The organism is Glycomyces amatae, from assembly GCF_020991375.1.
GTDB classification, from domain to species: Bacteria; Actinomycetota; Actinomycetes; order Mycobacteriales; family Micromonosporaceae; genus Glycomyces; species Glycomyces amatae.
In genome coordinates this window covers 344,097-457,385 of record NZ_JAJLQZ010000003.1, presented here as the reverse complement: position 1 = coordinate 457,385, position 113,289 = coordinate 344,097, and the positions used below count along the sequence as shown (strand labels likewise).

Genomic DNA, 113,289 nt, shown 5'->3' with positions numbered 1-113,289 from the left:
CAAACCCTCGGGGGGGGGGGGGCCCCCGCCGGGGGGGGGGGCCCCCCCCCCCGCGGCGGCGGGGGCTCAGGCGAAGGTCGCGCCGAGGTTCGGGTAGTTCTCGGGGACCAGGAAGGTCGTGAAGGGGATCGAGCCGTCGCAGGTGCGGGCGCCGGTTATGGCCGAGGTGCTCGTGCTCTTCAGGTCGGCGTCCTTCCAGCTCGACTCGACGTCCCAGGAGTTGCCCGAGCCGGTCGAGTCGCCGAGGGCGGCCGGGGCGGCGTTGCCGACCGCGAGGTTCGCGGTCAGCTGCGAGGCCGAGGAGTCGAAGTCGAAGCCCGTCTTCGTGTTCTTCCACGCCGTGGAGCGGCTGATCTGGAGCGAGCCGGGGTTGCCGTTGTCGGTGAAGCCGTGGGCGGAGTTCTTCCAGGCCATGGAGTTCACGACCACGTGGGCCGCGGGCAGGTCCTCATCGCCGCCGCCCATCTTGAAGCCGTTGCCGTCGCCGGAGTAGTCCGGGAGGTCCCAGTGGTTGTAGCCGTTGCCGTAGGCCACCGAGTCCTCGATGCGGATGGGGGAGAGGAACTCCCAGGCGTCGAAGCCGTCGTCGGCGTTGCTCCACAGGCGCGCGCCGATGACGGTGTTGCCGGTGCCCGAGCCCTCCTTGATCGCCAGGCCGTCGGCGCTCTCGCCGTTCTTGCGCGGGTCGACGTTGTTGTAGGAGTCGAGGTTCACGATGCGGTTGTTCGAGGAGGCGCCCTGGATGTGGAGGCCGGACTCGTAGTTGTCGCGGGTGACGAGGCGGTCGTAGACGTTGTGGTTCGAGTCGAGCGCGAAGATCGCGTAGGGCCCGTGGATGATCTCGAGGCGCTCGAAGCGCCAGTGGTCGCCTTCGACGTGGAGGGCGCCGCGGTCGGCGCGGGGGATCGAGGAGTCGACGGCGCCGGGGGTGTGGGGCATGTTCTCGCCGTCGATGACCACCTTCTCGCTCCCATAGGGGCGCATGGTGATCGGTGCGGCGGCGGTGCCGTCGGAGTTGATCTGGACATTGGTGCTCGGGGCGTAGGTGCCGCCGCGGATCTGGATGACGGTGCCGGGGACGGCCCGGTCGACGGCGGCCTGGATGGTCTCGAGCGGGGCCGCGACGGTGCCGGGGTTGGCGTCGTCCCCGCCGGTGGCGACGGTGATGGTGGCGGTCTGGGCGGAGGCCGGGGCCGCGCCGAGGACGGCGGCCGCCGCCGCGGCGGCGGTGAGCGCCGCGAACGCGAGGGCGGCCTTGCGGCCCCAGCGCCGGGGCGCGCGACCGCGCGCTGCGCGCGTGGCGGTGAGCGATCGGTCAGTGGTCATGTGAGGGTCCACTCTCTCGATGGTGCCGGTACGAGACCCATGAAGGCGCTTGCCAACACGGGAATGTCCACGATAGCCAATTGCATCGAAGGAAATCAATATTGAGCCGGAATGTCCGCTCCAGCGATGGTCGCGGAGGCGAACGATACGCCTCGGCGAGTTCGATGCGGACGACGCGGCGCAGTCCAGGGTCCCATCCCGTCCGCCTGTCGATAAGTCGAGGTATTGCTATGTCGCTATATAATCTTTCGCCCGAGATCGGACCCCGCCCGGGAGGCGTGACCTCGCCCCGAGGGGTGTTGATGCGAAATCGTGACCATTCGCAGAGGCCATCGCTGCCGCCGAAGTGGGCACTGGTGCTCACCTGCGGTTGTCGCATTGTGGACAGGCTGTCATATGGGAGCGTGATTGTGTTCCGCTCCCGCGGCCTTCCGTGAAATGTCCTTTATTGAGGGATGTGGGCCAAGAGTCGCGCTTGACGGGCCGAAATCGGTTCGATAACTTTCCGTGGCGTCCCGCTCGCCTCCGGTGGGACCCCTCGACAACTGAAAGCTCGCGCATGAACCCTCGCCCAGCCCCCGCGAACCCCTACGAACCGGCCCTACCCACGTCGCAGCCGCGAAGGCGCCGACGTGCGGGCCGCTTGATCGTTCGCACCGTCATCCTGACACTGCTCACCGTGATCAGCATGGTGAGCGCCTCCTCACCGGCGGCGGCCCAGGCGTGCACGGCGGGCACCGAGTCGGACTTCGACGGCGACGGCGCGAGCGACCTGGCGATCGGCGACCCGGACGCGACCGTCTCGGGACAGGCGCGGGCCGGGCGCGTGCACATCGCCTACGGCGACGGCACGACGCTGACCATCGATGCGGGCGACATCCCCGACAACGACAACGGTGCAGGTGAGCGGTTCGGGTACGCCATGGACACGGTCGACTGGAACGGTGACGGCTGCACCGACCTGTTCATCGGGGTCCCGTTCGAGAACTGGTCGAACAACACCCTGTTCGAGGCCGGGCTCGTGGTCTACATCCCCGGTTCCCCGGCGGGACTGGACACGTCGCTGGCCCGGAACTGGAGCCAGACGACCCTGGGCGAGGACTACCACGAAGCCGGCGACCGCTTCGGCTGGGACCTGGCCGCCGGGCTCGACACCGAGGGGGAGCCGTTCCTGGTGATCGGCGTTCCCGGCGAGGACACCACCAACGCCGAAGGCGAGGTGCTGGAGGACATCGGGCGGGGGATCTACGTGCGCCCGGGCGGTGCGGCCCGTTTCGACCAGAACTCGGCGGGCTTCTCCGACAGCGTGGAGCCGGGGGACATGTTCGGCTACTCGGTGGCGGCCTCGGCCTCGGGGTTCGTCGTCGGGGTCCCCGGCGAGGACGCCGAGTACGGCACCGGGACCATCCACGACGTCGGCACGGTGTTCCTCATCGACCACGACGACGCCGCCTCGAGTCCTCCCCAGTTGAGCGCCTGGGGGCAGGCGTCGACCGGGATCAGCGGCGTTTACGAGGACGGCGACATGTACGGCTACTCGCTCGACATCGTCGACTACATCAGCACGGGAGGCGGCGCCCCGAGGATGATGATCGCGGTCGGCGCACCGGGCGAGGCGATCGGCTCGGACACCTCCTCGGGGCTGTCGATGGCCCTCTGGTCGTCCGGGGCCGGAGTCACCCAGTACAAGAACATCAGCCAGGACGTGGACAAGAACCCCGGCGACTCCACCGAACCCGGCGACATGTTCGGCGCGACGGTGGCGATGGTCAACCGCACGCCGAACCAGAACACCAGTACTGACACGCTCCTGATGGCCGCCGGCGCGCCGGGCGAGGACGACAGCGGTCTCACGAATGTGGGCGAGATCGGCCTGTTCTCGATGGTCGAGGCCGAGACCAGCGGTGGCGACCCGGTCCGCGGGCTGCTTGAGGACGCGGGCCTCGACCTCACCGACGGCAACGCGATCGGCTCGGTCCTGCACACCACGCGGACGCACCTGTGGGTCACCGTCCGCAGTGAAACCGACCCCGCGGTCTACGGAGTGCCCTGGGACAACATCGTCGCCGGCGGTACCGATCCGGTCCTGACCCGCACCCCCGTCGACTTCGGCCTCACCGCCGCCGATACCGCCTCGTTCGGAGCTTCCCTGGCATGAAACTGACCCGACGACACCGTCTGCACCAGTCCCCGCGAGCATCCGAAAGCGACCCCAGCATGCGAGCCCGCTCCTTCCGACCTGACCGTCCCCGGCGACAGCGGATGCTGGCCCTGGTGTGCGCGACCGGGTTCGCGCTCACCGGGCTGGTCGCCGTGTCGGCGCCCGCCCATGCGCAAGCGTGCACTCCCGGAACCGACTCGGATTTCGACGGGGATGGCGTAGCCGATCTGGCGATCGGCGACCCCGACGCGACGGTGAACGGCCAAGTCCGCGCGGGCTGGGTGCACATTGCCTACGGCGACGGCGGTACGCAGACGATCACGCAGAACCACATCCCCGACAACGACAACGGTGCGGGCGAGCGGTTCGGGTTCGCGATGGCCACGACCGATTGGAACGGCGACGGCTGCACAGACCTGTTCATCGGTGCGCCGTTTGAGAAGTGGTCGAACAACACGGTTGCCGAAGCCGGTGTGGTGGTGTTCATTCCCGGTTCCTCGGCGGGTCTGGATACCGCCAACGCGGAGACGTGGGCGCAGAACAGCCTCGGCGGTTGGGCCAACGAGGCCGGCGACCGGTTCGGGTGGTCGCTGGCGGCGGGCACCAGTATCGATGGCATGCCGTTTCTGGTGGCGGGGTCTCCCGGTGAAGGGGTCAATGCCGGTGAGCAGAGTGGAATGGTGCTCTACATCACCCCGACTTGGGCGAAGGCGGTTCATCAGGACACCGATGGCGTGCCCGGAGACAGTGAGACCGGTGACCTGTACGGCTATGCGGTCGCGGCGTCAGCGTCGGGGTTCGCTATCGGTGGGCCGGGTGAGGGACTCGATGGTCACGCGTATGTGGGCACTGTGCACCTGTTCGCGCATGCCGAATCCGAGGCGACCCCGCCGTTGATCGTGGCGTGGGATCAGGGCACGGACGGGATCTCCGGTGCGCGGGAGAACGGCGACATGTACGGGTTCTCGCTCGACATGGTCGACTACACCCCCACCACCGGCACCTCGTGCGGATGATGATCGCGGTCGGGGCTCCGGGCGAGGCGATCGGTCCGAACATGTCCGCGGGATTGTCGATGGCCATGTGGTCGCCGGGTGCCGGCGTCTCCGAGTACAAGAACCTCACCCAGGACCTCGATAAGAACCCTGACGACACCGCTGAACCGGGGGACGCGTTCGGAACGGCGGTGGCGATGGTCAACCGCACCCCGGGCCAGAACACGAGCACCGACACGCTGCTGATGGCCGCTGGAGCGCCCGGCGAGGACGACGAGGCCGCTGGGATGCACGAGGTCGGTGAGGCGAGCTTGTTCTCCATGACCGAAGCCGAAGCCGAGGGCGGCGACTCGGTGCGGGCCGCGCTCGAGGCCGCTGGCATTGTGTTGGCCGAAGGCGGCCGGCTCGGCTCGGTCCTGCACGCCACGCAGACGCACCTGTGGGTCACCGTCCGCAGTGAAACCGACCCCGCGGTCTACGGAGTGCCCTGGGACAACATCGTCGCCGGTGGCACCGACCCGATCCTGGCCCATACCCCAGAGGACTTCGGCCTCACCGCCGCTGATACCGCCTCGTTCGGAGCGTCCCTGGCATGAGTACCACAGCGAACACCAGTTCCCCGGACCCCTCGACCGCAAGGAAGCCGATGTATCCCTCGACACCCCGCCGGCTCTGGACGATCGCCGGCACTGGCGCCCTCACCCTGGTGCTGACCGCGGGACTGTCCACCTGGCCCTGGAACAAGGACGACGTCCCCGTCGCCGAAGCCCAAGAGGAGACCACCGCCACCGACGGCGTGGCGTACTCGGAAGCGGAGGCGCTCGCCGAAGCCGCCGCGTCGGGTGAGGGCGTCGAAGCGCTCAACCTGCGCTCGGAGACTCGCGACGTGGTGGCGAACCCGGACGGGACCTTCACCGCCACGGAGTACGTCCTGCCGGTTCGCACCATGATCGACGGCGAATGGGCGGACATCGATCCGACTCTCGAAGTCGACGAGAACGGCACCATCGCGCCGAAGGCCGCGACAGTCCAGCTGGCGTTCTCCTCAGGCGGGGACGAGCCGATGGTGACCCTCGTGAAGAACGACCACACAATGACCCTGGACTGGGACGGGGACCTGCCGGAGCCCACGATCGAAGGCGACACCGCCACCTATGCGGAGGTGCTGACGGACGTGGACCTGCGGGTGACCGCGCTCGAAGACGGCTTCACGCACACCCTGGTGGTGAAGACCGCCGAGGCCGCGGAGAACCCTGAACTGGCAGCCATCGAGTGGCCGGTGACCCTCGACGGCGCCGTGGTGGAGACGAACGCCCACGGCGGTCTGGCCATCACGGACGAGACCACCGACGACCTGTGGCTTGAGGCCGACACGCCGTCCATGTGGGACTCCAGCGGTGTCGCCGAAGCCTTTGCCTCCGACCCCGCCCTGGCCGCGGCCGACCCCGACGACGCCGATCTGGCAGCCGAGGTCGCCGAGCAGGTCGGCGCCCAGGCCGATGTCGAGGCGACGGCCGACGTCGACTCGGTCGACCTGGTGCCGGACGAAGCGCTGCTCACCGGGGCCGACACGGTCTACCCCGTCTACATCGACCCGGTCTACCGCAGCGCTTCGCGCACGGCGTGGGCGATGGTGGCATCGGCGTACTCCAGTACCGAGTACTGGAAATGGAGCGGCGACCAAGGCGTCGGGAACTGCTCCGCGTTCTCCGCCCCGGGAGCGCTGTGCGAGAAGAAGCGAATCTTCTTCAGGGTTCCCACCTCCGCCTACAGCCGCAAGGTCATCGTCGAGGCGACATTCGCGGCGACACTGCGCCACAACTACTACGGCGAGAACAAGGCCCACTATGCCGACCTGTACCTGACCGGCGGCATCTCCTCCTCGACGAATTGGAACAACCAACCCTCGGGTTCGATGGTCGATTCGGCGAACACCCCCGCCCCCTCCGGCGGCGACTGCGACTACTCGGCCGACCACGCCACCGAGTGGGACGTGAAGACCGAGGTCGCCAACGCGGCGTCGAAGGGTACCTCGTCACTGACGTTCGGGGTGCGCAACGACAACGAGTCGGATTCGACCCACTGGATGCGGTTCTGCAACAATGGGCACCTGCGGGTCACCTACAACACCCCGCCCAACCAGCCGGCGATGGACGACCTGCGCTCCTCGGCGGGCACTTGCCAGTGGACCATCGACGCGACCTCGTACACGCCGACGCTCCCGATCGTGTACGCGGCGCTGACCGACGCAGACAAGGACCAGCTCCGCGGCGAGTTCTGGTTCACCGACAAGAACAACAATGTGCTGTTCAAGGCCCCACTGACCTCCGCGAAAGCGTCCGGACTCGAAGCGCAGATCAACCTCGAGACGCTCAGTGGATTCCCCGCGATCGCCTCGGGGACTGAGGTCCGCTGGGAGGTTCGCGCCTACGACGGCACGTCGTACTCCTCCTGGTCCTCGTCCGGCAATCCGACACGCTGCCGTTTCATCTACGACACGAGCAAACCCAGTCCGCCGACCGTGTCCTCCACCGACCTCCCCGCCGGCGACACGCCCAGTCCTATGGTCGGCGAGATCGGTTCGCTGACCGTTGACTCGGCGGCGGCCGACGTGGTCGCCTACACAGTGGACTTCGACCAGGACGACACCGGACCGCAGACGATCACACTGGCGGCGATGTCGGACCCGGCGACCGTGACGTACATGCCGATGGCGCCCGGGCGCCACACGGCGAACATCACGGCTGTCGACGCCGCGGGTTGGACGGCCGGCACCTCGTACAGCTTCCTCGTCTCCGAGACCGGAGCCGTCGGAGCCTGGAGCCTCGGTGACGCCGCCGGATCGACTGAGGCGGCGAACTCCACCGGCGCCAACACCGGCACCCCAGGCCTGGGAGTGACGTTCGCGGCCGACGGGCCCGGCGCCGCGCCCGCGGCATCGTTCGACGGCTCCGCCGACGCGTACATCACGACCCCCGCCTACGGCATCGCCTCCACCGGTGAGGGCGTCGCGATCGCGGCGTGGGCCCAAGTCGACGATCTCGCCAGCGACGGTGTTGTCGCCTCCATCGACGGCGGTCTCGGCGAAGCCGGCATGACCCTCGGCTACCGGTCTATCTCGTCGACCTCGGGCACATGGGTGCTGTCGATGCCCGACATGGCCATGGGCGCCTTCAGTGCATGGGAGGTCACCGGGGGCCAGGTGACCGTGACGAACCGGACGGAATGGGTCCACCTCGTCGGCGTCTGGAACGACTTCACCGACCAGATGACCCTCTACATCAACGGCGTCGCCACCGACTCGTCCGCGCGTCAATCCGCGTGGTGGGGCGACGGAACAGTCCAGATCGGACGCGCCAACGCCGGGGGTGCCTGGGCCGATCACTTCGACGGCGCGATCGCCGACGTGCGAGTCTTCGACCGGGTGGTGTCGCCTGACGAAGCGCTCGAACTCGGTTACCAGGCCGCGCTCCGCAGCGGTTACTGGCAGTTCAACGGCGTCGGCGACGACGGGGTCAGCAGCCCTGATTTCGACGACGGCCTCCCGGCCGTCCTCGGGAACGGAGCCTCGATCTACAGCCCGACCGACCCGGACCTGGATCTGCCCGCGCTCAACGGCACCGGGCACCTCGTCCTCGACGGCGCGGACGACTACGCCTCGGTGTCCACGCCGAACGTCGACACCGCCCGATCGTTCTCCCTGGCGGCCCGTGTCCGCCTGGACACCGCGGTCCCGACCCAATCGATGACGCTTCTGTCGATCCCCGGCACGCGGAACTCGGCGATCGAGGTCGGCTACGACGCTGACAGCGGTCTGTGGGAACTGCGCATGACCGGAGCGGACGAGCGCGATGCGGCGGTCCAGTCGGTGACCAGCAGCGTGCAGCCGACGGCCGAATCCCAGGGCCAGGCGATCGTCGTGGTCTTCGACGGCATCACCGGCGAGGCGCGCCTGTACGTCAACGGCGTCCCCTCGGATCCGCTGACAGGACTCGCAACGACGGCGTGGACGGCGACCGGCAGTCTGCAGATCGGCCGCGGTTTCGGCGAAGTCGCCACGGACGCCAGCGGTTATCTCGACTACTTCGCCGGCGCGGTGGACGAGGTGCGCACCTATTCGGGCGTACTCCACCCGGTGGTGGCCGCCCAGCTGACCTTCCCGTTCGACGAGCACTCCGAGATCTGACGCCGCCCCTCCCACCCCTTGCGCGAGAAGAGAAGAAGCCGAACATGCCGTCACTGCACCTCAATTCGCTTCTGCCCGCCGAACACGCCGCCGCTGCCCGGCGGAAGTTCACCGTCGCCGTCTCCGGGCTGGCCCTCCTGGCCGGCCTCGTGATGGCGGGAATGCCGCTGCCCTACACGGCATCGGTCCCCGAGGCCCCGGGCTATGACGACGCGGCAGAGGGCCGTGACGGCGAAGTCGAGGAGCGGGAGGGCAACGAGCTCGCGGTCGAGGAGCCGGTGGAGGCCGCTTGGCCCGAGGCCGACACCATTGTGCTCGACCTGGCTGAGGGCTCGGCATCGGCGACCGTGGGCGGACTTCCGGTGACGGTCGCCAAGGTCGACCAGGACAGTCCCGACCAGGTCGAGATCGGCGTCCTCCCCGAAGCGGAGGCCGACGCGGCGGGGATCGCGGGAGTGCTGCTCGCGGTCGCCGCCGACGGTGGCGAGGTAGAGATCGAAGTCGGGTACGACTCCATGGCCGGATATTACGGCGGCGGCTACGGCTCCCGCCTGTCCGCCTGGACACTGCCCGAGTGCGCAGAGGGCAGTGGTGACGACTGCGCTGCCAGTGCTGAGGAGACCCGGGCGTTCAACGACTCCGAGACGCGGACGCTGACCTTCACCGTCGATACTGACGAAGGCCGCTCCGGCGGCGCCGGCCTCGCCGGAGCGGTGAACGGCCACGGCATGACGGCGACGACCGAGCAGGCCCGGACCGACTCGGACACGGCGACCTCCGTGGTCGCGCTCGCCGCGACCGACGCCTCGGCCGGCGGCGACTTCTCGGCGACCGCGCTCGCCCCGTCCTCCGAGTGGACCCACGGCGGCTCCTCGGGCGCCTTCCAGTGGTCGTACGGCATCGAGGTCCCCCCGGTCATCGGCGACCTCGCTCCAGATATCACGCTCTCCTACTCCTCGCAGTCCTCCGACGGACGCACGTCGGCGACGAACAACCAGGGCTCCTGGATCGGCGAGGGCTTCACCTACGAGCCGGGCTACATCGAGCGGTCCTACCAGTCCTGCAAGGACGACGGGGCATCGGAGACCGAACCCGGCGCGGGGGACCAGTGCTGGGCGTGGGACAACGCCTCGATCGTTCTAGGCGGCTCCTCGGGCGACCTGGTCAAGGACGGCGGCACCTGGCGCATCTCCGGTGACGACGGCTCCAAGGTCGAGCGCCTCACCGGCGCTGACAACGGTGACGACGACGGCGAGTACTGGAAGGTCACCACCACCGACGGCACCCAGTACTTCTTCGGACGCCACCACCTTCCCGGCTACGACTCGGGCGACACCGCCACGAACTCGACGTGGACCGTCCCGGTCTTCGGCGACGACTCGGGTGACGAGTGCTACGACGCAACCTTCGAGGACGCCTACTGCGACCAGGCCTGGCGGTGGAACCTCGACTACGTCGTCGACCCGACCGGCGCGGCCATGTCGTACTACTACGGCAAGGAGACCAACTACTACGCCCGGCACGGCGACACCGACGTGAACGGCGACGCCTACACCCGCGGCGGCTACCTCAAGTCCATCCAGTACGGGCTGCGCTCGGCCGACGCTTACGCGACGGCTCCCGCCAAGGTCGTGTTCACGACCGCGGAACGCTGCCTTGAACTCGACTCGAGCATCGACTGCTCGGCCTCGGCGCTCGACGAGGACACGGCCGTCAACTGGCCGGACGTCCCATGGGACCGCAATTGCAAGGCCGACACCGAATGCGAGGCGACGCAGTCGTCGCCGACGTTCTGGACCCGCAAGCGTCTCACCGGAATCACGACGCAGACGTGGAACGGCACGACCCACGTCCCGGTCGACTCCTGGGCGCTGACGCACTCGTTCGTCGACAACGGCGACACCACCCGGACCCTGTGGCTCGACTCGATCACCCGGACCGGCCGCACCGGCACGATCCCGATCACCCTGCCCTCCACCACGTTCCTGCCGGTCCAGAAGGAGAACCGAGTCGACGAGATCGGCGACTCCATCTCCCCGCTCATCCGACCGCGCATGGCGACCGTCTACACCGACACTGGCGGCGCCATCGACGTCGTCTACGAAGGATCCGACTGCACGCCCGGCGACACGCCGACTCCGAAGTCCAACGAGCGCCGCTGCTTCCCCGTGATCTGGCAGCCCGGTTCTTACGACGACGACATCACCGACTGGTTCAACAAGTACGTGGTCACCGAGGTGACGGTCTCCGACCGCACCGCGGAGAGCCTCGACCAGGTCACCCGCTACGCCTACGCCAACCCGGCCTGGCGCATGACCCAGTACAAGGGCATCGGCGACGAGGACACCTTCACCTGGGCGGACTGGCACGGCTACAGCACGGTCACCGTGACCGGAGCCCCGAACACGACCCTCGAGACCAAGAGCGTCACGAAGTACTACCAGGGCATGCACGGTGACGACGACGGTAACGGCGGGACCCGCGACGTCACCCTCACCGACGCCCTCGGCTATACGCACACCGACTACGACCAACTCTCCGGTTCCGTCCTCGACGCGATCACGTATGACGACGGCCAGGTCGTCGCCAAGACCTCCTCCGACTACTGGCGGCATGTGACCGCCACGGACGACCACTCCTGGGGCGACCTGGAGGCGGCGTTCGTGCGCGACAACACCACCCGCACCGACACCCTCAAGGCCGACGGCACTTGGCGGCGCACCAGCTCCGATGCCGACTACGACACCGCGTACGGCCTGATCACCTCCATGGACGACTTCGGCGACGGCTCCACCAGCGCCGACAACCGCTGCACCACGTACGAATACGCGCGGAACACCACGGCCCACTTGATCGACTACGTCAAGCGGGTCGAGACCGTCGCGGTCAAGTGCGAGGACCAACCGAACCGCGCCACCCAGGTCGTCTCCGACATGCGGACGTTCTACGACTACGGTGCCTATGGCGCGGCTCCCACGGACGGGCTGGCCACCACCTCGCAGGAGCTCGCCTCCCACAACGGCACTACGGCTTCGTACGTCACGACGGCCACGACGACGTACGACGGCTACGGCCGTGTGCTCACCGTCAAGGACGCGGCGAACGTCCTGACGACCACGACCTACACCGACACCGCCCTGCGCAACACCGCGCAGAAGGTCACCAACGTCCTGGGCCACGCCGTCACCACCTCGTTCGACTCGGCACGGCACCTCCCCACGACCACCACGGACGCGAACAGCCAGGCCACGACGCTCCGATACGACGCGCTCGGCCGAGTCACCGAGGTCTGGATCCCGATCCAGAACCCGAACGCCACCGGGGCCCTGCCCTACCAGCGCTACACCTACTCGATCTCCGACACCGCCCCGATCGCGGTGACCACCGAGCAGCTCCGAGAAGACCGGGAGACCTACACCAAGTCGGTCCAGATCTACGACGGACTGCTGCGCCCGCGCCAGACCCAGGCCACCGGCCCGTCCGGCGGTAGGCTGATCACCGACACGATCTACGACGAGCTCGGCCGCACCGCCCAGACGAACGACGTCTACTACGCCTCCGGCGTCCCCTCCGGGACGCTGCAGGTGGTGGACATCGGCCAGACCGACATGAGCACCATCTCCGAATACGACGACCTCGGCCGCGCGACCGCGACCATCACCGCCGAGGCCGGCTCGGAGCTGTGGCGCACCGAGAGCTCGTACTGGGCCGACCGGACCAGCACCAGCGCTCCCGAAGGCGGCACGGCGACCACCACCTTCACCGACGCCCGCGGGCAGAACACCGAGCTGCGCCAGTACCTCGGCAGCGAACCGACCGGGGACTTCCAGGCCACCACTTACGCCTACACGGCCGCAGGGGAACTGAAGACCGTCACCGACTTCGACCTCAACACCTGGTCGTTCACGTACGACCAGCGGGGCCGCAAGACCAAGGCGGTCGATCCCGACACCGGGGAGACCGACTACACCTACGACGTCCTCGGGAACCTCACCAGCACCACCGACGACCGCGGGCAGACCGTCACCACGGTGTACGACAGCCTCTCCCGCGTCATCGAGACCTGGGACGGGCCTGCCGGCACGGCCAACGGCGGCGTCCAGCTCACCAAGCGCACCTGGGACACCCAGTCCAAGGGCTACGAGACCGGATCGGTCTCGTACGAGGACGGCCTGAAGATCACCGTCGGCCACCTCGGCCGCAACTGGGACTACCAGTCCCTCGGCACGAAGTACACGATCTCCGGGACCGCCGCCGGCAGCCTCGAGGGCGTGTACCAGGCGACCACCGCCTACAACATCGACGGGACCACGAAGGGCCGCAGCTGGGACGCGTTCGGCGGACTCGACTCCGAGGCGGTCCTCTACACCCGCGACCTGCTGGGCCGCATCACCAAGGTCGACGGCATCGACGGCACGTACGCGAACAACATCTCGTACAAGCCGGAAGGGCAGATCGCCTCGGCGCAGTACCCGACCGCGGCCGCGACGGTGCAGCAGACCTGGGTCTACGGAGAGGCCAACCGCCTCGACCAGACCTGGACCGAGGCGCTCGGCCGTGCTGGCTCGCTGTCCAACGTCACCTACGACTACGACGATGCGGGCAACATCCTCTCGGCCATCGACTCCGCCAACGCCGAAGGCATGGAACGCCAGGCGGAATGCTACGGCTACGACGGCCTGCGGCGCCTGACCGAGGCGTGGACGACCGCGGCCCCGGGAACCGACGCGGGTGCGTGCGAAGGCGGTCCTGAAACGACCGGTGTCGAAGGCGCGGCGGCGTATTGGCAGTCCTACACCTTCGACGCCGCGGGCAACCGCACCGGTATGACCGATCACGACACGACCGGTTCCGGTGCCGACCGGAGCTGGACCTACACGTACGGCACCCAGACGGCTCACACGCTCGAAACCGTCTCCGACGGCAGCGGCGAGTCGACCGCCTTCGAGTACGACGAACTCGGCAACACCACCGGGGTCACCTCGACCACCGGCTTCTCGCAGGACATCACCTGGGACGCCAACGGCAAGGTAGAGACGATCACGACGACCGGCGCCGCACTCAGCAGCACCGGAGCGGTCTCAGGCGACGTGGCCGACGGCGCCATCGAGTTCTTCTATGATGCCGACGGCACCCGGATCATGCGCGCCACGGCCAGCGAGGCCACCCTGTATGTTCACGGCGTGGAGATCACCCTCAGCAAGACCGCCGGAAGCGTATCGTCGACACGTGCCATTGACCTGCCCGGCGACGCCCACCGTACGGAAAAAGCCGGTGACATCGCCCAGATCCAGATTTCAGACCATAACGGTACCGGCACTACGGCCTTCGACTGCTTCACAGGTGAAGTCACCCGCCGGTACTCCGACCCCTACGGCAATAATCTCGCCACCGCTACAACCGCAGCTGACGGCAACTCGGAATGGCTGGGTCAGAACGGTTATGTCAAGGGCACTATTGATCCCACGGGTTATACTCATATCCGTGCGCGGGATTACAACCCTGCCATCGGTCGCTTCCTCTCGGTTGATCCCATCGCTGACTTCGCAGAGGCGCAACAGCTCAACGGTTATTCTTATTCCGATAACAGCCCGATTACCTTTAGTGACCCTACCGGGCTGAAGAAGGCGGGCAAGGCAAAGACTACTACTAAGTCGGCGCCGAAGCCCAAGCCTGGAAATGGTGGCGGCTCTGATGATGGGGATTCCAATGGCTCGGGAGACGAGTGCGCGCTATGCGATGGATCAGAATTTGAGAACGAACAGGCAGTGAACGATGCCCATGATCTGGCAGAAGAGATCGCAGGTGAGGCACCGTATAATGACCGAGTGGGCCGATATGAGCTGGATTGGTGCGCAACATACAAGGAATACTGTTATTTCGCGAAAGAAGTAGCTGAGAACTCCCGTGATCTGACTGAAGAGCTCGCTGTCGAACGAGGTTGGGATAAGTCTCAGCGAAATGCCTTCCGTCATGCATACTGGTTTGCCTCTCTGACTGCCGCCGGTATGAACTATGACGTTGCACAGGAGCTCGGGGTTCGCCATGAAATGGATGCGACAAGTGAGGGGGACCTCTGGGGGCAGCGAGAGTCGTCTATTGATCTGATCAATAACAATGCGGGAGTTCGGCTTGGGATTGATGCCCGAAGTGGTTGGGCCTCTGTGTTCGGCTCTACGCCATGGGAATATGAGAGCGATCTTGAAGATATTCAGGAGGATCTCATCTACGCGGTAGAGCATGATGGTGATCTGCCGGGAGAATTTGATCTCAATATGACCGGAGGATCGACTGAGAAGCATATCCCGGAAATCGATGATGAAAACTAGATTACAGAGGATTTACGTCAACGGAGGCGATGTTTGCTAGTTTTGTTCTTGCTCCTCCCGGTATGGATTGCGGTGGGCACGATTGTGGTAGTCGTGACCGCAACAGCGCACCGCCGGGGAGGGCCGATACGGCATATGGTTTATGCCATCGTTGCCTTGGGGTTCTTGGGTTTGTCGATCCTGGTGTACATAATCGGTGCCTTCCATACCTTCTCCTTTGCGATCGATGAGCAATGTAATGCATATGGCGCTGGGGATTTTGTGGAATATAACGAGGGCTTCGCGCCGCTTAGTGGCGAGCTTACCTGCTCGGAGCGAACCATACAGCTGATACCCTCATGGGTCAATCCAACGATATATGCTCTTCTCGCTCTCGCTGCTGTCTCTGGATCGGTTGCCTTTGTTTTGCGGCGTCAGCTGCAAATTAGAAGGAAGGCTGAGTCTGTACCTAGGCAGGCCTTAGCGGGGCTTATCTGAACCTGGGTCCTAGCATAATGTGCCAATTAAATAGTTTAAGAACGCTAGCGCTGGGAGTGGCGTTCCAGGAACTGGTAGACCTCGGTCTCGTCCACTCCCGGGAAGGAGCCTATCGGCATCGCCGCCAGTTGGGAGCTCGCGGCTCTCGCCGTGGGCCAGACCTGGCCCGCCCAGGCTTCTGACAGGGCCCTCGGCGGGTTGCGGCAGCAGTCCGGGTCCGGGCAGCGGGAGACCGACCTCGCTCGGGTCTCCTTGCCCCTGAACCACTTCGCCGCCTCGTACGGGACGCCGATGCTCAGGGAGAACAGCCCGTCCGGGCTTCTTTCCGTTCGGGCCGTGCACCAGTAGGTGCCCGTCGCCGTGTCGGTGTACTGGTTGAACGCGTTGAACTTGTCCGGCACGTCGAAGACCTGCCGGCTCGTCCAATAGCGGCAGATCGGCTGTCCTTCGATCGCGCCCGTGGGGTCGGCGGGGAACGCCACGTCGTCGTTCTCGTACGCCTTGAAGATGATCCCCGACTTGTGCACCTTCTGGAAGTGCGTCCGGATGCCCAGGTGGTGCGTCGCGAGGTTCGTGAAGCGGTGCGCCGCCGCCTCGTACGAGACCGCGAAGTTGTCCCTCAGGTCCTCCACGGCCACTTCCTTGCCCGCCATGCCCTGCCGCAGGAACGCCACCGCGCTCGACTCCGGGATGAGGAGGGCCGCCGCCAGGTAGTTCGTCGCCACTCTCTGCCCCAGGAACTCCAGGTACGTCCCCGGCACCCCGTGCTGGAGCACGTAGCTGGCGAGCGCCTGGAGCAGGACCGTGCGTGGGTCGTGCGAACCGGTGCCCACCTGCGTCAGGTAGATCCGCCGGTGCTTCAGGTCCGTGACCGAGCGCGTCGAGTGCGGCAGGTCGTCCACGTGGTGCAGCGTGAACCGCAGGTGCGCGGCCAGGTCCGCGATCTGCTGCTGCGACAGCGGCCCGCTCGCGTACCCGACGTTGCGCAGGAGCGTGCGGGCCTCGGCCTCGATGTCGCCGAAGTAGTTGTCCTTCTCCCGCATCCGCCGTCGCAGCTCCGTGTTCGCCCGCCGCGCCTCCTCAGGGGTCGCCGTGTGCAGGTTGACCTGCCGGTCCACCTCCCGGTGGAGCCCCACCAGCGCCTCCAGCATCTCGGTGGGCACCCGCGAGGACGGCTTGACGCTCGGCAGCCCCAGCGACCGGTACTGCGCGCTCCGCTGCGCCCGCTCCAGCTCGATCTCCAGCGCCACGCGGCGGTTCGGCGGCTCGGCGCCGAGCAGCTCGTCGGAGGAGACGCCGAGCGCCCGGGCCAGGGCCCGCAGCATCGACAGCTTCGGCTCCTTCTTGCCGTTCTCGATCAGCGAGAGCTGCGACGCCGCCGCCCCCACCACCGCGCCCAGGTCGTCCAGGCTCATCTCCCGCTGCTTGCGCAGGTGCCTGATCTGCTTGCCCAGGCTGATGAGGTCCACGGTGATGTCGTCCGCCGCCAGCTCCGCGGCCTCGGCCGCCCCCCACGGCCGGTGCGCGGCGGGCGCCGCGTCGGCCCCGCGCTGCCTCGGCCTGCCCGTTTTCGGGGCCTCGGTCTGCGGCCGCTCGCCGCCCGTCGACAGGTTCGTCATTTCCCCAGTATCGCGAAGAAACGTCATTCTTTCCACCGCAAACGGCTCCCCAGGCCTCCAGATCGATGAAAGATTGCCATTACCTGCAAGTAATGACCGCGCTGCGGTCCCGAAGTTCGGAGCCGACGATGTCCGACAGCCACCAGAGCACCGCCAACGACAGCGCCGCGAACGACACCGGCCTCGCCGCCGAACGGCTCGCCCTCGACTGGGCCTCCAACCCGCGCTGGGCCACCACGGTGCGCGACTACACCGCCGCCGACGTCGTGCGCCTGCGCGGCCGCGTCACCGAGGAGCACACCCTCGCCCGCCGCGGCGCGGAGCGCCTCTGGACCCGGCTCACCGAGGACGCCGCCACCGGCGGCTACACCCACGCGCTCGGCGCCATGACCGGCGGCCAGGCCGTCGAGCAGGTCAAGGCCGGCCTGCGCGCCGTCTACCTCTCCGGCTGGCAGGTCGCCGCCGACGCCAACCTCGCCGCCCAGACCTACCCCGACCAGTCGCTCTACCCGGCCAACTCCGTGCCCCAGGTCGTGCGCCGCATCAACAACGCCCTCATGCGCGCCGACCAGATCGAAGCGGCCGAAGGCGTCCGGTCGGTCGAGGACTGGCTCGTGCCCATCGTCGCCGACGCCGAGGCCGGCTTCGGCGGCCCGCTCAACGCCTTCGAGCTCATGAAGGCCATGATCGCCGCCGGCGCCGCCGCCGTCCACTGGGAGGACCAGCTCGCCTCCGAGAAGAAGTGCGGCCACCTCGGCGGCAAGGTCCTCATCCCCACCGCCCAGCACCTGCGCACGCTCAACGCCGCGCGCCTGGCCGCCGACGTCGAAGGCGTCCCCTCCCTGCTCATCGCCCGCACCGACGCCGAGGCCGCCACGCTGCTGACCGCCGACGTCGACGAGCGCGACCGGCCCTTCCTCACCGGCGAGCGCACCCCCGAGGGCTACTACCGGGTGCGGGGCGGCATCGAGTCCTGCATCGCCAGGGCCAACGCCTACGCGCCCTACGCCGACCTGCTGTGGATGGAGACCGGCACGCCCGACCTCGAGGCGGCCCGGACCTTCGCCGAGGCCGTCAAGGCCGAGCACCCCGAGCAGATGCTCGCCTACAACTGCTCGCCGTCGTTCAACTGGCGCCGCCACCTCGACGACGACACCATCGCCAAGTTCCAGCGCGAACTCGGCTCCATGGGCTTCACGTTCCAGTTCATCACCCTCGCCGGGTTCCACGCGCTCAACCACTCCATGTTCGACCTCGCCCACGGCTACGCCCGCGACGGCATGAGCGCCTACGTGGACCTCCAGGAGCGCGAGTTCGCGGCCGAGGAGCGCGGGTACACCGCCACCAAGCACCAGCGCGAGGTCGGCACCGGCTACTTCGACCTCGTCACCGCCGCCCTCAACCCGACGGCCGAGACGCTCGCGCTCGCCGGGTCCACCGAGGCGGGACAGTTCCACTGACCGCTCCACGACCGGGAAGCGGCGCGGACCGCGCCGCCGACACGTACACGGCGCCTGCCACAGAAGGAGAGACGACCACCATGGTGACCACATCCGAGACGCGCACGGGCCTCAGGACCGGCACCGGTCCCGAGACGAGCACTGACGCGGGGATCACGGTCAAGGGGCCCCGCATCGACCGCCAGGACGAGATCCTGACGCCCGAGGCGCTGGCGTTCATCGCCGCCCTCCACCGGGCCTTCGCGCCCCGCCGCCAGGAGCTGCTCCAGCGCCGCCAGGAGCGGCGCGCCCAGATCGCCAACGGCTGCGACCCCAAGTTCCTGCCCGAGACCGCCGAGGTGCGCGACGACTTCTCCTGGAGCGTCGCCGCCCTCGCACCGGGCCTGGAGGACCGCCGCGTCGAGATCACCGGCCCCTGCGACCGGAAGATGGCCGTCAACGCCCTCAACTCGGGCGCGAAATGCTGGATGGCCGACCTGGAGGACTCCTCCACACCCAACTGGCACAACGTCATCGACGCGCAGGTGAACCTGCGCGACGCCATCGAGCGGCGCATCGACTTCATCTCCGAGCAGGGCAAGGAGTACCGCCTCACCGGCGAGACCCTCACCGACCTGCCTACGATCATCGTGCGCCCCAGGGGATGGCACCTCGCCGAACTGCACCTGCGCGTCGACGGCCTGCCCGTCGCCGGGTCCCTCGTGGACTTCGGCCTGTACTTCTTCCACAACGCGCACCGGCTCATCGAACTGGGCCGCGGCCCCTACTTCTACCTGCCGAAGCTCGAGTCGCACCTCGAGGCGCGGCTGTGGAACGACGTGTTCATCGTCGCCCAGGACCTCCTCGGCCTGCCCCAGGGCACCATCCGGGCGACCGTCCTCATCGAGACCATCACCGCGGCCTTCGAGATGGAGGAGATCCTCTACGAGCTGCGCCGCCACTCCTCGGGGCTCAACGCCGGGCGCTGGGACTACATCTTCTCGGTCATCAAGAACTTCCGCTGCCGGGGGCCGCGCTTCGTGCTGCCCGACCGCGACCAGGTCACGATGACCGCGCCGTTCATGCGCGCCTACACCGAGCTGCTCGTGCGCACCTGCCACCGGCGCAGCGCCTCCGCGATCGGCGGCATGGCCGCGTTCATCCCCAACCGCCGCGACCCCGAGGCGAACGCCGCCGCCCTGGAGAAGGTCCGCGCCGACAAGGCCCGCGAGGCCGACGACGGCTTCGACGGCTCCTGGGTCGCCCACCCCGACCTGGTGCCGGTCGCCACGGCCGTGTTCGACGAGATGCTCGGCGGCGTGCCGAACCAGATCGACCGGCAGCGCGAGGACGTGGTGCCGGACGCGGCGGCCCTGCTCGAGGTGGCCAGCACGCCCGGCGAGATCACCGAGACCGGCATCCGCAAGAACCTCGAGGTCGGCGTCCGCTACCTCGAGTCGTGGCTGCGCGGCAACGGCGCCGCGGCGATCAACAACCTCATGGAGGACGCCGCGACCGCCGAGATCTCGCGCTCGCAGATCTGGCAGTGGATCAACGCCGAGGCCAGGACCGACCAGGGCCGCACCGTGACCCGGCGGTGGGTCGAGGAGCTGCTGCGCGAGGAGTTCGACGGGTTCGAGCGCTTCGAGGGCGACCGCTTCGACGACGCGCTCGCGGTCTTCACCGAGTGCGCGCTGGGGGAGGACTACCCGACCTTCCTGACCCTCCCGGCCTACACCAGGTTCCTGGTGTTAACGGCCGCGGTCGGGCCGAGGCGATCGATCCCCAGGTGATCCCTCGGAGACGGGGCGGCCGGCGCGGGCTACTGTGCCGCGCCGGCCGCCCGCCCGCGCGCCATGCGAATCCGGCTCGCGAACGCCCGAATGTCGTACCCCGGGCGCAGGGTTGAACCGAGGGCCCAGTGGTGTCCGATTTGCCGGGACCCTCCGTTCACGTTCGGCTGCACCGGCGTAGCCTTTCGCTGCCGGGAGCCGGGAGCCGGGAGCCGGGAGCCGGGAGCCGGGAGCCGGGAGCCGGGAGCCGGGAGCCGGGAGCCGGGAGCCGGGAGCCGGGAGCCGGGAGCCGGTCTTCGGGCACGACGGAGCGGACGGTGGATCTGCGGCGCCCCCGGTTCAACAGTGCCCGGCGGGTACGACAATCCGGGGCGGCTGTCCTCCGACGCCTGGCCGGACTTCTGCCGGGTATGCTGATATATATCGGCGACGATGTAGTTGATCTCTCCGTGATCTGCGGCGACGGAGGAGCGGCGGCCCCGGGTTCCGCGTTCGCCGTGCGCTTCCGGAGCGGCCCCGGGTTCAGCGTTCGCCCTGCGCTCCCGGGGCGGCCGCCACCATGCGGGCCAGTTCCACCCGGGAGCGCACCCCCAGGGCGGCGAAGATGCTCCTCAGGTGGTGGTCCACCGTCCTGACGCTGAGCGAGAGCGCCTGCGCCACTTCCCGGTTGGTGGCCCCTGTCGCCACCTTTCGCGCGATCCGCAGCTGGTGCGGGGTGAGCGCGTCCAGAGCGCTTCCGGGATGCTCGCCCCCTGCGGCCCGCTCGATGCGCGCCGCCTCGGGTCTCCGCGGCGCGGCGCCCGGTTCGCCGGTCGCCCGCAGCTCTTCGCGCGCCTGCTCGGCCCAGCCCGCGGCCCCGCTGCGTTCGAAGCCGTGGAGCGCGTCCCGCAGGACCGTTCTCGCCTGGCGCGGCCGCCTGCGGCGGCGCAGCCACTTGCCGTAGAGCAGCAGCGTGCGCGCCCGCTCGAAGTCGCCCGCCTCATCGGAGTGCAGCCGCACGGCCTGCTGGAACAGCGCATCGGCCGTCTCCGGTGCGCTCTTCGCCGGCGCGACCGCCCTGCCGGCCGGTTCGGGGGCGGCCGCGTCCGAGGCCGCGATCAGTGCCTCGGCCCGGGCGAGCTGCGCGGCGGCCGCCCGGTCGATGCCGAATCCGGCCCACGCCCGGAACTCCTCGGCGACCGTCCGCGCCTCCTCGGTCCGGCCCGCCAGCACCGCCGCCTCGATGAAGCAGGGCATCAGCAGGGGCCGCACCGCGAAGTGGCCGCCGCCGGGGCGGACCAGGTCGCGCAGGCGCGTGGCGGCCGCCTCCGGGCGTCCCGCCCCGAGGTCGGTCCTCGCCAGCGCCCATTCGGCGAGGGCGGCGGTCTGCGCCAGTCCGTGGCGCCGCGCGGTCGCCAGCGCCATGGCGGCCTCGCTCGCGGCGGCGGCGTCGTCGCCTTCGACCGATGCGGTCAGCGCCAGGACGGCCCGGTGGTGGGCGGCGGTGTTCGCCGCGCCCGTCCGGAGGGCGGCCGCGAGGCCGTCGCGGGCCCGGGAGCGGGCGCGGGCGTGGCGTCCGGCGCGCATCTCGGCGTAGGCCAGGTACTCGAGGGCCCTGGGCACCAGGTCGTCGCGGCCTTCGGTGCGGGCGTCGGCCAAGGCGCGCATGCCGATCTCGCATGAGGCGGTGACGTCGCCGAGGAGCAGCGCCGCGACGGCGGCGAGGTGGAGCGTCTCGGGGGAGCGGTCGCCTTCGGCGCGGGCGAGGACGCGCCGGAGCGGGCCGAGGGCGTCGAGCGGGGCCTGGTCGATGAGGCCTTTGAGTCCGAGGAGGTAGTCGGCGCGGGGGTCGGAGCCGGGGGCGAGGGCGCGGCGGGCGGTGTCGAGGGCCGCGGTGCAGGCGCGGTGCTCGCCCGCCGACCAGGCGGCGCCGGCGGCGGCGACGGTCGCGGTGAGGGCCAGGCGGGGCGCGGTCGGTGCGGCGAGGGTCGCGGCCAGGGTGAGGGAGGCGTAGGCGTCGCCCAGGGGTCCCGACGCCAGGGTGCGGAGGCCGGCGGCGAGGGCGGTCCTGGCCGCGTCCTCGGTGGAGGCGGCGGTGACGTGGACGGTGAGCGTGGTCCCCGCCGTGTCGGGTTCGCGGAGGCGGCGGGCGTCGGCGGCGGTGAGGACGAGGGCGGTGCTGCCGTCGTCGAGGCGGCGGAGGGTGGCGGTCAGGGGCGCTTCGGCGGGCCGCGCGGGCGGGGTGGCCCGGGCGGGGTGCCGCAGTGCGCTCCGTCCCATCCGTCCATCGTACAAAACCGACCGGTCGGTTTAAAAGGGTTGAGCGCGAGAAAACGGGCGGCGGCTTCGGCCGCCGCCCGTTTCCCGCGGTCGCTAGCCGAGCGGGCAGGTGCCGCGCGACTCCTCGACCGCACTGCCGTTGGGCAGCGGGCAGAGGAACTGGTCGTAGCGGGTGTCGTCGTCCACGAAGCGCTTCAGCCACGAGATCGAGTACTTCGCGATGGTCGTGTTCGAGGTGTTGGGCGCGAAGTGCGAGGCGCCGTTGAGCTCGATGTACATCTTCTCGGCCGAAGTGGGGATCGAGTTGTAGAACGGCACGGAGTGGGTGGCGACCGGGGCGATCGAGTCGTTCTCGGCGCCGAAGATGAGGGTCGGGGTGGACAGGGAGGTCCAGGACTTGGTGGTGTGCCAGGGGGTCAGCGGGATGCTGGCCTGGATGTCGGGGTTCTCCCGGGCGGCCTCGAGGGACCCGCCGCCGCCCATGGAGTGGCCCATGACGGCGAGGCGGTCGGCGTCGACGCGGCCGCGCACGTCGCTGCGCTCGGTGAGGTAGTCGAGCGCGGCCTGGAGCTGGTCGGCGCGCTGGCCGGGCTGGTCGAGGGTGGTGTTGGTGTCGATGGTGAAGACGACGAAGCCCTGCGAGGCGAGCCGGGGGCCGAGCCAGGCGATCGAGGACTCGTAGGCGGTGAACCCGGGCGAGATCACGACGGCGCCGAAGTCGCCGTCCGCGGTGGTGCTCGGGTAGTAGATGGTGCCGCCGCCGAAGCCGATCACGAGCGAGGAGACGCTCGTGCTCGACACCGAGTAGTGGCCCCGGAGCGCCTCGATGCTGGACTCGGTGGGGTCGGGGCCGCGCTCGTACGGGTTGTCCTGGGCGGCCGCGCCCGGGGCGTTCACGGTGCCGAAGCCGACCACCGCGGCCAGGAGCGCGGCGAGGAAGGCGGCGGCGAGGTGGCGCCGGTGTCTGGTCGTTGCGTGCATGTGCGTCCTCCTTGAAGCGAGCATCAAGTGATGGACGTAAATATGTCCTGGCGGTGGCCGTGCGCGCATCGGTGAAATCACCGGTCCTCGCGGGGCGGTGCGTGACGTACTACCGGTGCCCTTTACCGGGCCGCGGCCGAGCGGGCCTTCATCCCGGAGCCCCGCGCGGCGGCGTAGGCGGCGTCGTAGAGGCGCTGCATGGACCTGACGGCCGAGCGCACCTCCTGGAGGTAGCCGCTGGCGGTGTGGGGCTTGCGGAGGTGCGGTTCGAGGAGCGCGGCGGGGTCGACGCCGACGGTGTCCACGGCGCACCCGTAGGGCAGTCCCATGTGGGCGATGGCGTCGCAGTGCTGGAAGGCCGTGTACGGCGAGGAGGTCACGACCAGGACGCTGTCGCCCGGCGCGAGGTCGACCACCTCGTCGGCCCAGAAGCGGCAGGTGTCCACCGTGTCGGCCCGGCGGCGGTCCGGCCGGGAGGAGGGCGCGGCCACGGCCCGGACGGTCATGGGCCCGGCCTCGTAGGTCGCGACCTTCCAGGCCCGGCCCGGCGCGGTGCGCGGGTCGCCGCCCTCGTCCACGCGCGGCTCGCCGCGGAGGTCGAAGGCGCGCTTGAGGCTCGCCTCGATGGCGTCCACTTCGAACCCGTGGTGGGGGAGGCCGCTCACGGCGGCCGCCTCCAGGTCGGCGTCGCCGAGGCGGCGGAAGCCGCCCACGCCGGTGACGTTGTCGGCGGTGACGCCGTCGGAAAGGAGCTCGGCGGCGAAGCGGGTGCGGAACAGGCAGGAGGCGACGAGTCCGCCGAGGACGAGGACGTGCGTGTAGTGCCTGCGGTAGGGCTTCGCGTCCGCGCCGAGGCCGAGGGCGATCGCGGCGTCGGCGACGAGGCGCTCCTGCTCGGGGCCGAGCGGGGCCGGGGCGGTCTCGTGCCGCTCGCGTCCGGCCCGGAAGTCCCAGTGGACGGCCGAGAAGGCCTCCAGGTAGGCCAGGTCGTCGGCGGTGCCGGTGCCGGGCAGGGCCCCGCCGTGGGGTTCGAGGAGGCGGCGGATCGGCTCGGAGCCGACCCAGGCGGCGACGTCGGCGAGGAGCGAATGCGGGCCTGCGGCCCGACCATCGTAGTGCGGCAGTCGCACTGGTCCGAATCCGTGCATGGCTGATCCGATCTGCAATGGTGTCGCGGCCTTGTGAGCCGTGGTGGTGTTGTGGCACATGCTAATCGGTTACAGCGTGTACTTCTCTGGTCAGACCAGGAGAAACGCCGTGTCGCCGTACAAATACGCTCCCGCCGTGAACGGGGCGCGGCGGTGCGCCGGATGCGCGGTTTCACCGCGAATGCGGCCGGCCCGGCCCGCCCTGGTGGTGGAAAAGCATGCATCGCCGACTACTAGGCGCAGTGAAGGCTCCTTACCGTTGCATCGGTTGCCGTACCGTCGCGGCGGGCGGGGATCGTCCCGTCGCCGGAGAGGGGTGCCGATGTCTTCTCGGGGCGGACCTGTCACCGATGCGCGTTCGCATCCGGCGTGAGGGGTATTACCCCTATTCGGAGGTTTGAAACCTAGTTCGGCAGCATTGCGCCCCGCACCTCGGTCAGCAGCTCGCCCATGGCGCGCTCGGCGTCGGCCGACCGCCCGGCGGCCACGGCCTGCGCGACCGTCTCGTGCAGGTCGAGCGCCTCGGGCACCGGCTTGTGGGGCATGAGTCCGAGCTGGGTGCGGCCCTGGAGGACCGCGGCCACGGCGTCGGCGAGGGCGCCGAACATCTCGTTCCCGCTGGCCTGCAACAGGAGCGTGTGGAACTCGACGTCGCGCTCCATGAACTCGGTGAGCTCCCCGGCCTCGCCGAGGCGGCGCAGGACCGCGGCGAGCTCGACGATGCGCGAGCGCTGCGCGTGCGTGGCGGCCCGGGCCGCCGCTCCGGCGGCGAGGGGCTCGACCGCGATCCGCAGCTCGGTGAGGGTGCGCAGCTGGGCGCCGTAGCCGGTCCCCGACAGCCGCCACCAGATGACCCTGGGGTCGAAGACGTTCCACGCCTCGATGGGGCGCACGGTGATGCCGACGCGCCGGCGGGACCGCACCAGGCCCTTGGACTCCAGGACGCGCATGGCCTCGCGGGCGACGGTGCGGGAGACGGCGAAGCGCTCCTGGATCCCCTCGAGGGTGAGGACGTGCCCGGCGGGCAGCTCGCCGGAGGCGATCTCCATGCCGAGTTTCTCCAGCACGGGTTCGTGGAGTCCCGTGCCGGTGTGGTTGCGCCTGTCGCCCATGGGGGAATCCTATCCGGGGTCGGGTTGCACCGCGTTTCGAATGGTGTTACCTTTCCCCGGAAAAGATACTACCTTTCAATGAGGAGGGGCCATGCCGACGACCTGCCTGGTGGTCATGGGAGTCTCGGGTTCGGGCAAGAGCACGATCGCGGCGCTGCTCGCCGACCACCTCGACTGGCCCATGGCCGAGGCCGACGAGTTCCACCCCGAGTCCAACATCGCCAAGATGGAGTCCGGCGTCCCCCTCACCGACGCCGACCGCGGACCGTGGCTGCGGCGCCTGCGCGACTGGATCGGCGAGCGCGCCGCCTCCGGCCAGTCGACCGTGGTCACCTGCTCGGCCCTCAAACGCGCCTACCGCGACCTGCTGCGCGAGGCCGAGACCCGGGTCCTCTTCGTGCACCTGGCCGGCAGCCGCGAGCTCATCGCCGGGCGCCTCTCGGGCCGCTCCGGGCACTTCATGCCCCCCAGCCTGCTCGACTCGCAGTTCGCCGACCTCGAACCGCTCGGCGAGGACGAGGACGGCATCGCCGTCGAGGTCACCGCCACCCCCGAGGAGATCACGAACGCGGTCATCGCCGCCCTCGACGCCCCCGTCCCCGACTGACGGCATCGCCCCGTTCCCCTCTGTTCCAACCGAACGGCGTCACCCCCATTCCCCCGGATAAGCAAAGGAGCTTGCACACATGGAAATGGACTGGACCCAGACCCTGGGAGCGGGACCGCTCCTGGGGATAGCCGCGGGAGCCGTCGCGCTCCTGCTGGTCCTCATCATCTGGCTGCGCGTCCACGCCTTCCTCGCCCTGATCACCGTCTCGGTGCTCACCGCGTTCGCCACCGGCATCCCCGCCCAGTACCTCATCCCGACCCTCACCGCCGGGTTCGGCACCACCCTCGCGAGCGTCGCGCTCCTGGTGGGCCTCGGCGCCATGCTCGGACGCCTCGTCGAGGTCTCCGGCGGCGCCAAGGCCCTGACGGACATGCTCATCGCCAGGTTCGGCGAGCGGCGCGCGCCGCTCGCCCTCGGCGTGGCCTCGCTGATCTTCGGCTTCCCGATCTTCTTCGACGCGGGCCTGGTCGTCATGCTGCCGATCATCTTCGCGGTCGCGCGCCGCCTGGGCGGCGGCGTCCTCAAGTACGCCCTGCCCGCGGCGGGGGCGTTCTCGGTCATGCACATCTACGTGCCCCCGCACCCCGGCCCCGTCGCCGCCAGCACCCTGCTCGGCGCCGATGTCGGCCTCGTGGTCGCCCTCGGCCTCCTCATCGCCGTCCCCACCTGGTACGTCACCAGCTACCTGTACGGGCTGTGGATCGGCCGCCGCATCGAACTGCCCGTCCCCGACGTCCTCTCGGGCGGCCCGCAGGCCGAGGACCCCGAGAACCCGCCCCGCGCCCGCACCGTCATCGCGCTGCTGCTGCTCCCGCTCGTGCTCATCTTCCTCGACACCGGCCTCAACACCGCCGGCGAAGCGGGCTGGGTCGACGCGGACGCGACCTGGTTCAACGTGGCCCGCGCCGTCGGCGCGACCCCGATCGCGCTGCTCATCACCGTGTTCGTCGCCAGCTACGTGCTCGGCGTGCGCCGCGGGCGCACCCGCGACTGGATCGAGGACCTGCTCGACAAGGCGCTCGGCCCGGTGTGCGCGATCATCCTCGTCACCGGCGCGGGCGGCATGTTCGGCGGCGTGCTGCGCACCAGCGGCATCGGCGAGGCCCTCTCCGACGCCCTCTCGGGGATCGGACTGCCGGTCATCGTGGCGGCATTCCTCATCGCGACCGCGCTGCGCGTCGCCCAGGGCTCGGCCACCGTCGCCCTGACGGCCGCGGCCGGGCTGGTCCAGCCGGTCGTCGCCGGCGGCGACTACAACGCGGTTCAGCTGGCCGCGCTCGTGCTCGCCCTCGCGGCCGGCTCGGTCATGATCAGCCACGTGAACGACTCCGGGTTCTGGCTGGTCGGCCGCTTCCTCGGCATGGACGTCAAGACCACGCTGCGGACCTGGACGGTCATGGAGACCACCATCGGCCTCATGGGCTTCGGCCTGGCCTGCGCGGTCTACGCGGTCGCCGCGGCCGCGGGCTGACCCGCGGGAGACGACGAGGGGGAGGCCGGCCGGCCTCCCCCTCGCCCCGTGTCCGTCTAGCCGCGGTCCATGCGGCGGACCGCCAGCTCCGCGAGGAGCGCCGCGCCGTCGGCGAGCACCGAGTCGTCGAACGCGGCCCGCGGGGAGTGGTTCGAGGCCCCCTCGGCCGGGTCGTCCTTGACGGTGGCGCCGTAGAACATGTAGCTGCCCGGCACCGCCTCCAGCACCCGCGAGAAGTCCTCCGAGCCCATGATCGGCTCGGGCATCTCGGCGTACCGGCCCTCGCCGAACAGGTCCTTCACGGTGTCGGCCACGAACGCCGCCTCGTCCGCGTCGTTCACCGTCGCGGGGTACTCGCGCTCGAACCGGACCTCGGCGGTCAGGCCGTGCGCGGCCGCGATGCCCTCGACGAGCGCGACCGACTCCTTCTCGACCTGCGCGAGCGCCTCCTCCGAGAAGGTGCGCACCGTCGCCTCGAACGTCGCGGTGTCGGGGATGATGTTGTGCCGCGTCCCGGCGTGGAAGGTGCCCACCGTGATCACGATCGGCTCGAACACGCTGAAGCGGCGCGTGATGAGCGTCTGGAGGGCGGTGACGATCTCGGCGGCGACCGGGATCGGGTCCAGGGTGGTCTGCGGGCGCGAGCCGTGCCCGCCCTTGCCGACCACGGTCACGAACAGCCCCGACGAGGCCGCCATCATGGGCCCCGGGCGGGTGGTGAACACCCCGCGCGGCACCATGTCGGAGATGACGTGCAGGCCGTAGGCCGCGTCGACCCGCCGCCCGGCCGCCTCGAGCACGCCCTCGGCGATCATGTGCCCGGCGCCGTCCCAGCCCTCCTCGCCCGGCTGGAACATGAACACCACGTCCCCGGCGAGCTCGTCCCGGTGCGCCGCGAGCAGCTTCGCGGCGCCCACGAGGCCGGCGGTGTGCAGGTCGTGCCCGCACGCGTGCATCGTGCCCTCGTGCTCGGAGGTGAAGTCGACGCCCGACTCCTCGGTCACCGGCAGGGCGTCCATGTCGCCGCGCAGCAGCACCGCCGGGCCCGGCCGGCCGCCGCGCAGGACGGCGGTGACGGCCGTTGAGCTCTGCCCGAGGGTGATCTCGAGGGGCAGCCCTTCGAGGGCCGCCAGCACGGCCGCCTGCGTCCGGGGCAGGTCGAGGCCGATCTCGGGGATCTTGTGGAGCTCGCGGCGCAGCGCGATCAACTCGCCTGCGATGGCGGCGGCTTCTTCCCGAAAGTCCATATGCGCTCCTGGGCGTGTCGACGGGGTCCTGTCACTAGCCGGGCGGTAAGCCCGCCTGGTAGGGGCAATACTGCCACGGCCGCCGCGGGCGCGGACAGGACCCGGCGGCGCCGCGGCCGCCCGGCCGCGGCGCCGCGCGCGCCTACGCGAAGACCGGCGCGCCCTCGCGGGTCAGGAGCCAGTCCACCGACGCGAACTCGGCCGGGTCGAGCGCGCCCTGGGCGGTCACCCACTCGATGATCCGGGTGCGGATCTCGGTCGACTCGCTCCACAGCTCCTCGGCCGCGGCCACGTGCGGGAAGTTCCCGCCCCCGTTGGCCCGGTAGTTGTTGACCGCCAGGACGAACCGCTGGTCGTCCGCCACCGCGGCCCCCGCGTACGTGAGGTTCGCGATCCGCGAGCCCGCCGCCTGCGCGATGTCGATCTCGTAGGCGAGCCCCGAGACGTAGTCGTAGTTGTAGTCCGGGCGCCCGCCCGCGTTCGTGATCGCCTCGGGGTCCAGCTCGGCCCCGGCCGCGGTCTGCACGAAGTACTCCGCCGAGTACTCGAGGTAGTCCCGCAGCTGCGCGCCCGTCAGGAGCTTCGCGGACAGGGTGTTGTCGTAGACGTACAGGCTCGAGAGGTCCTTGATCCTGACGTCCCCGGCCGGGATGAGCGAGGTCCGCGAGAACGGCGAGGCCTGCGCGACCACCGGCAGGTCCGCGTGCCCGGTGCCCGCCAGCGCCGCCTTCACCACGTCCTCCTGGACCTTGGTGATGAGGTCGATGATCGGCTCGTCCTTGAAGCGGGCCTCGGCCGTGTCGAGGTCCACCGCCGCCTGGCCGACGACCTGGTTGACGTAGGCGACGACCTCCTGGTGCTCGCCGGTGAGGATCTCCACGATCCGCTCGTCCTCCTCGACGGCGTTGGAGTTGAGCACCGAGGCGCCGGCCGACTCGACCCGCCACCGGCCGCGCTCGAAGACCAGGTCGAAGTCGAACACGGTGAGGCGCTGGCCGTAGCAGAGCGGTTCGGACAGGACCACCTCGCGCCCGTCGGGGCCGGTCACGCGGGTCTCGGGGATCTCCTCGTGGGCGTGGCCCACCAGGATCGCGTCGACGCCCGGGACGGTCTCGGCCACGATCTTGGAGGCGTTCTCGATCCCCAGGCCCGTGGAGGTGTCGTACGCGGAGGTCCCGGAGGTGCCCGAGTGGGCGGAGACGATGACGACGTCGGCTCCCTGCTCCTTCAGCTTCGGCACCCAGTAGGCCGCCTCGGACTCCAGGCTCGGGAACTCCAGGACGCCCTCGACGTAGGCCTTGTCCCAGATGGTCACGCCCGGGGTGCACAGGCCCAGGATCGCGACCTTGACGTCCTTGCCGCGCGGGGTGCGCAGGCGCGCCATGTGGTAGGGCGGGAAGGCGGGGCGGCCGGTCGCGGCGTCGACGACGTTGGCGCCCAGGAGCGGGAACTCGAGCTGGGACTCGAACTCGCGGAGCGTGTCGAGCCCGTAGTTGAACTCGTGGTTGCCCAGGGCGGCGGCGTCGTAGCCGATCTCGTTCATCGACCGGGCCATGGGGTGGACGGGCCCGGCGTCGGCGGCGATGGGGTCGACGCGGGCGTAGTAGTAGGCCAGGGGCGTGCCCTGGATCGTGTCCCCGGCGTCGATGAGGAGGGTGTTGCCGCGGCCGCGGTCCTCGCGGACCTCCTTCACCAGGGTGGCGATGCGGGCGATGCCGCGGGTGTTGCCCTCGGCGTCGCTGTAGGCCGTGTCGCCGAAGTAGTCCCAGTTGAAGACGTTGCCGTGCAGGTCGGTCGTGCCCATCACGGTGAACGAGTAGCGCTTGGCCCCCTTCGCCTGGGCCGGGGACGCGGCCAGGGCGGCGGCGGCCCCCGCGGCCGACGCGCCGAGGAGGGTTCTGCGGTTGACTGCCATATGAAGGAGCTCCTTGCTCGGGGAAAATGCGAGGGATGTCTGGAGTATTGCACCTGACCTCGGGTGTCATCCCATGACCCCATCTTGAACGACGAATGAACCCGCCGCGGCGAATCCGCGCACGACGGGCGCCCCGGCGGACCGCGCGGGCCGTCCCGCGTTGCGCCGCAGGGCGGTAGCATCCGGAGATGATCTGCGTGTACGGCGCCGGGAGCATCGGCTGCTACGTCGGCGGGCGCCTGGCCGCCGCCGGCGCCGAGGTCGCCTTCGTCGGCCGCCGGCGCCTGGCCGACGAGATCGCCGCCCACGGCCTCACCCTCACCGACCTGCGCGGCGCCGAACGGCGCGTCGACGCGCCCCGCTACGAGACCGGCCCCGACGCCGCCGCGGCCGCCGCCGAAGCCGACCTCGTGCTCGTCACCGTCAAGTCCGCGGCCACCGCCGATGCGGCCGACCAGCTCGCCGCGCACCTGCGGCCCGGCGCGGTCGTCGTCAGCCTCCAGAACGGCCTGCGCAACGCCGCCGTCCTGCGCGAGAAGCTCCCCGAGGCCGCCGTCCTGGCCGGGATGGTCGCCTTCAACGTCGTCCGCACCGGCCCGGGCCGCTTCCACCGCGGCACCGACGGCGGCCTCGAAGTCCAGGACGACCCCGCGCTCGACGCCGCCGCCGAGCGCTTCGACCGGGCCGGACTCCCGCTCGCGCGCCACGCCGACCTCACCGGCGTCCAGGCCGCGAAACTCCTCCTCAACCTCAACAACCCCCTCAACGCCCTCTCGGGCCAGCCGCTCAGGACCCAGCTGTCGCAACGGGTCTTCCGCCGCTGCCTCGCCCTCGCCCAGCGCGAGGCCCTCGCCGCCTACAAGGCCGCCGGGATCGCGCCCGCCAAGACCGCCGGGGTCGACTCGCGGCTCCTGCCGCTCCTGCTCGGCCTGCCCGACGCCGTGTTCACCCGCGCCGCCGCCAAGATGCTCGCCATCGACCCGCTCGCCCGCTCCTCCACCTGGGACGACCTCGAGGCCGGGCGCCCCACCGAAGTGGACTACCTCAACGGCGAGATCGCCGCCCTCGCCGCCGAGCACGGCCTCGCCGCACCCGTCAACGAGCGCCTCACCGCCCTCGTCCACGCCGCCGAGCAGGGCGGCCGCCGCGACTGGACCGGCCCCGAGCTCCTGGCCGAACTGCGCCGCGCCTGAGGCCGAAACGGTGCCCCGCCGGTCCCGGTCCGTTCAAGATCGTGCCATCGCAAGTTCACTCTCGTTGCCTAGCTTGGGTTCTCACCATCAAGCTCAGTATGCGAGCGCTACAGCGAAGGGCGACGATGCGCACTCCTGAAGAGATCATGCAGGACCTGGACGCCCGGGTGGCCCAGATCCAGGAGCAGGCCGGACACGCCGAGCAGCTCCTGGCCGCCTCCGAGACCACCGCCGCCAGCGACGACGAGACCGTCACCGTCACCGTGAACGCCGGCGGCGCCCTCACGGACCTCCGCTTCTCCCCGCAGTTCCGCGGCATGTCCGCCAACGGCCTCACCGACCTCGTCCTCGCCACCTACCGGCAGGCCGTCGAGGAGTCGAGTCAGAAGACCGCCCAGATCATGTCCGGCCTCCTCGGCGCCGACTCCGAGGCCATGGGCGTCATCAACGGCTTCACCCAGCCGCACCGGGAGCCCTGATGCCCCAGGTAGACCCCCAGCAGCTGCGCGACCACGCGAACCGGCTCGTCAACGGCCCCATGCCGATCGTCGTCCAGGCCGCCGACGCCGCCAAGCAGGTCCGCCTCGGCGACGAGAACGCCTACGGCATCGTCTTCGCCCAGCTCATCCCGCCCGCCCTGGACCTGTTCCTCGACGACGGCTCCGAGACCCTCGACGCGATCGACGACCTCGGCAACGGCTTCGCGACCGCGCTCAACCAGACCGCGACCCGGTACCAGACCGACGACGAAGAGGTCGCCGCCGTCTTCGACGCACTGCTCAAGGAGCTCGGCACGTGAACGCCAACCCCCTCATCGCCGCCGAAGAACCCACGCCGATGCCCCAGAGCGCCAAGATCTTCTACGGCGTCTACAAGGCCGGCCAGTCCTACGGCCAGGTCATCACCCAGGGCAAGGTGGACGTCGGCGACATCGCCTCCTCCACCTTCTCCCTCGGCCTCGACGCGCTCTCGTTCATCTCCAACCCCTTCAAGCACCTCGTGCAGGCGGGCGTCTCCTGGCTGTTCGAGCACATCGCGTTCCTGCGCGAACCCCTCGACTGGCTCGCCGGGGACCCCCAGGCCATCAAAGCCCTGGCGACGACCTGGAACAACATCGCCATGGCCCTCCACGACGCCGCCACCGGATGGACCACCGAACTCCAGTCCGCCACCGACTGGGACGGCGCCGACGCCGAGGCCTACCGCCAGAGCGCCGCCGCCTTCGGCGAGGTGATCGACGGCGCCGCCGGCGGCGCCGAGTGGACCGCGAACCTCATCACGGGCGCGGGCGTCCTCATCGGCATCACGCGCACCATGTTCCTCGAGATCATCTCCAACTTCATCGCCGAGGCGATCATGTGGATCCTCAGCGCCCTCGCCACCGCCGGGTTCACCTTCGGCGCCACCGCGGCGGCCGCCGTCGCCCGGGTCGTCTCCAAGGCCGTCGGCGTCTTCGGGGACATGGTCCGCAAGCTCGGGGAGCTCATGACGAAGCTCGGCCGCTGGGTCGTCTCCCTCCGCAAGTTCGGCACCGGCTCCACCGGCCTCAAGAAGGCCCTCGACGGCGCCACCGACCAGCTCCTCAAGGGCGGCGGGAAGGTCCTGATGGGCGCCGGGGACAAGGCCGCGAGCGGGGCGAGGCGCCTGGACAACCTCTCCGACGGGCCGCTCCTGCGGTCGTGGGACCCGCTCAAGAACAGCTGGAAGAACCCCATCGACACGATGAAGACCGTGAAGTACACCGGCAACTCCGTGGCGGCGGGGGAGAACGAGTACAGCCGGATGCAGGCCGAGCGGGAAGCCAACGGCGGCCCGTGACCTGGTTCTTCGCCGCGGCGGGCGCGGTCCTCGCGGTCCTCGCCGCCGCCGCGCTGCCCTCCTGGCGGCGCCGGCGGCGCCAGGAGCGGGCCGAGGCGCTCGCCGCGCTCACCGACGAGCAGCGCGCCGAATACGAGCGGCTCACCTCCGAACGGGTCAGGCGCGAGGCCGAAGCGGACGCCGAACGCGCCCGCGCCGAAGCGCTCATCCGCGAACAGGACGAACGGGAGCGCGGCACCACCTGACCGGAACGCGGTTGGTCAAGGCGTCGGTGCCGGTAGGGAGCCGGGGTCGGCTTCAGGCGGCGAGAAGGCGCGTGCCGGATTGATGTGGGTGCGCGGGGGCGGGCTGCGGGGTTCGAGCTGAGGGCGGCGGCGATGGAGGGGTGGGGTGGCGCCGGGGTGGGTGGCTCGGTTGCCGGTGGCGCCGGGGTAGCGGTCAGGGCGGCGGCGACGAAGCGGTGTGCGCGGGGCTGGGGACGGCTGGCGGGCCCGAGGTAGTGGAGGGTCGGGCGGGCGGGGCGCCATTGTGGATCCGGTGGTCGGTGTTGTTGCGGGACAGGGGCACCGGTGGAAACGTGAGGGTTCTCTACCCGTGTGGGTGTTGCCGGGGTGGGGCTATCGGGGGGATGATTGGTGGTACGTACAGGGTTACGGAATCAGTGCAAGCGAACGAGATGTGTTCATTTAATGCAGACTACGACAGCCTCTGGCCGCTCGTACCGCCCACTGGTGTCGGGGCCGCCCTCGCAGCTAGGACGGGGGTTGTTTGTCCCGCGTTCCGGTCCTGCGCTGGTACCACCGTCACCGCGGTCTACGGGCATGTGACGGGAGTGCGGCCTCCTTGAGGAGGTACCGCCGGCCAGCACAGTCGGAGTCCCGCACACACCCCCAGGCGTATCCAGCACACCCCCCGACCACCACCGACAGGACAGGAGGGGAAGACCCGACAGGCCCGGCAGGTCCACACGCCAGGCAGGACCGGCGGGACCGGCAGGCCATGGCCGCACGGCGGCGGCTACTCGACGGCGATGCGAGACCCGGCCGCGAGAGCCCGCTGCGAGGCGGCGCCGCCAGGCGAGGCGATCACCATCGCGACCATCACCGCGTATCCGCCAGGACGCGACCACGCCTTTGGAAGGAGGTGAACCCACCATGACCACGACGACCACGACGACCACGACGACCACGACGACCACGACGACGATGCCTTGCGCCGCGACTCCTGCGGCACGCACCGCGCGCCAGGCCGCCCGGCGGCAGGCCGCCTGGTCGAACCCGGCAGCCACCGACACCACCGCCACCGCAGCGACGACCGGCAGCAACTCCACCGCACCACCGACGACCGGCCGAGCCGCCGCAGCGAGGACCCGCCCGGCCCCGGCAGGCCACCCCGGCCCCGCCACCACACCGCCGCCGCCTGAACACCAGGCATGAACCCGCCCCGCGCCAGCCTCCACGGCACCGTCGCCGACTGTTCGAGCACCGGCCGCCGACCAGCCCGGCTTCGGCGACCCACCCCCGCCGATACCTCGCCCCTTCGTCGCCGAGCGCCTGAACACCGACCGAAGGCCGACTCGCCCGACTGAACGGCATCGCCCCTAACCGGCATGGTCCGGACCCGCGGAGCCGTCCGGCAGGGACAGCCGGAACCGGCACCCGCGCATCGAGTCCAGCAGCACCACCTCGCCGCCGTGCGCCTGCGCGATCTGCCGGGCGATCGGCAGCCCCAGCCCCGTGCCCGGCGCGACCTCGCCGCGCCAGAACCGCTCGAAGACCCGCTCGCGCTCCGCTGCGGGAATCCCCGGCCCCTCGTCGGACACCACCACCTCGACCGCCCCGGCCCCGCGCGTCACCGCGACCTCCACGGCCGTCCCCGCCGGCGCGTGCTTGACGGCGTTCCCCACCAGGTTCGCGATCGCCCGCCGCACGCTCGGCCCGTCCACCGGCGCCTCCGCGCTCGCCGCGCCGCCGAGGCGCACCGCGACCGAGCGGGCCGCCGCGGCCGCCTCGATCTCCGCGACCACCGCGCGCGCCAGCGCCGCCACGTCGGTCGCGCGCCGGTCGATCACCCGGGCCCGGCCCCGCGCGTCCACCAGCAGCTCGCCCACGGTGCCCCGCAGCCGCTCGGCCGCGTCCCGGCTGCGCTCCAGACCCTCCCGGTACAGCTCCAGGGTCGGCTCGGGATGGGCCAGCAGCACCTCCGCGCCGGTGATGAGGACCGCCAGCGGCGTCCGCAGCTCGTGGCTGGTCTCCTCGACCAGCCTGCGCTGCACCCGCGCCGAGCGCTCCAACCGGTCGAGCATCGCGTCGAACGCGGCCGCCAGGCCCCGCGCCTCGGTCGTGCCCTGCGCCGGGCCGACCCGCAGCCCCAGGTCCGAGGCCTCGATCCGCTCGGCGGCGGCGCGGACCCGCTCGAACGGGCGCACCGCCCGCCCCGACCACCACCACGCGAGCCCGGCCGCGACCGGCAGCAGGACCACCACGGTGAGGACCGTCCAGCCGGTCGGGGCCACGCCGGTGTCGGTGACGGTGCGGGACACACCGTCCGGGCCGGTCTCGGTCACCTGCCGCTCGTCGATCGCGGTGACCGCGAACAGCAGCACCACGGGCAGGTAGACCGCGAGGAACCCGGTGAGCGCCAAGCGGACCCGCAGGGACTGGAGCGCGCCGGTCACGGCGCCTCCCGCAGCCGGTAGCCGACGCCGGTCACCGTCTCGACGGGCCCGGGCTCGCCGAGCTTGCGGCGCAGGCGGCTCAGGATGACCCGCACCGAGGCGGTGAACGGGTCGGCCTGCGCGTCCCAGACGTGCTCGAGCAGGTCCTCGGCGGTGATCGTCCGCCCCGGATGGTGCATGAAGTACCGCAGCATGGAGAACTCCCTCGGTGTCAGGCGCAGTTCGCGCCCCGCGCGCCAGGCCCGGTGCGCGGCGGTGTCCAGGCGCAGGTCGCCGACCTCGACCACGGCCCCGGCGGCGTCGGCGCGCCGGGCCAGGGCCCGCAGCCGCGCCGCCAGCTCCCGGAAGCTGAACGGCTTGACCAGGTAGTCGTCCGCCCCGGCGTCGAGCCCGGCGACCCGGTCCTCCACGGCGTCGCGGGCGGTGAGCACCAGGAGGCGGCGGGGGCGCCGCAGCGCCGGGTCGGCGCCGAGGCGCCGCACGAGGTCGAGGCCGTCGCCGTCCGGCAGGCCCAGGTCCAGGCAGGCGACGTCGAAGTCGTTGCAGCACAGGAGCTCCTCGGCCTCGGCGCAGGTCGTCGCGAGGTCGACCGCGTAGGCCTCGTTGCGCAGCCCCAGCGCCAGGACCGGGCCCAGGTCCCGGTCGTCCTCGACCAGCAGGATGCGCAACGGACCCTCCTCCATCGTCAGCGACGGGCCTCGGCGGCGCCCGCGGGCCCGTCGACGCTCATCAGGTCCCCGGCGAACGTCACGCGGAGCCCGGCCCCGGCGCCCGAGAGGTCCTCCTGGCGGTAGGCGCCCTCGCCGCCCGTGGGCACCAGCGTAAACACCGGCGGCTCGGCGCCGAGCCAGACACCGGCGAGACCGCCCTGCCCGTCCAGGGCGTACCAGGCCAGCACCGAGCCGTCCTCGCCCTCGATGCGCACGTAGGTGCGCAGCTCGGACTCCTCCACGGCGGTCCCGGCGAGCGCGACCGACGTGATCGGCCCGACCGTGTCCTCTGCGGCCGCCCGCTCCTCGTCGCCCAGGTCGGTCCCGCCCTCGAGCAGCGACAGGACGGCGTCCTCGTGCGCGGCGACGTCCTCGGCGGTGTAGTCGCCGGAGCTGAACAGGGCCGCGGCCGCATCGGCGCCGTCGGCCGCCACGGACAGGGCCCCGTCCCCGGCGGTGACGGTGAACGTCCCGCCCGAGTCGAGGCGGTAGACGCCCTCGGCGGCCCGCAGCTCCTCCGGGTCGGCCTCGGCGCCGCCCTCGGGGGCGGGCACCGGCTCGCCGGCCGCGAGCGCGGGGCCGATCGCCTCCAGCAGCTCGCCCGCCGCGACCCCGTCGGTGTTGGAGGCGACGGTGAGGACCGCGCCGGTGTCGGGCAGCCAGGCGACCACCGCCTCGTGGCCGGTGTCGCCGCCGCCTCCGGCCGACATGACGACCGGCGTGCCGAACGCCTCGGCGTCGAGCGCGACCCAGCCGGGGATCTCGGTCGAGCCGTCGCCGTGGTCGAAGGCGGTGCCGCGCAGCTCCTCGACCGCCCCGGGGGCGATGATCTCGCCCGCGAACAGCAGGGAGGTCCAGGTCGCGAGGTCGGCGGGGGTCATCGCCAGGTCGCCGTTGCCCGACATCGCCCAGTGCGGGCCCGCGAAGTCGCCGACCGACGCGGCGGGGCCCGCCTCGGTCCGGCCGACGGCGCGCGGTCCGGGAGCGGCGGGCTCGCCGTCCCAGAACCCGCCGAGCCGCTCGCCGCCGGGGGCCGTCAGGATCTCCTCGGCGAGGTAGTCCCGGTAGGACGAACCGGACCGCTCGCGGGCCTGCTCGTCGACGATGAGCGCCAGGATCGTGTACCCGGCGTTGGAGTACAGGTAGTCGGTGCCCGGTTCGAACGCGGTCTCCAGGGCGCTCAGGGCCGCTATCGCCTCGTCGCGGTCGAGCGGCGCGTGGTCCTCGCCGTGCGAGCCGGTGAGGCCGCTGGTGTGCAGCAGCAGCTGCTCGACGGTGGCCTCGGCCGCGGGGCCGCCCAGTTCCGGCACGAGCGATCCGGCCCGGTCGCCGAGGTCCAGGGCCCCGGCGTCGACCAGGTCGTAGACCGCCGCCGCGGTGAAGGCCTTGCTGACCGAGCCGATCGCGAACACGGTCTCGGGCGTGTTCGGCTCCTCGGCGTCGGCCGTGCCGAACGCGGCCAGGCACGAGAGCCCCTCGGCGCCGCCGAGCGCGAGCGAGCCGCTGAAGCCCGCGTCGGCCCAGTGGCTCAGCCCGGTCGTCAGCGCGGGGTCGCAGGCCGGTTCGGCGGTGTCGGCGGCCTCGTCGGGCTCGCCGCCCGAGCAGGCGGCCGTCAGCAGCAGCGCCGCCGTGATGATGGAAATGCGTCTCATGCCCCAGACCGTAGGGGCCGGGCTGTAAACCCGCCGTAAACGCGATTGTCGCAGCCGCGTGGGATGCTGAGGGCATGTGTCGCAGTGTTCGCACCCTGTTCAATCTCGAGCCGCCCGCCACCGGCGACGAAGTCGCCGCGGCGGCGCTCCAGTACGTCCGCAAGGTCAGCGGGTCCTCGAAGCCGTCGCAGGCCAACCAGGAGGCCTTCGACCGGGCGGTCGCCGCGGTCGCCGCCGCCACCCAGGAGCTCCTGGACTCCCTGGTGACCCAGGCGCCGCCGCGCGACCGCGAGGCCCTGGCGGCCAAGGCGAAGGCCCGCGCGGCCGCGCGCTACGGCGACGGGTGACCGGTCCCGTCCGCCGACGGGCGGGGCCGGCGGCCGGGCCGCTCAGCGCCGCCGGTCGAGCAGCACGACCTCGCACGCGTAGTGCTGCGAGGCGGTCATCGAGCCGCGGAACCACAGCAGCGGCACCCGTGAAGGGTCGCCCGGGGCCACGATCGGCCGCAGGTTGTCCGCCTCGGAGTCCGCGGTGACCGGGGTCCACGTCCACGACGCCCCGCCGTCGGCGGTGCGGCCCGCGAAGATCTCGTGGTGCGCCAGCGCCGTCCCGTCGCGCGGGTCGACCGGCGTCGAGGTGTACACGGCGTCGAGGTCGTAGGGGTCGATCGCGGCCAGGCCGGTGTAGTCCTCCTCGTGCGGCATGAGCCCGGCGCCCGCCCGCGCGAGCTCGCTCACCCGCCACTCGCCGCCGGGCGCGAGGCGGGCGTAGAAGAACCTGAGGTCCGGCACCGGGCGCTCGCGGAAGAAGCGCTCCTCGGGGTCGACGCCGAACCGCGCGGTCAGCACCGCCGCGACCGTCCCGTCCGCGGCGCGGCGGAGGTCGGTGGTCCAGCAGTGGGAGATCCGCTCGCCGCTCCATTCGGACCCGGCCGCGAGCACCGTGGTCAGGCCCTCCTGCGAGAGCGCGTCCCCTTGCAGCGCCTCGGGGTCGAGCACGGTGCCGTCGCTGCGGCGCAGGGCCCCGCCCTCGAGGTAGCCGTGGTAGATCGAGTTGTCGAAGTCCCGCGGGTGGTGGTCGGTGGTGACCAGGTCGATGCGCGCGCCGTCCGCGTCCCCGGCGTAGCGGGTGTAGCCGTTGACGTAGCCCACCTTCGGGCGGGTGAAGAGCTTGCCCGCGTAGGTCCAGGTGTCGCCCTCGTCGTCGGAGACGAGCGCGCACTGGTCGTCGTTCACGGCCCGCGCGAAGCAGTACAGCCGCCCGTCCAGGGCGCGCAGGTTGGAGTAGGTGACGCCCCGGCCCCCGGTGAGGCCGCTCCAGTCGAAGGTTCGCTCGGGCCCCCACCGGGTCGGGTCGCCGGGCTCCGAGACGCGCCAGCGGGTCAGGTCGTCGGTCTTGTGCCTGGTGTAGACGGCGAGCCAGCGCCCGTCCGAGCGCCGCCACAGCGCGGGCACGTCGTGGTCGTCGACCTCCAGGCGCTCGTGGAGCACGACCACTTCGGACTCGCCGGTGCGCAGGTCCACGACGGCGAGCTCGACGTTGCCGGACCGGGCCTCGCCGCCGGGCCCCTCGGCGGCGGCGATGGAGCCGGCGACGAGGGTCTGCGAGGCGGGGTCGACGAGCGCCCGCTCGTCCTGGAACCAGCACCACGCGCCGTTGTCGTTGATCACGCGGGGTTCGGGACCTGGCTGCACTGGGGGCCTCCTCGGGCGGGTCCGCGGGGCACGGACGCATTGAAGGACGACAGTACTGGAAAGCGCTATCTAAATCAATGGCGCCGCCGCCCGCGCCTTTCGGCTTGCCACCAAAGGTGCACGCGCCCTGCCGAACCTCACTCCCGCGACCGACGCGCGAGGCCCCTCCGGCTCCCTACGCTGCGTACATGGACCTCGCCCTCGCCGCATCGCTCGCCGCGCTCGCCCTGATCGACTCGACGAGCTTCGGCACGCTGCTCATCCCGATCTGGCTCCTGCTCGCCCCCGGCCGGGTCAGGGCCGGGCGCATGCTCGTCTACCTCGGCACCATCGCCGCCTTCTACTTCGTCGTCGGCCTGGCCGTCGCGCTCGGCGCGACCGCGTTCGTCGGTGACATCGGCGCGCTCCTGGACACCCGCGCCGCCTCGTGGGTCCAGCTCGTCCTCGGCGCGGGCCTGATCCTCCTCAGCTTCCGGTTCGACCCCAAGAAGCAGAAGGAGGGCGGCGGCCGCGTCGCGCGCTGGCGCGAACGCGCCCTCGGCATCGACGAGACCGGCGAGACCGGCGAGACCGGCGCCGCGGCCGGCACGCGCACCCGGCGCGGCTCGGTCCTGTCCCTCGCCGGCCTCGCCGCCGGCGCGGCCGCCCTCGAAGTCGCCACCATGCTGCCCTACCTCGCCGCCATCGGCATGGTCACCGCCGCCGGGCTCGGCGCCGCCGGGACCACCGCCGCCATGGCCGCCTACTGCGCCGTCATGGTCCTGCCCGCGCTCGTCCTCCTCGCCGCCCGGCTCGTCGCCCGCGACGCGGTCGAGCCGCTCCTCCAGCGGATCAACGACTGGATGACCAAGCACGCCACCAGCACCACCGGCTGGGTCATCGCCATCGTCGGGTTCCTGCTCCTGCGCGACGCCGCCATGCGCCTGGACCTGCTGGAGTTCACCGTCAACCTGTGAGCCCCGGGGACGTGTGCGGGACCACCTTGCGAACTAAGTTAGCCTTGCCTAATATTCCGGTGACCGCCCCGCCGCCCGCAGACAGGAACCCATGCGACCCCGCACCCGCCCCGCCGCCCCCGCCGGGACCCGGCGATGAGACTCCCGCGCTGGTTCCAGGCCCCCGCCGAACCGATCCCCGTGCGGCCCGTCCGCGTCGACGCGGACACCACGCCGCGGCGCCTCGCCGCCCGCGTCATCCTCGGCGCCCCCCGGTACACCGCGCCCGCCGCCGTCCTCGCGATCGGCCACCAGATCGGCGAGGCCCTCGTCCCGGTCGTCATGGGCTTCGCCATCGACCAGGCCGTCGCCACCGGCGACCCCGTCCGCCTCGCCCTGTGCCTGGCGCTGCTCGCCGCCGACTTCGCGATGCTCTCCTTCAGCTACCGGTTCGGCTCCCGCCTCGGCCTGCTCGGCATGGAGGCCGTGCAGCACCGGCTGCGCACCCTCGTCGCCGGGCGGCTGCTCGACCCCGCCGGGGTCGCCGGGCGCGCCGGGCTCCCCGGCACCTCGCTCTCGATCGCCGCCACCGACGTCAACGTCCTCTCCCGCGCCGTGTTCATCGCGGTCTTCCCCGTGGGCCAGTTCGCGGGCATCCTGCTGTGCGCCGTCGTGCTCCTGTCCATCTCCTGGCAGATCGGCCTCGCCGTCCTCATCGGCGTCCCGCTGCTCCTGCTCCTCATGGACCGCGCGGGCGGGCCGCTGCGCCGCCGCTCCCAGCGCCAGTCCGAACTCGCCGCCGAGGCCTCCGGCAAGGCCGCCGACCTCCTCGCCGGGTACCGCATCCTGTCCGGCCTGGGCGCCCAGGCCGCCGGGGCCGACCGCTACCGCCGCGCCAGCCGCGACGCCCTCGACGGGAGCCTGCACGCCGCGGGCGCCCAAGGCGTCTTCGTCGGCTCCATGAACCTCGCCACCGGCCTGTTCGTCGCCGGGCTCGCCGTCGTCGCCGGGCTCCGCGCCCTCGACGGCGACTTCACCGTCGGCCAGCTCATCACCGTCGTGGGCCTCACCCAGTTCATCATCGGCCCCATCGGGTCGTTCGCCTCCGCGTTCGGCCCCATGTGGGCGGGCGCGCTCGCCGCAGCCGCCCGCGTCCTCACCGTCCTCACCCTCGCCCCCCGGGTCGCGTCCCCCGGGACCGCCAGGCCCGAACCGGGCCGAGGACGCCTGGCGCTCACCGGCACCGGAGCGCTCGACGGGTTCTCGCTCGACGTCGCCCCCGGCGAGTGCGTCGGCCTGCGCACCGGACCCGAGGGCGCCGCCGACCTCGCCGCGATCCTCTCCGGCGCCCCCTCACCGGCCGGGACCGCCGCCTGGCAGGGCCGCCCCCTGGACGAGTTCGACCTGGAGGCCCTGCGCGCCTCGATCCTCGTCGTCCCGCACCACGCGGCCCTGTTCGACGGCACCATCCGCGAGAACGTCGCCCTCGGCACCGCCACCGAGGAGCGCACCGCCGCCGCCCTCGACGCCGCCGACTGCGCCGAGATCGTCGAGGCCGCCCCCGACGGGCTCGACGCCCAGGTCGGCGACGACGGCCTGCGCCTGTCCGGCGGCCAGCGCCAGCGCCTCGCCCTGGCCCGCGCCCTCGCCCAGCACCCGCCGCTGCTGGTGCTCCACGAGCCGACCACCGCCGTCGACTCCGTCACCGAGGCCCGCATCGCCGAACGCCTCCGCGGGGCCCGCGGCTCCCACTCGACCCTCCTGATCACCGACGCGCCCGCGCTCCTGGCCGTGTGCGACCGCGTGGTCGACCTCCACCGCGTCGAAACGAGCAGCAGTGACGAGCACGCCCATGAGTGACCACGCCGCCCGGGAGGCCCTGCCCCTCGCCGACGCCGCCCAGGTCCGCGCCGAGGTGCGCCTGGCGCTCAAGGGCGGCACGTGGCGCGTGGTCGGCGTCGTCGCGCTCCTGACCGCCGGCGCCGCCGCGGGCCTGGTCACCCCCGCCGCCCTCGGCGCCCTCGTCGACGTGGTGGCCAATGGTGAAGGCGCCGAACGCGTCTGGCGGCTCGCCGGGGCCATCGCCGCGGGCTCGCTCGTGGCCGCCGCGGCCGACGGCGTCGGCCAGGTCGGCGCGACCCGCCTGGTCGAGCGCGTCCTCGCCTCCACCCGCGAGCGCATGGTCGCCCGCGGGCTCGCCCTGCCGCGCGCCGCCCTCGAGCGCGCCGGCGCCGGGGACCTCGTCAGCCGCTCCGGCGACGACGTCAACGTGGTGGCCGAAGCGGCCCCGCTGGTCGTGCCCGCCGTCGCCGGGTCCGCGTTCTCCATCGCGATGACCGTCGTCGGCATGGCCGTCCTCGACTGGCGCTTCGCCGTCGCCGCCGTCCTCGTCGTCGCCCCCGTCCACGCGCTCGCCCTCCGCTGGCACCAGCGCACCGCCCCCGAGGTCTACGAGGCCGAGCGCGCCGCCATGGCCCACCGCGCCCACCACCTGCTCGCCTCCCTGCGCGGCATCGAGACCGTCCACGCCTTCGGGCTCTCGCGCCCGCACGGGAAGCGCATCGCCGCCGCCTCGTGGGCGGTCGCCCGGTGGTCGGTGCGGGCCCAGACGGTCGTCAACGGGTTCTTCGCGCGGCTCAACTTCGCCGAGTTCCTCGGCATGGGCTCGATCCTCGTCGTCGGTTTCTGGCTCGTGCGCGAGGGCCAGGGCACCGTCGGCGCCGCGACCACCGCGATGCTGTTCTTCCTCAGGCTGTTCGACCCGATCAACCGGCTCATGATCGTCGTCGACGACCTCCAGTCCGCGCTCGCCTCGATGCGCCGCATCGTCGGCGTCATCGGCGCCGACCGCTTCAAGGCCCCCGAGCGCCCCGAGCCCGAGACCGACGCGGCCGCCGAGGCCGAGGCCCTCGACTTCGCCTACACGCCCGGGCACCCGGTCCTCAGCGGCGTCTCGCTGCGCATCGGCCCCAAGGAGACCGTGGCGCTCGTCGGCTCCTCCGGCGCGGGCAAGAGCACCCTCGCGGCGATCGTCGCCGGAGTCCTCGAACCCGACGCCGGGCGCGTCGCCGTCGCCGGCCCGGGCCCGTCCGTGGCCCTGGTGACCCAGGAGGTCCACGTCTTCGACGGGACCCTCCGCGAGAACCTCGACCTGGTCCGGCCCGGCGCCGCCGACGACGAGCTGGAGGCCGCGCTGCGCCGCGTCGGCGCCCGCTCCCTGCTGGCCCTGCCCGACGGGCTCGACACCGGCGTCGGCGACCGCGGCCTCGAGCTGACCCCCGCCCAGGCCCAGGCGCTCGCGCTGGCCCGCGTGGTCCTGCTCGACCCGCGCCTGGCCGTCCTCGACGAGGCCACCGCCGAAGCCGGCAGCGCCGACTCGGCCGCGCTCGACGGGGCCGCCGCCGCGGCCCTCGAAGGCCGCGCCGGGCTGCTCGTGGCGCACCGGCTCGACCAGGCCGCGAAGGCCGACCGGATCGTCGTCATGGAGCACGGCCGCATCGTGGAGGAGGGGACCCACGAGGACCTCGCCGCCGCCGACGGGCCGTACGCCCGCGCCTGGGGCCTGTGGACCAAGGGCCGCTCGTGAACGGGGCGGGCGCCTCCTAAGATCGAACGACCAGCCCGCCGAGCCCCCCGAGGAACCATCGTGACGACAACGGCCGAGACCGAAGCCCAGGCCCCCAGGAAGCGCCGCCGCCCCCTCCGCGCGATCCTCATCTCGCTCGCCGTGGTCCTCGTGCTCGCCCTCGGCGCGCTCGGCGGCGCCGGCTGGTACTTCTCCGGCGAGGTCATCGACGTCGACCACTCCGCGAGCGACTACGACGTCACCGTCGAGGCCGTGGACGGCACGACGGTGACGCTGCCGCGCGGGAAGCACACCGAGAAGCCCGGCACGTGGGGCCTGTCGTGGGACGGCGGCCAGGCGATCGTCGGCGACATCGTCGAGTCCGGCGAGGACACCGTCACCCGCGCGCTCGACCGCGTCATCTACGGCGACCTCGCCGCGGGCACGCGGGTCCGCGTCGACACCTACGCCTACCGCGACGACCCGTCCGCCGCACTCGGGCTCGAATACACCACTGTGGACATCCCCACCGAGCTCGGCGACATGCCCGCCTGGCGGCTGCCCGGCGACGAGGCGACCTGGGTCGTCACCGTGCACGGCCGCAACGCCTCCCCGGCCGAGACCCTCCGCGGGATCGAGGTCTACCAGGACCTCGGCTACCCCGTCCTCGCCGTCACCTACCGCAACGACGAGGGCGCCCCCGACGCCCCCAACGGGAAGCACAGCCTCGGCGAGTACGAGAGCGACGACGTCCTGGCCGCGATCGACTACGCGCTCGCGAACGGCGCGGAGGACGTGATCCTGCACGGATGGTCGATGGGCGGCGCCATCGCCGCGACCGCGGCCCGCAAGATCGAGGACCCCGCCCTGATCCGCGGCATCGTGCTCGACTCGCCGGTCATGGACTGGAACTCCACGCTCGACATGCAGGCCGAGGACCGCAACGTGATCGCCCCGATCACGTGGGCCGCCAAGCGGATCGTGGAGTGGCGCGCCGACCTCGACCTCGACGGCCTCGACCAGCGGAACTTCACCGACGAGTTCGACATGCCGATGCTGCTGTTCGTCGACACCGCCGACGAGACCGTGGACCACACCGCGACGCTCGACTTCGCCGAAGGGCTCCCCGCCGACCGGACCACCGTCGTGACCACCGCCTCGGGCCACACCGCCGCCTGGAACGAGGACCCGGCCGCCTACGCCGCGGCCCTGGAGGCCTACCTGTCGGGCCTCTGACCGCGCCGCCCGTGCGCGCCCGGTCGCGCCCAGTGCGGGCACATGGCCGCCGGCCCAACGGCCGGTAAAACCTAAGAGGACTTCTGATCCCAATGAGACATCTTGTGGCGCAACATGTCACGATGGCAGGGTGAAGGAGCGAAACGATCCCGACGGGCGCCCCGCCGCGCCCGGCGCCGCCGAAGGCGTGCGCACGTTCGTGAAGCAGATGACCGAGCTCGGCGAGCGGGCCGAGCCGATGCGGCGCCTCCTGGAGCCCGCCAGCGTCCGGGCCGAGGCCCCCGGCGGCGCGGTGGCGGTGACCGTCACCGTCGGCGGCGTGCTCATCGCCGTGGACTTCGGCCCGGGCCACGAGGAACTGGACCAGCAGGACCTCGCCGCGCTGATCCTCGACACCTACGAGAGCGCCCTCGCCGAGGCCGAGCGGCGCCGGGCCGGACTCCCCGGCGGAGCCGCCTGACCCTCTCTCCCGCACCGCCCCGCATGCTGAAACATTCGCGTGGTTCGATCTATTGACTTGTCCGATCAGTATGGTTACCGTGAACATCACCTGGTGGCCACCATGTTCGAATACGTCCCAGTTCGATCGACCACACGGAGTTCCCATGCACCGCGCACCCCTGAACCGCCGGCGGCTCCTCCAGGCCGCGGGCGCCGCGGCCCTCGTCACCGCCGCCTCGACCGCAGGCCTCCCCACCCCCGCCCTGGCCGCGCCCGGCGTGCTCTACGGCAACGCGCTCATCCAGCAGCGCGCCGACCCGCACATCGTGCGCCACGCCGACGGGTACTACTACTTCACCGCCAGCGTCCCGGCCTACGACCGCATCATCATGCGCCGTGCCACCACCCTCCAGGGATTGGCCACGGCCCAAGAGGCCACCGTGTGGTCCAAGCACTCCAGCGGCCCCATGAGCGCCCACATCTGGGCGCCCGAACTCCACCACGTCGACGGGAAGTGGTACCTCTACTTCGCCGCGGGCCGCGCCGACGACGTCTGGGCCATCCGCATGTACGCCCTCGAGAACGCGGGCGCGAACCCCATGTCCGGCAACTGGACCGAACGCGGCCGGATCACCACCCCGCGCGACTCGTTCTCGCTGGACGCCACCACGTTCACCAACGGCTCCACCCGCTACCTGTGCTGGGCCCAGAGCGACCCCGAACTGGGCTCGGGCACCAGCCTGTACCTCGCGGCCATGTCGAGCCCGTGGACGATCACCGGCACGCCGGTGCGCATCAGCAAGCCCACCAACCCGTGGGAGGTCATCGGCCACAAGGTGAACGAGGGCGCCGCCGTCATCAAGCGAGGCGGCCGCGTCTTCATGACCTTCTCCGCCAGCGCCACCGACGCGAACTACGCCATCGGCCTGCTCACGGCCTCCCAGAGCGCGAACCTGCTCAGCGCGTCCTCGTGGACCAAGCACCCCCAGCCGGTCCTGCGCAGCAACGACAACACGGGCCAGTACGGGCCGGGCCACAACTCGTTCACCCTCTCCGAGGACGGCCAGAGCGACATCCTGGTCTACCACGCCAGGCCCTACCGGGACATCAGCGGCGACCCGCTGTACGACCCCAACCGGCACACCAGGATCCAGAAGTTCTACTGGAACGCCGACGGGACCCCGGACTTCGGCGTGCCGGTGGCCGACGGCCCGACCCCGTACCGGTTCGCCGCGCACGGCGCCTCGGGCGCGTACCTCAACCACTACGACTTCCGGCTCCGGGCGGGCGCGAACACGGCGATGCTGGCCGACTCGCAGTTCCGGATCGTCGCGGGCCTGGCCGGATCGGGGACGGTCTCGCTGGAGTCGGCGAACTACCCCGGGCACTACCTGCGGCACAGGAACTACGAGATCTGGGTCGAGCAGGGCGACGGCTCGTCGCTGTTCCGCTCGGACGCGAGCTTCCACCGCCGCGACGGCCTGGCCGACGCCGCGGGGGAGTCCTTCGAGGCCTCGAACTTCTCCGGCCGCTACCTCCGCCACGTCGACGGCCTGGTGTACCTCCAGACCGCCTCGACCGCCGCCGAGCGCGCCGCCGCGACCTTCCACCTCGAGTAGCCGCCGGCCGGGCGGCGCCCGCTCACCCCCTCCGGCGGGCGCCGCCCCGGTCCGCCCCTCCGGCGGCGGTCGAAACGCGACTTCGCGGGTACTCCGACGAATCGGGCCTAAGGTGGTTCGAAGACGACGCGAAGGAGGGCCGCATGGCCGTGGAAGTGACGGACGTACCGGAGCAGAGCCGCTACGAGGCGCGGATCGACGGCGAGACGGTCGGATTCGCCGACTACCGCCGCAAGGACGGCACCATCACCTTCTCCAGCACCCACGTCGAGGAGTCCGCCCAGGACGCCGGGGTGGGCTCGGCGCTCGCGCGGCACTCGCTCGACGCGGCCCGGGCCGCGGGGGAGCAGGTGGTGCCCGTGTGCCCGTTCTACGCCGGGTGGATCGAACGCCACCCCGACTACGCCGACCTCCTCCACCACGAGGCGCCGAAGCTGGGCGAGGAGACGTGAGCCCCCGGCCGTGACGTCGGGCCGCGGTCCCCGGTGGACCGCGGCCGCTCCGTCCCGGCGGGGCCTCGTGCGCACCTCCTACACTGCGCACATGCCCGTGCCCCAGCTCCTCGGCGCCCTCGCCGACCTCGCCCCGGCGGCGAAACCGCCGATCTTCGACCACCTCGGCGCCAAAGCCGTCTGGGGGACGGCGCTCGAGGCGCTCGAAGGCGGCGGCGCCCTCGCCTCCTACGACGAGCTGCACCGCGACGAGCGGCTCCTGCGGCAGGGCTGGGGCGTCGTCATGGGGCGCACCGAGGCCGACGGCAGGACCCACCGGGTCCGCCTGCCGCTGGTCAGCCGCCCCGTCCGCCTCAAGGCCGCGGGGGGCCGGGGCGACACCCAGCGGGTCGTCCCCGCCGGGGACGTCGCCGTCCACCCGGCGCTGGCCGGCGGCGAGTTCGCCCCGCTGCTCGAAGCCGTGTTCGCCGACGCCGACACCGAAGCCCCCGCCGACACCGCCTGGCTGGCGGCCGCCGCCGCGGCGGCCGGATTCGGCGAGTCCGCCGTCGAGACCTCCCCGCCGCAGCGCGACCGCGACCGCACGGCGGTCGTGGCCCGGCCCGTCGTCTACGTCGACCGCGACGCCGTCCCCAGCCCCATCGCCTCGGGCCTGCGCGAATGGGCCGCCACACCCGGCCTCGAGGACACGGCGCTGGCCGCGATGTACGACCAGCGGCCCGACGCGGCCCCCGCCCCGGACGCGCCGATCCGCTGCGCCCTCCCGCTCAGCCGCGAGCAGGCCGCGGCCGTCGTCCAGGCCCGCACCCAGCCCGTCACCGTGATCGCGGGAGCGCCCGGCTGCGGCAAGAGCCACACGCTCGCGGCGATCGCCCTCGACGCGGTCGCCTCCGGGCAGTCGGTGCTCCTGGCCACCCAGTCGGTGCACGCCGCCGACGTCCTCGCCGCCCTCCTCGACCGCCGGCCAGGGCCGGTCCCGGTCCACTTCGGCGACACCGAGCGGCGCGACGAGTTCCGGACCCGCCTCGGCTCCGGCACCGGCAGGGGCCACAAGGCCCGCGTCGTCGAGCAGCACCGGCGGGAGGCCGACGACGCCGCCGCGTACGTCGCGCGCGTCGAGGCCGAGCTCGCCTCCCTGCTCGACCTGGAGGACCGGCGCCGCCGCGCCCGCGACCTCCCGCTGTTCCTCCTCGACGACTTCCCCGGCCTCCGCGACGCCGACCTCGACGCGGTCGAACGCCACCTGCGCCGCGCCGAGCGGGGCGCGGACGGCTGGTGGCCGCGCCTGCGCGCGTGGCGCTCCTCCCGGCGGCTGGCCCGGCTCGCGGGCGCCGACGGGAGCCGCGCGGCACTGCGCCGCGCCGTCGCCGCCGCCCGCGACCAGCGCGGCGCGGCCCTCCTCGCCGCCGCGGGCGGCCTCGACCTCGGCCCGCTCTGGGCGAGCCTGGAGCAGGCCGACGCCGAGGCGGCCGCCGCGGTCGCCGCCGCCGCGCGATACGACGCCGAAGCGGACGAGCGGCGCTCGGGAGGGTCCCGCCGCGCCCTGGCCGGCCTCGCCACCGGCCTGCGCTCCTCCTCCCGGGCGGCCCGCCGCTCCCTGCTCGCCGGGCTCGACACCGGCGCGATGCTCAAGGCGATGCCGCTGTGGGTGGGCACGGTGGGCGACGTCGAGGACCTCCTCCCGGCCGCGCCGGGCATGTTCGACCTCGTGATCCTCGACGAGGCCTCGCACATCAACCAGCTCCGCGCCGCCCCCGCGCTCGCCCGCGCCCGCCGCGCCGTCGTCGCGGGCGACCCCCGGCAGCTGCGGTTCGTCTCCTTCGCGAGCGAGGAGCGCCTGGCCGAGGTCCTCGCCCGGCACGGCCTGGCCGACCGGGCGCCGCAGCTCGACACCGGCCGCGTCAGCGCCTACGACCTCGCCACCGGCGCCGGGCCGGTCGTCGAGCTCACCGAGCACCACCGCAGCGTCCCCCACCTCATCGGGTTCTCCGCCGCGCGGTTCTACCGCGGCCGCGTCGCACCGGTCACGACCCACCCGCGCAACCACGACGCCGACGCCGTCCACCTCCACCGCGTCCGGGCCCGCGCCTCCCGCGACGGCGTCGTCCGGGCCGAAGTGGACGCCTCCCTGGAGCTCCTCGCCGAACGCGTCGGACAGGGGGACCGCGGCATCGCGGTCATCACCCCGTTCCGCGCCCAGGCCGAGGCGATCGAGGCCGGGATCGTCGAGCGCTTCGACCTGGACGCCATCCGCCGCCACCGCATCCGCGCCGGGACCGTCCACGCCTTCCAGGGCAGCGAGGCCGACACCGTCATCGCGGCCCTCGGCGTCGCCCCCGGCGACCCGGCCGGGCGGCGGCGCTTCGCCGCCGGGGCCAACCTGTTCAACGTGATGATCACGCGCGCCCGCCACCGGCTGCACGTGGTCACCGCGATCGGCGACGCCGACGGCCTCATCGGCGAGTTCCTCCGGTACGCCGACAGCCCGCCCCGCCCGCCCGAGGCCGCCCGCCACCCCGACGCCTGGACCGCGAAGACCGCCGACGCGCTGGCGCACGCCGGCGTCGAGGTCCGGTCCGCCTACCCGGTGGGGCACTGGAGCGTCGACCTCGTCGTGGGCGACGGCGACGACGCGGTCGGCGTGATCTGCGCGGTCCACCCCGACGGCCCCGCCGCCCACCTGGCCCGCCACCGGGCCCTGCGCCGCGCGGGCTGGCGCCTCGCGGACGCCTTCCCCTCCACGTACGGCGACGACCCGGCCCGCGCCGCCGTCGCCCTCCTCGCCGACCTCGGCCGGTGACGAGGCTCATGGTGCCCTCCCGCCCCGGAAGCGTTAACTTCGTCAATAAGCGAAATACCGAAGGACGACCGACGTGCTCGACGAATGCAAGGCCCTCTCCAACGAGACGCGGCTGCGGATCCTCGACTGGCTCAAGGACCCCGAGGCGAACTTCCCCTGCGGGGACACCGCCGGGCTCGGCGTGTGCGCCGGCCTGATCCAGCACAAGGCGGGCACGTCCGCGTCCACGGTCTCCGCCCATCTCGCGATCCTCCAGCGCGCCGGGTTCCTCCAGGCCACCCGGCGCGGCCAGTGGATCTACTACCGCCGCGACGAGGCGCGCATCCGCGCGTTCACCGAGGCGCTCCACCGCAGTCTGTAGAAAGGCACCCGACATGCCCGCAGCCCTGTCGATCCTCGACCTGGCGCCGATCGCGCCGGGACGGTCCGCGCGCGAGAGCCTCGCCGCGAGCGTCGAGCTCGCCCGCGCCGCCGAACGCAGCGGCTACCGGCGGGTCTGGTACGCCGAGCACCACAACATGCCGACCATCGCCTCGAGCGCGACCAGCGTCGTGATCGGCCACGTCGCCGAGCACACCGACACCATCCGGCTCGGCGCGGGCGGCATCATGCTGCCCAACCACTCCCCGCTGGTGATCGCCGAGCAGTTCGGGACGCTGGAGACGCTGTTCCCCGGCCGGATCGACCTCGGCCTGGGCCGCGCGCCCGGCACCGACCGCAACACCATGATCGCCATCCGGCGGGCCTCGGCCTCGGGCGACGCGTTCCCGCAGGACGTCCTGGAGCTCCAGGGCTACCTCCGCGGCGAGTCCCTGATCGAGGGCGTGCAGGCCGTGCCGCGCGCCGAGGGCGTCGTCCCGCTCTACCTGCTCGGCTCCTCGCTCTTCGGCGCCCAGCTCGCCGCCCGGATGGGGCTGCCGTACGCGTTCGCCTCCCACTTCGCGCCCGACGCCCTGCACGAGGCGGTCGCCGCCTACCGGGAGCAGTTCACGCCCTCCGAGCAGCTGGCCGAGCCGTACGTCATCGCGGGCGTCAACGTGTTCGCGGCCGAGAGCCGCGAGGAGGCCGAGGCGCAGCGGCAGATCGCGTACCGCAACCGGTCGCGCGCGTTCATCAAGCGCGGCCAGGGCGGGCCCGAGTTCACCGACGACGAGATCGACGCGTTCCTCGCCTCGGCGGCCGGCCGCCAGCTGTCGGCCATGACCCGGTACACCGCCGTCGGCGCCCCCGGCGAGGTGGCCGCGTACCTGGAGGAGTTCGCCGCCGCCGCGCGCGCCGACGAGCTCATCACCGCCCACCACGCCGAGCGGCCCGCCGACCGCGTCCGCTCCGTCGAACTCACCGCGAAGGCGTTCCAGGAGTAAGCGCGGCGTCAGAGGAGCCCCCTGAGCGCGGCGGCGACGTCCACGTTGACCAGCAGAACATAGGTGAACGTGCCCGCGCCGACGCTCAGGAGGGTCCGCCGCCCGCCGAGCAGGTGCACCGCGACGGTGACGCCGACCGCGACGAGCGCGCTCACGGCCCCGCCCGGGTCGCCGACCAGGCTGCCGCGCAGCGTCTCGGCGGCCAGGATCGCGAGCACGCCCACGGGCATCCACACCGTCAGGCTCCGCACCAGCGCCGAGGCGCGCAGGGGCTTCAGCGCGGCGAACGGGAGGGCCCGCAGCGCCAGGTCGATGGCGAAGACGGTCACGAGGACCCACGCGAGGTACCACGGGTCGAGGGCCGCGTCAGGCATCGGAGCCCCTCCGGGACCGCAGGACGCCGAGCGCGAAGCGGCCCAGCAGGAGCAGCACGAACAACAGCAGCGCGACGAAGAGCGCGGCGTCGGGCGCGAGGACGATCGCGGCCGTGAAGGCGAGTCCCGCCAGCAGCAGCGACGGCACCTGCCCGCGGGAGCGGGCCGCGTCGAGGGTGAGGGTCACGAACAGGGCGCACAGGGCGAACTCCAGGCCCTTGATCGGGCCGGGCATGACCGAGGCGACCGCGACCCCGGCGAGGCCCCCGCCGACCCAGTAGACCTGGAACGCGATCTGCGTCGACAGCAGCCGCCACGAGCTCCAGCCGTCCCGGGAGGCGGCCGTGACCGCGTAGGCCTCGTCGATGAGCGCGTAGACCGAGTAGGCCTTCGCGACCCGGTTGCGGACCACGTGGAGCGGGAACGAGAAGGCGTAGAAGACGTGCCGGAAGTTCACCAGGAGCGTCGTGAGGGCGATGGTCGCCAGCGGCGTGGCGGTGGTGATCAACCCGATGAGCAGCAGCTCGAGCGATCCGGCGTACGCCGCGAGCGACAGGGCCGGGGCGACCCACCACGGCAGGCCCGCCTGGACCACCAGAAGGCCGAACGCGATGCCGATCGGGAACATGCCGAGCCCGGCGGCGAGCGAGAGGCGGACCCCCGCGGCGATCTCGGCCCGGCGGGAGGGGCCCGGCGGCGCCTGAGGGGCCGCTGTGGTGCTGACGGTCATGCACCGATGATCGCAGCAGCGCCGCGCCGGGCGATCGCGAGTGCTCCTCGGCGGCCGGGCCAAAGCGGTTGACGCCCCGCTTAGGCTCACCGCATGGACACCACCCCCCTCCTCTGGCTCATCGGGACCGCCGGCTCGGGCAAGACCACCACGGCGTGGGCGCTCTTCTCGCAGCTCGCGCAGGAAGGCGTCCTGGCGGCGTACGTCGACGCCGACCAGGTCGGCATGGCCTACCCCGCCCCCTCGGGCGACCCCGACAACGAGCGCGTCAAGGCCCGCGGGATCGGCGCGGTCTGGGCGGGGTTCCGGGCCGCGGGGGCCCAGTGCCTCATCGTGTCCGGCGGCGTCGCCGCCGCCGAGACCGTGGCCGACTACGCCGCCCGGACCCCCGGCGCGGCGCTGACCCTCGTCGAACTGCGGGTAGGGGCCGAGGAGCGCCGCGAGCGGCTGATCGGGCGCGGCGGCTCCGAGCACCTGATCGAACCGGCCGCCCTCCACGCCGCCAGGCTGGAGCGCGACCCCCTCACCGATCGCCGCGTCGACACCGGCGGCCGCTCCGTCCAGGAGGTCGTGGCGCTGGTCCGCGACCGCATCGGCGACTGGCCCGGCGCGCCCGCGGGCGCGTGGCGCCCGCGCGGATTCGACGCGCCGGAGTCCGCAGCGGACGGCGGGGTCCCGATGGTGTGGGTCTGCGGCCCCGCCGGCGTCGGGAAGTCCACGGTGTCCTTCGCGGTCTTCATGCGGCTCCTGGCCTCCGGCGCCAAGGCCTCCTTCATCGACCTCGCCCAGATCGGCTGGTGCCGTCCCGCCGCCGCGGACGACCCCGGCGACCACCGCCTCCGGGCCCGCAACCTCGGCGCGCTGTGGCGGGCCCACCGCGAGGCCGGGGCCGAGTGCCTCGTGGTCTCCGGCTCCGGCGGGGGAGCGGCGACCGCCCGCGGCTACCTCGAGGCGGTGCCCGGCTGCGCGCCGACGGTGGTCCGCCTCGACGCCCCGCCCGAGCAGCTGGCCGAGCGGATCAGGATGCGCGCCGAAGGGATCGGTGTCGAACTCCCCGGCGACGAGCTGCGGGGGCTCACCGGGGACGGCCTCGAACGCCGCATCGGGGCCGCGCACGCCGAGGCCGCCCTGCTCGAACGGGAGGGCGTCGGCGACATCGCCGTCGACACCGGCGGCCGCACCCCCGACGACATCGCCGACGAGATCGCGGCCCTGATCGGCCCGCGGCCGGGTGCGGCGCCCGGAGGGCCGACGGCGCGGTGAGCGCGCACGCGGCCCACCGGGCCCGACGGAAGGCGGGCCGGACGGCGCCCCGAAGCGCGCGGCCGCGCACCGGTGACGCCCCCGCGCCGCAGGGGTGTCCGCAACCCCCGACAGGCGCTATCTTCCAGAGACGGCCCCGCGCCGGAGCCCGCACGGCCGGAGGAGACAGACGATGAAGCAGCTCGACGGGGCCCGAGTGCTCCTCACCGGGGCCTCGGGCCGCATCGGCACGGTCACCGCCGCGCACCTGAGCGAGGCCGGGGCCGCGGTCACGGCGCTGTCCATCGCGGAGCGCCCGCGGCCGGAGGCCGACCGCGTGATCGTCGGCGACACGCGGTCGCCGGAGGACGTCGCCGCCGCGATCGACGGCGCCGACCTCGTCGTGCACCTCGCCGCGATCCCGCACCCCGACATGGCGCCGCCCCACGAGGTCTACGCGACCAACGTGGTCTCGACGTTCAACGTGCTCGCGCAGGCGGGCGCCGCGGGCGTCCCCCGGGCCGTGGTGGCCGGCAGCATCAACGCGTACGGACTGCCGATGAACGTCCACGAGACGACCCCCGCGTACTTCCCGCTCGACACCGCCGTCCCCGTCGACATCGCCGACTGGTACTCGCTGTCCAAGCACCAGGGGGAGAGCACCGCGCGGATGGCCTGGCGGCGCTGGGGCATCGACGTGGTGACCCTGCGCTTCCCGCACGTCAACGGCGAGGAGGGCCTGCTCGCGCAGTCGCGGGCGCTCACCGAGGACCCGAGGGCGGGCCTGTGCGAGGCCTGGTCCTACCTCGACACCCGCGACGCCGCCCGCGCGATCGCGCTGTCCCTGACCGCGGACACGGCCGGCGCGCACGCGTTCCTCCTCGCAGCCGACCGCACCAACGCGCCCTACCGGACCGAGGAGCTGCTCGACGCGTTCGCGTCCGGCGCGCCCCGGCTGCGCCGCTTCGTCGGACGCGAAGTGCCCGTCGACCTCACGCCCGCGCGCGAGCTCATCGGCTTCGAGGCCCGCCACGAGATCCCGGTCCCGACGCTCGACCTCCCGGCCCGGTTCCGGTGACCGCCCCGAAGCGGATCGGCGAGCGGCCTCCGCGCTCCCGCGGCGCCGCGCTCGGCCCCGGCCGCCGACCGGTTCGGCGGCAGGGAGGCGCCTCGCGCCGCGGGCCGCGAAGACCGGCGGCCCCGGCCGGAGGGGCGCGGACGCGCGTCCCCGGCGGCCGCGGAGCAGCGCCTCCGGCGCTCAGGGACTCCCGGTGGAGCCGCGGGTGATCAGCGTGGTCGCCAGCTCCTCCCGCGGGGCGTCCCGCGGCGGGTCGGCGACGATGCGCAGCAGCATCCGCATCGCGGCCTCGCCCATCTCGGCGATCGGCTGGCGCACGGTGGTCAGCGCCGGGCGCAGCCACTGCACCTCGGGCAGGTCGTCGAACCCGACGACGCTGACGTCCTCGGGGATGCGCAGCCCCAGCGACTCCGCGGCGTCGTACACGCCGACGGCGATGTTGTCGGTGCACGCGAAGACCGCCGTCGGCGGCGACGCGCCGCCCAGCAGCGCGGCGGCGGCCGCCTCCGCCGCCCCCGCGGCGGACCAGTCGATGTGGACCACGCGCACGTCGTTCCCCCTCCGCCTCGCGGCCGAGCGGAACCCGTCGACGCGGGCCTGGCTGTAGAGGTGCCCGCGGTGGGCGCCGAGCACCCCGAACCGGCGGTGCCCGAGCGCGAGGAGGTGCTCGGCGGCCGCGCGCCCGCCCGCCCAGTTCGCGGCGCCCACGCTCGCCACGGTGCTCGGCGGCTGCGTCACCGGGTCGAGCAGGACCACCGGGACCTGCGCGGCGGCCAGCGTCGCCAGCTGCTCGGCCGTCACGTCGACCAACGCGAGCACCGCGCCGCGCAGGTTCCGCTCCAAAAGCCGCGTCAGCCAGGCGCCGTCGCCGCGCGCCACCGAGACCACGAGGTCGACCCCCGCGGCGGTGGCGGCCCGCTCGACGCCGCTGAGGGCCCGGTTCGCCCACGTGCCCTCGACCCCGCTCAGCACCAGGTCCACCAGCGCGGGGCGGTCGACCCGCGGCACCGCGCCCCGGCCCGAGCGCCCGCGGTAGCCCAGGTCCGCCACGGCCCGCATCACGCGGGCGCGGGTCTCGGCGGAGACGTCGGAGCGGCCGCTCAGCACCTTGGAGGCGGTCGGCACCGTCGTGCCCGCCGCCTCGGCCACATCGGCGAGGGTCGTCCGTCGGGGCTGCTCCATGGCGAGAGCATACCGACGGGACCGGAAGTTGCGCAACTTCGGGCGCCGTGACCCCACTGGTTTTATCGAGAAACTCTTGTCATAATGAGCGGCGAGGCGCCGAACCGACGCTGAACTTGCGCAACTTTTGGAGCGAACACTCCCATGGCAGCAGAGCACAAGCGCGCGCTGGTCGTGCGCGGCGGATGGGACGGGCACCAGCCCGTCGAGGCCACCGACTCCTTCCTCCCCTTCCTGAGCGAGCACGGGTACGAGGTCCGCGTCGAGGACGCCACCGCCGTCTACGCCGACGCCGGCTACATGGCCACGGTCGACGTCATCGTCCAGACCAACACCATGAACACCATCGACAAGGACGAGCTGCGCGGCCTCATCGCCGCGGTCGAGAACGGCGCCGGCATGGCCGGCTGGCACGGCGGCATCGCCGACTCCTACCGCAACAGCTCCGACTACCTCCAGTTCATCGGCGGCCAGTTCGCGACCCACCCCACCCGGGCCCCGCAGGAGGAGCTGAAGGGCGAGGCCGCCGACTGCTTCACGCACCACACCGTCAACATCGTCCCCGAGCGGGCCGACCACCCGATCGTCGAGGGCATCGGGGACTTCGACCTCCACACCGAGCAGTACTGGGTCCTCTCGGACGAGTACAACGACGTCCTCGCGACCACCACCATCCCCGTCACCGCCTACCACGCCTGGCACCGCCCGGTCACCTGCCCGGCCGTCTGGACCCGCCTGTGGGGCGAGGGCCGGATCTTCGTCGCGACCCCCGGCCACGACACGGGCGTCCTCGCCGACGCCAACGTGCGCACCATCATCGAGAGGGGCATCCTGTGGGCCAGCCGCTGAGGGTCGGCATCGTCGGCGTCGGGGCGATCTCCGGCCAGTACCTGTCCACGTTCGAGCGCCTGGAGTCGGTGCGCCTCACCGCGGTCGCCGACGCCGACCCCGCCCGCGCGGAGGCCGTCGCCCGGGCCCGGGGCGTGCGCGCCCTCGCCGTCGACGAGCTGATCGCCGACGCCGAAGTGGACGTGGTCCTCAACCTCACGATCCCGGCCGCGCACGCCGAGATCGCGCTCAAGGCCGTCGCCGCGGGCAAGCACGTCTACGGCGAGAAGCCGCTCGCCGCGACCCTCGAGGACGCCGAGGCGATCATCGACGCGGGCCGCGAGGCCGGCGTGCGCGTGGGATGCGCGCCCGACACCGTCCTCGGCACCGGCGTCCAGACGGCCCGCAAGGCCATCGACGACGGCGCGATCGGCGCCCCGGTCGCCGCCACCGCCACGATGGCCACGCCCGGCCACGAGCGCTGGCACCCGAACCCGGACTTCTACTACCAGCCGGGCGGCGGACCGCTGCTCGACATGGGGCCGTACTACGTGACCGCGCTGGTCACGCTCCTCGGCCCGGTCGCCTCGGTCATCGGCGCCGCGAGCCACACGCGGGACGAGCGCACGATCGGCTCGGGCCCGCGCGAGGGCGAGGTCGTTCCGGTCGCCGTCGACACCCACGTGACCGGGGTGCTGCGGCACGAGTCCGGCGCGCTGTCGACCCTCGTGATGAGCTTCGACTCGGTCGCCACCCGGGCCTCGAACATCGAGGTCCACGGCCAGTCCGGCTCGCTGATCGTGCCCGACCCCAACGGGTTCGACGGCGACGTGCTGCTCCACCCGCTCGGCGGGGCGTGGGAGACCCTGCCGCCGAGCGCCGGATACCGGGGCGCGGCGCGCGGTTACGGCCTCGCCGACCTCGCGGCCGCCCCGGAGGGCGTCCCCGCCCGCGCCGACGGCGCACTGGCCTACCACGTGCTCGACATCATGACCTCGCTCCTGGCCTCGGCCGAGGGCGGCGCGGCGGTCGCCGTGGCGAGCACGTGCGAACGCCCCGCGGCGGTCCCGCTCCAGGACGCGCCCCAGGCCGCCTGAGCGCACCGCCTCGGACGGCGGCGGACTCGCGGCGCTCGTCGCCGCGGACCCCGGCCGCGCGCGACCTCGGTCACCCGACCCGCGCCCCGACCGGACAGCGGCAGACCGCGCACCCGCCACCGCCCGGCCGGGGCGGCGGGCCGAGGGCGGGCCGGGCAGCGCGCCTCAGGCCGCGTAGCGGGCCGGGGTGGTGCCCACGACGCGCTTGAAGTGCCGCGTCAGGTGCGACTGGTCGTAGAAGCCGGTGCGCGCCGCGACGGCGTGCGGCGGCTCCCCGGCCAGCAGGAGCCTCCGCGCCCGGTCCACGCGGCGGGTCAGCAGGTACTGGTGCGGTGCGATGCCGAACTCGAGGCCGAAGCACCGCACCAGGTGCGCCGGGTGGGCGTGCAGCGCCGCCGCCGCCTCCCGCAGGCTCACCCCGGCGGCTACCCGCCCGTCCAGCAGGTCGCGCATCCGGTGGGCGAGCCGCCGGTCCCTCCGGGGCGCCGCGGCCTCGTGCTCCCGCCGCAGGTGCCCGCGCAGCCGCTCGGCGATCAGTTCGACGCGGCTCTCGGCCTCCAGCTCGTCGCCCGGGCGCAGCAGGGCCCCGTGGAGCCGGTGGATCCGCTGCCGCAGCACCGGATCGGCGATCTCGGGGCTGTCGACCGCGCGGCCGGCGAGCGCCTCGTCGAGCAGCGTCCCGTCGAGGTACAGCACCCGCTTGCGGAAGCCGCGGGGCGTCGCGGAGCGGCCGTCGTGCGCCACCAGCGGCGGCAGCAGCGTCACCATGCCGTCCAGCGCGCCGTGCTCGTGCCGGTCCAGGTCGTACCGGACCGCGCCCTCGTCGACGATGAGCAGCGTCCACGTGTCGTGGACGTGCATCGGGTAGGCGTGGTCGGTGAAGCGGGCGTGGAAGGCCTCGGCGATCCCGCCCACCGGCGGGCGCCAGGCCTGGATCTGCGACGGGGCCACCACGTTAAGAACGTACAAGACGGGGGGTCCGGCGATTCGTAGCGTTGCACGCATGGAGCAAGAGAGTGCACCGGTGCGTTTCGACACCAAGATCGCGGTGCTGCTGCGCGAGGACCTCGCGGTCTGGCAGCGCCTGAACGTCACGGCCTTCCTCGTCAGCGGGATCGGCCCCGCCGAGCCCGAGGTGGTCGGCGAGCCGTACGCGGACGCCGACGGGGTCGGCTACCTGGCCATGTTCCGCCAGCCGGTGATGGTCCTCGAAGGGCCGGGGGAGCTGCTGGGCGCCGCCCGCGCCAAGGCCGCCAAGCGCGGCCTGGCGCTCTCGGTCTTCACCGCGGAGCTGTTCGCCACCGGCAACGACCGGGACAACCGCGCCGCGGTCGCCGCCGTGGCGTCCGACGAGCTCGACCTCGTCGGCGTCGGGATCCACGGCCCGCGCAACGCCGTGGACCGGGTCGTCAAGGGCGCCCGCATGCACCCCTGAACCCCGGGGCCCCGCAGGCCGGGAAACCGGTTTGCGGGGCGGCCCCGCCGGTGGCACGCTGCGGACATGGCGCCCCAGTACCAGATCCGAGCCGACTTCGACGACCGCACCGTCACGGTCTACCAGGCGTACGCGCCCGCCGTGGCCGACGCCGCGCTGCGGGCCGGCCGGTTCACCGCCCCGTTCTCGTTCAACCGGATGACCTGGATCAAGCCGTCGCTCCTGTGGCTCATGCACCGCAGCAACTGGGCCCGCAAACCCGGCCAGGAGCGCGTCCTCGCGGTGCGGATCACCCGCGAGGGGTGGGAGGAGGCCCTCGCCGCGAGTGCGCTCACGACCGGCGACCCGGCCGCCCTCGCGGCGGCGGCCGTGCACGTCCAGTGGGACCCTGAGCGCTCCCCGCGCGGGGCCGCGCTGAACCACTACAGCATCCAGGTCGGCGTCGGCCGCCGCCTGATCCGCGCGTTCAACGACGACTGGATCGTCGCACTGACCGATCTCACCCCGCAGGTCCGCAAGGCCGCGGACCTGGTCCGCAGCGGCCGTGCCGCGAAGATCGGGCGGCTCCTGCCCCCCGAGCGCCCCTACCCGCTGCCCGAGGCGCTGGAGCGGCGCATCACCCCGTGACCGCTCAGAACGAGTCCACATAGGTCACGGCGAAGCCCGCGCACGGCACCAGGTACGCGCAGGCCACGACCGTGATCGCGGTGAACGAAGGGCGGTCCCGCAGCAGCACCCGGTACATCGCCAGCAGCGCGGGCGTCGCGACCAGCTGCAACGGCACGAGCGAGGTGTCGAGCACGACGCCGTTGAGCGACAGGAGGAACGCCAGGACCGCGCTGGCCGTCCACAGCGCGAATCCGAGCTCGAAGACCGCGCGCGGACCGAGGGACACCGCGATGGTCCCGACGCCCGCCTCCCGGTCCGCGTCGCGGTCGGCGGCGACGGTCGGCAGGTACAGCCCGGCCGCGGCCAGGACGCCGACGACGGCGATCGGCCACGGGAACCCCTCCGCCGCACCGGTGAAGGCGACCCAGCCGCCCAGCGGCCCGAGCACGCCGACCACGGCGTTGGACAGCAGGTCGGCGCCCGGCCTGGCCTTCAACCGGACCGGCGGGGCGCTGTAGGCCCACCCGAGCAGCACCACCAGCGCGACGCCGACCGTGAACAGCACCCCGAGCGGGACCGCGGCCAGCACCGTCAGCACCCCCGCCGCCACCGCGATCCGGAGCGCGGCGCGCCGCGGGACCCGGCCCGCGACCAGCGGCGAGTCGGCCTTGCGCGGGTTGAGCCGGTCGGTGGCGAGGTCGTTCGCGTCGTTGACCGCGAGCACCGCGAGCCACAGCAGCGGCCCGGTGACCAGGAGCAGGTGCAGCATGGTCACCGCCTCGGGCCCGCGGGGGACGATGCGGCGCGTCGCGAGCGCGAACCCGACCTCCGCCATCACGAACGACGCCGTCCAGAAGCGCGGCCGGGACATGGCCAGCAGGTCCCGGGCCCACCGCCGCGCGCCGGACGGTGCCGCCGGAGGCGCTTGCAGGAGTGCGGATCTCATGGATCCAGTCTCGGAGCGCCCGGCGCCGCGGGCCTCCCTCCGCAGCGTGAAGCGGCTCCCTCGCGCGAGGGAGCCGCTTCACGCGCGCACCGCCCGTCTCAGGGCGCGGTCAGCGCCTCCGTGGGGGAGAGGCGGGCGGCCTTCACCGCCGGATAGAGCCCGGCGACCGCGCCGATCGCCGCCGTCGCCGCGACGCCCCCGGCCAGCACCCACGCAGGGACGGTGGGCGGCCAGCCCTGCCACGCGGCATAGGCGGCGGTGATGCCCGAGCCGAGCGCGACCCCGCCCGCCCCGCCCAGCAGCGACAGCAGCAGCGACTCGGCCAGGAACTGGCCCCGCACGTCCGCCCGGGTCGCCCCGAGCGAGCGCCGCAGCCCGATCTCGCCGCGCCGCTCCAGCACCGAGATGACCATCGTGTTCGCCACCCCGACACCGCCGACGAGCAGCGCCACCGCGCCGAGCCCGAGCAGCAGCCCCGTGAACGACGCCTCCGCGGCCTCGGCCGCGACCAGCGCGTCCGAAGGGCGCGACACGTCGACCTCCTCGGGATGCTCCGGGTTCGCCGTCGCGCCGAGCACCGCCTGCACGTCGGTCACGGCCGTCTCGGCGGCCCTGGCGTACACCTCCGTGGCGTGCAGGTCGAAGTCCAGGTACCTCTCGGCCGCCGCCCATCCGACGAGCGCGGCGTTGTCCAGCTCCGGCGCCAGCTCCACCGGCGCGAGCACGCCGACCACGGCGAACCACCGCCCGCCCAGCCAGATCTGCACCTCCGGCCCCGCGCTCACCCCGAGCGCCCCGGCCGCGTCCGCGCCCAGGACCACCGCCGGGAAGTCCCCGGCGGCCCCGTCGATCCACCGGCCCGCGGCGACTTCGGCGCCGACGACCTCCAGCAGGTCCGCTTCCGCGGCCTTCACCGCGATGCCGCCCGACTCGTTCCCGGGGATCAGATCGGTCCGGTACACCTTCGCGTCCACGGCTCCCGTGGCCGCCGCCGACTCGACCGGCGCGATCCGCTCGATCATCGGCACCGCCTCCAGGGGCAGCTGCGAGTCGCCGCCGAACAGCGACTGCCCCGGACCCACGGTGAGCAGGTTCGTGCCCAGCTCCGCGAGTTTGCGGTCCAGCTCGGCCGAACTGGACGCCGAGATCCCCACGACCGCCGTCATCGCCGCGATCCCGATCGCGATCCCGACGGCCGACAACGCCACCCGCAGGGGCCGCGTCCGCAGGCCGTGCGCGCCGACGCGCAGCAGATCAGTCCACCGCATCGCGCACCACCCGCCCGTCGCGCATCTCGATGCGCCGCGGCAGACCCGCGGCGATGTCGCGGTCGTGCGTGATGACCACGACCGTGGTGCCGCCCTCGTGCAGGCCCCGCAGCAGCGCCATCACGGTCGCACCCGACACCGAGTCGAGGTTCCCGGTCGGCTCGTCGGCCAGCAGCAGGCTCGGACCGCCCACGATCGCCCGGGCGATCGCGACGCGCTGGCGCTCGCCGCCGGACAGCTCGTGCGGGCGGTGCCCGACCCGGTGGGACAGGCCCACCCGCTCAAGCGCGGCCGCAGCGGCCTCGCGGCGCCTCACGCGCCGCTCCCCGCCGTAGAGGAGCCCGTCCGCGACGTTGTCGAGCACCGACATCCCCTGCGCGAGATGGAACTGCTGGAACACGAAGCCGAGTTCGGCGGCGCGCAGCCGCGACAGGCGGCGGTCCGACAGCGCCGAGACGTCCTCGCCCGCGACCCGCACCGTGCCCGACGTGGGGCGGTCGAGCGTCCCGGCCAGGTTCAGCAGCGTCGACTTGCCCGACCCCGAGGGGCCGCAGATCGCCACGAGCTCGCCCGCGCCGATCGCGAGCGTCACCGCCTCGAGCGCCGTGACCCCCGGGTAGGCCTTCGCGACCTGCTCCAGCGCCACCACGCTCACGACGCCACCGCCACGGTCATGCCCGCGGCCAGCTCCGGGGACGCGACCTCGACGAGGCCGTCCGCGAACACGCCGGTCTCCACCGGCACGAGCGCCGTCGCGGCCCCGTCGACGACCTCGACGCCGTAGCCGCCCTCGCGCAGCGCCAGCAGCGCCTCGACCGGGACGGCGAGCACGTCCTCGCGGGTCTCGGACACCAGCTCCACGGTGACCGGCGCGGACACCAGGTCCCCGAGCAGGGACTGGTCGTCGACGCCGATCGCGACCTCGACGGTCTCAGGCTCGTCCTCGGCGGCGGCGCTCACGGTCTGGCCGATCGCGTCGACCACGCCCGCGGCCTCGGTCCCGTCCGGCAGCGTCACCGCCACCGCCTGGTCCACGGCCACCAGGTCCTGGTCGGCGACCTCCAGCTGCACGGTCACGCGCCGCCGGTCGGAGGTGTAGCCCAGGACCGGCCCGTTCGCCGGGTCGCCCACGGCCGCGACCTGCTCGGCCACGCGCACCGGACCCGGGGAGAACAGGACCGCGCCCACCGCCACCGCCCCGGTCTCCTCCATGCCGTTGTCGTCCTGCCACCGCTCGACCGCCTCGGCCGTCGCGTCGGTGTACGCGTCGTCCTCGGTGAACCCCTCGTACCCGAGCTCGACGAGGTTCGACTCCAGCTGCGCGACATCGGGTCCCTCGACCCCCGGCGCCAGGTCCCTCCACAGGGGGAGGTCGCCGTGCATGGCGACCACCGGCACGTTGTCGACGTCGTACACCGCGTCGCCGGCGCCGATCACCGATCCGGCCTTCGGCAGCCAGGTCACGGTCCCGGGCACCGAGCCGTTCAGCGTGCGCACGTCGCCGTAGGAGAGCGTCCCGACGACCTCCTCGGACTTCGCGAGGTCCCGCTGCTCGACCGTCGCCGTCGCCCCCGGGTCCTCGGCCGCCGCGGTCGGCTCCTCGCCGCCGGCCACGTGCACCGCTCCGGCGGCGGCCAGCCCCGCCGCGGCGACCGCGCCGACCGCGATCGCCACCGTCCGCCGCCTCATTCGCCGCGCACCTCTCCGAGGACGCCCTGGCACGCCTCGAGCGCGGCGTCCCAGTCCGGGTCGTCGCCGCCCTCCTCGAGCAGCGTCGGCCCGAAGCCCTCCTCGCCGGGGTCGGGCATGTCCTCGACGCCGTTGTCCCGCATGCACTGCGAGAACTCCAGCATCGCCGCCCGCATCTCGGGGTCGTCGAGGTCCTGCTCGCCGGAGGCCAGGTGCTCCTGGCAGGCCTCGACGGCCTCGGCCTCGTCCGCCATGATGTCGCGCAGCTCCTCCGCGCCCTCGAACCCGCCGTCGGGATCGGGGTCGGGGAAGTCGACGCCCTGCTCCCGCATGCACTCGGCGAAGTTCTGGAGGGCCTCCTCCTGGCCGACGTCCTCGCTCGGCGACTCCTCGGCGGCCGAGCCGTCGACGCTCGCGACTCCATCGTCCGGCTCCTCGCTGCACGCCGCGAACAGCATCAGCGCCCCCAGCGCCGCCGCCGCGAGCCCTACTCGTTGCATCATGTGTCGTCCCCTTCCAGAGACCGGTCGACATCAGTGCGGCAAGTGAAGCCCCCCGCGCGTGTGTTCTCCGTGAGCGTCCGCGCTTACGCGGGCCTTATGCGGGCCCGGGCAGACTGGGGACCGGACGAGGGAGGGACTCGCATGCGCGTGCTGGTGGTCGAGGACGAGCGGATGCTCGCCGACGCGATAGCGAAGGGGCTGCGCGCCGAGGGCATGGCCGTGGACGTCTGCTACGACGGCGACGCCGCCCGGTTGCGCCTGGCCGCCTACGACTACGACGTGGCGGTCCTGGACAGGGACCTGCCGCGCGTCGGCGGCGACGACCTCACCCGCAAGGTCGTCGCCGGGCCGCACGCGACCAGGGTCCTCATGCTCACCGTCGCCTCCGGGATCGACGACCGCGTCAAGGGCCTGTCGATCGGCGCCGACGACTACCTCGGCAAGCCCTTCGCGTTCACCGAGCTCGTCGCCCGCGTCCGCGCGCTCGCCAGGCGGGCGACGCCCGCCGCGCCGCCGGTGCTCGAGCGCGCCGGGATCAGGCTCGACACGGTCGGGCGCCAGGCGTTCCGCGGGGAGCGGTACGTGCCGCTGTCGAAGAAGGAGTTCGGGGTGCTCGCCGAGCTGCTGCGGCCCGGGGCGGCCGTCGTCTCCGCCGAGCGGTTGCTGGAGAAGGTCTGGGACGAGCATATCGACCCGGCGACCAACGTGGTCCGGGTGACGATGATGACGCTGCGCCGCAAGCTCGGCGACCCGGTCGTCATCGAGACGGTGCCCGGTTCGGGGTACGTGGTCCGCGGGGAGCGGCGATGAGACTGCGCACGAGGCTGACCCTCTGGTACGGCGGGGCGTTCTTCGCCGCCGGGGCCGTGCTCATCGCCGTCGTGTACCTGATCGTGCGCGACCGCGTCTCCCAGAACATGCCCGACACCGGTGACTCCCTGGACGCGATCGCCCGGATGCGGGCCCAGTTCGGCGCGGAGGACGCGGAGCTGGCGGCGCTCATCGAGACGGTGATACGGCGCCAGGAGGCCGCCAACGACGCCACGCTCCAGGCGGTCCTGCTCGGCTCGGTCGCGGCGCTCGTGGTCGTGGGCCTGCTCGCGGTCGCCTTCGGCTCCCTCATCGCCGCGCGCGTGCTGCGCCCGATCGACGCGATCACCGCCACCGCCACGCGCGTCGCCGACCGGTCCCTGCACGAGCGCATCGGCCTCCAGGGCCCGAACGACGAGCTCAAGCGCCTCGCCGACACCTTCGACGGCATGCTCGCCAGGCTCGACAGCGCCTTCGAGGGCCAGCGCCGCTTCGTCGCGAACGCCTCCCACGAGTTGAAGACGCCGCTGGCGATCAACCGGACCCTGCTCGAGGTGGCGGCGGCCGGGCCGGACGCCGACCACCGGGTGCGGGACCTGGCCGCGAACCTCCTGACGGTCAACGAGCGCCACGGGCGGCTCATCGACGGCCTCCTCCACCTCGCCGGGAGCGAGCAGGCGCCCGTCGACCCCGCGCCGGTGGACCTGGCCGACATCGCGGCGCACGTGGCCGCCCAGTTCGCCGCCGAGGCCGACGAGGCCGGTGTGACGGTGGACGTCGAGGCCGGCGAGGCCGTGGTCGTCGGCGACGCCGTGCTCCTGGAGCGCCTCGTGTCGAACCTGATCGCCAACGGCGTCAGGCACAACCGCGCCGGCGGCACCCTCCGGGTCGCGACCGGCGCGGCGGGCGGCAGGGCCCGCCTGGCGGTGGCGAACACCGGCCCGGTCGTGGCCGCCTACGAGGTCGACTCGCTGTTCCAGCCGTTCCGGCGCGGCGAGGGACGCGACCGCATCGAGTCGGTCCGGGGCGTCGGCCTCGGCTTGTCCATCGTGGATTCGGTTGCGCGCGTGCACGATGCCGAACTCACCGCGATCCCCGGGCGCGAGGGCGGCCTGCTCGTGACCGCGGTGTTCCCGGCGGCCTGAACCCGGCCCGCCCCCGAGATCCGATGGGGGCGGGGCCTGAAGCCCGGCCTACACGGGCCTGACCGGCTGCCGCAGCACGGTCTTGAGCTTCGCGGGCGCGGTCCGCCGCGCGTCGCTGAGGTAGATCTCGTGGTGGTCGCCGTTGAACTCGTACCCGTTGGCGGGCATGTACTCCCGGTGCAGCCGTTCCAGCACGGGCCCCTCGTCGTCGTAGGAGCCGACGTGCAGGATCTGGACGCAGGTGCCTTCGGTGAACGTGAAGAGCCGGAGGCCGGCGAGGGCGGGGTTGTCCCGCTTCTCCGCGACGGCCGCCACGGCGTCCCGGACCATCGCCTCGGTGATCCAGTCCGGCTGGCCGATCATCATGGTCCACGACCACGCGCTCTTGTCCCGCTCGGCGAACGCGGCCGGGTCGTCCGCGCGCCACAGCCCCTCCATGGGCGCGACCGTGAAGTCGCGCCGCAGGGCGCGCTTGCTCGCGAACTTCAGCGTGTAGGCGGTGCCGTACAGCGCCTCCACCGCGTCCGCGTACTCGGGCGACGTGTTCGGGTCGCCGTGCCCGTCGACGGCGAGGTAGCGCATCTCGGGCACGTCGACCACTGTGAACGCCTTTGCGGTCGGCGCGTACAGGTCGCGGCGGGCCTTCTTGACGTCGTACTTGTCCATCATGCTCTCCTCGGTGAATACGGCCCGCGTGGCCTCGGTCCAGCCGAGGTCGGCGGCGAGCATGGCCTCGCTGTGGTCGAAGACCGCGGCGGCGCCCGCGGGCAGGGGCTCCTGCGCGGCGCGGGCCGCCCGGACCTCGGCGAGCCGGGCCCGCAGCGCCTCCAGGCGCAGCGCCAGCCCGGCGGCCACCTCGGCGTCCGGCAGCACCGCGCTGTTCGCCATCGCGATTAGGACGCGGGACCGCATCGGCGCCGCGTCCGCCAGCGCCCCCCGCACCGCGTCCGCGCACGCGGCCAGGCCCGGGGCGGTCGCCCGGAAGACGGCCCGCGACTTCCCCCGAGCGGGCCCGCCGACCGCCTCGATCAGGCCGCGCCCCGCGAGCTTGTCGAGCACGTAGTAGATCGAGGAGAATCCGAGCGAGGTCCAGGCGCGCACGCCGCGCTCCTCGATGACCCGCTCCAGCTCGTACCCGTGGCGCGGCCGCTCCACGAGCAGGCCGAGCACCGTGAACTCCCCATCGGTCAACGCGGTCATGCCGGTATTCTAGTACTGGAATAGACGGCGTCGCCCGGCGCCTCCGAGGCGCGGCCCGGGGCCTTGACCGCCAGGCGACTTTATGCTTAAAATTCGCGGCGGCGCGCCACCGGGCCCGAACCATCGGGCCCCGCGACGGGAACGGAGGGCGGCCGGTGAGCAGACCGCCCGATCCGCGGCGCAAGGCCAGCATGGCGGACGTCGCCGAGCGCGCGGGCGTCTCGGTCATGACCGTCTCGAACGTCATCAACCGGCCCCAGGTCGTCGCCGAGGCGACCCGGGACCGGGTCCACGCCGCGATGGACGAGCTGCGCTACCGCAACAACCTCGTCGCCCGCAGCCTCCGGCTCGCGCGGCCCCGGCAGATCGGGTACGTGCTCCCGCCCCGCGACACCGCGGGCAACCAGTACATGGACGCGTTCCTCCACGACCTCGCCGCCGCCTGCCAGGCCGCCGACCGCAACCTCGCCCTCATCACCGGCCTCGACCCCGAGGCGCTCATGACCGCCTGCGAGGACCTGTACTTCGGCCAGTCCGTCGCCGGGTTCGTCATCTCCAACGTCGGCTCCGACGACCCCCGGCCCGTCGGACTCCACGAGCGCGGCATCCCCTTCGCCGCCTACGGCCGCACCGGCGAGGCGTTCGCGAGCCCCTGGAGCTGGGCCGAGGGCGACGCCGCGCTCGGCATCGCGATGGCCGTGGAGCACCTCGCCGAGCGCGGCCACCGCGAACTGGCGTTCGTGGGCGCCGACCCCCGCAGCGTCACCATGGCCCAGCGCGAGCAGGGCTACCGGGAGGCCTGCCTCCGCCTGGGGCTCGGCGGATCGGTCGCCGAGAGCCGGATCGCCCGCTGCGGCGGCGACCTCGCCACCGGCGTCCGCGTCACCGCCGACCTCCTCGACGCGCCCTCGCCGCCGACCGCGCTCGTCTGCACCTCCGACCAGCTCGCCGCGGGCGCGGTCATCGCGCTCCAGAGCCGGTGGCTCGCCCCCGGCCCGGACGTGGCCGTCACCGGCTACGACGACACGCCGCTGACCTCGTTCGGCGCCGTCGGCATCACCTCGGTCCGGCAGGCGTCGGCGGCCATCGCCGCCGAACTGGTGCGCCTGGTCGTCGACCCGCCCGCCGAGCCCGAGCACGTCCTGCTGCCGCCCCGGCTCGCACTGCGCTCCAGTACGGAACGCGCCGCGTGAGACGCCGCGCCGCCGCCGCGGCCCGAAAATTTTAAGCTCACAACACACCCGCAACAGAAGGAGCACCAGGACATGGCCAACGAACCGATCCGCGTCGTCGTGTGGGGCGAGAACCGCCACGAGCAAGTCGAGCCGTCGGTGGCCGAGCGCTACCCCGACGGGATGCACGGCGCCATCGCCAAGGGCGTTGGCGAGTGGCTCGGCGGCAAGGCGACCATCACCACCCACACCCTCGACGAGCCCGAGCACGGCCTGACCGGCGACGTGCTGGGCGAGACGGACGTGCTCGTCTGGTGGGGCCACGCGGCCCACCACGAGGTCGACGACGAGATCGTCGAGCGCGTCCACCGGCACGTCCTCGCCGGCATGGGGCTCATCGTGCTCCACTCCGGGCACTGGTCCAAGATCTTCACGAAGCTCATGGGCACCACCTGCACCCTGCGCTGGCGCAGCGAGCACGACCGCGAGCTGGTGTGGACCGTCAACCCCCAGCACCCGATCGCCCGCGGCATCCCGAACCCGATCGTCATCCCCGAGCAGGAGATGTACGGCGAGTACTTCGACGTGCCGACCCCCGACGAACTCGTCTTCATCTCCGGCTTCACCGGCGGCGAGGTCTTCCGCAGCGGCATGACCTACCGCCGCGGGTTCGGCCGGATCTTCTACTTCAGCCCCGGCGACCAGGACTTCCCCGTCTACCACCACCCGGACGTGAACCACGTGATCGCCAACGGCGTCGAGTGGGCCCGCCCCGACCGGGAGCGCGAGACGCCGACGCTGCTGCGCTACGAGACCGACGACTTCTTCAACGGCCAGGGCTACAAGGGGGCGTTCGAGCGATGAGCTTCCGCACCATCGCCGGCGACGGGCCGCTGCGCCTCGTCGTGGTCGGCGCCGGCGGCATGGGGCGGGCCTGGGCCCGCACCGTCCGGGACGCCGAGGACACCGAGCTCGTCGGCATCGCCGACCTCTCGTCCGCCGCCGCCGAAGCGGCCGCCGAGGAGGTCGGCGCCCCCGGCCTCGCCCTGGGCGCCGACGCGGTCGAACTCGCCCGCCGCACCGGTGCGGACGCGATCGTCAACGTCACCGTTCCCGAAGCGCACCACCCGGTCACGACCGCGGCGCTCCTGGCCGGGCTCCCGGTCCTGGGGGAGAAGCCCGTGGCCGCCAGCGTGGCCGAGGGCCTCTCGCTCGCGGCCGCGGCCGAGCACACCGGGCAGCTGTTCATGGTCAGCCAGTCCCGCCGCTACCACCGCTCGCTCCACCAGGCCAAGCGGCGGCTCGCCGGACTCGGCGCCGTCGGCATCGTCGCGGTCGACTTCTTCAAGGCGCCCCGGTTCGGCGGCTTCCGCGACGAGATGGCCAGCCCGCTCCTGCTCGACATGGCCATCCACCAGTTCGACATGGCGCGGTTCCTCCTCGACGCCGACCCCGTCTCGGTCTCCTGCGAGGAGTACAACCCCGCCTGGAGCTGGTACGCCGGGGACGCGGCCGCCACCGCCGTCTTCGCGATGGAGGGCGGCGCCCGCTTCGTCTTCAACGGCAGCTGGTGCAGCCCCGGCTTCGAGACCTCCTGGAACGGCTCCTGGCGGATCTCGGCCGAGCGCGGCACCGTCCTGTGGGACGGCGAGGGCGAGCCCGGCGCCGACCCGGACGAGGCGGCCGAGCCCGCCGACGACCCGGGGCGGGAGATCGCGGGGTCCCTCCGCGAGTTCGTCGCCGCCCTGCGCCGCGGGCGCGAACCCATGGGGCGCGTGCACGCCAACGTCATGAGCCTGGCTATGGTCGAGGCCGCGACGCAGAGCGCGTCGCAGGGGCGGCGGGTCGCGGTCGACGACGTGCTCGACCGCTCCTACGACGCCGCGCTCGCCACCGAACGCGACGCCGACGTCCGCGCCGTCATGAAGGCGTGGCCGTCCGTCCGCGACGCCCTGAGCCTGAAGAAGGAGCCGCAGTGAGCGACACCGGGACCCTCAACATCGGCATGGTCGGATACGCCTTCATGGGCGCGGCCCACTCCCACGCGTGGCGGACCGCGCCGCGCTTCTTCGACCTGCCGCTCGCGCCCCGCATGGCCGCGGTCGCCGGGCGCGACCCCGAGCGGGTCGCCGCCGCCGCGGCGAAGCTCGGCTGGGACTCCAGCGAGACCGACTGGCGCCGCCTGATCGAGCGCGACGACATCGACCTGGTCGACATCTGCGTCCCCGGCGACATGCACGCCGAGATCGCGATCGCCGCGCTCGAGGCGGGCAAGCACGTGCTGTGCGAGAAGCCCCTGGCGAACTCGGTGGCCGAGGCCGAGCGGATGACGGCCGCCGCCGAAGCGGCCGAGGCGCGCGGGGCGTTCGCCATGTGCGGCTTCAGCTACCGCCGCACGCCGGCGCTCTCGCTCGCGAAGCGCCTGGTCGAGTCCGGGGCGCTCGGGCCGATCCGGCACGTGCGCGCGCAGTACCTCCAGGACTGGCTCACCGACGAGAACGCGCCGCTGACCTGGCGGCTCGACAAGTCGAAGTCCGGTTCGGGCTCCCTGGGGGACATCGGCGCGCACATCATCGACGCGGCGCAGTGGATCTCGGGCGCGAACGTCACCGGCGTCTCGGCGCTGACGGAGACGTTCGTCAAGGAGCGCCCCGTCGGCGGCGACTTCGTGGGCCTGGGCGGCCACGGCGGCGCCGACGGCCCGAAGGGACCGGTCACGGTGGACGACGCCGCGATGTTCACCGCCCGGTTCTCCGACGGCGCCGTGGGCGTCTTCGAGGCGACCCGGTTCGCGCTGGGACGCAAGAACGCGATGCGCCTGGAGCTCAACGGCTCCAAGGCGTCCCTCGCGTTCGACTTCGAGGACATGAACTCGCTGTGGTTCTACGACGCGGCCGACGAGCCCAACGCGGGCTTCCGCCGCATCCAGGCCACCGAGCCGGAGCACCCGTACACGGGCAACTGGTGGCCGGTGGGGCACGGGCTCGGCTACGAGCACGGCTTCACGCACCAGGCGGTGGACCTCGTGGAGGCGATCGCGAACGGCGAGCGGCCCGCTCCGTCGTTCGCCGACGCGCTCCAGGTCCAGCGGGTCCTGGCGGCGGTCGAGGCGAGCGCCGGGGACGAGAGCCGCTGGACCGCGGTCTGATTCCAGCGCAACGACGTTGAGGCCCGGCCGCGAACGCGGCCGGGCCTCCCGTGTCCCAGGACCAGGGGCGCGGAACCCTCGGCGGTCGCCGTCCGGCCGTCGCAGCGCGGCGGCGGGCCGCGCCCCCGCCGGTGCCGAAAGACCGACCCGACCGACCCATGGACTCGGACGTCGACTCGCCCACGGACCGCGAACACCCCTGGCGCGGCGACCGAGCTTGCGCCGCAAGGACGTCGGCGCCCCGCTGCGTCAGACGCGGCGCCCTCGCGCGGCCGGGTCACCGGAACGTTCCTCGTCCAAGTCGCCTGGTTCGGCGCCCTCGCGCGGCCGGGGCCGGGGGACTCTGGCCTATGTCGACGCCGGTACCGCGGGCGCGGCCGGGGCGCCGCTCGGCGGCGCGGACCGGGACGGGCGCCCGGGCGGTCCGCCACCGCGCCGCGAAACGGACGCGGACGCCCGAACCCGCACTCGCGAGTGAAGCCCAGCTCACATCCGGACCGAGCCGCCATCATAGAATGAAAACCGATGTCATTATCTCTCCGATCTCCGAACGAAGAGGACCCCCATGGCAACCACGGCCGCCGCCCAGCGGCAGCGGGCACCCCGCGACGGCACCCGCCCCCGCCGACCCGTCGCGCTCCTCGCCGCCGCGCTCACCGCCGTGCTCGCCGCCTCGGCCCTGGTCGCGATCGGCGCCGGATCGGCCTCCATCCCGCCCGCCGACACCGCCGCCTACCTGTGGGCCTCGCTCACCGGCGGCACCATCCCCGCCGACGAGGTCGGCCGCTACCAGATCGTCTGGCAGATCCGCACGCCCCGCGTCCTGCTCGCCGCGCTCGTCGGCGCCGGCCTCGGCGCCATGGGCGTCGCGGTCCAGGCCATGGTCCGCAACCCCCTCGCCGAGCCCTACCTCCTCGGCGTCTCGGCCGGCGCCGCGACCGGAGCGGTCGCCGTCGGCGTGTGGGGCGGCCTCGGCGCGCTCGGCATCTACGCCGTCTCCGGCGGCGCGTTCCTCGGCGCGCTCGCGGCCGCCGCCGTCGTCTACCTCGCCGCCGCCCAGAGCACCGGCCTCAGCCCCCTGCGCCTGGTCCTGGTCGGCGTCGCCATGTCGTTCGCCTTCCAGGCGGCCATGAGCGTCCTCGTCTACTTCGCGCCCGACGCCGAGGCCGCCAGCACCGTGCTCTTCTGGACGATGGGCGGGTTCGGCGCGGCGAGCTGGACGACGCTCCCGATCGTCGCCGTCGCGGTCGCCGCCGGGATCGCGGTCCTCGCCCGCAAGGCCCGCGTCCTCGACGTCCTGTCGCTGGGCGAGGAGACCGCATCGAGCCTCGGCGTCGACACCGGGCGCCAGCTCGCCTGGCTGCTCGCCCTCACCTCGCTGGTCACCGGCGTCATGGTGGCCGCCTCCGGCGCGATCGGGTTCGTCGGCCTCATCGTGCCGCACGTCGTGCGCATCGCCGTGGGCGCCGACCACGGCAGGGTCCTGGCCGTCGCGCCGCTCGCCGGCGCCGTCCTCATGGTCTGGATCGACCTGGCCTCCCGGACCCTCGTCGCCCCCAGGGAACTGCCCGTCGGCGCGGTCACCGCGCTCATCGGCGTGCCCGTCTTCGTCTACCTGCTGCGCCGCCGCGGCTACCTGTTCGGAGGGAGCTGACATGGACGTGCGCCTCGACCGGCTCGGCGTCGACATCGGCGGCACCGCCATCGTCCGCGACCTCACCCTCAGCGCTCCTTCGGGTTCGGTGCTCGGCATCATCGGCCCCAACGGCTCCGGCAAGACCACGGCGCTGCGCGGCGTCTACCGGGCGCTGCCGCCCTCCAGCGGCGCCGTCTGGGTCGGCGACCGCGACCTGTGGCGGCTGCCGCGGCACGAGGCCGCCCGCACCGTCGCCGCCGTCACCCAGCAGCACCGCACCCACCTCGACTTCACCGTCGCCGAGATCGTCGCGATGGGGCGCCACCCGCACCACCGCCACGGCGGCCGCCTCAGCGAGGCCGAGCGGCGGCTGTGCCGGGAGGCCATGGAGCGCGTCGACGTCGCCCACCTCGCCGACCGCGGCGCCCTCACCCTCTCCGGCGGCGAGATGCAGCGCGTCCTGGTCGCCCGCGCCCTCGCGCAGCAGCCGAGCGTCCTCGTCCTCGACGAGCCCACCAACCACCTCGACCTGCGCCACCAGCTCGGACTCCTGTCCCTCATCGCCGCATCGGACCTGACCGTCCTCGCCGTCCTGCACGACCTCAACCTCGCCGCGGCCGTGTGCGACCGGATCGCCGTGCTCGCCGAGGGCCGCGTCGTCGCGGTCGGCGAGCCGCACGAAGTGCTCACCGCGGAACTGCTCGCGACCGTGTTCGGCGTGGACGGCGAGGTCGTCCCGCACCCGCGCACCGGCCGCCCGCAGCTCCTCTACTCGATCCCCGACACCGAAGGAACCCGAACATGAACGCCACCCGCCGCGCGCCCGCCCTCGGCGCCGCCCTCGCCCTCGCCCTGGCCGCCACCGCATGCGGCGCCGAAGTCGAGTCCGCGGAGGACACCGCCTCGGTCACCGTCGACCGCTGCGGCGAGGCCGTCGAGTACACCGTCCCGCAGCGCGCCGTCGTCTACGAGGCCGGCAGCGCCGACAAGCTCTTCGCGCTCGGCCTCGCCGACCACGTGCACGGCTACGTCATGCCCCCCGCGAACCCGCCCGTCGAGGAGTCGCCCTTCGCCGACGACTACGCCGGGACCGAGTTCCTCTCCGACGACCTGCTCAACCGCGAGCTCGTGGTCGACGCCGGCGCCGACTTCGTCGTGGCCGGATGGAACTCCGGCTTCAGCGAGGAGCGCGGCATCACCCCCGAGATCCTCGACGGCCTCGGCATCCAGAGCTTCATGCACACCGAGTCGTGCTTCAACTACCCCGGCTTCCCCGAGGAGACCACCCCGCTCGAAGGCCTCTACACCGACCTCGAGCGCCTCGGGCAGATCTTCGACGTCGAGGAGGCCGCCGCCGAGCTCGTCGCCGACTACCGGGAGCGCGTGGCCGCCGTCGAGGCCGCCGCCCCCGAAGGCGAACCGCTCAAGGTCTTCCTCTACGACTCGGGCACCGACCAGCCCTACACCGCCGGGAACCAGGTGCCGCCCAACGACATCTTCGCCAAGGCCGGCGCCGAGAACGTCTTCGCCGATCTCGATGAGCGCTGGACCCAGGTCGGCTGGGAGCCCGTGGTCGACGCCCAGCCCGACGTCATCGCCGTCCTCGACTACCAGGACCAGCCCGCCGAGGAGAAGATCGCCTTCCTCAAGTCCAACCCCAACACCGCCGACCTCCCGGCCGTGGTCAACGACCGCTTCTTCATCCTCGACTACAACGAGGCCATCAGCGGCCCGCGGATCATCGACGGCATGGAGGCCTTCTCCGAGTACCTGAACTCGATCCAGTGACCAAGGCGCACCAGGGGACCGCCCCGAGCGAGGCGCGGCTGTGGGCCGACCTGTGGCCGCTGCTGCTGGCGTCGGCGATCGGCCTCTTCCCGTTCACCGTCTACTCGACGTTCCTGGTGCCGATCGCCCGCGCCGCGGGCGGGGACGTGGCCGCCGTCGGGGCCCTGCGCGGCCTCGGCGGCGTCGCCGCGCTCGTCGTCGGCGTCGTGTCGGCGCCGCTCCTGGGGCGCTTCGCCAAACGGCGCGTGAGCGCCGCCGCGCTCGCGGCCCTCGCCCTCGGCTCCCTCGCGGCCCTGCATGGCAGCTACCCGGCGCTCGTGGCCTTCTGCGCCCTGATCGGCACGGCCACCGCGCTGCTGACGCCCGCGCTCCTCGCGGCCGCCGCCGACCGCTACGCCGACGAATCGACCTCCGGCAGGGCCGCGACCCTGGTCACGGCCGCGCAGTCGCTCGCGGCCGTCGCCGCGGGGCCGGTCATCGGCGCCCTGGCCTCCCAGGCCGGATGGCGCGGGGCCCTCGTCGCCACCGCGATCGTCGCCGCGGCGCTGGCCGCGGGCTTCTCCCTGCGGCCGGACCGCCACCGCCGCCCGGACCCGGCGGAGCCCCCGCCGGGCTACCTCGGCTCGTTCCGCCGCCTCGCGGGCGACCGGGCCCTGTCGGCGCTCATCGCCGCGGCCTCCCTGCGCACCGCCGCGTTCATGGGCTGCCTGTCCTACATGGCCGCCTGGTACGCCCACGCCTACGCGCTCGGCGCCGCCGCGTTCACACTCGTGTGGACCCTCAGCGGCCTCTCGTTCTTCCTCGGCAACTACGCGGCCGGGCGGTGGATCGCGAGGACCGAGGCGCCCCAGCGGGTCGCGGCGGTGCTGCTCGCGGGCGTCGTCGCCGCGACCGCCGGGCTCATCGCCCTGTTCGCCGCTCCCGCACTCGGGTTCGCCCTGGCCGCCACCGTGGTCCAGTCGGCGGGGCACGCGGTGACGGCGGCGGCGATCACCGTGCTGATCGTCCGCCGCGGCGGCCCGCTGCGCGCGGCGGCCCTGAGCGTCAACGCCGCGGGCATGAGCTTCGGGGTCTTCGCGGGCGCCGCCCTCGGCGGCGCCGGGCTGGCGCTCTTCGGCTACCCGGGGATCGCCGCCGCGCTCGCGCTCCCGCTGCTGGGCGCCCTCGCGATCGCCGCGGCGCTCGCCCTGCCGCGGCCCGCGCCGGACGGCGCGGCGGCCGGCCACTGAGGACTCCCGTTCACAGCAGGTGCTCCATGCCGGGGAAGAGGGCGCTGATCTGCTCCGGCTCCGGGGTGACGAACCGGCCCTCGGCCTCCACGAGCGCCCTGCCGGGCCGGGCGTCGGCGGTCACGCGGCCGCGGACGCGGATCGAGCGGCCCTCCCGCTCGACCACTTCGGCCGCGGCCGTGAGGGGCGCGTCGAGCGGCACCGGGGCGCGGTAGGCGAACCTGAGGTCCACCGTCATCGACGGGCGGCCGGTGGTGCGCGCGGCCCAGCCCATGAGCTCGTCGAGGATCAGCGCGGTGACGCCGCCGTGGGCGAACCCGGGCGGCCCCTCGTGCGCGGACCCCAGCCGGAAGCGGCCGCTGACGCCGTCCTCGCCGCGCACCACCGCGACCGGGGGAGCGCCGGGATGGCCGACGCCGGTCACGGGGCTGTAGGCGCGCCGCCCGACGCGCAGGTCGTCGAGGTCCGGGATGGACCCGAGCGGGCGCTGCCCCGCCGCCTCGAGCTCCGCGGCGAGCTTCTCCGCCCGCTCCGCGAGGGCGTGCAGCTCCGCGGGCCCGGCCGTGGACCGGACGGCGGCCTCGGTCAGGCGCCGCAGCCCGCCGCCGAGGGCGGCGGCGGCCTCGCGAAGGTCCGATGCGTCGGTGGTCATGGTGCTCCTCTGCGGTCGCCTGCGATATGACACCCGTTATAGCCACGGCTCGCGTAGGCTATCACAGTCGTCATAACCCAAGGAGGTCTCGGATGCAGACGCCAGCGGCGCCCCGCGAGCGGATCGTGGCCGGCGCGGCCGACATGATCAGCCGCCGCGGCCTGAACGCCACCAGCATCCGCGAGCTCGCCAAGCACGCGGACGCGCCCCTGGGCTCGACCTACCACTACTTCCCGAGCGGCAAGGGCCAGTTGGCGACCGAGGCGGTGCGCTTCGCGGGCGAGAGCGTCGCGCGGAGCCTGCGGAAGGAACTCCGGGCCGGTCCGCGCGAGGGCGTGGCCGCGTTCCTCGCGCTGTGGCGCGGCATCGTGGTCGGCACCGACTTCCGCGCCGGCTGCCCGGTGCTCGCGGTCGCCGTCGAGGAGCCCCCGCCCGGCGTGGTGCCCGAAGCCGTCCTCGCCGCCGCCGAGGTCTTCGCCGAGTGGGAGCGGCTGCTCGCCGACTCCCTCCGGGCGCACGGCCTCGGCGGCGACCGGGCCGACCAGGTCGCCACGCTCATCGTGGCCTCCGTCGAGGGCACCGTGGCGATGTGCCGGGCGCAGCGCGACACCGCGCCCCTCGACCGGGTCGCCGCGCAGCTCGACGCGATCATCGCCGCCGCCGTCGAGTCCTGACGGCGCCCCCGGGGCGGGCGGTTCGCGCCCCCGATTCGGGGAATCCCCGCCCGGAAGCCGCCTCGGCGCGGCCTCGACCGATACAGGGGGATCCCATGCACCAGCAGACCGGCACCCGCGACGTGTCGTACGACCTCGTCAGCGTCCTCTACCACACGCTCCAGGAGGCCGCGACGATCCAGCAGTACATCGACGACGCGAAGGAGCACGGCGACGAGGACGCCGCCGGGTTCTTCGCGGAGCTCCAGGAGCAGGACCGCTCCCGCGCCGAACGCGCGAAGTCGCTGCTCGCGGCCAGGTTCGAGGAGCAGTCGCTCGCGGCCCGGCCGCGCTCGACGGCCGCTCCGGCCGAAGGCGCCTGAGACCGGGGCCGCCGGCCGCGCCTCGCGCCGCCGGCGGCCCCTCACCGCTCCGCATCCGCCCCTAGGCGAGCTGCCACTGCTGGGCGGCGTTGTCCAGGCAGGTCCACTGCCGCACCTCGGCCCCGGGTCGGGTGCCCCACTCGTAGTCGTCCAGGCACAGCCCGCTGTGCCGGTTGACCAGGTTGACGTAGCCGCCTCCGGCGTCCACGACCTCCCACTGCTGGACGTCCAGGCCGTTGCACGTCCACTGCCGCACCTCGGCGCCCGGCTCGGTCCCGAACTCGTAGTCGTCCAGGCAGAGGTTGCTGTAGACGTTGCCGATGGCGTGGTAGCCGTTGCCCAGGTCGTGGAGGTACCAGTCCTGGACGGCCTCGCCGTTGCAGGTCCACTGCCGCACTTCGGCGCCCGGCTCGGTCCCGAACTCGTAGTCGTCGAGGCACAGGCCGCTGTGCCGGTTGCGCAGCTGCACCGTCCCCGGGCCGGTCTCGCCCGAGGGCCCCTGGAGCAGCGTCGCGGTCGAGACCGGGACGCCGAGGTCCGGGGTGCCGTCGGCGTTCCAGGAGATCCTCTGCACCCGCGTGGTGCGCGTCGTCCCGCAGCCGTCGGAGGCCGAGTCGTTGGCGTGGTAGGCGATCCACGTCTCGGTGCCGTCCGGCGAGGTGAAGAACGAGTGGTGCCCCGGCCCGTACACGCCCGCGGCGTCGTTGCGCTGGAACAGCGGCGACGAGTGCTTGGTCCACGAGCCCATCTGGAGCGGGTCGCCCCCGGTGTACTCGAGCGTCCCGATCTTGTAGTTCGGCCCCTGGCAGTGGCTCGCCGAGTAGGTCAGGAAGGTGCGCCCGTTCCGCTGGAGGGCGAACGAGCCCTCGTTCACCGCCCCGTTCTGGGTCTCCCACGACAGGGTCGGGGCCGAGATCCGGGTGCCGTGCGCCGCGGCCGTCCACGGGTTCGACATCGGTGCGATGTAGAGCGACTGGAGGCCGTCGGCGTGGAAGGCGGAGAAGGTCATGTACAGGTCGCCGTCCAGGCGCAGCGGGGCGGCGTCGATCGCCCAGCCCTGGTTCGGCATCAGGTCCAGGATGCCCCGGACGGTGTAGGGGCCCAGGGGGTCCGACCCGGAGCTCTGGGCGACGTGGGTGCGGCGGGGCCCGCCGCTCTGCTCGACCGAGTAGTACAGGTACCAGCGGCCGTCGACGAGCTCCAGGTGCGGGGCCCACATCGTGCTGCCGCCGGTGCTCACCACGACGTGCTCGGGGGCGGTGTTCAGTCCGGCGATGGTCGGGGACTTCCGCATGACCACCTGCGACGACCAGGTGGTCGCCACGTAGTAGTAGAACCCGTTGTGCTGCACGAGGGTCGGGTCGGCGCTGTGGGGCACGTCCACGGCGGGGTTGGTGAACGAGGGGCCGGGCGCCGCCTCGGCGCGCTCGGCGCCGGTGAAGACGTGGGCGGCCACGGCGAGGACCGTGACGGCGAGGAGCACCGCGGCTCTTCGCAGGGCGGTTCGGGGATGGGCGGTCGGCATGGCGGCTCCTGTGAGGGTGGGGGCGCCGCGACGGCGTGCACGGCGCGGGGAGCTGGTGGCCACCAGGGATGTTCACGCTAACATCAAGTCGGCGAACAAGTCAACACATCGAAATACCTGAAACCAAAAGCCGCCGCGAACCCTGATCTCCCGCGGGCGGACGCCCGCTCACGCTCCCGACGGCGCGCGGTACAGGGCGGCCACCGCCTCGGCGCGGCCGCGCAAGGCGGCCCGCAGCGACGGCGGGGCGAGGACCTCGGCGTCGGCGCCCAGCCGCCACAGCGCCCATTCGGCGTGCCGCGCGTCCTGGAAGGACACCTCCAACCGCAGCCGCCCGTCCGCGTCGGGCTCCTCCGCCCGCACGGCCACCGCGGCGTCCAGCAGCTCCTCGCGCCGCTCCGGGTCCACCCGTACCAGCACGGCGAGATGGTCCTCGGCCAGGAACCGCGCGGTGCGCTCCCGCCAGATCCGGTCCAGGTCGACCTTGTCCGGCCGCCGGGCCCGCTCGGTGAGCGCCTCGGCGGCCAGTGCCCGCGACAGCCGGTAGGTGCGGTCCGCGCCGGACCTCGTGGCCAGCAGGTAGACCCGGTCGCGGACGGTGACCAGGCCGATCGGGTCCACCGTGCGCCACTGCGGCGCCTGGTCCGCGGCCGCGTAGTGGAGGCGCAGCCGGTGTCCGGCGAGCACTGCGCGCCGGACCTCGGCCATCACGCCCCGAGGAATGTCCTCAGCGGACGATCGTCGCGAGAGCAGGTCGGTCTCCGGCTCGACGAGGAACCGCCGGGCCGCGTCGTCCACAGTGGTCCGATGGCCCTCGGGCAGCGCGTCCACCACCTTGCGCATGGCCGAGGCGAGCGCCGGGCCGAGGCCGAACGCCTGCTCGCCGCGCCCGGCGGTCAGCAGGGCCAGGGCCTCGTCGCGGTTCAGCCCCGTGAGCTCGGTCCGGAACCCTGGCAGCAGCGCGAAACCGCCGTGCCGGCCGCGCTCGGCGTAGACCGGGACCCCCGCCGCGGACAGCGCCTCGATGTCGCGCAGCACCGTGCGGGTGGACACCTCCAGTTCGCGGGCCAGCGCCTCCGCGGTCAGCCGACCGCGCTGGCGCAGCAGCAGGACCAGCGAGACCAATCGATCGGCGCGCATCCGGAAACTCTACCGGAATACCTGACATGAGGTGTCGTGATTGGTTGCGAGGCTTGCCGTCGCGACGCCGAAGACCGGCCACCGGGCCGGCCGGCGCGCTCAACCGCAACGAATGGAGCCGATGTGGCAATGGAACGAACGGCGGTCAACCCGGTCACGTGGTCGCTGGAGATGGGGTTCAACCAGGGTGAACTGGTCTCCGGGCACACCCGGACCCTGTACTGCTCCGGGCAGACCGCGATGAGCGCCGAGGGCGGGCCCGAGCACGAGGGTGACATGGCGGCGCAGCTGGCGCTGAGCCTCGACAACCTGGAGGCCGTCCTCGGCGAGGCCGGCATGTCCCTCGCGAGCCTCGTCCGGCTCAACGTCTACACCACCGATGTCGACCTGCTGTTCCCGCACTACGGCGTGCTGGCGTCGCGGCTGGGCGCCGCCGGGGCCGCGCCGGCCACCACGATGCTCGGGGTGACGCGGCTGGCGGTCCCGGGCCAGATGGTCGAACTCGAGGGGACCGCGGTCGCCTGACGCGGCCGCCCCTTCGCCGCCCGCACCGGCGCGGGCGGCGAAGGGGCCTGCGCGCCATGGCGAACCACGGCGACTGCCCTCACGCCGCCATCGCCTGGAGGCGCCGCCGTCTGCGGATGAGCCCCCGCGGGCGGCGGCCAGGCGGCGGCTGACGGACTCAACCGAACCGCAGCCGGTCCCCTCCGGTGAGCGGAACCGGAACGTCGCCGGCGCCTCGACGGCCGATCTCGATCGGCGCGTTCGAGGCTCCGCTGACCGGAGGGAAGCCCTCCTGGAACCCGGTGAGCGCTCCCGCGCTGCGGGCTAGATGGTGCCGTCGGGTCGGATCTCGTAAGAGATGGTCACGCCGTCGCTGTAGCGCTTGTAGCTGATGCGCCTGCTGTCGACGCTGTTCAGGGCGGCGCAGGAGGGGCATCTGACCGCGGTGGAATTCTGGTACCGCACGCCGTCCTCCCATTCGTGCCCGCAGTCGCCGCAGCGCACGCAGACGATGAAGTTGTCGCCGCCGCCGTCGTCGATGGCGACGAAGCCGGTCGCGCCGGTCAGCACGCCGATGATGTGGCCCTGGTGCTCGGCAGCGGCGGCGTTCCGTTGCCACGGGAGCAGGTTCTCTAGGTACAGGCCATCGATATCCTTGCCCCAGTTGCCGTTCGGGGTCTCGACCACGTAATAGGTCAGTTCGCGGGTCACGTTGACCTCGTCGCGCAGGTACTGCTTGGCCTTCTCGGTGTCGCTGCCGCGGAACACGTAGTAGGTGCCGCTGGCGTTGCGCAGCCTCCCGTACCCGGGCTCCAGCCCGGCCGCGGCCTGCTTCGCCTCGGCCGCTTCGGCTTCGGCGCGGGTCGCGAAGACGATCGGCGCGGCGGCATCGGAGCGGCGCTTCTTGAACCAGCCCATGTGCTCTCCTCGGGGAGGGTCTGACAGGTGCGTCGAAACTAGTCCGGAAGCCGCGGGAGGGGTCCCGGCCCCAGACCGTGGCGGCGAGTGGCCGAGCGGTTCCCCCCGGCGGACGTGCGCGCCGACTGCCGGTCGACCGCGCGGGCCGCGGCACCGGCCCGATCAGCCGCTCGGTAGCCCAGAGAGGAGCGCCGCCTCACGATCGCCGAACCGAACGGGCCCTGCCGATGGCGGGGCCCGTTCGGTTCTCAGGTGGTCAGCGGAGGGAGCCCACGATCGCGTCGAGCGCCTCGAAGTCGATCGAGGGGGCTTCGGTCGAGCCCAGCGATTCGGCTCCCACGCCCACCACCCAGCCGTCGGCCGCGCGGTGCTCGATCGAGGCCGGGCCCGGGCGGACGTCCACCGAGGTGCGGTGCACCAGGGCGGTCGAGTCGTCCAGCGGCGAGTACTCGCACTCGAAGTAGGCGCAGTTCGCGTAGTGCTCCGCCGCCTCCTGCGACGCGCCGCCGTCGCCGGCGGACTCGAGCGGGGTCACCTGCAGGAAGAACCTGACCTGCTCGCCGTCGACCGTCGCGTCGGCGTAGGCGATCCGGGTGCCGTCGTTGCCGTAGTAGTAGCCCTCGCCGTAGGCCTCGGTCTGCTCCTGCGCGGTGAACTCGACGTCGGCGGCCGAAGGGACCGCGGCGCCGGGGAACTGCTCGGCGATGCCGTCGACGAGAGCCTGGGCCAGGTCGGCGTCGTCGGGCAGCGTGTAGCTCCCGGTATCGTCCTCTTCGTACTCCGGGGCCTCCTCGCCGACCGGGATCGCCCGCGCGACATCGGCGAGCTGCTGAGGCGTGGTGCTGAGTTCGCCCGTCCTGAGCGCCTCTTCGAGCTCGACGTGGACGATGACGCCGTCTTCGCGCTCGAGCAGGGCGGCCCGCACCGGAACCCGATCGCCCTCGGGACGCTCCTGCTCGTCCGCGATCAGCGTGCGGGTCTCCTCGACCAGCAGCATCTGCGGGCCCTCCTCGTTCTCGCCCAGGTCCCAGGTGCACTGCACGTCCGGGCCGCCGCAGTCGGCGAGGCCCTCCATGCGGGCCGAGGCCTCGGTGCCGTCCGGCTCCAGGACGTCCACCCGCAGGATCGCGTGATCGCCGGATTCGAGGAAGATCGCGGCCTCCTCGTAGCGGTAGCCGTCGGCCTCGGCGTCGAAGTAGAAGCCGCCGTATTCGGGCCCGGTCTCGGCGCAGTAGCCGCCGAGGCTCCCGCCGATCGCGGTCACCGCCGTGCCCAGCGCCTGGTCGTACATCGCTGCGACGGCCAGCTGCTCGTCGCTCTGGTCGTCGGGGGCCTCGCACGAGTTCGCGCCCGGGACCGCCTCCTCTTCTCGGCCGCCCGGCCCGGCGGCGTCGAACGGGGCCGACCCGCCCGAGAGCGCCAACGGGATCGCCACGGCCGCGGCGAGCGCCGCGACCCCCGCCATCGCACCGGTCCCGATCGCCGCGCGTCGGCGCCGCACCCGGCGCCTCCCTGCGGCCACGATGTCATCGGTGCCCGAGTTGGGGACCGGATCGGCTCCGTCGAGCGCTTCGTCGAACAACCCGCGCACGTCGTCTGGGTTCATGATTCGGCTCCTTGGCCTGTGAGATTCGAATTCTCATACAGGTCGCGCAGCGTCTGCAGCCCCCGCGCGGTCTGGCTCTTGATGGTGCCGGCCGAACAGCGCATGATCCGCGCCGTTTCAGCGACCGGCAGGTCCTCCCAGAAGCGGAGGACGAGGGTGGCCCGCTGCCTGGGAGGCAGCTGGGCGAGAGCGGCGACGGCGGTGAGGCGCTCCTCGGGAGCACCCCCGTCGGCGACGCCTTCGGGCAGTTCCGCATAGGAGCGCTCACGGCGGAACCAGCCGCGCCGGGACTCGTCGATCAAGGTGTTGGTGACGATCCGCCGCGTGTAGGCGTCGGCCGTTTCCAGCCTGGTCTTCGACCACGCCGCGTAGAGCTTGACCAGCGAGCTCTGCACGACGTCCTCGGCCCGGTGCCAATCGCCGCACATGAGGTACGCGGTTCGGACCAGGCCCGGCCGGCGCGCCTGGACGTACTCGCGGAATTCGCGTTCCTGCTGTGGGGTCATGGGGGCCTCTCGTCGTGTCTCTGTCCCCGTTTCTACGAAACCGGGACCGCCGCGGGTTGCATCGCGTCCCTCTCCGATCCGCGATCGGGGCCCTTGCGTTTGAGGCTCGTCGCCATCGGTAACCCATGGCGGCATGTCCTCCATCCATAATGTCCGCACCACCGCCTCCCGCGCGGCCGACAGCAGACCCCTGGAAATCCTCGCTCGCGGCGGCTTCGTCGCCTACGGCGTCATCCACCTGCTGTTCGCGTGGCTGGCCTTGCAGGTCGCCTTCGGCGACTCGTCGAGCGAGACCGACCAGTCCGGCGCCCTGAAGACCCTCGCGCAGCAGCCGGCCGGCGAGCTCCTGGTCGTCGGCATCATCATCGGCATGGCCGCGATGGCCGTCTGGCAGGCCTTCGCGGCGGTGATCGGGGAGAGCGGCCCCCAGGACCGGACCGCGATGGCCGAGCGCGTCGTCTCCGGCTGCCGCACGGTCCTCTACCTCTACTTCGCCTACCTCGGCTACAAGGTGGTCAGCGGCGCGAACGCGTCGCAGTCCCAGAGCCAGCAGTCCACGGCCTCCTCCATGATGGACTCCGGCGGGGGCCGCCTCCTGGTCGGCCTGGCCGGTGTCGTCGTGGCCGGCGTCGGCGTCGGCCTGGTGGTCTACGGGCTGACGAAGAAGTTCGAGAAGCACCTGGACACCGGGCGGATGCGCCCGTCGGTGCGCCGGACGGTGGAGCGGCTCGGCACGGCGGGCTACACGAGCAAGGGCGTCGCGTACGGCGTCTCCGGCGTGCTCATCGTCTCCGCGGCGGTCGGCTACGACCCGGAGAAGGCCGGCGGCCTCGACGCCGCGCTCAAGACGCTGGCCGGGACGGCCTGGGGCCCGTGGCTCCTCGGACTGATCGCCCTCGGCATCGCGTGCTTCGGCGTCTACTGCTTCTTCCAGGCCAGGTACCGGAAGGTCTGATCCGCCGCTCGTCGACGGGCGGTCAGGTCAGCGGGCGCTCGAGCGTCCCGTCGACGCCGAACGCCGCCACCAGGGGCAGCGCGTGCGGAGCGAGCTCGAGGACGGCCGCGTCGCACCGGTCGGGCAGGTCCTCGACGACCGGGGCCGCCAGCCGGCCGGCGGCCAGGAGCGTTCCCGCGTGCGCGGTGACCTGCCGGAGGGCGAACAGCCGGTGCACCAGGCGCAGCATCGCCTGCGCCTCGGGCGATCGCGCCGATTCGGCCATGTCGAGCAGCGCCTCGCCGGCGAGGCGGCGGGCGTGGGCGTCGACGAGTTCGAGCGCTGGATTGACCGCGTTGTTCCACCGCTCCAGGGGCGTGCGGGCGGCGCGGTCGCGCAGCCGACGGCCCGCGCGCCGGTGCCAGCCCTCCTCGACCGCGGCCAGGAGGTCCTGGAGATGGTCCGGGTCGTCCATGTCCACCACGGCGGTCCGGTCGGTGTACGCCCTCCGGCCGAGGACGAGCTCTCCGGCGGCCTTGCTCCAGACCACCAGGTTGTCCCCCTCGGCGGTGACCGGTCCCTCCAGATTCGCCATCGGGTCGCCGAACCCGTTGAGGCGGAACACCCCGCGCGAGCCGCAGCGCTCCCGGCACTCGATGACGACCGCCCTGCCGTGCCAGGTGGTCCAGCCCTTGACGACGGCGACGAGCCGTTCGGCCTCGGCGCGGGTCGATGCGGTCGCGCCGGTCCAGGCGCGGACCGCCCGCCGGTGCAAGGCGATGATCGCGTAGGTGGTGGCGAGCGCGTCCAGCAGGCGGGTCTGGTGGGCGCGGTGCTCGAACAGCGTCACCGAGCTGCCGGGGGCGAGGCCCGAGGTCCGGCGCCGGTGCGCGAAGTGGACGGCGCGGGCCACCGCCAGTTTGGCGGCGCCGACGCCGCAGGCGCTCATGCAGAGCTTCCCGGTGGTGACGCGCCCGATCGCCCGCAGGAACCGCTGGCGGCCGCTGCCGACCGTCCGGCGCTCGGGCAGCGGGCCGATCAGCGCTTCAGGGGGGAGCCGTACCCGGTCGAAGGCGGTCGCGCAGTGGTCGACGGCGCCGGTGAAGGTCTCGGGCAGGAGCTCGACGCGCACACCGGGGCGCGGCCCGGCGGCGTCCCGGAGCGGGGTCAGGAACAGGTGGATCCCGTAGTCCTCGCCGTCCATGATCAGCTTCGCCGCGACCAGGCCGGACTTGGGGCCGCCGGCCGGACCGGTGTTGGGCATGAACTTCGCCGCCCCGGCGTGAGGGGTGTGGAGGACGAAGCCGTGCTGGTCGCGGGTCGCGGTGGTCTCCATGCGGGCCGCGTCGTTGCCGTGCGCGCGTTCGGTGCATAGGAACGTGCCGGTGCGCCGCAGGGCGGTGAAGTCGCTCAAGTCCCGGCGCCTGCTGGATTCGAGGTCCAGCAGGCTGCCGAGGAACAGGTTGTAGTGGATGCCCGCCACCGCCGTCAGGCCGCCGTCCACGCCGGCGGTCCACTCGTGCATCATCGTGAGCTGCTCGGCGTCGGCGGCGAACGCCGGCACGTCGTCGAGGCTGTCGTTGACGATGCGCAGCAGCCGGTAGGACCGCAGTACCCGCTCCTGGTGGGAGCGCCCTTCCGGGTAGGCGAACTCGGCCGTGCCGACGAGGTCGCGCCACCGCTCGTGCAGATGGGCGGTCTCGGGCCGGTAGAGCACGTCGTGCAGCGCCGTGACGGCCGTGGGAGCGAGGGTGGTCGTGGCATCCATGCGCGGGCGGGGACCTCTAGCGGTTCAGGGCGCCGAAGAACCCGCTCATCGGCGAGTCGGCGGACGGGTCCTGGTAGTACTCGCCGACCGCCGCGACCAGCTCCTGCCGGTCGATCTCGCCGTCGCCGTCGGTGTCGATGAGCCCGAAGGTGCGCTCGCTGTCCTCGCTCCGCACGCCCATCGCCGCTTCGGCCCGGCGGAACTCGTCGAGGGAGATCGCGCCGCTGCCGTTCGCGTCGATCAGGGCGAAGACGGCCTCGGCCAGCGGCCGCATCAGCTCGTCGAAGCCCTGCTCGCTCTCCCCGATGGCCGCGGTGACGGCAGTGGTGAACTGCTCGCGGGTGAACGGGCCCTCGCCGCCGCCCATCTGCGCGGCCAGGCCCTCCCAGTAGACGACGAAACCGGCGCGGACGGTCGCGGCCTTGGCGGGGTCGACCGCGTCGCCGAACGCGGCGATGAGCCGCTCGCCGAGGGCCTCCATGTCGGCCGCGTACAGGTCACCGCTGCCGTCGGTGTCGAGCAGGTTGAACATCGAAGCGTACTTGACCGCGAACTCTGTTGCATTTGTCATGATTTAATCATAAAGAAGCAGTAATGACTGTTTTGTTGGACACGCCGGGCACCGCCTGGAAACGACGCTGCCCGGCGCGCCTTCACGGCCCCGGCGGGGTCAGGAAACGCCGCGGAAGAAGGCCCGGATGTCGTCCGCGAGCAGCTTCGGCTCCTCCATCGCGGGGAAGTGGCCGCCCTCGGTGAACTCGCTCCAGTGGCCGATGGCCCCCCAGGGATCGAACACGCGGCGCATGAGCGGATGGGCGTCGAACACGGCCCACCCGGAGGGCACCTCGGAAGCCGTCGCCATCTCGAGGCCGGCGTGCTCGGACTCGTAGTAGAACTGCGCGCTCGACGCGCCGCTGCGGGTGAACCAGTACAGGCTGACGTTCGTGAGGAGCTGGTCGCGGTCGACCGTCTCGTCCGGCGCCCGGTAGGCGCCGCCGGTCCCGGTCTTGAACTTCTCGGCGATCCACGCGAGCTGGCCGACCGGCGAGTCGGTGAGCGCCGGGCCGATCGTGTCGGGACGGTGGTGCTGCATCGCGAGATACCCGCGCTCGGCCGCGGCCTCGGTGCGCGCCGCCTCGATCTGGGCGGTCTCGTCGCCGGACAGGCCGTCGGGGCAGGGGAACACGTCGCCGACCAGCCCGAGCCACCGGCGGTCGCTGCCGAGGTGCGTGCCGATGACGCGCTCCGGACGGACCGCCGCGAGGCGACCGGTGACGCCCGTGCCGATGTCGGTGCCGTGGACCGCGAACCGCTCGTAGCCCAGACGCGTCATGATCTCGGCGCACGCCTCCGCCGTCCGCGCCAGCTCCCAGCCGGTGCCCGACAGCGGGGTGGAGAACCCGAAGCCGGGCAGCGACGGGACGACCACGTGGAACTCGTCGGTCAGCAGCGGGATGAGCCGCTGGTAGTCGACGAACGAGCTCGGCCAGCCGTGGTTCAGGATCAGCGGGACGGCCTCCGGATTCGCCGATCGCGCGTGGACGACATGGAACGTCTGGCCGTCGACGACCGTCGTGCACTGCTCGTACTCGTTGAGCCTCGCCTCCTGTGCACGCCAGTCGAACTCGTCGCGCCAGTACGCGGCGAGCTCCTTCAGGTACACCAGTGGGATGCCGCGGCTGAAGTCGGCGCGATCGTCTCGGCCCGGCACGGGGATGGGCCAGCGCGTGCGCGCCAGCCGGTCGCGCAGGTCGTCGACGTCGGCCTGCGGGATGTCGATGCGGAACGGTGTGAGTGCCTTGTTCTCGTTCATGGCGTTCACGTTCCCAGGTGATGCGGCAGGTGAGCTTCCGCAATTCCTGGAATGATCGGGAGCATGTTGGAAACCTCGGCGCGCCTGCTCGAACTGCTGTCGCTGCTCCAGCTCAAGCGCGACTGGACGAGCGCCGAACTCGCCGGCCGGCTCGAGGTGAGCACGCGGACGGTGCGCGCCGATGTCGCAAAACTGCGGTCGCTCGGCTATCCCGTGGACGCGCGCCGCGGCGTCGCGGGCGGGTACCGGCTGGCCGCCGGGGCGGCGATGCCCCCGCTGCTGCTCGACGACGACGAGGCCGTCGCCGTCGCGGTCGGACTGGGAGCCGTTGCGACCTGGAGGCTCGGCGTCGAAGCGACCTCCCTCACCGCGCTCGCGAAGCTGGAGCAGGTGCTGCCCTCGCGCCTGCGTCGGCGTGTCGAGGCGGTACGCGCGGCGATGAGCGTCGTTCCAGGTGCTGCGCCGCCGCTCGACCTCTCGGTGCTCGGCGCGGTCGCCGCCGCGATCCGCGGCCGCGAACGGCTCCGGTTCGGGTACACGAAGCCCGGAGGCGGTGAGGCGCCACGCCACACCGAGCCGCAGCGACTGGTGAGCTGGGGGTCGGTCTGGTACCTGCTCGCGTGGGATCTCGACCGCGACGACTGGCGGGTCTTCCGCGTCGACCGCATGGTTCCGCGGGCCCCGACGGGCGTGCGGTTCCGGCCGCGAGCGATCCAGGAGGACAGCGCCGTCGAGTACGTCGTCGGGCGTGTCGTCAAGGCGGCCTGGAAGTACCGCGCCCGGGTGCTCGTGCACGCCCCCGCCGCCGAGGTCGCCGCGAAGCTCCTCATCCCCGTCGACGTCGAAGCGGTCGACGAGTCCACCTGCCGCCTCGAGCTGGGCTCCGACGACCCGGACCGGCTCGCTCTGCGGCTGGCGCAGCTCGACGCCGACATCGAGGTGATCGAGGGCGACGAACTCGCACCTGCCTTCGACCGCCTCGCGGCCCGATGCCGCCGCGCGGCGGCCAGCGCCTCCACGACGTGACGCTGCCGCTCGAATGACCAGTGGTGGACCTTGCTGGCTGCCACCACAACTCGTCGACGCAGGCCAGGGCTTCACTTGACCGTCTCAGGGGTGTTATTGACGCCGTTGCGACCCACCCCTCGGCGGTCTGGCTACTTCCGGGGACGGCGGTTCGGTGCGGCGGCAGGTGACGCCGGCTGTACGCCGGCCGGGCCGTGTCTTGGCCTCAGGCGATGTCTCGCAGCCTGTCGGCCATGGTGGCCAGGCCGACCGGGCCGAGGTTGAGCGCGGCGGTGTGCCATGCCTTGAGGTCGAAGTCGGCGCCGCGGCGGGCCTCGGCCTCGGCGCGGGCGGCGATCCAAGCGCGCTCGCCCAGCTTGTACGAGATGGCCTGCCCGGGCCAGCCGCAGAAACGGACCACCTCGGGGTGGACCCGGTGCTCGGCCGTCCGGCCGCGGGTGCGCAGCACGTCGCAGGCGACCTCGAAGTTCCACCGCGGACCGTGGCGCCGCGCTTCCGCCTGCGGCAGCGGCAGCTCCAAGTGCAGTCCGAGGTCGATGACCACCCTGGCCGCCCGCATGGCCGAGGCCTTCAGCATCCCCAGCCGGGTGCCGGGCGCGGTGTTCCAGCCCAGCTCGTCGGCCAGCCGCTCGGCGTACAGCGCCCAGCCCTCGCCGTGGCCGGACACGAAGCTGATCTTGGCGAACCGGGACAGCGAGTCGCCGACCACCTTGGTCTGACCGGTCTGCAGGTGGTGTCCGGGCACGGCCTCGTGGAAGACGGTGGTCTGCTCGCCCCACAAGGCGAACCGCTCGCGGCCGCCGACCGGCCACCAGGTGCGGCCCGGGCGGGACAGGTCCTCGCTGGCCTCGGTGTAGTAAGGCGATCCGGCCGCCGATCCGAACGCCAGGTTCACCTCCACCCGCATCAGCCTGGGGTCGATGTCGAAGTGCACTCCCGACAGGGCCGCCAGCGCGGTGTCGTGCCGCTCCTGGAGCCAGTCGCGGTAGGCGTCGGCGCTGTCCACGACCTCGGTGTCGTTCAGGTGCGCGACGGCTTCGTCGACGGAGGCGCCGGGCAGGATCTCGTTCGCCTCGGCGGCCATCTCCTCCTCCAGCCGGTGCAGTTCCTCCCAGCCCCAGTCGTAGGCGTCTCGCAGGTCGATGTCCGCGCCGAGGAACTGCCGAGCGGCGATGCGGTATCGCTGCTCGCCCACCGCGTCGGCCTCGGCGGCGTGCGGCGCGTAGTCATGGCGCAGGTAGCGCGCCAACTCGGTGTAGGCGGCGTGCCCGGCGGCCGCGGCCCGTTCCAGCTCGGCGCGCAGCGGGCCGTCGCCGTACTCGTCCACCACCGCGTCGAAGGTGGCGGTGGCGGCGTAATTCTGGGCCTGCGCCGCGCACTCCAGCGCCTGGCGGCGCGCGGCGACCACGCCCCTGGCGATACCGGTGTCCAATGTGGTGCGAAAAGTGTCGAACATCCGCGGGACGGCCGCCAGCCGGTCGATGAGGTGGCGCCACTGCTCTTCAGAGCCGCGCGGGGCCGCGTCGATGTAGCCGTGCAGGTGGAACACCATGCCGTAGGGGGCCATCAGCGGGCGCATCCACTCCCCGGCGTCGTATTCGGCCAATTCCGCTTCCAACCGCTCGGCCAGGTGGGCGGCGGCCAGTCGGTCGGCGTCGTTCGCCGGTTCGAGCGCGGCGAGCCGGGCCAGGACGGCGCGCTGGGACTCGGCGCGTTCCGCCACGGCGTCGGGCCCGTAGTCGGTGACGACGCCGAAGTCTCCGGTGACGTCGATGACGGTCTTGGCGAGCACCGGGTCCTGCCGAGCCATGGTTTCGACGTACTCGTCGCACAACGCGAAGATCGGGGTCACGATCGGGCCGCCCGAGTATTTGCCGTGTTCACTGGTCCTCCTGGGTCCGCCGCTGCATCGGGGTGAAACTAGCATCTCCCGGCCCGGCCCGTGAAAGGGAAGACCTCTCGATTCACGGGCGCCGCCCCTACCAGGGCGCGGGACGGCATGGTCCGGTTCCCTGGAACGCCGAACCGAGAGTGGGTTCACCTAGATTGACAGAAATAGGAGATTTTATGTGTAAACCGGAGTAATTTCACCCAGGTAATCTATTGTGAGGCTTTACTAACCTCAGTTATTCTGCGCCCCAACGTCCTTGATGGAAACTGACGGCGAAAGGTGCCCGTTCACCTGCGAAAATGCGTGTGCTTAAGACACAAGAACGCGGGTTGAAGGAGCACCTTTCGGGTGAAGCGCATCGGATGGGACCGGCGGCTCGGCGTGGCCGCTGACACCGAGAAGGCAGCCCTGAATAACTGAGGTGAGCTCATCGAACTCATGCGGTCCGATCCTGCGCCGGGGTACGCCTTCCCCGTGACCTTCATGTGCCGCCGGCTCCAAGTCGCGACCTCGGGCTACTACGAGTGGCGCACCCGGCCCGAATCGGCGACCGCCCGTCGCCGCAAGGCGCTGACGGCCCAGATCATCCGCGCCGCGGCCCAGATCGCGGGCGGCGCGATGACCTTCGCGGCCATGGCGACCGGCGCGCAGCTCGTGCTCGCGGACGGCAAGGTCGGCGTCCTCTCCTCGCTACCGGATCTGCGGACGCGGATCCTCGTGTTCACGGTCGAAGGCGCCAAAGTCATCGCCTTGGAAGGCGTCACCTACCCGGACTGCGTGCGCGCCATGGAACTCACGCCCCTGGACGCCTGAGCGACGCCGGGACCCCTCCCGCGGAGCGAATGATAGACATGTTCGTTCGGGCGCGGACTTCGATGCGAGATTGCCGGCATCGAAGAGAGACGTTCCCTTGAGACGGAGTCCCCAGTGATACGACTTGCAATCTACTTGACCGTCGTCACGGCATTGGCGGCGGCCGCGTTCTTCGGTGCCCGGAACCTCGACGACCGACTGAGCGCTTTGCTGCCTCTCGTAGTGCAGATCGGGTGGCTGGTCGGCGCGATCATCATTCTCTGCCACGCTTATTGGGGCGGGACGAGACCCGGTTATCGATGGTCGGCGCGCCTGCATTTCGCGGTGGTCGCCGAACTCGGCATCATTTCAGTAATCGCACCGATAGCCTATTTCGGACTGCAATCACCTGGGGAGTCCACGGGGTGGCCTGCCTGGCTCATTGTGAGCGCCATACTGTTCGCCATCGCCTTCTATTTGCTGGCGGTCCCGTATGGCGCTCACATCCGTACCGAATGGATCATCACGGAACTGGTATTGGTCTCCGCACTGTCCACCGGAACGCTTGCCGCGCTTTGGCTTCTCGATGGGCACATCGACCGGTTGCCCTGGGTCGTGGCCGGTGCATGGTTGCTCGTAGTCGTTCGCCTGCTGGACGTTGGTCGCGATTTCTGATCGAACGCCACCGGCCTGACCGCCTCACGCCGAAGACACAAGAACGCGGGTTGAAGGAGCACCTTTCGGGTGAAGCGCATCGGATGGGACCGGCGGCTCGACGTGGCCGCTGACGGCAAGGGCCTGGTCGGGCATGTGGGCGTGGTGCTGCTGCGCCGCCTCGCCGACCGGGTCGGACTGACCGGCGAGCTCGCGGCGGCACTGCCGGTCTCGGCGGCCCGGGGCTGGCTGGACCGCTCGACGGTGTTGGTGCAGTCGGCGGTCGCGATCTCCCTGGGCGCGACCAACCTGTCCGACGCCGAACGGCTCTCCTGGCATCACCGCCCGCTGGGCTTGTCCGGTGGTTCGGACTCGACCATGCGGCGCCTGCTCGCGGGGCTGGACGCGAAAGCGCACCGACACCTCGCCCGGTGCCGGGCGCGAGTCCGATCCCGCATCTGGACGCTGCTGGCCTCCGCCGAGCAGGGATTCCCCTGGGTCGAGATCGCGGGCAAAACGTTGACCGGCTGGGTCGTGATCGACATAGACGCCACGATCATCACTTGCGCGACACGGAAAGAAGGCGCGGCCGGGACGTTCAAGGGCACCTGGGGCCACCACCCGCTCGCGGCCTGGTGTGCCAACACTATGGAGTGCCTGGCTATGGCCTTGCGGCCCGGGAACGCCGGAGCGAACGACGCGGCCGACCACATCAAGGTGTTCACCGCCGCCCTCGCGCAGCTCCCGGCCGAAGCGCGGCGCAAGATCCTGGTCCGGATCGACGGGGCCGGGGCCAGCCGAGCGCTGCTGGAGCACTTCACCGGCCTGAACCGTCGGCGCCAGCGCCTCTACTACACGGTCGGCTGGGCGATGCGATCCGCTGAGGAGACCGCGATCGCCCAGCTCCCGGAGACTGCCTGGGTCGAGGCGATCAGCTCGGACGGCGAAGTGCAGCACGGCTACGCCGTCGCCGAGCTGGTGGAAGCGCCGAGCGGCACCGAGGGACGGCCGAGCAAGGCGCTCTCGCTCGAGCAGGGCAAAGCGATCATCCAGAAGGCTCGCGCGAGTCGGGAACCCTGGATCTATGCCTATGTCGCCCTCTCGATGTTCACCGGCGTCCGCACCGAAGAGGCGCGGCCGTTGAAGTAGGAGCACACGCACCTGAACCCGGTAGCGGGGGAGGAGCGCTCATGCGGGCGCCGGCATCGGGAGACGCTGCCGGCGCACGTCGAGGTGTGGCGCTCGGTCCGCAAGAAGGGCGAGACCAAGAATGAGAAGAGCCGCCGCACGATCGCCCTACCTGGGTATGTGGTCGCGATCCTCGCCGACTACCGCCGTAGGCAGGTCGAGTCTCGCGAGCGGAACGGTCACGTTCGCGAGGGCATCGTCTACGTCTTCGGCACGCGGAACGACTCCGTGAAGGACGCGGGCAACGTGCGCCGCTACTTCCAGACCATCGTTGAAGACGCTGAAGTGGAAGGGAACTGGACACCGCGGGAGCTGCGGCATACGTTCGTGTCGTGGATGTCCGACCAGGGCGCGGCCGAGGAGTTGATCGCCGATGTGGTCGGCCATAAGAAGACTTCGACCACGCGGACGGTCTACCGTCACCAGCTCCGGCCGGTCATCACCAAGGGCGCTGACCTGCTGGATGAGGTGTTCGGCGAGACGCTGGAGGAGTCCAGCTGAGAGGGTGATTGGCTCCCTTTTTGGCTCCTACGCGAAAGCCCCGGCTCTAGTGGCCGGGGCTTTGTGCTGGTGGTCGATACTGGGATCGAACCAGTGACCCCTCGCGTGTGAAGCGAGTGCTCTCCCGCTGAGCTAATCGACCGGGACGAGGCATAACTGTACCGGAGTCTCTGCCGAGGTGCGGCGGTGGGGGGTTGGGGATAGCGGCGGTCACATGGGCCTCGGATCTTGACAGGAGGGGGCTGTGTCGATAGGGTTCGATGCGTTAAATCGTTTCAATTGAGGTTCGGGCGCGCGTCCCCTCGATGTGTTTCCGCTGGCCTCGCACGAATTCGAGGAGCCCCTTCGATGAGTCCCCCCACAACGTTTCGCAGGATCGTCGCCGTGTCGCTGGTCGGTGCGCTGGCCGGGGCCGGGTTCACGGCCTCCGCTCAGGGCCACGGCGGCCACCGTGACGAGATCCAGCTCGAACGGCTCGACCGCGGCCTGGTCGCGGCCCAGACCGAGGACGGCGTCTTCCTCAGCTGGCGTATGCTCGCCGACGAGGTGACCGGTTATAACGATTCAGGTCTTGAGGGCGCGACCTTCAAGGTCTACCGGAACGGCAAGAAGATCGCCACCGTCGCCGACTCCACCAACTACCTCGACGCCCGCGGCGACGGGGACGACGAGTACAAGGTCGTCGCCGTCAAGCGCGGCCGCGACGACGTCTCGGACACCGTCGAGCCCTGGTCGCAGGGGTACCTGGACATCCCGCTCGAGAAGCCCGAGGACGGTGTCACCCCCGCAGGGGAGGCGTACACGTACAAGGCCAACGACATCAGCCCCGGCGACCTGGACGGCGACGGCGACTACGAGTACGTCGTCAAGTGGGACCCGAGCAATTCGAAGGACGTCTCGCAGGTCGGCTACACCGGCCCGGTCCTTCTGGACGCCTACACGCTGGAGGGCGAGCTGCTGTGGCGCATCGACCTGGGCGTGAACATCCGCGCGGGCGCGCACTACACCCAGTTCCAGGTCTACGACTACGACGGCGACGGCATCTCGGAGGTCATGCTCAAGACCGCGCCGGGCACCAAGTCGACCTCCTATGTGAAGCACGGCAAGGAGGAGTACATCACCCTGCCCCGTGACGACCGCAGGGCCGGCGTCACGCACGAGGACGACTACCGGCTCTCCGCCGAGGGCTACTACGAGCACCTGGTGGAGGTCTTCCAGGGCTGGAGCGACCACCCCGAGGTCGTGAACGGCGACTGGCCCGCGACCATCGAGGCCGCGCTCGGCGCCGAGGACCGGTTCGACTTCGCCTACCCGCTCTCGGAGGAGGACGCGGAGGCGCTCGCCGACCACTTCATCGACGTCTACGCGCCGTCGCGGTCCTCGCGGAACCAGCTGCGGAACTTCGAGGGCTTCATCCTGTCGGGCCCTGAGTACCTGACGGTCTTCAACGGCCGCACCGGCCTCGAGATGGACACGATCGACTTCCCGGTCGAGCGCGGGGACGACGGCCTCCTGTGGGGCGACTACGCGATGTCGCGCATCGAGCCGGGCAACCGGGTCGACCGCTTCCTGTCCGCCGTCGCCTACCTGGACGGCGAGCACCCCTCGGCGATCTTCGCCCGCGGGTACTACACCCGGGCCACGATCACCGCGGTCGACTGGGACGGCCGGAACCTCGAGGAGCGCTGGCAGGCCGACTCCGGCCACGCGCCGATGTCGAACCCGTTCAACGACGGCCCGCACGGCGTCGAGGGCCCCGACCCCGAGTGGGGGACGCTGACGACGCAGGGCGACCACTCCCTGGCCGCGGCCGACGTGGACGGCGACGGCAGGCAGGAGATCGTCTACGGGGCCGCCACCCTCGACGACGACGGCTCGCTGCTGTACTCGTCGTACGCGACCATGCCCGAGGGCTCGGGCAACCCGGGCGCCCTGGCCAAGCTCGGCCACGGCGACGCCCTGCACGTGGGCGACTTCGACCCCGACCATGAAGGGCTCGAGATCTTCTCGGTCTTCGAGGGCGGTGCCTGGGCCCCCTACGGCTACGCCATGCGCGACGCCGAGACCGGAGAGGTCCTGTGGGGCGGCTACACCGGCCGCGACACCGGCCGCGGCATGGTCGGCGACATCGACCCGTCGACGCCGGGCCTGGAGGCGTGGGCCGGCCTGCCGCCGGACCAGGCCGGCAACCCCGAGGGCCTGTTCACGGCCGCCGGCGAGCCGATCGAGGGCGCCGCACCGGGCACCAACATGAGCATCCGCTGGGACGCCGACCTGACGACGCAGCTCGTCCACGGCGCCGACGCCGCCACCGTCGAGACCACGACGATCCGCGACTACCAGGACGGCGTCGTGCTCGACGCGGCGGGCACGCTCACGAACAACTACACGAAGGGCAACCCCGGCCTGGTGGCCGACGTGCTCGGCGACTGGCGCGAGGAGCTGCTGGTCCGCACCGAGGACTCCAGTGCGATCAGGGTCTTCCTGTCCACTGAGGTCACCGACCACAAGCTCTTCACGCTCATGCACGACCCGCAGTACCGCGTGGGCGTCGCGACCCAGCAGACGACCTACAACCAGCCGCAGTACACGAGCTTCTACCTCGGCTCGGACATGGACTTCGGCGACGTGGCCGTGCCCGACCACTGGACGCCGCGCTACCGGCACTAGTACGAGACGAGGCGGGGCGCCCGGAAGGGCGTCCCGCCCTTTTTCGCCGCTAGACATGGGATGATACGAGGAATTCACTCGGAGGTCTTGCGCTCGACCCCCTGTTGCGGTTGAGTGAGTACCGCCCCGTCATCCCGCCTCGGCCCGCCGAGGCCTTACGACATGGAGCCTTCCTGTGCAGTCCCTCAGAGCCCGCTTCGCGGCGGCGGCCGCGGGCGCGGCGGTCATCGGCGCCGCCGGATTCGTGTTCGCCGCCCCGGCCCAAGCCCAGGTCGACCTCGTCCACATCGGCGAGGTCCAGGGCTCCATCGCCGACGGCGACACCGACTTCACCTCGCCGCTGGCCGGCGAGACCGTGTACGTCCAGGGCGTGGTCACCCAGGAGACCCTCGACCCCTCCGGCAACCGGGGCTTCTTCCTCCAGGAGCGGGCCGACGCCACCGACGGCGACCCGAACTCCTCGGACGGCATCTTCGTGTTCAACAACCGGTACTCCACGATCCGCACCCTGAACGGCTCGCCCGCACAGGAGGAGCTGGGAGCCGACTGGACCGTGAGCGTGGGCGACGAGATCGTGGTGCGCGCGGTGGTCGGCACCTACTTCGGGAACATCCAGTTCAGCGGCGGCTCCACCTTCGTCCAGGACGTGGTCGCGACCGGGCTCGACCCGCTCGCCGAGGTCGAGGCCGCCGAGGTCGACGCCCCCGACGACGCCGCGGCCTCCAAGGAGTACTTCCGCCGTCACCTCGGCATGCAGCTCACCGTCCCCGCCGACTCGGTGGTCACCGCGGGCCGCGACGTGTTCTCCAGCGGCGGCGAGGTCTGGGCCATGCGCGGCGACAGCGCCGCGGCCCAGCAGGACGGCTACGCGGCCCGCGCCTACCGCGACGCGCACCCGCTCGACACCGTCGAAGGGAGCTTCGACGACGGCAACGGCTACCTGTTCGTCATGGGCGACCTGGGCCTCCGCGCCACCGAGGGGACCACCGACGCGATCATCGCCCCCGCGAAGACCTACGACGTCATCACCGAGGCGAACACCGGCGGCGTGTACCTCTCGTTCGCCAAGTACGCCATCCAGGTCGCCGAGGACCTCGCGCTCGAGGGCGGCCTGGAGCCGGCCGGGAACGAGCCGGTCGAACCGGTCGGGAGGCACGAGGCCGCGATCGCCTCGTACAACATCGAGAACCTCTACGACGTGCGCGACAACCCCGACTCCGAGTGCGACTTCGAGGGCGACGCGGGCTGCGTCGACGCCGAGGACCCCGAGGGCGACGTGGACCCGCCCTTCGACTACGTGCCGTCCTCCTACGCGGAGTACGAGGCGCGCATGGAGCGCGAGGCCGCCCAGATCGTCGACGACCTGCACAGCCCGGCGATCCTCATGACCCAGGAGGGCGAGGCCCAGGACGTCTGCTCGGTCAACCCCGAGTGGACGAAGCGCTCCGACCTCGGCGAGGACCGCCTGGTCTGCGACCTCGAGCACGCCGGCGACGCGAACGAGCACAGTGACGGCGCCCCCGACTCGCTCCAGGAGCTCGCGCTCCTCATCGCCGAGCACGGCGGCCCGACCTACAAGGCCGCCGGCGACCTCGACTCGGCCGACACCCGCGGCATCATGACCGGCTTCCTGTACCGGCCCGACCTGGCCGGCCTGTCGAAGGCCGAGCACCGGGACCCGGTCCTCGGCGACGAGCCGGAGGTCGACTACCCGACCGAGGCCGACGAGATCAACGCCGACGTCGAGAACCCCAAGGCCCTCAACGCGGCGCTGCCGGACGCGGTCGTCGAGCAGTGCACGAACTCGGGCGTCTACGCCTGCAACGGCTTCGACGTGTTCAGCCGCCCCTCGCAGGTCGCCAAGTTCTACCTCAAGGACAAGCGGGGCCACAAGACCGAGGAGATCTACCTGATCAACAACCACTTCTCCTCGGGCCCGGACACCCGCGTGCTGCACCGCACCGAGCAGGCGAACTACCTGGCCGCGATCAGCGCCGCGATCCTGGACGACGACCGGAAGGCGAAGGTCCTGGCCGGCGGCGACCTGAACGTCTTCCCGCGCCCCGACGACCCGTTCGCGGAGGGCCGGACCATCGCGGGCGACTGGGTCGGCCCGTCCGACCAGCTCGCGGGCCTCTACGAGGACTCAGGGCTCCGCAGCCTCTACGACGTCATGCTGGAGGACCACCCCGAGGCCGCCTACTCCTACACCTACATGGGGCAGGCGCAGACGCTCGACCAGATGTGGGCCTCCCCGCGCCTGCTGCGCGAGGTCGAGTCCGCGGTGTCGGCGCACGTCAACGCCGACTACCCGGCCGACGCGTCCGCGTTCGGCGAAGAGCCCGCCTACGGCAGGTACGGCGTCTCGGACCACGACCCCGAGGTCGTCACCATCGACCTGAAGTAGTTCCGGCGCAAGCGAGGGGGCGGGACCACGCGGTCCCGCCCCCTCTCACTCTGCATTCTCCGGTTGCGGCTCTTCAGGAAGGCCTCAGAACAGCTTCTTCGCGTTCGTGATCGCCTCGGCCAGGGCCTCGATGGAGGCGGCGGCGAGGCCGTAGGAGTACATCGGCTCGGCCTCCCAGCCGACGATCTGCCCCTCCTGGACGGCCGGGAGGGCGTTCCAGGTCGGGAAGTCGGTGAGCTGGTCGGGCTGGAGCGACTGGACCCGGTTGTCGAGCAGGAGCAGGTCGGCGTCGTACTTGTCGGCGTTCTCCCAGGAGAGGAACTCGAAGTAGCTCCCGGTGGCCGCGTCGAGCGCGTCGGGCACGACGATGTCGACGCCCAGCTCCAGGAAGAAGCGGGTGTCGTTGCCCATGTTCGGGCTGGAGGCGTAGAACGTGTCCGCGGCGGCGGCGCAGGCGAGGACCTTCACCGGGTTCGCCGCGGCGGCGGCCCTGAGGGCCTCGACGGCCGCGTCGTACCGCTCCCTGCTCGCGGTGTTCTCATCGGACTCGAGGTCCGCGCCGAGGCTCTCGGCGAGTTCGGCGTGGCGCCCGATCACCTGGTCGAGCGTGTTCGACAGGGCCTCGTCGTTGGCGCTGAGCGCCACGACCGGGGCGAGGCCCGTGATGTCGGCGGCGCTGGCCTCGGGCACGTACCACAGGGCGGCGGGGTCGATGTAGTAGTGCGACATGAAGACCTCGGGCCCGTAGGCGGCGTAGGCCTCGACGTCGAACTCGCCGAAGACGTTGCCGAAGACCTCGAGCTCGTCGACGGGGAGGTTCCCCGCCTGCGTGGTGGGGGAGCCGTCCTCGTTGGTGGTGGGGCCGAAGACGGCCGGGACCTCGACGCCGAAGTCGTGCAGCGCGGCGGCCATGCCGGTGAAGGCGACGATCTTGGCGGGGACGCGGTCGAGCTCGGCGGTCTCGCCGCGGTCGTCGATGAACTCCCAGGGGCCGGTCGACTCGGCGCCGGAGTCGGACTCGTCCTCGCCGCCGCCGCAGGCGGCCAGGGCGCCGGTCACTCCGAGGGCGCCGCCGCCCGCGAGCAGGCCGCGGCGGCCGATCTTGACGCTGTCGGCGTCGAAAGCCATGTGTGTCTCCTTCACGAAGGGCGGGCGGGGGTCGGGCCCGGCCCGAACGAACCGAGGTTAGGCTAACCTAATCGTACGGCGACCCTCCGGACCGGGGTCCTCACGTGGCGTCAGCCACGTCCCCCGCCCTCCTACTCGAGCGGCTGCGCCTCGGCGAGGCTCCCGGCGAGCGCCTCCAGCTCGACCGCGCCGCCGACGTGCGAGTAGACCGGCTCGGCGTTCCACGTGTACACCTGCCCGGCCTCCACGGCGGGCAGCGCCGCCCAGGTCGGGTACTCGGCCAGCAGCTCCTCGGGCTGGAGGTTCCCGGTGCGCTGGTCCACGAAGATGACGTCCGCCTCGTACTTGTCGACGTTCTCCCAGGACAGGAGCTCCCAGTAGTCGTTCTGATCGGGGTTCTCGGGGACCACGAGGTCGACGCCGAGCTCGACGCACTTGGCGAGCAGGGTGAAGGTGGGCGGGTTGGCGATGTACAGCCCGTCGGGCCAGGCGCCGACCGCCATGGCCTTGAGCGGCCGGTCGGCGACCGCGGCGGCCACCGCCCCGGCGGCGGCGCCGAAGCGCTCGACGCCCGCCACGTTCGCGTCCGAGTCCATGTCGCCGCCGAGGGCCTCGGCCAGCTGCGCGTGCCGGTCGATGATCTGGTCCAGGGTCGGCAGCGAGACCTCGATGCCGATGCCCGGCGCGAGCGACTGGACCTCCTCGAGGCGCTCCTCGGGCACGAACCACAGGTCGAAGCCCTCGTAGTAGTGGGACACGATGAGGTCGGGGCCGATCGCGGCGTAGGCCTCGACGTCGAACTCGCCCCAGGCGTTGCCGAGGATCTCCAAGTCCTCCACGGGCATCCGCCCGGCCTGGATGTCGGGGGCGCCGTCGGCCAGCGTGGTGGGGCCGAAGACGGCCGCGACCTCCACACCGTAGTCGTAGAGGGCCGCGGCCAGGCCGGTGAACGCGACGACCCTGCTCGGCGTGTGGTCGAGCTCGACCGCCTCCTGGTCGCGCTCGTCGACGAAGGAGAACGGGCCCGAGCCGCCGTTCTCGTCGTTCTCGTCCGCCTCGCCGGAGCCGCAGGCGGCCAGGACCGAGGCGGCGCCGAGGCCGCCGGTGGAGGCGAGCAGGTGACGGCGGGTGAGGGCGCGGGACCGGAGTGGCACGTCGAACTCCTTCGAGGGCGAACAGGACGGGGCTATCGTGGTTAGGTTAGCCTAAACAAAACCGCAGCCGATATCCCTCCGGAGACCGCACTTGTCAACCGCGCAGCGCACCCGGGACCAGGCCCGGCCCACCCCGGCAGGTCTGGACCCCGCAAGGGGCCCGAGCGAACCGGCGCCGCGATCGCGCACCGCCCGCAGGGTCTCCGGCCTCCTCGTCCTCACCGGCGCCCTCTGCGCCCTCGCCGTCCTCAGCGTCGCCGTGGGCTCGCGCGCCATGGGCCTGGGGGAGGTGTGGGACGGCCTCGCCGACCCCGCCTCGGACGCCTACCCCGTCGTCACCGAGCTGCGCCTGCCGCGCACCGTCCTCGGCCTCGCCGCCGGGGCCGCCCTCGGCCTGGCCGGGGCGCTCATGCAGGCCATGACCCGCAACCCCCTCGCCGACCCCGGGCTCCTCGGCGTCAACACCGGCGCCGCGGTCGCCGTCGTCACCGCCTCGTACTTCATCGGCTCCTTCGGCTTCCTCGGCACCATCTCCTTCGCCTTCGTCGGCGCCGCGGTCGCGGCCGTGGCCTGCTACCTCATCGCCGGGGCGGCCTCGGCGACCCCCGCCCGGCTCGCGCTGGCGGGCGCCGCGGTCACCGCCGCCGGATACGCCTACGTCTCGGCGATCCAGCTCATGGACGCGGCCACCCTCGACCAGATGCGGTTCTGGTCGGTCGGCTCCCTCGTCAACGCCCACGTCGCCCCGATGCTCCCGGTGGTGCTCCTCATCGCCGTCGCGAGCGCCGCCGGGGTGCTCCTGGCCCGGCCGCTGAACGCCCTCGCGCTCGGGGACGCGACCGCCACGGGCCTCGGCGTCGACCCGCGCGTGCTGCGGGTCGCGGGCATCGCGGTCATCACCATCCTGGCCGGGACCGCCACGGCGGTGTGCGGCCCGATCGTCTTCGTCGGCCTCGTCGTCCCGCACGTGGTCCGGTCCTTCACCGGCCCCGACCAGCACTGGGTCCTGCCCTACTCGGCCCTGGCGGGCGCGGCGTTCCTGGTCGCGGCCGACGTCCTCGGCCGCGTGATCGCCCGGCCCGGCGAGGTCCAGGTCGGCATCGTCTGCGCCGTCTTCGGCGGCCCGTTCTTCCTCTACCTCGTCAGCCGCAGGAAGGTGGCCCGCCTGTGACCGCAGCGACCGCCCCGCACGCCGAGGGCGCCGGGCGGGCCACGGCCCTGCGCCTCGGCGGCCTCTCCGTCCGCGTCCGCCACCGCACCCTCCTGGCGGTCCTCGGCTCCCTCGCCGCCCTGGCCGCGGTCGCCCTGTGGTCGGCCGCGACCGGCTCGACCGCGCTGGGCCTCGAACGGGTCTGGGACGCGCTGACCGGCCAGGGCACCAAGGGCGACGAGTTCATCCTCTGGGAGCTGCGCCTGCCGCGCCTGGCCACGGGCATCGCCGTCGGCGCCTGCATGGGCCTGTCCGGGGCCCTGTTCCAGAACCTCACCCGCAACCCCCTCGGCAGCCCCGACATCCTCGGCCTGACCCAGGGGGCGACCTCGGGCGCGCTGGTCGCGATCATCCTGACGGCCTCCTCCCTCCAGCTCACCACCGTGTTCGCCGCGGCCGGCGCCCTCGCGACCGGCCTGCTCATCTGGGCGCTCACGCGCGGCGGCGACCCGTCCGGCTACCGGCTCGTGCTCGTCGGCATCGGCGTCGCCGCGATCCTCGCGGGCGTCAACGGCTACCTGCTCACCCGCACCTCCATCGTGGACGCCTTCCGTGCGGTCTACTGGCTCACCGGCGACCTCTCGGGCCGCGACTGGGACCAGGCCGGGGCCGTCGCGATCGTGCTCGCCGCCGGCATCGCGGTCGTCGCGGTCCTCTCCCGGAGCCTGGACGCGCTGCGCCTGGGCGAGGCCACCGCGACCGGTCTCGGCGTCCGCGTCGGTGCCTCGCGCATGATTGCCCTGGTCACCGCCTCGATCCTCACCGCCGGGGCCGTCGCCGTGGCCGGTCCGCTCGCATTCGTGGCGCTCGCCGCCCCGCACATCGCCGCCCGGCTCACCGGCTCGACCCGGAGCCTCCTGTGCTCAGGTGCGATCGGCGCCCTCATCGTCACCGCCGCGGACATGATCGCCGTGGCGGGCATCGGCGAACGCCAGCTGCCCACCGGCGTCGTCACCGGCGTCCTCGGCGGCGTCTACCTCATCTGGCTGCTCATCGCCCAACGCAAGAAAGGGGTCATGTAGTGACCGCTAGTCCGCTGGCCGCGCAGGACGCGACGATCGGGTACGGCCGCGTCGCCATCAGCGAGGGCCTGAACGTCGACATCCCCGAAGGGGAGTTCACGGTCATCCTGGGGCCCAACGCGTGCGGCAAGTCGACCCTGCTGAAGGCCCTGGCCCGGATGCTCAAGCCCTCCGCCGGGCGGGTCCTGCTCGACGGCAAGGACATCCACTCGCAGCCCACGCGGGCCGTGGCCCGCCGGCTCGGCCTGCTCCCGCAGTCGCCGATCGCCCCCGACGGCATCACCGTCGCCGACCTCGTCGCGCGCGGGCGCTACCCGCACCAGGGCATCCTGCGGCAGTGGTCGCCCGAGGACGAGCGCGTCGTCGCGGAGGTCATGGCCGCCACCGACATCACGGAGCTGGCCGCGCGCGGCGTGGACGAGCTCTCCGGCGGCCAGCGCCAGCGCGTGTGGATCGCGATGGTCCTGGCCCAGCAGACCCCGCTGCTGCTGCTCGACGAGCCGACGACCTACCTCGACATCACGCACCAGATCGAGGTCCTCGACCTGTGCGCGAAGCTCCACCGCGAGGGCCGCACCCTCGTGGCGGTCCTCCACGACCTCAACCAGGCCGCCCGCTACGCCACGCACCTCATCGCCATGCGCGACGGCGCGGTGGTCGCCGAGGGCGCCCCGGCCGACATCGTCACCGCCGAGACCGTGCGGGAGGTCTTCGACCTGCCGTGCCGGATCATCGCCGATCCCGAGTCGGGGACGCCGCTGGTCATCCCGAGCGCTCGCGCGAGGGACCTTGTGTAAGAGTCCGAGCGCTCGCGCGAGGGACTTTGTGTAGAGCCCGGGTGCTCGCGCGAGGGACCTTGTGTAAGAGTCCGAGCGCTCGCGCGAGGGACTTGGCGTAGAGCCCGGGCACTCGCGCGAGGGACCTTGTGTAAGAGTCCGAGCGCTCGCGCGAGGGACTTGGCGTAGAGCCCGGGCACTCGCGCGAGGGTCTTGGTGTAGAGCCCGGGCGCTCGCGCGAAGGACCCGACGGCATCGAGCCCGACCGCGGTCTGCGATGCGGCGCTCGACGCGCGGAATCGGGCGCCCCGGCCCGGCCCGAGGGGCGCGTTCGCGGCCCCGCGCCGTCACTCCAGGTGCGCGACCGGCAGGCGCACCTCGATCGTCGTCCCCTGCCCCGCTTCGGACTCGAGCCTGATCTCGCCGCCGTGGGCGGCGACGATCGAGGAGACGATGGCGAGCCCGAGCCCGGAGCCGCCGGTGGCGCGCGAGCGCGACGGGTCGGCCCGGTAGAACCGGTCGAAGACCTTCTGCCGGTGCTCCTCGGGGATGCCGGGGCCGTGGTCGGCCACGCGCACGACGGCCCAGCCCCGCTCCTCGGCCACCGAGACGTCGATGGCCGTGCCCGCGGGCGTGTGGACGCGGGCGTTGGTCAGCAGGTTCACCAGCACCTGCCGCAGCTGGCCCTCGTTGGCGACCACCGTGACCGCCTGGGCCGCTTCGAGCCCCACGGGGTGCGTGTCGTCGGCGACCTCGGCGTCGTCCACGGCGTCCCGGGCGAGCTGGGCGACCTCCACCAGTTCGCGGTCGCCGCCGACCTCCTCGTCGAGGCGCGACAGGACCATGAGGTCGTCCACGAGCTTGGCCAGCCGCGCGTTCTCGGAGCCGATCCGGTCCATGGCCCGGTCGAGCTTCTCGCCCTCGGCGGCCGCGCCGGACTGGTAGAGCTGCACGTAGCCGCCGATCGCGGTCAGCGGGGTCCGCAGTTCGTGCCCGGCGTCGGCCACGAACTGGCGCAGGCGCCCGTGCTGGCGGTCGCGCTGGGCGATCGCGTCGGTCAGGCGCGAGACCATCCGGTTGAGCGCCGAGGAGAGCCGCCCCATCTCGGTGCGCGGGTCGGCGGCGGTGATGCGGTGGCCCAGGTGCCCGGCCGCGACGGTCTCGGCGTCGGCGACCATGTGGTCGACCACGTGCAGGCCCCGGCGGGTGATGACCCACGCCGCGAGGATGCCGAGGGCGGCGACGACGAACCCGGTGATGACGACGGTGCGCGTCAGGGTCGAGATCGAGGCGCGGACCTCGACGAGGGGGGCGGCGACGGCGAAGGTGTAGGTCTCGCCGGTGTTGGTGTTGACGAAGTCCTGGGCGTAGACGCGGTAGGTCATCGAGCCGTCGACGGACTCCACGTTCGAGAACTCGCCCACCGCCGGGGCGGTGTCGATGTCGGGCAGCGGGTACGGGGAGCTGGCGATGCCCGCCTGGAGCTTCTCGACGACGGTGCCCTCGCTGTCGAACAGCAGCATCGCGTAGGGGGAGGCGAGTTCGGGCCGGCCGGTGTCGCCGGAGTCCGAGCGCTGGAACGACTGGGTCCAGATGGTGAGGTTGTCCTTGTTGGCGACCTTCTGGAGCTGCTCGTCGACCTGCGCGGTGAGCTTGTCGGAGACGGCCCGGACCGTCACGAAGCCGATGATCGCGACGGCCACGATGAGCAGGACCGCCATGGCCGCGGCGATCTTCGTCCTGATGGCCATCGGCTAGGCCTGCGGGGGCCGGAGCATGTAGCCGACGCCCCTGACGGTGTGCACGAGCCGCGGGCCGAGCTTGTCGAGCTTGCGGCGCAGGTAGAACACGTAGGTCTCGGCCAGGCTCGACTCGGTCTCGAAGTCGTAGCCCCACACCTGCTTGAGCAGTTCCGACTTGGAGACCACGCGCCCGGCGTTCGCCGCCAGGTAGCGCAGCAGCCGGAACTCGGTGGGGGAGAGGTCGACGGTCTTGCCGCCGCGGGTCACCTGGTGCGCGGCGAGGTCGAGGACGAGGTCGGCGACCGCGACGGTGTCGGCGCCGCGCGAGGACGCCGCCTCGCGGCCGATGGTCCGGCGCAGGACCGCCGAGACGCGCAGGCTGAGCTCCTCGAGCCGGAAGGGCTTCATGAGGTAGTCGTCGCCGCCGGCGCCGAAGCCGTCCCGCAGGTCGTCGGGGGCGGTGCGGGCGGTGAGGAAGATGATCGGGGTCGCGTCGCCGGAGGCGCGCATCCGGTCGGCCACGCCGAAGCCGTCCAGGCCCGGCATGTTGACGTCGAGGATGACCAGGTCGGGGCGGTCCGACTCGACCGCGGCGATCGCCTCGGTGCCCGAGCGGGCGGCGGTGACCTCGTAGCCCTGGAAGGAGAGCGCTTCGACCAGCAGGTCGGCCAGGCTCTCCTCGTCGTCGACGACGAGGAGGCGCGCCGGGGACCCGTCGCCCCGGAGCGGCACCGCAGGCGGTGTGGCCCCGGCAGGCCCGCTGGTCGAAGTCATCCACCGCTCCTAAGTACTCGTGGCGTCCGCGATCGGTTGCCCGGCCAGCCTATTTCACCGTTTGCGCCGCTGAAAGGGTTCGCGGCCGTTTCCACGGGAGTTCTGGACGCGCTCTCAGCCGACGTTCAGCAACCGGGCCGCGTGTCGGTCCCGGTGGGCCTTCCCCCGGAAGTTACTCACTAGTAGTATTCGGGGGGACATCGATCACATGGAGGCAGAGCAATGGCGCCAGCCGACGGCACTCACCAAGACCACCCCCTGCACGGCCGGGCCGCGTTCGTCACCGGCGCGAGCCGGGGCATCGGCGCGGCCATCGCCGTCGCGCTCGGCGCGGCCGGCGCCAAGGTCGCGCTGTTCGCCAAGACCGGCGAACCCCACCCCAAGCTGCCCGGGACCCTCTACGAGACGGCGAAGGCCGTCGAGGAGGCCGGGGGCGAGGCGCTCCCGATCGTCGGCGACCTGCGCGACGCCGACGCCGTCGGCGAGGCGGTCGACTCGGCGGCGGCCGCGTTCGGCGGGCTCGACGCCTGCGTCAACAACGCCTCCGCGCTCGACCTCACCGGCATCGGCGAGCTGAGCCTGAAGAAGTTCGACCTCATCGCGGGCGTCAACCTGCGCGGCACCTTCGCCGCAGTCAGCGCCGCCCTCCCGCACCTGCGCGGCTCCGACCACGCCCACCTGCTGACGATCAGCCCGCCGCTGAACACGAACCCCGAGTGGTTCGCCGGCGGCCCGTACACCGCCACCAAGTACGGCATGACGATCATGACCCTCGGGGCGGCCCAGACCGAGCCGGGCGTCGGCGCGAACTGCCTGTGGCCCAAGACCACCATCGCCACCGCCGCCGTCGAGTTCGCCCTCGGCGGGCAGCCCATGCTCGACCGCAGCCGCAAGCCCTCGATCGTGGCCGACGCCGCGCTGGCGGTCCTCGCCCGCGACCCGAACACGTACACCGGCAACGCGGTCCTGGTCGAGGACCTCCTCGCCGAGGAGGGCGTCACCGACCTGGACGGCTACGCGGTCGTCCCGGGCCAGACCGACTTCCAGCCCGACATCTACGTCGACTGAGCCTCCGCAGGACCGGGTTCAGCCCCTGAAGTCCTCGTCGGTCATCCGCTCCAGGCGGGCGGCCTCCTCCGCGCGGCGCTCCCGCACCTGCTTGGGGACCCCGGCGACGACGACGGCCGCGAGGCCGGCGAGGACCACCGCGATCACCAGCGGCGTCACGCTCCAGCCGGTGGGGCGGGTCTCGAACTCGCCGAGCTCGGCGCACGCGCCCAGCACGGTCTCGCCGTCCGCGTCGGTCGTCTCGCACAGCGCCGACGGGCTGACCCGCTCGCCCTCGTAGTAGAGGACCCGCTCCTCGCCGGGGAGCGCCGTGATGAACAGGACCACCGCGAGGGCCAGCGTCACCGCCGCCGTGAACACGGCGACGGCGGGCGTGTCGGGGATCGCGAAGCGCCGCCGGCCCCGTCCGGGCCGGCGGTCCCCGGGCCTCATCGAATCGAAGGCCATCACGGGCCCCTTTCACTCGGTGCGGCGGCCGCGGCCGCCGCACCGATGCTACTGCCGGCCCCGGCCCGGGGGCGCCGTCCGGAGGGCCCGCGCGGGACGGCCCTCACGCGATGAGGTGGACGTCCCCGAACTCGTGCCAGAGGTACCGCGCCTCGATCGCGGCCGTGTACGACTCGCGCAGCAGGCCGGTGTCGCAGACCGCCTCGAGCATCGACAGGTGCGTCGACCGAGGCTCGTGGAAGCCCGTGAGCAGGCCGTCCACGACCTGGACGGGGTCGGCGGGGGAGACGATCCGGCCGGTGTGGCCCGAGGCCGCGGCGACCTCGCCGTCGGCGACGGCGCTCTCCAGCGCCCGCACCGCCGTCGTGCCGACGGCGATCACCCGGCCCCCGGCGGCCTTGGCCGCGCCCACCGCCCTGGCCGTGAACTCGCCGACCTCGAACCACTCCGGGTAGGGGTCCTCGTCGCTCTCGAGCGACGCCACCCCGGTGTGCAGGGTGATCGGCGCGACCCCCACGCCCGCCGAGACCAGCCGGGTCACGATCTCGGGCGTGAACGGCCTCGCGGCGCTCGGCATCTCGGCCGAGCCGGGGACCGTGGCGAACGCGGTCTGGTAGGCGCCGATCGGCCAGTCGCGGTCGACGTAGGAGTAGCGGATCGGCCTGCCGTGCCGCGCCAGGTAGTCCGGCACGGACGCGAGCTTCGGGCGCGTCACCCACAGCCGCTTCCCGTACCGCCGCTCCAGGTGCAGCTCGACGCCGCCGGGCAGGTCCACGATCCGGCCGGGCACCTCGCCCAGGTAGGGCCGGTCGCGGTCGCGCAGCTCCACCAGCCACGACCCGTCCGGCCGCGTGGAGGAGAAGTGCACCCGCCACCCCTGGCGGGTCGGGACCGCCGCGGGCATCGTCGCCGAGTTGTTGACCACGAGCAGGTCGCCCGGGCGCACCAGCGCCGGGAGGTCGTCGAAGCGGTGGTGCCCGATCGCGCCGGTCGCCTTGTCGGTCACCAGCATCCGCACGTCCGAGCGGGAGGCGCCGCGGGCCTCGGCGGGCCGGTCCGCCTCCAGGGCGGCGTCGAGCGCGAACGCGAACGGGGAGGTCAAGGTGGTGCTCATTCGTGCGCCTCGATTCCGGCGTAGTCGCTCGCGGCGAACCGGCCGCTCGGGGGCGCGTCGCGGTCGCAGGCGCACCAGCGGAACCCGATGGCGCGCGCGATCCGCTCGGCGGCCTCGCCCGGCGGGTCCGCCTCGGCCGCGTCCGCCTCGCCGACCGCGGCGGCGAGCATCGCGGTCGACATCTCGCCGGGGTCGACGGCCCAGACCGCGACGGACGGCTCCTCCGCCCCGAGCACATTGGACATCTGGTCGAGGGCGGCCTTCGACGCGCCGTAGACGCCCCAGGTCGGGTACGGCCCGGTCGCCGCGTCCGAGGTGACGTTGAGGATCGCGCCGCCCCGCTCCCGCAGCTGCGGCAGCGCCAGCTGCGCCAGGTGCATCGGGGCGCGCATGTTCAGCTCGAACGCCTCGGGCCAGGTCTCGGGGTCCGACTCGGCCAGCGTCGGCAGCGGCACCTCGCCCAGCGTCGAGGCGTTGTTGACCAGCAGGTCGAGCCGGCCCCGGGCCAGTGCGACCAGCCGCTCGCGGTGCGCCGGATCGTAGGCCAGGTCCCCGGCCAGGTACGTCGCGCCGAGCCGGTCGGCGGTCTTCGCCAGGCGCTCCTCGCCGCGGGCGGCGAGGATCAGGCGCCAGCCGCGGGCGGCGAGCCGCTCGGCGAGGGCCTCGCCGAGCCCGGTGGAGGCCCCGGTGATCAGTGCGGTGCGGTTCTCGAAATCGCTCATGGGGGCCACGCTATGGCCGCCTAAGGCCTCCCGCATCGGGCTGAGGTCGCGGTGGGCGCGGGTCCGGAGGTCCTAAGACCAGCGACCGAGGGCCGGCGGGCGCGGACTCGACTAGATTGGCACCGTGACCGCCTCCCACTCGACCGATCCCTGCCGGGAGCCCATGGCGCTGCTGCGCGAGGTCTCGGAGGCCGTCGGCGCGATCACCCGCCACCTGTCCGTGCACCAGGTGCTCGAGGTGATCGTCTCCTCGGCCCGGCGCCTGGCC

General features: G+C 72.4%; 97 protein-coding genes and 1 tRNA gene (1 of these 98 cut by a window edge). 58 read left to right on the top strand and 40 right to left on the bottom strand.

Translation table 11 applies throughout. The annotated features are described in order from the left end of the window. Nucleotides 1-66: 66 nt before the first annotated feature. Complete coding sequence (locus LO763_RS07220; RefSeq protein WP_230601286.1) at nt 67-1,326, bottom strand: right-handed parallel beta-helix repeat-containing protein; 1,260 nt, start codon at nt 1,324-1,326, stop codon at nt 67-69. Nucleotides 1,327-1,969: 643 nt separating this feature from the next. Here LO763_RS07220 and LO763_RS07215 point away from each other — a divergent pair. The 5 genes from LO763_RS07215 (at nt 1,970) to LO763_RS07195 (ending at nt 14,997) form a co-directional block, all read left to right on the top strand. Continuing rightward, on the top strand, nt 1,970-3,484 hold the full coding sequence (locus LO763_RS07215; RefSeq protein ID WP_230601285.1) for a VCBS repeat-containing protein: 1,515 nt from the start codon (nt 1,970-1,972) through the stop codon (nt 3,482-3,484). A gap of 104 nt (nt 3,485-3,588) precedes the next feature. Continuing rightward, nucleotides 3,589-4,503 (top strand): VCBS repeat-containing protein, encoded by a 915-nt coding sequence (locus tag LO763_RS07210; protein ID WP_230601284.1) that lies wholly within the window; start codon nt 3,589-3,591, stop codon nt 4,501-4,503. Beyond that, nucleotides 4,500-5,078, top strand: a complete 579-nt coding sequence (locus LO763_RS07205) for a hypothetical protein (RefSeq protein ID WP_230601283.1) — start codon at nt 4,500-4,502, stop codon at nt 5,076-5,078. Before LO763_RS07210 ends, LO763_RS07205 begins: the two co-directional genes overlap by 4 nt. A 50-nt stretch (nt 5,079-5,128) precedes the next feature. Continuing rightward, nucleotides 5,129-8,668, top strand: a complete 3,540-nt coding sequence (locus LO763_RS07200; protein WP_230601282.1) for a LamG domain-containing protein — start codon at nt 5,129-5,131, stop codon at nt 8,666-8,668. A 44-nt stretch (nt 8,669-8,712) separates the two neighbouring features. Then, a complete protein-coding gene (locus tag LO763_RS07195) occupies nt 8,713-14,997 on the top strand; it encodes an RHS repeat domain-containing protein (protein WP_230601281.1) in 6,285 nt (2,094 codons plus the stop codon). Between the two features lie 521 nt (nt 14,998-15,518). Here LO763_RS07195 and LO763_RS07190 read toward each other — a convergent pair. Continuing rightward, nucleotides 15,519-17,093, bottom strand: a complete 1,575-nt coding sequence (locus tag LO763_RS07190) for a helix-turn-helix transcriptional regulator (RefSeq protein WP_230601280.1) — start codon at nt 17,091-17,093, stop codon at nt 15,519-15,521. Between the two features lie 128 nt (nt 17,094-17,221). Here LO763_RS07190 and aceA point away from each other — a divergent pair, with 128 nt between their 5' ends. Both aceA and aceB read left to right on the top strand, forming a co-directional pair. Beyond that, complete coding sequence (gene aceA, locus LO763_RS07185) at nt 17,222-18,553, top strand: isocitrate lyase (protein ID WP_230601279.1); 1,332 nt, start codon at nt 17,222-17,224, stop codon at nt 18,551-18,553. A gap of 80 nt (nt 18,554-18,633) precedes the next feature. Next, a complete protein-coding gene (gene aceB / locus LO763_RS07180) occupies nt 18,634-20,325 on the top strand; it encodes a malate synthase A (protein ID WP_230601278.1) in 1,692 nt (563 codons plus the stop codon). 522 nt (nt 20,326-20,847) lie between these two features. On the opposite strand, the gene LO763_RS07175 is transcribed toward aceB, so the two are convergent. The 4 genes from LO763_RS07175 to LO763_RS07160 all read right to left on the bottom strand — a co-directional run bounded on the left by LO763_RS07175 (nt 20,848) and on the right by LO763_RS07160 (nt 25,825). Next, a complete protein-coding gene (locus LO763_RS07175; RefSeq protein ID WP_230601277.1) occupies nt 20,848-22,584 on the bottom strand; it encodes a helix-turn-helix domain-containing protein in 1,737 nt (578 codons plus the stop codon). A gap of 93 nt (nt 22,585-22,677) precedes the next feature. Continuing rightward, complete coding sequence (locus LO763_RS07170; RefSeq protein ID WP_230601276.1) at nt 22,678-23,565, bottom strand: poly(ethylene terephthalate) hydrolase family protein; 888 nt, start codon at nt 23,563-23,565, stop codon at nt 22,678-22,680. Between the two features lie 122 nt (nt 23,566-23,687). Next, nucleotides 23,688-24,695 (bottom strand): hypothetical protein, encoded by a 1,008-nt coding sequence (locus tag LO763_RS07165; protein WP_230601275.1) that lies wholly within the window; start codon nt 24,693-24,695, stop codon nt 23,688-23,690. 422 nt (nt 24,696-25,117) lie between these two features. After that, nucleotides 25,118-25,825, bottom strand: a complete 708-nt coding sequence (locus tag LO763_RS07160) for a FadR/GntR family transcriptional regulator (protein ID WP_230601274.1) — start codon at nt 25,823-25,825, stop codon at nt 25,118-25,120. Between the two features lie 91 nt (nt 25,826-25,916). Between LO763_RS07160 and LO763_RS07155 the strand changes: the two genes are divergently transcribed. Together LO763_RS07155 and LO763_RS07150 are read left to right on the top strand one after the other, a co-directional pair. Then, on the top strand, nt 25,917-26,432 hold the full coding sequence (locus tag LO763_RS07155; protein WP_230601273.1) for a gluconokinase: 516 nt from the start codon (nt 25,917-25,919) through the stop codon (nt 26,430-26,432). A gap of 79 nt (nt 26,433-26,511) precedes the next feature. Further along, nucleotides 26,512-27,906 (top strand): GntP family permease, encoded by a 1,395-nt coding sequence (locus LO763_RS07150; protein ID WP_230601272.1) that lies wholly within the window; start codon nt 26,512-26,514, stop codon nt 27,904-27,906. A gap of 56 nt (nt 27,907-27,962) precedes the next feature. Here LO763_RS07150 and LO763_RS07145 read toward each other — a convergent pair whose 3' ends face one another. Beyond that, nucleotides 27,963-29,153 (bottom strand): M20 metallopeptidase family protein, encoded by a 1,191-nt coding sequence (locus tag LO763_RS07145; protein WP_230601271.1) that lies wholly within the window; start codon nt 29,151-29,153, stop codon nt 27,963-27,965. A 142-nt stretch (nt 29,154-29,295) separates the two neighbouring features. Beyond that, nucleotides 29,296-31,068, bottom strand: a complete 1,773-nt coding sequence (locus LO763_RS07140; protein WP_230601270.1) for a bifunctional metallophosphatase/5'-nucleotidase — start codon at nt 31,066-31,068, stop codon at nt 29,296-29,298. 188 nt (nt 31,069-31,256) lie between these two features. Here LO763_RS07140 and LO763_RS07135 point away from each other — a divergent pair, with 188 nt between their 5' ends. The 6 genes from LO763_RS07135 to LO763_RS07110 all read left to right on the top strand — a co-directional run bounded on the left by LO763_RS07135 (nt 31,257) and on the right by LO763_RS07110 (nt 35,515). Next, entirely contained in the window at nt 31,257-32,261 is a 1,005-nt protein-coding gene (locus tag LO763_RS07135) for a 2-dehydropantoate 2-reductase (protein ID WP_230601269.1), read from the top strand. 125 nt (nt 32,262-32,386) lie between these two features. After that, the gene (locus LO763_RS07130) at nt 32,387-32,740 is read left to right on the top strand and encodes a YbaB/EbfC family nucleoid-associated protein (protein ID WP_230601268.1); all 354 of its coding nucleotides are present in this window, start codon (nt 32,387-32,389) and stop codon (nt 32,738-32,740) included. Then, complete coding sequence (locus LO763_RS07125; protein ID WP_230601267.1) at nt 32,740-33,060, top strand: type VII secretion target; 321 nt, start codon at nt 32,740-32,742, stop codon at nt 33,058-33,060. The genes LO763_RS07130 and LO763_RS07125 overlap by 1 nt, the downstream gene beginning before the upstream one ends. Further along, nucleotides 33,057-34,079, top strand: a complete 1,023-nt coding sequence (locus LO763_RS07120; RefSeq protein WP_230601266.1) for a WXG100-like domain-containing protein — start codon at nt 33,057-33,059, stop codon at nt 34,077-34,079. The genes LO763_RS07125 and LO763_RS07120 overlap by 4 nt, the downstream gene beginning before the upstream one ends. Beyond that, nucleotides 34,076-34,324 carry a hypothetical protein gene (locus tag LO763_RS07115; RefSeq protein WP_230601265.1) on the top strand — a complete coding sequence of 83 codons (249 nt, stop codon included), beginning with the start codon at nt 34,076-34,078 and terminating at the stop codon, nt 34,322-34,324. Before LO763_RS07120 ends, LO763_RS07115 begins: the two co-directional genes overlap by 4 nt. A 909-nt stretch (nt 34,325-35,233) precedes the next feature. Beyond that, on the top strand, nt 35,234-35,515 hold the full coding sequence (locus LO763_RS07110) for a hypothetical protein (RefSeq protein WP_230601264.1): 282 nt from the start codon (nt 35,234-35,236) through the stop codon (nt 35,513-35,515). A gap of 164 nt (nt 35,516-35,679) precedes the next feature. Here LO763_RS07110 and LO763_RS07105 read toward each other — a convergent pair whose 3' ends face one another. From LO763_RS07105 to LO763_RS07095, 3 genes are read right to left on the bottom strand one after another with little or no spacing between them, the layout of a single operon-like run. After that, nucleotides 35,680-36,756, bottom strand: coding sequence for a HAMP domain-containing sensor histidine kinase (locus LO763_RS07105; RefSeq protein WP_230601263.1), 1,077 nt, complete (start codon nt 36,754-36,756; stop codon nt 35,680-35,682). Next, nucleotides 36,753-37,424, bottom strand: a complete 672-nt coding sequence (locus LO763_RS07100) for a winged helix-turn-helix domain-containing protein (protein ID WP_230601262.1) — start codon at nt 37,422-37,424, stop codon at nt 36,753-36,755. Before LO763_RS07100 ends, LO763_RS07105 begins: the two co-directional genes overlap by 4 nt. A gap of 17 nt (nt 37,425-37,441) precedes the next feature. After that, nucleotides 37,442-39,118 carry a serine hydrolase domain-containing protein gene (locus LO763_RS07095; RefSeq protein ID WP_230601261.1) on the bottom strand — a complete coding sequence of 559 codons (1,677 nt, stop codon included), beginning with the start codon at nt 39,116-39,118 and terminating at the stop codon, nt 37,442-37,444. A gap of 74 nt (nt 39,119-39,192) precedes the next feature. Between LO763_RS07095 and LO763_RS07090 the strand changes: the two genes are divergently transcribed. Beyond that, complete coding sequence (locus tag LO763_RS07090) at nt 39,193-39,465, top strand: DUF2277 domain-containing protein (protein WP_230601260.1); 273 nt, start codon at nt 39,193-39,195, stop codon at nt 39,463-39,465. 42 nt (nt 39,466-39,507) lie between these two features. Here the strand turns inward: LO763_RS07090 and LO763_RS07085 are convergent, their stop codons facing one another. Next, complete coding sequence (locus LO763_RS07085; protein WP_230601259.1) at nt 39,508-40,812, bottom strand: BNR-4 repeat-containing protein; 1,305 nt, start codon at nt 40,810-40,812, stop codon at nt 39,508-39,510. 188 nt (nt 40,813-41,000) lie between these two features. On the opposite strand from LO763_RS07085, the gene LO763_RS07080 reads away from it, so the two are divergent. The 10 genes from LO763_RS07080 (at nt 41,001) to LO763_RS07035 (ending at nt 53,224) form a co-directional block, all read left to right on the top strand. Then, the gene (locus LO763_RS07080; protein WP_230601258.1) at nt 41,001-41,768 is read left to right on the top strand and encodes a GAP family protein; all 768 of its coding nucleotides are present in this window, start codon (nt 41,001-41,003) and stop codon (nt 41,766-41,768) included. A gap of 135 nt (nt 41,769-41,903) precedes the next feature. Beyond that, nucleotides 41,904-43,607: an ABC transporter ATP-binding protein gene (locus tag LO763_RS07075; RefSeq protein WP_230601257.1), complete on the top strand. Its 1,704-nt coding sequence runs from the start codon at nt 41,904-41,906 to the stop codon at nt 43,605-43,607. Then, nucleotides 43,600-45,333 (top strand): ABC transporter ATP-binding protein, encoded by a 1,734-nt coding sequence (locus LO763_RS07070; RefSeq protein WP_230601256.1) that lies wholly within the window; start codon nt 43,600-43,602, stop codon nt 45,331-45,333. The genes LO763_RS07075 and LO763_RS07070 overlap by 8 nt, the downstream gene beginning before the upstream one ends. Nucleotides 45,334-45,393: 60 nt before the next feature. Further along, nucleotides 45,394-46,548, top strand: a complete 1,155-nt coding sequence (locus LO763_RS29645) for an alpha/beta hydrolase (protein ID WP_230601255.1) — start codon at nt 45,394-45,396, stop codon at nt 46,546-46,548. 130 nt (nt 46,549-46,678) lie between these two features. Next, on the top strand, nt 46,679-47,008 hold the full coding sequence (locus tag LO763_RS07060; protein WP_230601254.1) for a YbaB/EbfC family nucleoid-associated protein: 330 nt from the start codon (nt 46,679-46,681) through the stop codon (nt 47,006-47,008). A 145-nt stretch (nt 47,009-47,153) separates the two neighbouring features. Then, nucleotides 47,154-48,608 (top strand): family 43 glycosylhydrolase, encoded by a 1,455-nt coding sequence (locus LO763_RS07055; RefSeq protein ID WP_230601253.1) that lies wholly within the window; start codon nt 47,154-47,156, stop codon nt 48,606-48,608. Between the two features lie 143 nt (nt 48,609-48,751). Continuing rightward, nucleotides 48,752-49,060 (top strand): GNAT family N-acetyltransferase, encoded by a 309-nt coding sequence (locus tag LO763_RS07050; RefSeq protein ID WP_230601252.1) that lies wholly within the window; start codon nt 48,752-48,754, stop codon nt 49,058-49,060. A 91-nt stretch (nt 49,061-49,151) separates the two neighbouring features. After that, on the top strand, nt 49,152-51,860 hold the full coding sequence (locus tag LO763_RS07045; RefSeq protein WP_230601251.1) for an AAA domain-containing protein: 2,709 nt from the start codon (nt 49,152-49,154) through the stop codon (nt 51,858-51,860). 73 nt (nt 51,861-51,933) lie between these two features. Then, entirely contained in the window at nt 51,934-52,221 is a 288-nt protein-coding gene (locus LO763_RS07040) for an ArsR/SmtB family transcription factor (RefSeq protein WP_230601250.1), read from the top strand. Between the two features lie 13 nt (nt 52,222-52,234). Then, nucleotides 52,235-53,224 (top strand): LLM class flavin-dependent oxidoreductase, encoded by a 990-nt coding sequence (locus LO763_RS07035; protein WP_230601249.1) that lies wholly within the window; start codon nt 52,235-52,237, stop codon nt 53,222-53,224. A gap of 8 nt (nt 53,225-53,232) precedes the next feature. Here the strand turns inward: LO763_RS07035 and LO763_RS07030 are convergent, their stop codons facing one another. Then, the gene (locus LO763_RS07030; protein ID WP_230601248.1) at nt 53,233-53,598 is read right to left on the bottom strand and encodes a branched-chain amino acid transporter permease; all 366 of its coding nucleotides are present in this window, start codon (nt 53,596-53,598) and stop codon (nt 53,233-53,235) included. Further along, nucleotides 53,591-54,328: an AzlC family ABC transporter permease gene (locus tag LO763_RS07025; RefSeq protein ID WP_304608794.1), complete on the bottom strand. Its 738-nt coding sequence runs from the start codon at nt 54,326-54,328 to the stop codon at nt 53,591-53,593. The genes LO763_RS07030 and LO763_RS07025 overlap by 8 nt, the downstream gene beginning before the upstream one ends. A 93-nt stretch (nt 54,329-54,421) precedes the next feature. On the opposite strand from LO763_RS07025, the gene LO763_RS07020 reads away from it, so the two are divergent. Beyond that, complete coding sequence (locus tag LO763_RS07020) at nt 54,422-55,591, top strand: adenylyl-sulfate kinase (RefSeq protein ID WP_230601247.1); 1,170 nt, start codon at nt 54,422-54,424, stop codon at nt 55,589-55,591. A gap of 172 nt (nt 55,592-55,763) precedes the next feature. Beyond that, the gene (locus LO763_RS07015; protein WP_230601246.1) at nt 55,764-56,648 is read left to right on the top strand and encodes an NAD-dependent epimerase/dehydratase family protein; all 885 of its coding nucleotides are present in this window, start codon (nt 55,764-55,766) and stop codon (nt 56,646-56,648) included. 180 nt (nt 56,649-56,828) lie between these two features. On the opposite strand, the gene LO763_RS07010 is transcribed toward LO763_RS07015, so the two are convergent. Continuing rightward, nucleotides 56,829-57,830, bottom strand: a complete 1,002-nt coding sequence (locus tag LO763_RS07010; RefSeq protein ID WP_230601245.1) for a LacI family DNA-binding transcriptional regulator — start codon at nt 57,828-57,830, stop codon at nt 56,829-56,831. A 144-nt stretch (nt 57,831-57,974) separates the two neighbouring features. On the opposite strand from LO763_RS07010, the gene LO763_RS07005 reads away from it, so the two are divergent. Both LO763_RS07005 and LO763_RS07000 read left to right on the top strand, forming a co-directional pair. Further along, nucleotides 57,975-58,679 (top strand): ThuA domain-containing protein, encoded by a 705-nt coding sequence (locus LO763_RS07005; protein WP_230601244.1) that lies wholly within the window; start codon nt 57,975-57,977, stop codon nt 58,677-58,679. Further along, complete coding sequence (locus LO763_RS07000; protein WP_230601243.1) at nt 58,664-59,755, top strand: Gfo/Idh/MocA family protein; 1,092 nt, start codon at nt 58,664-58,666, stop codon at nt 59,753-59,755. The genes LO763_RS07005 and LO763_RS07000 overlap by 16 nt, the downstream gene beginning before the upstream one ends. Before the next feature lie 165 nt (nt 59,756-59,920). On the opposite strand, the gene LO763_RS06995 is transcribed toward LO763_RS07000, so the two are convergent. Next, nucleotides 59,921-60,709 carry an AraC family transcriptional regulator gene (locus LO763_RS06995; RefSeq protein WP_230601242.1) on the bottom strand — a complete coding sequence of 263 codons (789 nt, stop codon included), beginning with the start codon at nt 60,707-60,709 and terminating at the stop codon, nt 59,921-59,923. Between the two features lie 49 nt (nt 60,710-60,758). Between LO763_RS06995 and LO763_RS06990 the strand changes: the two genes are divergently transcribed. Further along, entirely contained in the window at nt 60,759-61,190 is a 432-nt protein-coding gene (locus tag LO763_RS06990) for a DUF2000 domain-containing protein (RefSeq protein WP_230601241.1), read from the top strand. 66 nt (nt 61,191-61,256) lie between these two features. Then, complete coding sequence (locus LO763_RS06985; protein WP_230601240.1) at nt 61,257-61,817, top strand: DUF4291 domain-containing protein; 561 nt, start codon at nt 61,257-61,259, stop codon at nt 61,815-61,817. 4 nt (nt 61,818-61,821) lie between these two features. On the opposite strand, the gene LO763_RS06980 is transcribed toward LO763_RS06985, so the two are convergent. The 5 genes from LO763_RS06980 to LO763_RS06960 all read right to left on the bottom strand — a co-directional run bounded on the left by LO763_RS06980 (nt 61,822) and on the right by LO763_RS06960 (nt 66,205). Further along, a complete protein-coding gene (locus tag LO763_RS06980; protein ID WP_230601239.1) occupies nt 61,822-62,745 on the bottom strand; it encodes a UbiA family prenyltransferase in 924 nt (307 codons plus the stop codon). Nucleotides 62,746-62,843: 98 nt separating this feature from the next. Continuing rightward, nucleotides 62,844-64,013 carry an ABC transporter permease gene (locus LO763_RS06975; RefSeq protein WP_230601238.1) on the bottom strand — a complete coding sequence of 390 codons (1,170 nt, stop codon included), beginning with the start codon at nt 64,011-64,013 and terminating at the stop codon, nt 62,844-62,846. Further along, entirely contained in the window at nt 64,000-64,668 is a 669-nt protein-coding gene (locus tag LO763_RS06970; RefSeq protein ID WP_230601237.1) for an ABC transporter ATP-binding protein, read from the bottom strand. Before LO763_RS06970 ends, LO763_RS06975 begins: the two co-directional genes overlap by 14 nt. Then, nucleotides 64,665-65,702 carry a peptidoglycan-binding protein gene (locus LO763_RS06965; RefSeq protein WP_230601236.1) on the bottom strand — a complete coding sequence of 346 codons (1,038 nt, stop codon included), beginning with the start codon at nt 65,700-65,702 and terminating at the stop codon, nt 64,665-64,667. Before LO763_RS06965 ends, LO763_RS06970 begins: the two co-directional genes overlap by 4 nt. After that, nucleotides 65,699-66,205: a hypothetical protein gene (locus LO763_RS06960; RefSeq protein ID WP_230601235.1), complete on the bottom strand. Its 507-nt coding sequence runs from the start codon at nt 66,203-66,205 to the stop codon at nt 65,699-65,701. The genes LO763_RS06965 and LO763_RS06960 overlap by 4 nt, the downstream gene beginning before the upstream one ends. Nucleotides 66,206-66,346: 141 nt before the next feature. Between LO763_RS06960 and LO763_RS06955 the strand changes: the two genes are divergently transcribed. Both LO763_RS06955 and LO763_RS06950 read left to right on the top strand, forming a co-directional pair. Then, on the top strand, nt 66,347-67,015 hold the full coding sequence (locus tag LO763_RS06955) for a response regulator transcription factor (RefSeq protein ID WP_230601234.1): 669 nt from the start codon (nt 66,347-66,349) through the stop codon (nt 67,013-67,015). Further along, a complete protein-coding gene (locus tag LO763_RS06950; RefSeq protein ID WP_230601233.1) occupies nt 67,012-68,160 on the top strand; it encodes a sensor histidine kinase in 1,149 nt (382 codons plus the stop codon). Before LO763_RS06955 ends, LO763_RS06950 begins: the two co-directional genes overlap by 4 nt. A gap of 48 nt (nt 68,161-68,208) precedes the next feature. Here LO763_RS06950 and LO763_RS06945 read toward each other — a convergent pair whose 3' ends face one another. Continuing rightward, nucleotides 68,209-69,360 carry a GyrI-like domain-containing protein gene (locus tag LO763_RS06945; protein ID WP_230601232.1) on the bottom strand — a complete coding sequence of 384 codons (1,152 nt, stop codon included), beginning with the start codon at nt 69,358-69,360 and terminating at the stop codon, nt 68,209-68,211. A gap of 155 nt (nt 69,361-69,515) precedes the next feature. Here LO763_RS06945 and LO763_RS06940 point away from each other — a divergent pair, with 155 nt between their 5' ends. The 8 genes from LO763_RS06940 to LO763_RS06905 all read left to right on the top strand — a co-directional run bounded on the left by LO763_RS06940 (nt 69,516) and on the right by LO763_RS06905 (nt 78,333). After that, nucleotides 69,516-70,553, top strand: coding sequence for a LacI family DNA-binding transcriptional regulator (locus tag LO763_RS06940; protein ID WP_230601231.1), 1,038 nt, complete (start codon nt 69,516-69,518; stop codon nt 70,551-70,553). Between the two features lie 72 nt (nt 70,554-70,625). Continuing rightward, nucleotides 70,626-71,396 (top strand): ThuA domain-containing protein, encoded by a 771-nt coding sequence (locus tag LO763_RS06935; RefSeq protein ID WP_230601230.1) that lies wholly within the window; start codon nt 70,626-70,628, stop codon nt 71,394-71,396. Continuing rightward, nucleotides 71,393-72,511, top strand: a complete 1,119-nt coding sequence (locus tag LO763_RS06930) for a Gfo/Idh/MocA family protein (protein WP_230601229.1) — start codon at nt 71,393-71,395, stop codon at nt 72,509-72,511. Before LO763_RS06935 ends, LO763_RS06930 begins: the two co-directional genes overlap by 4 nt. A gap of 26 nt (nt 72,512-72,537) precedes the next feature. Then, nucleotides 72,538-73,680, top strand: coding sequence for a Gfo/Idh/MocA family protein (locus tag LO763_RS06925; protein ID WP_255671971.1), 1,143 nt, complete (start codon nt 72,538-72,540; stop codon nt 73,678-73,680). Between the two features lie 565 nt (nt 73,681-74,245). Next, nucleotides 74,246-75,334, top strand: a complete 1,089-nt coding sequence (locus LO763_RS06920; protein ID WP_255671904.1) for a FecCD family ABC transporter permease — start codon at nt 74,246-74,248, stop codon at nt 75,332-75,334. A gap of 1 nt (nt 75,335) precedes the next feature. Beyond that, on the top strand, nt 75,336-76,121 hold the full coding sequence (locus LO763_RS06915) for an ABC transporter ATP-binding protein (protein ID WP_230601227.1): 786 nt from the start codon (nt 75,336-75,338) through the stop codon (nt 76,119-76,121). Continuing rightward, nucleotides 76,118-77,104, top strand: a complete 987-nt coding sequence (locus LO763_RS06910; RefSeq protein WP_304608793.1) for an ABC transporter substrate-binding protein — start codon at nt 76,118-76,120, stop codon at nt 77,102-77,104. The genes LO763_RS06915 and LO763_RS06910 overlap by 4 nt, the downstream gene beginning before the upstream one ends. Then, nucleotides 77,101-78,333 (top strand): MFS transporter, encoded by a 1,233-nt coding sequence (locus tag LO763_RS06905; protein ID WP_230601226.1) that lies wholly within the window; start codon nt 77,101-77,103, stop codon nt 78,331-78,333. Before LO763_RS06910 ends, LO763_RS06905 begins: the two co-directional genes overlap by 4 nt. 10 nt (nt 78,334-78,343) lie before the next feature. Here the strand turns inward: LO763_RS06905 and LO763_RS06900 are convergent, their stop codons facing one another. Beyond that, entirely contained in the window at nt 78,344-78,985 is a 642-nt protein-coding gene (locus LO763_RS06900; protein ID WP_230601225.1) for a PaaI family thioesterase, read from the bottom strand. A gap of 92 nt (nt 78,986-79,077) precedes the next feature. On the opposite strand from LO763_RS06900, the gene LO763_RS06895 reads away from it, so the two are divergent. Both LO763_RS06895 and LO763_RS06890 read left to right on the top strand, forming a co-directional pair. Then, on the top strand, nt 79,078-79,659 hold the full coding sequence (locus tag LO763_RS06895) for a TetR/AcrR family transcriptional regulator (RefSeq protein ID WP_230601224.1): 582 nt from the start codon (nt 79,078-79,080) through the stop codon (nt 79,657-79,659). A 95-nt stretch (nt 79,660-79,754) separates the two neighbouring features. Beyond that, the gene (locus LO763_RS06890; protein ID WP_230601223.1) at nt 79,755-80,021 is read left to right on the top strand and encodes a hypothetical protein; all 267 of its coding nucleotides are present in this window, start codon (nt 79,755-79,757) and stop codon (nt 80,019-80,021) included. A gap of 61 nt (nt 80,022-80,082) precedes the next feature. On the opposite strand, the gene LO763_RS06885 is transcribed toward LO763_RS06890, so the two are convergent. Together LO763_RS06885 and LO763_RS06880 are read right to left on the bottom strand one after the other, a co-directional pair. Continuing rightward, nucleotides 80,083-81,546 (bottom strand): family 43 glycosylhydrolase, encoded by a 1,464-nt coding sequence (locus tag LO763_RS06885; RefSeq protein WP_230601222.1) that lies wholly within the window; start codon nt 81,544-81,546, stop codon nt 80,083-80,085. A gap of 168 nt (nt 81,547-81,714) precedes the next feature. Further along, nucleotides 81,715-82,686, bottom strand: a complete 972-nt coding sequence (locus LO763_RS06880; protein ID WP_230601221.1) for a helix-turn-helix transcriptional regulator — start codon at nt 82,684-82,686, stop codon at nt 81,715-81,717. 129 nt (nt 82,687-82,815) lie between these two features. Here LO763_RS06880 and LO763_RS06875 point away from each other — a divergent pair, with 129 nt between their 5' ends. After that, nucleotides 82,816-83,211: a RidA family protein gene (locus LO763_RS06875; RefSeq protein WP_230601220.1), complete on the top strand. Its 396-nt coding sequence runs from the start codon at nt 82,816-82,818 to the stop codon at nt 83,209-83,211. Between the two features lie 303 nt (nt 83,212-83,514). Here LO763_RS06875 and LO763_RS06870 read toward each other — a convergent pair whose 3' ends face one another. The 3 genes from LO763_RS06870 to LO763_RS06860 all read right to left on the bottom strand — a co-directional run bounded on the left by LO763_RS06870 (nt 83,515) and on the right by LO763_RS06860 (nt 86,220). After that, entirely contained in the window at nt 83,515-84,108 is a 594-nt protein-coding gene (locus LO763_RS06870; protein WP_230601219.1) for an FmdB family zinc ribbon protein, read from the bottom strand. Nucleotides 84,109-84,364: 256 nt separating this feature from the next. Beyond that, nucleotides 84,365-85,714, bottom strand: a complete 1,350-nt coding sequence (locus tag LO763_RS06865; RefSeq protein ID WP_230601218.1) for a hypothetical protein — start codon at nt 85,712-85,714, stop codon at nt 84,365-84,367. Then, complete coding sequence (locus LO763_RS06860; protein ID WP_230601217.1) at nt 85,711-86,220, bottom strand: SigE family RNA polymerase sigma factor; 510 nt, start codon at nt 86,218-86,220, stop codon at nt 85,711-85,713. The genes LO763_RS06865 and LO763_RS06860 overlap by 4 nt, the downstream gene beginning before the upstream one ends. A gap of 133 nt (nt 86,221-86,353) precedes the next feature. Between LO763_RS06860 and LO763_RS06855 the strand changes: the two genes are divergently transcribed. Beyond that, nucleotides 86,354-87,175: a DUF1206 domain-containing protein gene (locus LO763_RS06855; protein WP_230601216.1), complete on the top strand. Its 822-nt coding sequence runs from the start codon at nt 86,354-86,356 to the stop codon at nt 87,173-87,175. Between the two features lie 22 nt (nt 87,176-87,197). Here LO763_RS06855 and LO763_RS06850 read toward each other — a convergent pair whose 3' ends face one another. The 3 genes from LO763_RS06850 to LO763_RS06840 form a co-directional block, all read right to left on the bottom strand. Next, on the bottom strand, nt 87,198-88,922 hold the full coding sequence (locus LO763_RS06850) for an acyl-CoA dehydrogenase family protein (RefSeq protein WP_230601215.1): 1,725 nt from the start codon (nt 88,920-88,922) through the stop codon (nt 87,198-87,200). 16 nt (nt 88,923-88,938) lie between these two features. Next, a complete protein-coding gene (locus LO763_RS06845) occupies nt 88,939-89,493 on the bottom strand; it encodes an EF-hand domain-containing protein (protein WP_230601214.1) in 555 nt (184 codons plus the stop codon). Between the two features lie 99 nt (nt 89,494-89,592). After that, entirely contained in the window at nt 89,593-90,735 is a 1,143-nt protein-coding gene (locus LO763_RS06840) for an epoxide hydrolase family protein (RefSeq protein WP_230601213.1), read from the bottom strand. A gap of 63 nt (nt 90,736-90,798) precedes the next feature. On the opposite strand from LO763_RS06840, the gene LO763_RS06835 reads away from it, so the two are divergent. Then, a complete protein-coding gene (locus LO763_RS06835; protein ID WP_230601212.1) occupies nt 90,799-91,761 on the top strand; it encodes a helix-turn-helix transcriptional regulator in 963 nt (320 codons plus the stop codon). Nucleotides 91,762-91,966: 205 nt separating this feature from the next. Here the strand turns inward: LO763_RS06835 and LO763_RS06830 are convergent, their stop codons facing one another. After that, complete coding sequence (locus LO763_RS06830; protein WP_230601211.1) at nt 91,967-93,613, bottom strand: DUF885 domain-containing protein; 1,647 nt, start codon at nt 93,611-93,613, stop codon at nt 91,967-91,969. Nucleotides 93,614-94,126: 513 nt separating this feature from the next. On the opposite strand from LO763_RS06830, the gene LO763_RS06825 reads away from it, so the two are divergent. From LO763_RS06825 to LO763_RS06810, 4 genes are all read left to right on the top strand, one after another. Continuing rightward, a complete protein-coding gene (locus LO763_RS06825; RefSeq protein ID WP_230601210.1) occupies nt 94,127-94,465 on the top strand; it encodes a hypothetical protein in 339 nt (112 codons plus the stop codon). Nucleotides 94,466-94,600: 135 nt separating this feature from the next. After that, entirely contained in the window at nt 94,601-95,119 is a 519-nt protein-coding gene (locus LO763_RS06820) for a hypothetical protein (protein ID WP_230601209.1), read from the top strand. A 69-nt stretch (nt 95,120-95,188) separates the two neighbouring features. Then, nucleotides 95,189-96,247, top strand: a complete 1,059-nt coding sequence (locus LO763_RS06815; RefSeq protein WP_230601208.1) for a transposase — start codon at nt 95,189-95,191, stop codon at nt 96,245-96,247. An 84-nt stretch (nt 96,248-96,331) separates the two neighbouring features. After that, nucleotides 96,332-96,787: a tyrosine-type recombinase/integrase gene (locus LO763_RS06810; protein ID WP_230601207.1), complete on the top strand. Its 456-nt coding sequence runs from the start codon at nt 96,332-96,334 to the stop codon at nt 96,785-96,787. Between the two features lie 67 nt (nt 96,788-96,854). On the opposite strand, the gene LO763_RS06805 is transcribed toward LO763_RS06810, so the two are convergent. Continuing rightward, nucleotides 96,855-96,929 (bottom strand) — tRNA-Val (locus LO763_RS06805). A 206-nt stretch (nt 96,930-97,135) separates the two neighbouring features. Here LO763_RS06805 and LO763_RS06800 point away from each other — a divergent pair. Both LO763_RS06800 and LO763_RS06795 read left to right on the top strand, forming a co-directional pair. After that, a complete protein-coding gene (locus LO763_RS06800; RefSeq protein ID WP_230601206.1) occupies nt 97,136-99,457 on the top strand; it encodes a rhamnogalacturonan lyase in 2,322 nt (773 codons plus the stop codon). Nucleotides 99,458-99,632: 175 nt separating this feature from the next. Next, complete coding sequence (locus tag LO763_RS06795) at nt 99,633-101,864, top strand: hypothetical protein (RefSeq protein ID WP_230601205.1); 2,232 nt, start codon at nt 99,633-99,635, stop codon at nt 101,862-101,864. A gap of 84 nt (nt 101,865-101,948) precedes the next feature. Here the strand turns inward: LO763_RS06795 and LO763_RS06790 are convergent, their stop codons facing one another. Next, nucleotides 101,949-102,992 carry an ABC transporter substrate-binding protein gene (locus LO763_RS06790; protein WP_230601204.1) on the bottom strand — a complete coding sequence of 348 codons (1,044 nt, stop codon included), beginning with the start codon at nt 102,990-102,992 and terminating at the stop codon, nt 101,949-101,951. Nucleotides 102,993-103,123: 131 nt separating this feature from the next. Further along, nucleotides 103,124-104,146: an ABC transporter substrate-binding protein gene (locus LO763_RS06785; protein ID WP_230601203.1), complete on the bottom strand. Its 1,023-nt coding sequence runs from the start codon at nt 104,144-104,146 to the stop codon at nt 103,124-103,126. A gap of 91 nt (nt 104,147-104,237) precedes the next feature. Here LO763_RS06785 and LO763_RS06780 point away from each other — a divergent pair, with 91 nt between their 5' ends. The 3 genes from LO763_RS06780 to LO763_RS06770 are packed head-to-tail and all read left to right on the top strand — an operon-like array spanning nt 104,238 to nt 107,175. After that, the gene (locus LO763_RS06780) at nt 104,238-105,317 is read left to right on the top strand and encodes a FecCD family ABC transporter permease (RefSeq protein ID WP_230601202.1); all 1,080 of its coding nucleotides are present in this window, start codon (nt 104,238-104,240) and stop codon (nt 105,315-105,317) included. Continuing rightward, nucleotides 105,314-106,378: a FecCD family ABC transporter permease gene (locus tag LO763_RS06775; RefSeq protein WP_230601201.1), complete on the top strand. Its 1,065-nt coding sequence runs from the start codon at nt 105,314-105,316 to the stop codon at nt 106,376-106,378. The genes LO763_RS06780 and LO763_RS06775 overlap by 4 nt, the downstream gene beginning before the upstream one ends. Next, nucleotides 106,378-107,175, top strand: a complete 798-nt coding sequence (locus LO763_RS06770; RefSeq protein ID WP_230601200.1) for an ABC transporter ATP-binding protein — start codon at nt 106,378-106,380, stop codon at nt 107,173-107,175. The genes LO763_RS06775 and LO763_RS06770 overlap by 1 nt, the downstream gene beginning before the upstream one ends. Nucleotides 107,176-107,501: 326 nt before the next feature. On the opposite strand, the gene LO763_RS06765 is transcribed toward LO763_RS06770, so the two are convergent. Further along, complete coding sequence (locus LO763_RS06765) at nt 107,502-108,905, bottom strand: sensor histidine kinase (RefSeq protein ID WP_230601199.1); 1,404 nt, start codon at nt 108,903-108,905, stop codon at nt 107,502-107,504. 3 nt (nt 108,906-108,908) lie between these two features. Further along, entirely contained in the window at nt 108,909-109,670 is a 762-nt protein-coding gene (locus tag LO763_RS06760) for a response regulator transcription factor (protein WP_230601198.1), read from the bottom strand. A 222-nt stretch (nt 109,671-109,892) separates the two neighbouring features. Here LO763_RS06760 and LO763_RS06755 point away from each other — a divergent pair, with 222 nt between their 5' ends. Then, nucleotides 109,893-110,738 carry an SDR family oxidoreductase gene (locus tag LO763_RS06755; RefSeq protein WP_230601197.1) on the top strand — a complete coding sequence of 282 codons (846 nt, stop codon included), beginning with the start codon at nt 109,893-109,895 and terminating at the stop codon, nt 110,736-110,738. Nucleotides 110,739-110,756: 18 nt separating this feature from the next. Here LO763_RS06755 and LO763_RS06750 read toward each other — a convergent pair whose 3' ends face one another. From LO763_RS06750 to LO763_RS06740, 3 genes are all read right to left on the bottom strand, one after another. Then, entirely contained in the window at nt 110,757-111,185 is a 429-nt protein-coding gene (locus LO763_RS06750; RefSeq protein WP_230601196.1) for a hypothetical protein, read from the bottom strand. 103 nt (nt 111,186-111,288) lie between these two features. Continuing rightward, complete coding sequence (locus tag LO763_RS06745; RefSeq protein WP_230601195.1) at nt 111,289-112,299, bottom strand: S-adenosylmethionine:tRNA ribosyltransferase-isomerase; 1,011 nt, start codon at nt 112,297-112,299, stop codon at nt 111,289-111,291. Further along, nucleotides 112,296-113,021 (bottom strand): SDR family NAD(P)-dependent oxidoreductase, encoded by a 726-nt coding sequence (locus tag LO763_RS06740; RefSeq protein WP_230601194.1) that lies wholly within the window; start codon nt 113,019-113,021, stop codon nt 112,296-112,298. The genes LO763_RS06745 and LO763_RS06740 overlap by 4 nt, the downstream gene beginning before the upstream one ends. A gap of 124 nt (nt 113,022-113,145) precedes the next feature. Here LO763_RS06740 and LO763_RS06735 point away from each other — a divergent pair, with 124 nt between their 5' ends. Continuing rightward, nucleotides 113,146-113,289 carry the start of a GAF domain-containing sensor histidine kinase gene (locus tag LO763_RS06735; RefSeq protein ID WP_230601193.1) on the top strand. Its footprint extends 1,116 nt past the window's final position, so only the first 144 of its 1,260 coding nucleotides appear in the window; the start codon lies at nt 113,146-113,148; its stop codon lies off the right edge, out of view.

Bases quoted from the DNA above. Each gene is read 5' to 3' on its own strand.
- LO763_RS07220 (WP_230601286.1), bottom strand. From the start codon at position 1,326: ATGACCACTGACCGATCGCTCACCGCCACGCGCGCAGCGCGCGGTCGC.
- LO763_RS07210 (WP_230601284.1), top strand. From the start codon at position 3,589: ATGCTGGCCCTGGTGTGCGCGACCGGGTTCGCGCTCACCGGGCTGGTC.
- LO763_RS07205 (WP_230601283.1), top strand. From the start codon at position 4,500: ATGATGATCGCGGTCGGGGCTCCGGGCGAGGCGATCGGTCCGAACATG.
- LO763_RS07200 (WP_230601282.1), top strand. From the start codon at position 5,129: ATGTATCCCTCGACACCCCGCCGGCTCTGGACGATCGCCGGCACTGGC.
- LO763_RS07195 (WP_230601281.1), top strand. From the start codon at position 8,713: ATGCCGTCACTGCACCTCAATTCGCTTCTGCCCGCCGAACACGCCGCC.
- LO763_RS07190 (WP_230601280.1), bottom strand. From the start codon at position 17,093: ATGACGAACCTGTCGACGGGCGGCGAGCGGCCGCAGACCGAGGCCCCG.
- aceA (WP_230601279.1), top strand. From the start codon at position 17,222: ATGTCCGACAGCCACCAGAGCACCGCCAACGACAGCGCCGCGAACGAC.
- aceB (WP_230601278.1), top strand. From the start codon at position 18,634: ATGGTGACCACATCCGAGACGCGCACGGGCCTCAGGACCGGCACCGGT.
- LO763_RS07175 (WP_230601277.1), bottom strand. From the start codon at position 22,584: ATGGGACGGAGCGCACTGCGGCACCCCGCCCGGGCCACCCCGCCCGCG.
- LO763_RS07170 (WP_230601276.1), bottom strand. From the start codon at position 23,565: ATGCACGCAACGACCAGACACCGGCGCCACCTCGCCGCCGCCTTCCTC.
- LO763_RS07160 (WP_230601274.1), bottom strand. From the start codon at position 25,825: ATGGGCGACAGGCGCAACCACACCGGCACGGGACTCCACGAACCCGTG.
- LO763_RS07155 (WP_230601273.1), top strand. From the start codon at position 25,917: ATGCCGACGACCTGCCTGGTGGTCATGGGAGTCTCGGGTTCGGGCAAG.
- LO763_RS07150 (WP_230601272.1), top strand. From the start codon at position 26,512: ATGGAAATGGACTGGACCCAGACCCTGGGAGCGGGACCGCTCCTGGGG.
- LO763_RS07145 (WP_230601271.1), bottom strand. From the start codon at position 29,153: ATGGACTTTCGGGAAGAAGCCGCCGCCATCGCAGGCGAGTTGATCGCG.
- LO763_RS07140 (WP_230601270.1), bottom strand. From the start codon at position 31,068: ATGGCAGTCAACCGCAGAACCCTCCTCGGCGCGTCGGCCGCGGGGGCC.
- LO763_RS07135 (WP_230601269.1), top strand. From the start codon at position 31,257: ATGATCTGCGTGTACGGCGCCGGGAGCATCGGCTGCTACGTCGGCGGG.
- LO763_RS07130 (WP_230601268.1), top strand. From the start codon at position 32,387: ATGCGCACTCCTGAAGAGATCATGCAGGACCTGGACGCCCGGGTGGCC.
- LO763_RS07125 (WP_230601267.1), top strand. From the start codon at position 32,740: ATGCCCCAGGTAGACCCCCAGCAGCTGCGCGACCACGCGAACCGGCTC.
- LO763_RS07110 (WP_230601264.1), top strand. From the start codon at position 35,234: ATGACCACGACGACCACGACGACCACGACGACCACGACGACCACGACG.
- LO763_RS07095 (WP_230601261.1), bottom strand. From the start codon at position 39,118: ATGAGACGCATTTCCATCATCACGGCGGCGCTGCTGCTGACGGCCGCC.
- LO763_RS07090 (WP_230601260.1), top strand. From the start codon at position 39,193: ATGTGTCGCAGTGTTCGCACCCTGTTCAATCTCGAGCCGCCCGCCACC.
- LO763_RS07080 (WP_230601258.1), top strand. From the start codon at position 41,001: ATGGACCTCGCCCTCGCCGCATCGCTCGCCGCGCTCGCCCTGATCGAC.
- LO763_RS07075 (WP_230601257.1), top strand. From the start codon at position 41,904: ATGAGACTCCCGCGCTGGTTCCAGGCCCCCGCCGAACCGATCCCCGTG.
- LO763_RS07070 (WP_230601256.1), top strand. From the start codon at position 43,600: ATGAGTGACCACGCCGCCCGGGAGGCCCTGCCCCTCGCCGACGCCGCC.
- LO763_RS07055 (WP_230601253.1), top strand. From the start codon at position 47,154: ATGCACCGCGCACCCCTGAACCGCCGGCGGCTCCTCCAGGCCGCGGGC.
- LO763_RS07050 (WP_230601252.1), top strand. From the start codon at position 48,752: ATGGCCGTGGAAGTGACGGACGTACCGGAGCAGAGCCGCTACGAGGCG.
- LO763_RS07045 (WP_230601251.1), top strand. From the start codon at position 49,152: ATGCCCGTGCCCCAGCTCCTCGGCGCCCTCGCCGACCTCGCCCCGGCG.
- LO763_RS07035 (WP_230601249.1), top strand. From the start codon at position 52,235: ATGCCCGCAGCCCTGTCGATCCTCGACCTGGCGCCGATCGCGCCGGGA.
- LO763_RS07030 (WP_230601248.1), bottom strand. From the start codon at position 53,598: ATGCCTGACGCGGCCCTCGACCCGTGGTACCTCGCGTGGGTCCTCGTG.
- LO763_RS07025 (WP_304608794.1), bottom strand. From the start codon at position 54,328: ATGACCGTCAGCACCACAGCGGCCCCTCAGGCGCCGCCGGGCCCCTCC.
- LO763_RS07020 (WP_230601247.1), top strand. From the start codon at position 54,422: ATGGACACCACCCCCCTCCTCTGGCTCATCGGGACCGCCGGCTCGGGC.
- LO763_RS07015 (WP_230601246.1), top strand. From the start codon at position 55,764: ATGAAGCAGCTCGACGGGGCCCGAGTGCTCCTCACCGGGGCCTCGGGC.
- LO763_RS07010 (WP_230601245.1), bottom strand. From the start codon at position 57,830: ATGGAGCAGCCCCGACGGACGACCCTCGCCGATGTGGCCGAGGCGGCG.
- LO763_RS07005 (WP_230601244.1), top strand. From the start codon at position 57,975: ATGGCAGCAGAGCACAAGCGCGCGCTGGTCGTGCGCGGCGGATGGGAC.
- LO763_RS06990 (WP_230601241.1), top strand. From the start codon at position 60,759: ATGGAGCAAGAGAGTGCACCGGTGCGTTTCGACACCAAGATCGCGGTG.
- LO763_RS06985 (WP_230601240.1), top strand. From the start codon at position 61,257: ATGGCGCCCCAGTACCAGATCCGAGCCGACTTCGACGACCGCACCGTC.
- LO763_RS06980 (WP_230601239.1), bottom strand. From the start codon at position 62,745: ATGAGATCCGCACTCCTGCAAGCGCCTCCGGCGGCACCGTCCGGCGCG.
- LO763_RS06975 (WP_230601238.1), bottom strand. From the start codon at position 64,013: ATGCGGTGGACTGATCTGCTGCGCGTCGGCGCGCACGGCCTGCGGACG.
- LO763_RS06965 (WP_230601236.1), bottom strand. From the start codon at position 65,702: ATGAGGCGGCGGACGGTGGCGATCGCGGTCGGCGCGGTCGCCGCGGCG.
- LO763_RS06960 (WP_230601235.1), bottom strand. From the start codon at position 66,205: ATGATGCAACGAGTAGGGCTCGCGGCGGCGGCGCTGGGGGCGCTGATG.
- LO763_RS06955 (WP_230601234.1), top strand. From the start codon at position 66,347: ATGCGCGTGCTGGTGGTCGAGGACGAGCGGATGCTCGCCGACGCGATA.
- LO763_RS06950 (WP_230601233.1), top strand. From the start codon at position 67,012: ATGAGACTGCGCACGAGGCTGACCCTCTGGTACGGCGGGGCGTTCTTC.
- LO763_RS06945 (WP_230601232.1), bottom strand. From the start codon at position 69,360: ATGACCGCGTTGACCGATGGGGAGTTCACGGTGCTCGGCCTGCTCGTG.
- LO763_RS06935 (WP_230601230.1), top strand. From the start codon at position 70,626: ATGGCCAACGAACCGATCCGCGTCGTCGTGTGGGGCGAGAACCGCCAC.
- LO763_RS06930 (WP_230601229.1), top strand. From the start codon at position 71,393: ATGAGCTTCCGCACCATCGCCGGCGACGGGCCGCTGCGCCTCGTCGTG.
- LO763_RS06925 (WP_255671971.1), top strand. From the start codon at position 72,538: ATGGTCGGATACGCCTTCATGGGCGCGGCCCACTCCCACGCGTGGCGG.
- LO763_RS06920 (WP_255671904.1), top strand. From the start codon at position 74,246: ATGGCAACCACGGCCGCCGCCCAGCGGCAGCGGGCACCCCGCGACGGC.
- LO763_RS06915 (WP_230601227.1), top strand. From the start codon at position 75,336: ATGGACGTGCGCCTCGACCGGCTCGGCGTCGACATCGGCGGCACCGCC.
- LO763_RS06910 (WP_304608793.1), top strand. From the start codon at position 76,118: ATGAACGCCACCCGCCGCGCGCCCGCCCTCGGCGCCGCCCTCGCCCTC.
- LO763_RS06900 (WP_230601225.1), bottom strand. From the start codon at position 78,985: ATGACCACCGACGCATCGGACCTTCGCGAGGCCGCCGCCGCCCTCGGC.
- LO763_RS06895 (WP_230601224.1), top strand. From the start codon at position 79,078: ATGCAGACGCCAGCGGCGCCCCGCGAGCGGATCGTGGCCGGCGCGGCC.
- LO763_RS06890 (WP_230601223.1), top strand. From the start codon at position 79,755: ATGCACCAGCAGACCGGCACCCGCGACGTGTCGTACGACCTCGTCAGC.
- LO763_RS06885 (WP_230601222.1), bottom strand. From the start codon at position 81,546: ATGCCGACCGCCCATCCCCGAACCGCCCTGCGAAGAGCCGCGGTGCTC.
- LO763_RS06880 (WP_230601221.1), bottom strand. From the start codon at position 82,686: ATGCGCGCCGATCGATTGGTCTCGCTGGTCCTGCTGCTGCGCCAGCGC.
- LO763_RS06875 (WP_230601220.1), top strand. From the start codon at position 82,816: ATGGAACGAACGGCGGTCAACCCGGTCACGTGGTCGCTGGAGATGGGG.
- LO763_RS06870 (WP_230601219.1), bottom strand. From the start codon at position 84,108: ATGGGCTGGTTCAAGAAGCGCCGCTCCGATGCCGCCGCGCCGATCGTC.
- LO763_RS06865 (WP_230601218.1), bottom strand. From the start codon at position 85,714: ATGAACCCAGACGACGTGCGCGGGTTGTTCGACGAAGCGCTCGACGGA.
- LO763_RS06860 (WP_230601217.1), bottom strand. From the start codon at position 86,220: ATGACCCCACAGCAGGAACGCGAATTCCGCGAGTACGTCCAGGCGCGC.
- LO763_RS06855 (WP_230601216.1), top strand. From the start codon at position 86,354: ATGTCCTCCATCCATAATGTCCGCACCACCGCCTCCCGCGCGGCCGAC.
- LO763_RS06850 (WP_230601215.1), bottom strand. From the start codon at position 88,922: ATGGATGCCACGACCACCCTCGCTCCCACGGCCGTCACGGCGCTGCAC.
- LO763_RS06845 (WP_230601214.1), bottom strand. From the start codon at position 89,493: ATGACAAATGCAACAGAGTTCGCGGTCAAGTACGCTTCGATGTTCAAC.
- LO763_RS06840 (WP_230601213.1), bottom strand. From the start codon at position 90,735: ATGAACGAGAACAAGGCACTCACACCGTTCCGCATCGACATCCCGCAG.
- LO763_RS06835 (WP_230601212.1), top strand. From the start codon at position 90,799: ATGTTGGAAACCTCGGCGCGCCTGCTCGAACTGCTGTCGCTGCTCCAG.
- LO763_RS06800 (WP_230601206.1), top strand. From the start codon at position 97,136: ATGAGTCCCCCCACAACGTTTCGCAGGATCGTCGCCGTGTCGCTGGTC.
- LO763_RS06790 (WP_230601204.1), bottom strand. From the start codon at position 102,992: ATGGCTTTCGACGCCGACAGCGTCAAGATCGGCCGCCGCGGCCTGCTC.
- LO763_RS06765 (WP_230601199.1), bottom strand. From the start codon at position 108,905: ATGGCCATCAGGACGAAGATCGCCGCGGCCATGGCGGTCCTGCTCATC.
- LO763_RS06760 (WP_230601198.1), bottom strand. From the start codon at position 109,670: ATGACTTCGACCAGCGGGCCTGCCGGGGCCACACCGCCTGCGGTGCCG.
- LO763_RS06755 (WP_230601197.1), top strand. From the start codon at position 109,893: ATGGCGCCAGCCGACGGCACTCACCAAGACCACCCCCTGCACGGCCGG.
- LO763_RS06750 (WP_230601196.1), bottom strand. From the start codon at position 111,185: ATGGCCTTCGATTCGATGAGGCCCGGGGACCGCCGGCCCGGACGGGGC.
- LO763_RS06745 (WP_230601195.1), bottom strand. From the start codon at position 112,299: ATGAGCACCACCTTGACCTCCCCGTTCGCGTTCGCGCTCGACGCCGCC.
- LO763_RS06740 (WP_230601194.1), bottom strand. From the start codon at position 113,021: ATGAGCGATTTCGAGAACCGCACCGCACTGATCACCGGGGCCTCCACC.